We start from the raw sequence: 114,207 nt of genomic DNA on the forward strand, positions 1-114,207 counted from the left end.
GGGCCGTTCGACATCTATCGCGACAAGCCCAACGGCTGATCGCGCTAGAGATCGAGAAACCGCACCGTGTCCGGGTCGAGCGGAATGCCATTGGTCTGCCGCTCGGCCAGTGTTGCCCATTCCCGGTCGCCCGGCGCCATGACCTTGCCACCAGGTCGGGTTGTCGAGGCGCGCAGGCCAGCGAGGTAGGTCGTGATCGCGGCGCCGAACACGGCGCTGCCGGCGAACTTGTCGGGATCAATGACCAGCACGAAATGCCCCATGTTGCGCGGCGTCGAGATGTCGGTGCCGCCATACATGGGGATGAAATCGGGATCGAGCGTGGTGCCGGTCAACAGCGACGAAAACAGCGTCGCGACGCCCGCCAGCCCCGCTCCCTTGTAGCCGTAATCGACGCCACCCAGCGGCAGGAGCAGGTCCGCTGCATGCGGATCGGTCGTGGGAAAGCCGTCGGGCGTGGCGGCGACGCCTTCGGGGAGCTCCTGGTCGAGCGAGCGGTGCAACAGGACGCGGTTGAGCGGGATCGATGAGGTGGCCATGTCGAGCAGCCAAGGTCGCGCATTGGGCACCGGCGCAGCAAACGCCAGCGGGTTGGTCCCATGAAATTTCTGCGCCCCGGTATGGAGGGCCACCATGGCGTCGGTATTGGTGGTGGCGAAGGTGACAAAGCCTTCTTCGGCGCCGGCCAGCGCGTAGGCTCCCGCTGCGCCCAGGTGGGAGGAGCGACGTATGCCGACCGCCCCGACGCCCGCTTCGCGGGCAAGCGCCATACCCACCTCCACCGCGTGATAGGCGGCGTAGTGCCCGAGGCCATCATCACCATCCACCATCGCGCTGCCTGCCCCGCGATGTTCGAAGCGCAATTGCGGGTTCTTGTTGAGCCGCCCGCCGTCGAGCATGCGGCAGTAATGCTCGGTTAGGCGGACGCCATGGCTATCAATGCCCAGGAGAGAGGCATGCAGCATGGCCCGGATTGCCGCTCCCCGCGACGCTTCGCTCGCGCCGGCAGCTGCAAGGCGTGTCTCGACGCGCTCCCGCACAAGAGCCTCGGCAAACCTTTGAGACGATTGATCCACGCTGTCCTCCCCCTTCGTGGCGCCTTCCATGCCACGCGTGGATGACGATGTCCGCAACTTTGTACTGGCACTCGGCGGCTGCCGCATTATTGTAGCAGCATGCGCAACACCCTAGACTCCATCACCCGCAATCTCTGGCACGTCGTCGCCGCAACCGACGAGTTGCCCATCGGCCTTGTCGAGACGACGACCCTGCTCGATACCCCGCTGGCGCTGACCCGCGGCCTTGATGGTGAGCCTGTGGTCTGGCTGCGCCGGGACGAGGAGCAAGGCGAGGAGATCGACGCGGAAACGGTGCTGGAGCGCCTGCCGGTCAAGACCGCCTATGGCTACACCTGGACCTGCCTGGGCAGCCCGCCTGCCGAGCTGTTCCCCATTCCCGAATTTGCCGAGCCCGACCGCGTCAACATGAGTTGCGGCTCCATCGGCATCCACGTGTCGGCACCGCGCGCCGTCGAAAACTTCCTCGACATGGGCCACTTTCCTTACGTGCACACCGATATCCTCGGCTCCGAGCCGCATACCGAGGTCAAGGAATACGACGTTGAGGTGTCCGAGGAGCGCGATGAGGTTCTGGCGACCCGATGCCGCTTCATCCAGCCGCGCGCCGCCAAGTCGGCCACCAAGCCGATGGAAGTGGAATACGTCTATCGCGTGCCCCATCCGTTCTGCTCGGTGCTCTACAAGTCATGCCCGGAGGACGAGACGCGCCAGGACGTGATCGGTCTTTTCCTGCAGCCGGTGAGCGAGGAGCGCTGCCGCGCCCATCTCCTGCAGTCGATGATCGACAGCACCTCCACGATCACCGACCTGCGGCGCTTCCAGCAGACGATCTTCGGCCAGGACAAGCCGATCCTCGAAAACCAGTATCCCAAGAAACTGCCGCTCGACCCGCGCGCCGAGACGCCGATCCGCGCCGACAAGAGCGCCATCGCCTATCGCCGCTGGCTGAGCCAGAAGGGGATAACCTATGGGGTGATCCCGCAGGCGTCTTGAGCGTAACAATCACCGCGTCATTCCCGCGAAAGCGGGAACCCCTGTTTACGGAACTTCGGTTGAAACGGAGGTTCCCGCTTTCGCGGGAATGACATCGGGACCAAATCAAAGAGCCTCGTACGCCAAGGCTTTGCAACTGACCTCATCCGATCGTGGCGCGATCAAATCCCGGATGGATCATGCCCCTCAGCCTCTCAGACCCCACCTGGTACCCCATCGCCTCGAGCGAGGATCTGCCGTTCCGCCATGTCTACCAGGGCCAGTTGCTCGGCCGGGAACTGGCGGTTTGGCGAGCCGATGACGGCACGCTGAACGTCTGGGAGAACCGGTGCCTCCACCGCGGCGTGCGGCTCTCCATCGGCATTAATGAGGGGCAGGAACTCAAGTGCCAGTACCACGGCTGGCGCTACGCCAACGGATCGGCAGGCTGCACCTACATTCCCGCCCACCCGGCCGATGCGCCGGCCCGCCGCATCGAAAACCGCAAATACCCTGTCAGGGAAGCTTTCGGCCTCGTCTGGTCGGCTGCCAATGACGACCAACCCTTCAAGCCCTTCCCGGATGCGGAGGCCAAGGCGTGGTTCCCCTTGCGGCCCCTGCCGGTCAATGCGTCGCCGGACGATGTGGTGGCCGGGCTGGCGCGTCTGGCGCCCGATGACCAGCCCGCGGACATGCTGCCCGGCATGGCCGTGCGGCTGGAAACGGCCATCTACTTCGTCCAGCCCGTGGACAGCGGGCGCTCGGTCATCCGTGGTTTGCTGGCCGAAAAGCCTGCAAACGAGATCGCGGCGCTGCGGCACTACAACGAGATGCTGACCAAGCTGCGCGACCGACTGGAAAAGGCCGCGGCCCGCAAACCCGCACCAGAGCCTCTACAACCCAGCTTCGAGAAGGTGTCTGTCGATCTTGCGACCATGCCCGACATTGCCATCCCCAGAGGCACCACGTTTCCCGTGCTGGTCAAGCGCAAGTGGCAGAGCGCGGATGGCGTAATCGGCTTCGAACTCGCCGACCGCGACGGCAAGCACCTGCCGACCTTTCAGCCCGGCGCCCATATCGACGTGCACCTGCCCAACGGGCTGGTTCGTCAATACTCCATCACCAATGGCCCGGGCGAGCTGATGAGCTACGTCATCGGCGTCAAGCAGGAAAGCGCCTCCAAGGGCGGCTCGAAGGCGCTGGTGGAGACGGTCCGGGAAGGCGATGTGCTGGCCATTTCCGAGCCGCGCAACAATTTCCCGCTGCGCCGCGACGCCACCCGTACCGTGCTGATCGCCGGGGGCATCGGCATCACCCCGCTACTCTCAATGGCGCGGTTCCTCGACAAGTCGAGCCTGCCCTACGAACTGCACTATTTCGTCCGCAGCGGCGAAACGGCCGCCTTCCGCAGCGAACTCGAGGTCCTCCACGGAGAGGTCCGGACGCATATGGGCATCGGGCGCAAGGCGATCCGCAAAGAGGTCGAGGCGATTCTGGGGCTGCACGAGTTCGCCAACCATGTCTATATCTGCGGCCCCGGCCCGATGCTCGAGATGGTGCAGGACGCCGCCGCAGCGCTGGGCTGGCCGGATGAGGCCATCCATTTCGAGTATTTCCGCAACGACAAGACGATCGATGCCTCCTCGTCTTTCGAAATCGAACTCGCGCGCTCGGCCATGACGCTCCATGTGCCCGCGGGCAAGACCGTCCTCGAGACCATGCGCGAAGCCGGCCTTACCGTGCCGTCATCGTGCGAACAGGGCGCCTGCGGCACTTGCCTGACCGGCGTCATCGAGGGCGAGGTGGATCATCAGGACGTCTACCTCAACAAGTCCGAGAAGGCCTCGAACAGCTGCATGATGACCTGTGTCAGCCGCGCCAGGTCACACCGTCTGGTGCTCGATATCTGATGATGCAGACGACCATCCGCCTCCACCCCTCCATCGTCATCACCCGGCTTGACCGGGTGATCCACCTTTCCGCGCGCACCGAAGCCTCCACATGGATGGCCCGGTCGCGCCGGGCAATGACGGCCGAACGGAGGCCGCTGGCATGACCATCACCCTCTACGACTTCGAACTCTCGGGCAATTGCTACAAGCTTCGGCTGCTGATGAGCATCCTTGGCGTGCCGTACGACATCGTTCCGGTCGATTTCTTTCCCGGACGCGAGCACAAGTCCGACGCCTTTCTGCGGCTCAACCCGTTCGGGCAGTTGCCGGTGCTGAGGGACGATGACCTGACGCTCTCGGACTCGGGAGCGATCCTGGCCTATCTGGCGCGCAAGTACGATGCGTCGGGCCGCTGGTTTCCGGAGGCGCCCGATATTCTGGCGCAGGTTCTGCGCTGGCACGCCGTGGCCGACGACATCACGTCAACGGCATCGGCCGCGCGACTGGCGCTGAGCTTCGACTACCCGTTCGATGTCGCTGCCTGCCAGAAAGGAGCGCATCGCATTTTCCGGCTGATCGACGAACATCTGTGGTTCGGCGAAAAGGCCGGGCGCGACTGGCTCTGTGCGCCCGATCATCCGACCACGGCCGACATCGCCTGCTTCCCCTACATCATGCTTTCAGAAGAGGGCGGAATCTCGCGCCAGGACTACCCGGCCCTGCGCCGCTGGACAGACCGCGTACGCCGCATTCCCGGCTTCGTCGTCATGTCCGGCATCTTTCCGGCCGGCCCGGCCAAGCAGGATTAGCGCGGGCATTTTCATACCTGCCATGCGAAACCTCTCGGCTGCTCCCAAGTTGGTCCCGGTTCGGTCGACGAGGAACCTCCATGGCAGATTGGGAAACGGCAGCACGAAACCTCGTTCTTTGGCTTCCTGGCTGGCTGGTGAGCCTTGTGCTGTTTGGCCTAGCGATTGTCGTGGCGATGTGGACGGGTAGCCTGCTGCACAGTGTGCTCACGCGTATGGTCGAACGGCGCGATCTGTTCTGGCGCTCGATGGTAAAGCGCCTGGATTTGCCTTTGCGGCTCGGCTTGGCGGTCACGTTCTGCGCGCTGGTTTCCACGATAGCGCCACTGACGCAGCGCCAGGGGGACTGGGTGCGCCACGCCCTTCTAATCGGGATTATCGTGCTCGCGGTCCTCGCCGCGCGGACGGCAATCCACATCTGGATCACGCTCTATCTGCGGCGCTTCAAGCTCGACAGCGAAGACAATCTTCTCGCGCGCAAGCACGTCACCCAGTCGCGGATACTGGAGCGCGTGGCCGTAACGCTCCTGATCATTGTCGGCGTCGCGGCCGTTCTGATGACCTTCGATGGTGTTGCGCAATACGGGGTGAGCCTACTCGCTTCGGCGGGGGCCGCCGGTCTCGTCCTCGGCCTGGCACTTCAGCCAGTGCTGAAGAACCTCTTTGCCGGCATCCAACTCGCCATCACCCAGCCGATCCGCATCGATGATGCGCTGCTGGTCGAAGGTGAATGGGGGACGGTCGAGGAGATCACCTCGACCTACGTCGTGGTCAAAATCTGGGATCTGCGGCGACTGATTGTGCCGCTGAGCTACTTCATGGAAAAGCCGTTCCAGAACTGGACGCGCGAAGGCGCAGCGCTGATCGGCAACGTGATGATGTATCTGGACTATTCGGTGCCGGTCGACGTGATCCGCGACAAGGTCAACGAGATCGTGCGGCATTCGCCCAAATGGGACGGCGAGGTCGCTGCCGTCCAGGTGACCGATTTCCACGAGGCGACGGTTGAGCTGCGTGTTCTGGTCAGTGCCCGCAACGCGGGTAACGCCTTCGACTTGCGCTGCGAGGTGCGCGAGAAACTGATCGCCTTCCTTCAGGCCGAGTACCCGCAGTCCCTGCCGCGCGTCCGCACATTGCCGGTCGACCGCAGCCCGTCTAACGATGATGCGGCTTCGGGCGCTGCTGCCAGTGCGCAGTTCGATGGCTAGACAGTCCCATCGGGCGGATAGCGATGTGTGCCACCCTGCCAATCGCGGACCGAGAAGCCGCCATCGGCTGGCTCGATAGTGGGCGCTGCGATGGGCGCCTTGCCATGGCCACCGGGGATGTCGAGCACGTAGACCGGCTGGCAGAGGCCCGAGATGCGTCCGCGCAGCGCCGCGACCAGCGCCTGCCCCTCCGCGATGGAGAGGCGAAAATGCGCGGTGCCAGGGGCGAGGTCAGGGTGATGCAGGTAATAGGGCCTGATGCGGTTTTCGACGAAGCCCCGCATCAGTTCGGCCAGCGTCTCCACAGTGTCGTTCACCCCCCTCAGCAGCACTGTCTGGCTGATGAGCGCGATGCCTGCAGCCGTCATCCTGGCGAACGCGGCGCAAGCCGCCGGCGTCAACTCCCGCGGGTGGTTGGCGTGGACGGCCAGATACGTCGTCTTGCCGCTGGCAAGAAGGGCCCTGACCAGTTCGGCATCGACCCGCTCGGGCTCCACGACAGGAACGCGGGTGTGAAAGCGGACGATCCGCAGATGGGGGATAGCGGCCAACCGCTCCATCAGGTCCCGAAGCCGGCGCGGCGACAGGACCAGGGGATCGCCACCGGTGAGAATGACTTCCCAAATCTCGGGGTGCTGCGCGATGTAGTCCACCGCCGCGTCCAACTGCGGCGCTGTCAGCGTCCCCAGCCCTTGCGGCCCCACCATTTCGCGGCGGAAGCAGAACCGGCAATAGACCGGGCAGACATGGACCGCCTTGAGCAGAACCCTGTCGGGGTAGCGGTGCACGATGCCGTCCACAGGCGAGTGCGTGAGGTCACCGATCGGGTCGGCACGCTCTTCTGGCGTGATCTGGAGTTCTTCGACGCTTGGCAGGAACTGGCGAGCGATGGGGTCATCGGGATCGGCCGGGTCCATCAGCGCAACCATCGCGGGCGTGATGCCGACGGCATATTTTTCGGCGACGGCATCGAGGTCAGCACGGTCACTGAGACCGGCGGCTTTCAGGTCAGCGACACTTTTGAGGACTTTGGATGTGGTGGTGCGATTCATGCAGCAGGGTCCCCACACTCACCAGCGGGCCCCTCACCCTGTACGGGGGAGGCTGTCGACTGAGACACCCCTAACAAGTCAAGTCTCATTCGACCACCGGCGCCCAGAGCACCGCCTCGATCCGCTGCGCTCCGGTCGCCAGCATCACCAGCCGATCAAAGCCCAACGCGACGCCGCTGGCTTCCGGCATCAAATCCAGCGCTGCCAGAAAATCCTCGTCGATCGGGTACTGCTCGCCGTAGAGCCGTTGTTTTTCCGCCATCTCGGCTTCGAACCGCCGCCGCTGCTCGTCCGGGTCAGTCAATTCACCAAAGCCATTGGCAAGCTCGACGCCACAGGCGTACACCTCGAAGCGCTCCGACAGCCGGGGGTCGCCGGGGACGCGCCGAGCCAGTGCTGCCTCGCAAGCCGGATAGCGGTCGAGCACGGTAATACGCCCCTGCCCCAGATGCGGCTCGACATAATCCACCAGCAAGCGGCTGAAGAGATAGCTCCAGCTATGGTCTTCAGGCACCGGCATGTCCTTGGCCAGCATGATGGCGGCCAGGGCCTCTCCATCCGGCACGCCCGAAGAGTCCATGGTGGGCAGAAGATCGACGCCGGCATGGGCGCGGAAGGCTTCAACCACCCCGATATGCTCGACATCCGCGAACGGGTTGCACATCCGGTCGCGGTAGACAAAATGCTCGATGCCGGTGGTCCTCGCGGCCAGCCGGATCAGATCGACGGTATCGCCGATGATGACACTGTAGACCTCTCCCACCCGGTACCATTCGAGCATGGTGAATTCGGGATGATGCAGCGCGCTGCGCTCGCGATTGCGCCAGACATGCTGCAGGCTCGCAATGCGCCTCTCCCCGGCCGCCAGCATCTTTTTCATGGTGAATTCGGGAGAGGTGTGCAGGTACATCGTCTGCCCTGCCCCTTCATTGCCGATCATGGTGGTGGCAAAGGCATGCAGGTGCGCCTCGTTGCCCGGCGAGCGCTGGAGCCCTGGCGGATCGACAACGAGAAAACCCCGCTCGACCAGCCACGAGCGCACGGCGGCATCGATGCGCGTGCGCGCCAGAAGAGCCGGCCGCCGGTCCTCATGGCGCCGCGGATGCCACCAGGGAGACGCCGATGCGGGAGGAGCTGTCATGCGGGTTTGTTGCCGTCCGGTCTGGCGAAATGGCGCGGAATAGGATATCGGGCGCACGACACAAGAGCTTTTCGGCGCGGACGGCCCTGCCTCTAAACCGCGCCCGTGATTGGAACAAGGAAGAAATATGGTCAAGGTCATCGCATCTTCGCTGCGCAAAGGCCATGTCGTCGAGCAGGACGGCAATCTGCATGTGGTGCTTACCGCCGAGAACGTGCACCCGGGCAAGGGCAATTCGGTGACCAACGTCACCATGCGCCGCATCTCCGATGGGGTGAAGGTGATCGGTCGCTGGCGCACCGTCGAGATGGTTGAAAAGGCCGATGTCGACGACCGCGAATATGATTACCTCTATTCGGACGGCGAAGGGCACCACTTCATGGAGCCCTCGACCTACGAACAGATCACGGTGCCGGACGATGTTATCGGCGACCAGAAGGCCTACCTCACGGACGGCATGAAGGTGCACCTGATGACGCATGAGGGCGTCGCGCTTTCGATGGAACTGCCGCAGCGCCTGACCTTCGAAATCGTCGAGACCGAGCCCGTGGTGAAGGGCCAGACGGCGTCCTCCTCCTACAAGCCCGCCCTGCTCAACAACGGGCTGCGCGTCATGGTGCCTCCGCACATCGACGCGGGCACACGCATCGTCATCCTGACCGACGACAATTCCTACGTCGAACGCGCCAAGGACTGATTGCGGCGCTTCTGGAAGAGTACCACCACAGAACAAAAACAGGCCCCCGCGGGGCCCGTTTCCTATTTCTCGTCAAGGTCATTCTCGGCCGCCAGCCAATGCAGGTCCGCACTATCGGGCGGAGTGCCATCGGCGAGCCACCTGTCATAGGCGAGCTGTCGCTGATGCATCTCCTTGGCCTTCAGCCAATATTCCATGGCCCGGCCGTCCGGGTGCCCGTCCTGCTCCCAAAGGAAAAAGGCGGTTTCCCGAATACGCTCGGCCAGTGCGGAATTCTTCCGCATCAGCGACCTCGCGATCAGGCGGCCTTGGCGTTGACGACGGACGTTCCGAGCTTGGTGAGCTTCTGGTCGGTCGCTTCTTCTTCCTGCAGCGTTTCGCCGAGAAGCTGAGCGGCATCGGTGTAGCCAAGCTGCTTGGCCCAGGCGATCAGCGTGCCGTAGCGGGCGATCTCGTAGTGCTCCACGGCCTGCGCCGACGAAACGAGACCGGCGTCGAGAGCGGGAGAGCCCTTGAATTCTTCCATGATCTCCTTGCCTTCCTCGATAATGCCGAGGATGGCGTCGCAGGTCTTGCCACGAGCGGGCTTGCCGATCAGTTCGAACACCTGCTGCAGGCGTTCGATCTGGTTTTCGGTTTCCGCATGGTGCTGCTCGAAGCCCGCGCGCAGCTCGTCGGACTGGGCGGCCTTGGCCATTTTCGGCAGGGTCTTCAGGATTTGCCGCTCGGCGTAATAGATGTCCTTGAGGGTATCAAGAAACAGGTCTTCCAGTTGCTTTTCAGCCATCGTTGAGCTCCGGATTGAAAGAGGGACGCTGGCCGAAGAACGGGGCTTGGCGCCCGGAGTTCCGCGCCGCCCGATCCCTGCCGATTCATTTCTGGAATCGTGGCGCCACCTATCCGTCGCGTTAACCTGCGTCTATCCCACCATGCCGAACCGCTCCGTGAGCCAGGTCATTTGCTGGCGGTCCTGGTAGGGTCCACCGCCTTCGTGATTGTTGAATTCGTATTCGACGACCGACTTGTCCTCACCCGCATGTGCCCTGTAGGCAGCGTAGACGGTGGAGGCCGGACAGATATCGTCCATCAGGGCCACCGAATAGAGCGCGGCCGCCTGGCTCTGCCGGGCAAAGCAGACGCCGTCGAAATAGCGCAACGTTTCGAACACCATCTCCCGCTTTTCACGGTGCTGGGCAAGGAAGCGGACAATCTCGAGATAGGGGTCACGGGCGGCCATGCGCACGGCACGTGGGAAGTCACAAAGGAACGGCACATCGGGCATCACCGCCTTGACCCGGTTTTCGATGCCTGCGACTGCCAGCGAGATGCCCCCGCCCTGGCTACCGCCACACACCGCAATGCGGTCTGAATCGACGAAGTCTAGCTCGGCCAGCGCATCGATTGCGCGGACGCCGTCAGTAAACACGCGGCGATAGTAGTAGTCGTTCCGATCCAGCACGCCCTTGGTCATCATCCCCGGTATCTGCGACGTGCTGCCAACGGGATCGGGCGTCGCCCCGGTGCTCCAACTGCTCCCCTGGCCGCGCGTATCCATGCGGAAATAAGCAAAGCCAGATGCTGCCCAGTGCAGCAGTTCATGCGGGAAGCCGCGCCCGCCACCATAGCCGACATACTGTACGAGCAGGGGGAGCTTGCTGGCCCGCTCGCGCGGCAGGACCAGCCAGCCTTTGACAGGGTGGCCACCGAAACCGGGAAACGTGACGTCGAACACGTCTACAAGCTTCAGGGTCGTCTCGGCCGCCACCATCTGCATCCGCCCGCCGACGGCCCGGCTCTCCGCCAGCGTCGACTGCCAGAACTGGGCAAAATCTGCGGGCGTGACGACACTGCTTTCATAAGCGTCGAGCAGCGGGTGGACAAGGTCGGGAAACGGCATGGAGAAACTCGTGGGGTGCAGCGTTGCAGTTGAGAGAAATCTGCACCGGCAAGGGCGGAATGACCACCGGCCCCACAGGCTTACGCACTGCTATTGCACGCCTAACACCTGCTCGCTGTCCAACCTGCGGGTGGCATCGTAGTGTTCCCGGGCAGCTTCGGCGTTGCCACTTTCGATGGCCTGGGCCACAAGGACGAACAAGGCGGCAGACCGCTCGCGGTACTCCGATGCCGGTATCGCCTCCTCACGCGTCAGCGCCAGCGCCAGCGTCAATTCCACCACGCCAATCACGGAACGGAGCAGCAGGTCCTGGCTGCTTTCGGCAATGATGCCGTGAACCTCCAGTGCCGCCAGGCCGAACTGTTCGAGGCTGTCTCCGGCCGTCTCCATCTGGTGGCACCAGTATTTGAGAAGGCGGACGTGCTCGGCCGTGCGGTGCCGCGCGGACAACTCCACCATGGGCTTTTCCAGCACCCCCCGGGTGCGGAAGAGGCTCTGGTAGAACTTGCGGTCGGGCGGCGCCTCGAAATGCCAGGCGAGAACCAGTGGATCGAAGAAATTCCAGCGGCTGCGCGGAGACACCCGTGTCCCGACCTTGGGCCGCGCTTCCACGAGCCCCTTGGCCTCGAGCGTCTTGAGCGCTTCGCGCAAGACCGTACGCGAGACACCATAGCGCTCCATCATCTGGGCGTCGGTCGGCAACACCGAACCGATCGCGAAGGCACCAGTGACGATCGACTGGCCGATTTCGTTGATCACGAAGGTATGGAAGTTGCGTGCGGCGCGCCGGCCCGAAAGGGAGCGGATGAGGCCGCCAGTTTCGATCATTCTACGCCTTTTCGGCCACCTTCTCCCCCGGTGCCGAGGCTGCAAAGATCAGCCTTTGCAGCACGATGAACAGGAACAGCAACACCCCGATGACGATCTTGGTCCACCAGCTCGACAGGGTGCCGTCGAAGATGATGTAGGTCTGTACCAGCCCCAGCAGCATCACGCCGATGAATGTGCCGAGCACGAAGCCGTAGCCTCCGGCCAGCAAGGTGCCCCCGATCACCACCGCGCTGATGGCGTCGAGCTCCACCCCCACGGCCGCCAAGGGGTAGCCGGCCGAGGTATAAAGGGAAAAGACGATTCCCGCCAAGGCCGCGAGCACGCTTGAGAGCATGTAGACTGCCACGGTGGTGCGGGCGACGGGTACGCCCATGAGCGAGGCGGACACGGTGTTGCCACCCAGCGCATAGACATAGGAGCCAAAGCGTGTGCGGTGCGCCACCAGTGCACCGACGACGAAGACGGCGATCATGAGGAGGCCGATGAAGCTCAGGCGGCCACCGCCCGGCAGGCGAATGAGGAGATCGGAGATCCAGTCGTAGAACGGGTGGTTGATCGGCACCGAATCCTGCGTGATGACCGAGGCGCCACCGCGAGCCAGGAACATGCCGGCGAGCGTCACGATGAAGGACGGAACCTCCAGCGCGTGAATGGCAAGACCCATCAGTCCGCCGAAAACGGCAGCGACGATGAGCGCGATGGCAAAGGCCACCAAGGGGTGCAGCCCCATCCAGCTGATCAGCACCGCCACCAGCACGCCGGTGAAGCCGATCACCGCCCCCACCGAAAGATCGATTCCCCCCGACAGGATCACGAAGGTCATGCCCACGGCGGTGATGCCGAGGAAGGCATTGTCGGTGAGGAAGTTGCCCAGGACCCGCGTCGAAAACATGCCCGGAAACTGCATCACCGAAAGGCCGTAGGCGATGGCAAAGATGACGGCCGTCGCGAGGAGAGGTCGGAGGCTGCGGCTCATTTGGCGGTCCTCTGCACGCCGATGCGCGCCCGTTGCGGCCGGCGGGGCGCGATGCGGGTGGCCAGCGGCGATTGGATCAGCAGGATGAGGATGATCATGCCCGCCTTGACGATGAGGTTGAACTCAGGGGGAAAGCCGGAGACGAGAATGCCGGTGTTCATCGCCTGGATGATAAGCGCCCCCACCACCGCCAGGGGAACGGAAAAGCGCCCGCCCAGCAGTGAGGTGCCGCCGATGACGACGGCCAGGATGGCGTCGAGCTCGAGCCAGAGGCCGGCATTATTGGCATCGGCACCCCGAATGTCGCCGGCAACGATGATACCGGCGATGGCAGCGCAGAGCCCCGACAGGGCATAGACCAAAATCAGTAGCATGCGACTGCGGATGCCGGCCAGGCTTGCCGCCGCCCGATTGACGCCCACCGCCTCGATGAACAGTCCGATCGCGGTTTTCCGCACCAGCAACGTCACGAGCACGAGCAGCACCAATGCGATGACGGTGGCCATGGGCAGGCCCAGGAAGGATCCCGTGCCGATAAAGATCAGCAGCGGATCGTTGAATGTCACGATGAAGCCCTGGGTGATGAGCTGGGCAATGCCGCGCCCTGCCACCATCAGGACCAGGGTGGCCACGATGGGCTGGATATCGAGTACGGCGACGAGAAAGCCGTTCCACAGACCACAGAGCAGGCCCACCAGCAGCGCAGCGATGACGGCGACCGGTGCCGGGTAGCCCGCGACGACAAGGCTCGCCGCCACTGCGCCCGCAACTGCCATCACTGCACCGACCGACAAATCCACGCCCTTGGTCGCGATCACGCCAACCATGCCGATGGAGAGGATGGCAACCGGCGCGCCGCGATTGAGCACGTCGATCACGCTGCCGAACAGTCGCCCATCCTGCCAGGTCACGCGGAAAAATGAGGGGAACAGCAGCCAGTTGATCAGCAGCACGCCCACCAGTGCGAGCAGTTGGGGATTGGCCAGCCGGCCCAGCATGCGGCGCGTCATGCGCTTGCTCCCGTTTGGTTGCTGGCGATCGCCTGCACGATGACTCCCGGATTGATGTTTTCGCCGTGCAGTTCGGCCACCATTTCGCGGTCGCGCATCACCACGATGCGCGATGAATAGGCCACGACCTCGTCAAGCTCGGAGGAGATGACGACGAGCGCCAGGCCTTCGTCGCGGAGCCGGTTGATGGTACGCACGATTTCCGCATGCGCGCCCACGTCGATGCCGCGGGTCGGTTCGTCGAGGATGAGAAAGGCCGGATCGGTGGCGAGCCAGCGCGACAGGATAACCTTCTGCTGGTTGCCGCCCGAGAGCAGTTTCACCGGCATGTCGAGCGAGGCGGCGCGGATGTCCATGGCTTCGCCGAAGCGGCCGGCGATTTCCATCTGCTCGTCGCGGTTGAGCGCGCTGAACCAGCCCAGCTTTCCCTGGAGCGCGATCACGATGTTCTCGCGCACCGAAAGCTCGCCAAAAATGCCTTCTGCCTTGCGATCTTCGGGACAGAACCCGAAGCCGCGGGAGATGGCGTCGGTGGGGTTGTCTATGGCGGTCTTTTGCCCCGCGACCCGCACTTCTCCTTCATCAGCGGGGTCGGCCCCGAACATGATGCGGGCCATTTCCGTGCGGCCCGATCCGAGCAGACCGGCAACCCCGATGACCTCGCCCTTATGGATGGTGAGGTTGAACGGATGCACGCTGCGCTTGCGGCCATAGTTGCGGAAGTCGAGCAGGACTTCACCGGCCGGACGCGCTTCCTCGAGCGCCGTTGCCCCGGAAAACGAAATGTCCTTGCCCAGCATCAATCTCACCACATCGGTCCGGGTGACATCTGTAAGAGCACGTGTCTCGATCAGCCTGCCATTGCGCAGCACGGTGACGCGGTCGGCAATGGCAAACACCTGGTCGAGGAAGTGGGTGATGAAGACGACCGCCAGACCCTGCGCCTTAAGAGAGCGTACGACGTCGAACAGACGCTCCACCTCGTTGCGGTCCAGGCTGGCCGTGGGCTCATCCAGGATAAGCACCTTGCCCGAGAGCTCTACGGCCCGCGCTATCGCCACGATCTGTTGCACGGCCACCGAGTGCGTGCCGAGCTCGCTTCCCGGGTCCAGGTCCAGGCCGTAGCGCGCCAGCACGGTCCGCGCGTCGCGCTCCATGCGGCGTCGGTCGACGAAGCCGTACCGCGTCGGCTGGTGACCCAGATAGAGATTTTCTGCCACCGACCGGTTGGGCAGCAGGTTGACCTCCTGGTACACCGTGCCGATGCCATAGGTCTGGGCGTGCTGCGGATTGTTCAGCGTAACCGGCTGGCTCTCGACCAGAACCTCGCCGCCATCCGGCTGATAGGCTCCCGTCAGAACCTTGATGAGGGTCGACTTGCCGGCGCCGTTCTCGCCCAGAAGGGCATGCACCTCGCCGGGCATGAGGCCGAAATTGACCTTGTCCAGCGCGACATGGTTGCCGAATACCTTGACGACGCCTCGCGCCTCGAGGACGTACCCTGTCTCGCTCATCCGCCCCTCCCTACCCATGAGCAGTCTGCCCTAAACTTTCAGCACCGTCATTGCCCCGCTTGTCCGGGCAATCCACGTTTCTTGGAAGGAGGACCACCCGGACGAGCCGGGTGGTGACAGCGTGAAAGGTTTGCGATCCGAACGGACGCTTAGTAGCCCAGACCCTTGCGGCGCTCGTATTCGCCTTCCGGATCATCAGCAGCGGTATAGAGCTTGGACTCGGTGATGATGAACTTTTCGGGCTCCGTGCCATCGGCCCAGTAGGCGGCCAGCGCGTCGAAGGCAGGGCCCGCCATGTTGGGGGTCAGCTCAACCGTTGCGTTGGCTTCTCCGGCGGCGATCGCCTGGAAGATGTCCGGCACGCCGTCGATGGAAACCACCTTGATGTCGGTGCCCGGCTTCAGGCCCGCATCCTTGATGGCCTGGATAGCGCCCACGGCCATGTCGTCGTTGTGCGCATAGACGGCACAGATATCGGCACCGCCGTTTTCGGCCTTGATGAAGCCTTCCATCACTTCCTTGCCCTTGGAGCGGGTGAAGTCACCCGTCTGGCTGCGCGCGATGGTGATGTTGTCGTGACCGGCGATGGCTTCCTCGAAGCCCTTCTTGCGATTGATCGCCGGGCTGGAACCGACGGTACCCTGCAGTTCCACGACCTTGCAGTCCTCCGACCCGACATTGTCGACGAGCCATTGGCCGGCAACGCGGCCTTCCTTGACCTGGTCCGATGCAACCGACGTCAGGTAGAGATCTTCCGGCGCCTCGACGCCACGGTCGAGCAGCACGACGGGGATTTCGGCTTCCTTGGCTTCCTGCAGCACGTCGTCCCAGCCGGTGGCGACAACGGGGGCCACGAGGATAGCGTCAACGCCCTGGGCGATGAAGCCTCGGATCGCCTTGATCTGGTTTTCCTGCTTCTGCTGGGCGTCCGCGAACTTAAGGTCGACGCCGCGTTCCTCGGCCTGTTGCTTGGTGACTGACGTTTCAGCGGCGCGCCAGCCCGATTCCGAGCCGATCTGCGAGAAGCCAACCACCTTGCCGGAGATATCCTGCGCCAGGGCGCCAGAAGACAAAGCAGTAGCGAGGCCTGCCGCGAGGGCAAGCTTGGTGATGATGCTCACGATTGTTCCTCCCAATGGACCACCGGGCCGTTTGGCCTTCGGCGATAGGGAGACGCTACATAAAGTACTATTATATGTAAAGCCCTTCAACCTGACCTCTGCTGGCGACCCGCAGAACCAGGAAAAACTCCGGCTAGCAGGCATTTAGGCGGCGAGCGATGGGCAAGTCCGAGCGATGATCAGCGAGGCACACGAGGCCCGAACCGGTATGAATGCTTGGAACGGCTGTCCCTTGTCACGCATTGGCACCCCGATTGAACAAGGAGGCCAGCAGTGACTGATCGCTTCACCATGCAGGACCCGCGTCACCAGTATCCGGCGCCCCCATTCCCCCGCCAGCCGCAATCTCCGCCCGGGCTCGTCTCGAAAATGGAGCCGCTTCCCGATCATGGGGAAGAGAGTTATGCCGGCTTCGGACGGCTGACCGGCCGCAAGGCGCTGATCACCGGTGGCGATTCCGGCATTGGCCGGGCCGCTGCCATCGCTTTCGCCCGGGAAGGCGCGGACGTGGCCATCAACTTCCTGCCCAGCGAACAGGAGGATGCGCAGGATGTCATCAGCCTGATCGAGAAGGCCGGCACGAAAGGCGTGGCCATCGCTGGTGACGTCAGCGACGAAAAGTTCTCCCGCAGTCTCGTGCGGCAGGCGATCAAGGAACTGGGCGGGCTCGATATTCTGGTGGTCAATGCTGCGCGCCAGCAGACCCGGCCAACGGTGGAAGAGGTCTCCTCCGACGACTTCGATCGCACCATGAAGACCAACCTCTATGCGCTGCACTGGATCGTGCAGGAGGCGGTGCCGCATCTGCCGCCGGGCGCATCGATCATCACGACGGCATCGATCCAGGCCTTCGAGCCTTCGGCCGGACTGCTGGACTATGCGACCACCAAGGCCGGCATCGTGGCCTATACGCAGGCACTGGCCAGTCAGCTGATCGAGCGCGGCATCCGCGTCAACGCGGTCGCACCGGGGCCGTTCTGGACCGTGCTGCAGCCCAGTGGCGGCCAGCCTCCGGAGAAGGTGGAGAACTTCGGCAAGCAGAGCGCCTTCGGCCGGCCAGGCCAGCCTGTCGAACTGGCACCCATCTACGTTCTACTCGCCAGCCAGGAAGGCAGCTATCTCACCGGCGAGGTCTTCGGCGCGACTGGCGGGAAGGGAGTGACCTGATGCGATCGGTAGCGCACAAGGCGCTGCGCGACACCGATGCCCTGTGGGACCATCCCACGGGGCTACTCGCCCTCGCCTTGTATCCCGTCATGGTCGGGGCGTTTCTGCTCTGTCTCATGGCTCTGGGCGCCATGGAAGCGATCCGGCTCCTGCAGGGGCTCACACCGCCTCAGAGGGGTCCCAGCCCACGCTGAGGAGCTGACGCCAGGCTCTGGCCGCATCGGTATCGAGATGAAGCCGCGCAGCAGCCAGCGGCACGTCCGCTGCGAGAAACCGGACCTCATGGTTGTGGAGGAAACTGCTGATCCCCTCCCCGACCACCGGGTGCAGCGTCAACACGCCCCCGATAAACCCAATCGGCCGCTTGCCGACGCGCTGCGAAAGCGCGAGCCCGAGTTGCGCCAGCTCCAGCGCGGCATCGCGAAGAAGGCCGAGGGCCAGGCCATCCCCCTCCTCGGCCGCATCCCCCACGGCGACGGCCAGGGTCCCGATTTTGCCGCGGTCGCTCCCATAGACAAATTGACGAACATCGCTCCAGCTCGTGCCACCGATGATGGCGAACATCCTGTCCGCCACGGCCGAGACGTCACGAAAGGTGCCGGAATGGTCATGGGCGCGGTAGATGAGATCGAGAGCGCGCAGCGCAATCCAGCTCCCGGATCCGGCGTCGTCGATAAGGATGCCGCGCCCTCCAACCCGCACCACCTGCTCGGGCCCGAAATGAAGGCCGATTGACCCGGTGCCTGCCGAGACCAGATGCCCCTCGCCGGGCTCGAAATTGGCCGCATAGGCAAGGCTCATGTCGTCTACTAGGACAGTGCTCCCCTCCGGCACGCCCAGAGTGTCGCGCAGCAGCGCATTGACGTCGGCGGTGGCCGCGGGCCCAAACCCGGTCAGTCCCGCAAGAACGCCGCCAGCCGAAAGGCCGGCTTCCGCAAGGTCCTTGCCGATCGCGGACAGCACCTCCCGCAGTCTCGCCTTTTCGGCCGGGTTGAACACGTGGCCGGTGGCGCCCACGGTCCTTCCCCGCGTCACCACGTCCCCGTGCTCATCGCAGGCGACCCAGCGGCTGCCGGTGCCACCGACGTCGAGACCAAGGTGGATCGTGTGGGTCATTGAGGAACACCGAGCGAAACGAAGCGGCGCGTGATCTCGCGCGGATTGGTGATCATCGTGCCGACGACAACGGCATGGGCACCGGCCTCAAATGCTCGCCTTACAAGTTCGGGCGTGTTGTATCGCCCCTCGGCAATCACCGGCAGGCTGATCCGGCGAGCCAGCGCCTCCACGAGCGCCACGTCCGGCGCTTCAGGTTTGGGCCCGGTGGCTTCGGTATAGCCGGACAGCGTGGTGCCGACATAGGTTGCGCCAGCGTCTGCGGCGGCCAAACCCTCGTCCAGAACGGACACATCGGCGAAGACTTCAACCCCCAGTTCGTCGCGAATGCGCCGGATCAGCACCGTCGGTTCTTCACCGTTCCGTGGACGCAGCGTGCAATCGAGCGCAACGACATCGGCGCCGGCGGCAACGATGGCGCGGGCAGCGTCGAAATTGGGCGTGATGTAGACGGGAGAACTGTCGGAAAGAATCTTGTAGATGCCCAGCACAGGCAGCCCTGCCGCCTTGACCGCTGCAATGTCCTCGGGTCCGTTCGCCCTGATGCCGACAGCGCCGCCGTCACGTGCCGCCAGCGCCATGGCGCCCATGAACGCGGGGCCGTGCAGCGGGTTGTCCGCGCGCGCCTGGCACGAGACGATGATGCCTCTTTTCGCCAGCTTGAGCGGGCTCATTTGACCGCTCCCGAGGTCATGCCGTTGATGAACTGGCGCGACAGGATGATGTAGAGCAGCACGATCGGCGCCGCCGACAGCGTCAGCCCGGCAAACAGCACGCCCCAATTGCTGTTGTACTCGCCCATGAAGGTGGTGAGCCCTTGCGGCAGCGTCTTGAGGTTGTCGTTCTGGATGAAGATCAGCGGGAAGAAGAAGTCGTTCCAGATCGGCACCAGGTTCTGGATGCCGGCGATCACCATGGCCGGCCGGACCAGCGGCAGCATGATGGACCACATGATGCGCGCCTCGCTCGCTCCATCCATGCGCGCCGCATCCTCAAGCTCGCTCGGCAGCGTGCGGATGAAGCCGGTCATAATGAAGACCGTGGTGGGCAGGCCCATCGCCACATAGACGAGGATCAGCGAAAACGGCGTGTTCAGCGCACCCAGGTCCCGCATCAGGATGAAGAGCGGGATGATGGCCAGCTTGAGCGGCAGCGTGAGGCCGGCCAGGAAGAACATGAGGATGAAGCCCGCGCCCCAGAACTCGTAGCGCGCAATGGCGTAGGCCGCCATGGTGCCCAGCGCCAGCACGAGGGTGATTGATGTGCCGGTGACGAAGACGGAGTTCAGTAGGTAGCGCAGGAAATTCGTCTCGGTCCAGATCTTCACGATGTTCTCGACATGGGTGAAGTCGGGCAGCGCGAACGGATGCTGGTAGATTTGCGCGCTGGTCTTGAAGGCGGCAAACACCATGATGACGATCGGCGCCAGCATGATGACGGTGTTGGCGATGAGAATGATCTGGATCAGCCCGTCGCGCCCCAACGTTCCCAAGAGGCCCCGGCGGTCGCCATAATGCTCGACGGCCGCGCTCATAGCTCGATCTCCCGTGCGCGCAGCTTGACGGTGATGACGCTGGCAACAGCCGCGATGAAGAGGAAGATCAGCACCGCAAGCGCGCTGCCCATGCCGAAATTCTGGGTGGAACTGGAGACGGTTCCGAAGGCCGTGCGGTAGAAGAGAAGCCCCAGGACGTCGGTCGAGCCATAGGGCGAACCATCAAGACCTGCCATGACGTAGGGGATTTCAAACCAGTTGAAGGCCCCCACGAAAAGCAGCACGAACACCACGGTGGCGCTCGGCGCCACCAGCGGCCACACCACCTTGGAAATCTTGACCCACTCGCTTTCGGTTTCCATGCGCACGGCGTCGAGGATCTCCCCCGGGATGCGCTGCATGCCGGCGAGGAACACCAGCGCGGGAAAGCCCACCATGTGCCAGGCATTGGCTACCACCAGCGACCAAAGCGCCGTCGTGTCCTGCCCCAGCCAGGGCTGCGCCAGGGCGCCGAGGCCGACCGATTTGAGCGAGATGTTCACCACCCCGAACAGCGGGTGGTAGAAGAGCTTGAACATGTAGCCCACGATGATGGTCGAGAGCACCACGGGCAGGAAGACGGCGATGCGGTGGAAACGCGCACCCGGCAGTCCGCGCCACAGGCAATAGGCCAGTAGGAAACCGACCCCGTTCTGCAGCACCATCAACGCAAAGAACACCATGACGTTGTTGCGGAAGGCGTTCCAGGTGTAGCTGGCGTAGGGCGGGGCAAACAGCACCTTGTAGAAATTGTCGAAGCCGACGAACTGCCCGCGCGCCATGCCCTTCCACTCGAAGAAGGCGTAGGCGAAGGCGGAAATGATCGGGTAGACGATAAAGAGCGCCACAAAGGCCAGTGGCGGCACGATCAGCACGGTGATCCACAGTCCACGACCGGTGAGGCGCAAGCGGGGCATCAAGACAAGTCCTCGTCGGCGGGAAGAGGGAGGGCCGGCAGCGTTGGGTCCGCCGGCCCGCGGGAGGAACTTACTTCTGGAACGGCTCGTACCAGGCGGCGATGCCCTCGGTCACGGCCTTGCCGACCTCTTCGGGCGTTGCCTTGTTGTCGAGCATCTTCTGTACTTCTGCCTGCAGCAGCACCGATCCAGTCGGCTCGCCATAGCGGAAATCGGTCAACATGATGTAGGGGATCGACTGCTTGTCGAGTTCGGCAACCTTTGCCAGCACGGGGTCCTTGAACTCGACGCCCGGGATGGTGGAGATATTGCTCAAATCGTCAGCAAAGGCCTGACCGAATTCGGCGGAGGCCAGGTAGTTGAGGAACTTGAGTGCCGCTTCCGGGTGCTCGGTCTTGGCATTGGCCGCGTAGCCGCCGTCCACATAGGTCGCAACAAGCTTCGGATCGTCGGCCGTCTCGCCCGGGGCGGCCATCACGCCGATGTCGAGATCGGGGTTCTGGTTGCGAAAATTGGCGATTTCATACGAGCCACCGGCGAACATTGCGGCCATGCCCGAGGTGAAGAGCTGCTGGGCCGAGGGGTAGTCGAGGCCGATGAACCCATCGGGGAAATAGGCGGTGATGTCCTTGAGATGGGTCAACGCATCGATGTAGCGCTCGTCGGTGAAGTCGGTCTTGCCGGCGGCCAAATCCTCGTAGAAGTCCTTGCCCATGATGGACGAGGTGAGCGCGCCCACCACTACTTCGTTCTGCCAGGCGGTTGCCGTACCGTTGGCGAAGGGCATGATGCCGGCGGCCTTGAGCTTTTCGCAGGCAGCAACCAGTTCATCCCAGGTCTGCGGCTCTTCGATGCCGTTATCGGCAAAGATCTGCTTGTTGTAGAGGATGAACTGGGTCGAGACGGCGAAGGGGATGGCGTAGACGGTGTTGTCGGAGCGCTGTGTCTCGGCCGTGAGATAATTGGCCGGAATGGCGTCGAGACCCTCGATCTTCTCGCCGTCGAGCGGCATCAGGTAGCCCGCGCTGGAGAGGGTTTCGAGCCCGCCATAGGCGCGCACCATCATCAGGTCCGGCCCCGTCCCTCCCGCCAGCGCGGTCGAGAGAATGGTGTTGTAGTTCGTGGCCTCGAACGTCTCGAACTTGATAGTGATATCCGGGTTGTCGGCCTCGAAGGCGTCGATGAACTTTTCATACTGCGCCCTGTCCTCCTGCCGCCACGACCAGAAGGTGAGGTCTTGGGCAAAGGCCGGAACGGCGATGAGCAGTGCACCGAGTGCGGCACCGTATCTAATGAGTGTCTTGTTCATATCGTTTGTCCCTCTCCTTGGACGTTTTGGTCAGGCCGAGAGGCGCTGACCGGTTTCCCTGCTGAAAAAATGCGCCCCCTCTAGCGCAATCTCGACATGCACCGGCGTATCCGGTTCGTAGCTCTCATCGGGCCCCGTACGGACGCTGACCAGCGTACCGTCGCCCAGACGGGCATAGACGTAGGCGTTGTCGCCCAGATACTCGGTGTAGATGACGGTTGCCGCGTACCCGTTGGCAGAGGCATCCCGACGAAGCCGCATCGCATCGGGCCTCACACCCAAGGTGAGACGACCGTGCTCCGGACCAGGCAGGCGCGGCAGGGTGACCGAGCCGGCACCCGGAAGAGCCAGCGCATCGCCTTCGCGCTCCACTTCGAGCAACGCCATCCTGGGCGACCCGATAAAGGTGGCGACAAACGTGTTGGCAGGGGTCTGGTAGAGATCGCGCGGGGAACCGACCTGCTCGATGCGGCCCAGATTCATCACCACAATCCTGTCCGCCAAGGTCATGGCTTCAACCTGATCGTGGGTGACGTAGATCGTGGTGCCGCCGATGTCGCGGTGCAGTTTCGCGATTTCGAGCCGAACGTCGGAGCGCAGGGCCGCATCGAGATTGGACAGCGGCTCATCGAGCAGCAGCACCTGCGGCTTGCGCACCAGAGCGCGTCCGATGGCGACGCGCTGGCGCTGACCGCCCGAGAGTTCACGCGGCTTGCGCTTCAGCAGCGGTTCGAGCCGCAGCATACGCGCGGCCTCGGCAATGCGCGCCTCGACCTCGGCCTTGTCGAGACCCATGAGGCGAGCACCGAACGCCATGTTTTCGTAGACGTCCATATGCGGATAGAGCGCGTAGGACTGAAACACCATCGCGATGCCGCGGCGCGAGGGCGGCACGGCATTCATGGTGCGGCCGTTGAGCTGGAACTCGCCGTCGGAAATCGGGTCGAGCCCGGCAATCAATCGCAGGAGCGTGGACTTGCCGCACCCGGAGGGTCCGACAAAGACGACGAACTCCCGATCGCCGATATCGAGATCGATGCCGTGCAGCACCTCGACGTTGCGAAACCGCTTCTTGATGCCGCGTAGCGAAAGCTGCGCCATGTCCTCTCCACGGGCGCGACAGCGCAGAAAAGCTGCGGTGCGTGCGTGTCCCTGGATGGAATACTAAATTCCGATTTTCCAACGTGTCAAGAATAGACAATCACGAATTGGCTGTGACTAGGCCTTGAGCACGGTCACCGCCTCCTCGCTGCGGTGGATGTGGTCATAGGCATCTGCCTGCCGGCGCAACAGGAGGATGAACAGCATGTCGGTCAGCATCAATTGCGCATCTCGCGACGTGATGGCGGACGAGCGCACGCGCTCTTCATCGGCCACCGTATGAAGGCCGATGTCGGCCAGTTGCAGCAGCGGATTGGGATGCAGGCCCGTCACCGAAACGACAGTTGCGCCGCGCGCCTTTGCCAGTTCCGCGATGCGCAGGGTTTCGACGCTGCGGCCGGAATGGGAAAGCGCAAAGAGGAGGTCTTCGCGACCCAACGTTGATGCGCTCGAAATCTGGATGTGCGTATCGCTATCCAGCAGCACGGAGCGGCCAAGCTTGAGCAGTTTGTAGGAAAAATCCTTGGCGACGAGCGAGGACGCACCGACCCCGGCCAATTGGATGCGGCGCGCGTTGAGCACGGCTTCCAGCGCGTCGTCGATGGTTTTTTCCTCGTTGGCCGCGGCCGTCTCGCGCATCGAGAGCACCTTGGAGCCGATCAGCTTTTGCAGGATCGTCATGTAGGAATCGCTGGCATCGATGCTGCCATGGATGATGCCGGCGGGCGCCTGCCACTCCTGCGCCTTTGCCTTGTTGACCGCCAGCTTGAGCTGCTGATAGCCGGCATAGCCGAGCTTCTGGCTAAACTTGACGACGCTGGACTGGCTGCGGCCGGTGGCTTGAGCCAGCGCGGCCGATGACATGGCGAGCATGCGTTCGGGATCGTCGAGAATGAACTGGGCGATCTGACGATCCGCCTGCGTCATCGCATCGATCTGGGCGCTGAGGATGCGCAGGATGGACATGGTTCCCCCGGCCGCTCGATGGCCCCGGATGAGTCACCGACATGGTTGGAATAATCTATTCCAAAAGCCGCTGACAATGATAATCGCGCTAAGCGGCGAGCGGTTGTTCCACGGCGCTCGTCGTCCGGCGCTGGCGCCAGGCGCGCAAAGCCCGCTGCGCTTCGTCGGCAGTCAGGGCAAGGCGCCCTTTGAGGGTCGCCGCGCCGGCAAAGGTGCCCAATTCCACCGCCTCGGTGGCGAACCGCGTCTTGAAGGCCTCGGCGCCACAAAGGAAATCGACGGTCGAAGGCCCGTTGTCGAACGCCCACTTGATGTATTCGCTCATCAGCAGCGTGCCGGGCGACGCCCGCTCGTACGCCGGGTCGTAGCTGGTGACGAACGCCATCATCGAACCGTGTTGCACGAAGTTGACGGACACGGCCACGATCGCGTCGCCGCACTCCAACACGCAGAGGCGGAGGATCTGCTTTTGGGCCAGCACCTCGACCAGATCGGCAAGCGTCTGGGTTCCGGCCTCGAACAGCGCCGAACTGTGTCCTTGCGCGAGCAGCCACTGACGCTTGAGCGCAGCGAGCCGATCCAGCACCGGGCCGCGTGGCGCGTCGGCACCAAGAACGCTGAAACGGACCGGTCCAGCGTCTTCCAAAAATTTCCAGCCGCGGCGGTGGTTCTGGCGCGCCTTTTTGGTCTGGCCCTCGAACCAGGACGCCCCGTCCACCTGGGCGGTGACCCGATGGCTGGTTTCAGTCCGATGGTTGGGCTGGAGCCGTACGCCGTGGTCGCGCGCCACCAAGGCCCGCATCCGCGCGTCGGGCAGCAGCCGATTGATGAGCGCGATATCAAAGCCCCGGTCCGCGCAGACGCGAGACCATAATGCGTCCAACTGGGTCTGCGCGACCCCAGCGGCTGCGATCAGGTCACCATAGTCGCTGTGGCTGTTGGCCGCCCATTCGAGAAAGACGAGACCGCGCCGGCGATGCGTTGCCAATGGAAGTATCGCAAGCAGCCGCTCATCTTCCCAGATCAGCCCGATGCGCAAGCTGCGGTCCGCCCGGTCCGGTGCGTTTCGCCACCATGCGGAAATCCATCCATGGCTTTGGAAGACCAGCGCGCCGCATGCCGACCAGAGGGCATCCCAGGCAGGGCCGATCTCGGCGAGGCGATCGGCATCGCGAACGATCTCGATCCGCGCGGTCATGAGGGGCGGCCTTCCACCCCACCCGACCGCAGGCGACGGCGGCGCAGCGGCCGGATGAGGATCAACCCCATCTTCTTGAGCGGCAGTACCCAGAGCCCGAACAGGGACTGATAGTCGCTGTGATCCTTGTCCATCAGCCCGAAGCGGAACTCCTCATCGGGCTTGGGAACACAGGCGGTACCGAACATCCGGTCCCAAAAGGAGAACAGGAGGCCGAAATTCTTGTCGTAGTGTCTTGGATCGACGCTGTGGTGCAACTGGTGCCAGTGCGGGCTGAGGATCACATTGTCCAGCGGACCGAACGAAATCTTGAGATGGGTATGGCGCACGAAATCCATCATCAGGATGTTGCGGATCACGTAGACGTTGATGCCGAAGATGGTCACCTCGACCGGGTCGAGCGCGATCAGCGTCCAGATGCCGAACGCAATGCCGGGAATGACGCCGTCCCAGATGCGGTTGAGCAGATCATCGAGCGGATGCACGCGGTCCTTGGTGACGCCCACCATCACCTCGGCCGAATGGTGCACCTTGTGCAGTTCCCACAGGAGCGGGATGCGATGCTGCGCATAATGATAGAGATAGTAGGAAATGTCGTAGGCCAGCAGCATCGTCAGCGTGAAGACGACGATGACCAGCGGCCCCGCGTCCTGCAGCAGCGGCGCATGAATGTTGAAGAGCGCGCCAAGGGTCTGGTTGGTGAGGAAGGCCACGCCGGAAACGAAGATCACCCCGGAAGGGATCAGCAGGAATGGCATCAGCAGCTTCTTGGTGAGCCAGAACAGGAAGTCGGCCTTGGCCGAGGGATGCAGGATCACCTCCTTGGGCAGCGCAAACTCGAAGAAATCAACAAGAGAGCGCTTTTCGACGGTGCGGAAATAGGCCCAGAGAGCACTTCCCAACGCCGTCAACAGCAACAACCCGGCGGTGACGAGGTTGTCGTAGCTGAGCTTGTTGATGACCTTGTCGATGAACTCCGCGATCATGGCCGGGCTCCTGCAGCGTGAAAGTGCGCGCTCGCGCGTGCTGCATAATAGGAGATGCTCCCCGGCCGATGGCGGCAAACCTTAAGAGTTAGTTAATGCCGGCAAGGCGGATTCGCGTGGTGGCGCCGGCTTTCCCGACCAGCCCGCTCCAGACCAGCCGCGGCGCTGGCCGAAGCACGCCAAAGCGGGGCGAAACCCAGCCGCCATCGGGCGTTTCCCGGCCGAGGAACACCTCGGTGCTGCCAGGCGGCAGGATCAGGTCCAGCGCACCGCCAGGCCAGGAGGCGCGTGCGGCATTGCCCTGGAACTGCACCTCTACCCCTTCGGCAAACTGCCAGACGATATTGGCCTCCCGCTCGCTGCCTAACAACTGGTCCGAGATGGCGAACCCATCATCGCCGAGGGTGATGGTGCGCCGGTGCACGGCCCCGAACCGCGACTGATACCCGTCGTGCTCGGCCACGAGCGGAAAGCTGCCCCCCTGCCTAGCCCGGATCGTCCTGGCCTTGTGCGCCCAGTTGAAGGCGCCCGACATGGTGCTTTGGCTCTGCCCACCGATATGGAGCGTGTTGTGCGCCGGAGTGGACCGAAACCAGTTCCGCCAGGCCCCGCCGGACCCGTAGAGGTAGGTACCCGGATCAACGAGGATGGCGCGACCATCGATGTCGAGGGTCACGGACAAGGCGTCGGCGTGCCCATGCGCGGCAATCGAGAGGTAGCCCAGGGGACCGTGATCGAAGAGCAGAACGGCGGCGCGGCCAGCAAAAGTGCCCCGCCAAACGCTGAGACCGCCATTGTCGAACGCGCGCAGACCCGTGGGCGGCGTCTTGGCATCTGGTCGGCTCCCGAAAACCAGCCCTCGGAAGTCGGACCGGGGATCGACCGTCGCTTGCCCAAAAACTCCGGCAATCGCGGACGCCACCGACCCCGCATAATCTGTTTCCGCCCCCACGCTGATCGCGCGACCCTCGTCGTCGTCACCGAACCGGCCGGCCGGACCGATCCAGTCGATAAAGCCGGCAAAGGCGCTGAGGCGCCGCTCAGCCGGAGCGGAAAACGGATGACCGGTCTGCCGCGCCGCTTCGGCGGCCAGCAGAGCAAGTTCGGCGGTGAACGCGCCATAGGTCGGACTTTGCTCGGCAGGTGCCCCGTCGGGCAGGATTTGCCTGTCGACCTGTGCAAGGAGGGCAATGCGCGCCGCCCGTCCATCCGTGCCCAGCGCCTGCGCCAGCAACACCTCGCCCACCAGTTCCGCCACGTAGTGATTATTGGCCGAGGAGTGGAGCGAGGGAAAGCGGGGCAGCCAGAAGGCGCTGGCTGCCAGCACCTGCCCGATCGCCTCCACGGCCGGCCGCGACAGTCTCGCCCCGACAAGCTCGATCGTAAGGAGCAGGCTGATCGCCCGCACGGCAACCTCGATACCGGACGCCCACCCGACCCCGCCGAAAGGCGGATTGGTGCGGTGCCAGCTTGCGACCAGAGCCTCGATTGCCTCGAGGCTGCGCCGGTCGCCCGCCACCAGCGCATGCGCGGCAAGGGCGGGAAGCATCTGCAGGCGATTGATTTCCCAGACATATTTTATATCGCCCCGGCTGCCATCATGCCGGAAATCGATATCGAACGCGTAACGATCAGCGCCCGGCCAGCTCCGCCCCGTAACAGGATCGAGCCGCCATAGGGTGTCGTAGGGTGGCTCGATGCTTCCTGCCGGCCAGTCCCGGCCGAGTGCCAAAAACCTGCCTCCGAGAAACGCTTCGGCGGCGCTGGCAATTGCCCGGTGCTGCTCGGGTCCGGCCGCCAGGATTCGCGCGCGCAGCTCTGGCCAAACCGGATGCAGCGACTGTGCCCGGTAAGGCTCCCAGCCCTGGTGCCGGCGCCGCGAAGCGACCTTGCGCCCCTTTTCCACGATGCGGTGGAGGACCTCGGCAGGGCTCATATTGCGCAGGCGGTTGAGGGTCCAGGCAAGGGTCATCGATTTGATCCGGCGACGGTTCAAGCCCTCATACACCACGGATGGCAAAAGCAGCCGACACGCCTGCATGTTGGGTTAATATGGCGCGAGAATCCCGGAGGTCGCATGCGTCGGTTCGCTCTCGCCCTGCTCGTCCTGTCTGCGCTTGCCACACCCTCTGAGGGGGCACCGGCTCTGCATCGCGGGGTGGGCGTGCACGAATGGCTGAACTGGGCGCCCTTGGCCGAAGATGGCAGCTATCGCCGCCCACCCTATCGCAGCATCGAGCAATGGCTCTCGGGGGCAAGACCGATCAGCGACTGGCCCCCCACCGACCCGTTCGAGACCATCCGCTCGCTCGGCTTCGATTTCGTGCGTCTTTCCGTCGACCCCGGTCCGCTGCTGGCCAGCAGCGGCGCCGAGCGGCAGGAGACGCTCGACGTGCTGAAATCCGCCGTCGGACACGTGACCGGCGCCGGACTGTCCGTCGTTTTCGATCTTCACGCCGTGACGCAAAAACCAGAACACAGCCTGGATGCGCTTGAGAGCCGCGCCGACAGTTACGGCGCCCTTGCCTACCGCAAGATGGTGGCCGACGTGGCCGGCATGCTCGCGACGCTCGATATCGATAGGGTCGCGCTGGAGCCCTACAATGAACCCGCCTTCTACCCCTGCGAAGGCCAGGGGACGGGCGAATGGCAAAAAGTGATGAGCGAGACCGTCGCGGCCATCCGTGCCGTCAGCGCTGACCTGACGATCGTCGCCACCGGCGCCTGCGGCGGCAGCATCACGGGGCTGGTCGATCTCGACCCGAACTTCGATGACCCCAATATCCTCTACAGTTTTCACATGTACGAGCCGCATAGTTTCACCCACCAGAGGCTCGATGATCCCAAGGCCTTCGGCTCTGGCCTGCCCTGGCCGGCCGAGACCAGCACAGCCGAAATCGTGCTCGAGACGCTCAAGGCGCGCATGGAAGCCGCGGGCCTGTCCGAGGTCGAGCAGACGTCAAATCTTCTGGCGGTCCAGCCGATCGTCGACGACTATTTCCGCGAGAACTGGGGCGAGGAACAGCTCGATACGTGGTTCGCGGAGGCCCTGGAGTGGGCAGCGGCGCACGAGATCTCCTCGAGCCGCCTCTTCATGGGCGAATTCGGCGCCATCCTCATTTCGGAGGATGGCCGCATGGGGGCCTATGACGCCGATCGGCTGCGCTATCTCGAGGCCGTGCGCACCCAGGCGGAGGCGCACGACATGGCCTGGGCGATGTGGGAGTTCTCCAACCCCTATGGCATGTCGCTGATCGAGCCAACGGGCCCGGCGGTGCCGGACGCGCGGATGCTTCAGGCCCTCGGGCTCGGGGATCAGTAGAGCGCGAAATCGAGCCGCTGGTCGACGAACGCGCGTTTGCCACCGCGACCGCCTGCGATGCGGCTTACGGGCTCCAGTCGGAAATCGAGGCGCCCCTTGCACCGTTTGCTCAGCGCGCTGACCAACCGCTGGGCATCCTCGTGTCGTCCATCACGGGAGAGCACGTAGCGGAACTTCACCTCGCCGGGCGTGTCCTGGTAGAACTGGAACTCCTGCACGCCCCGATACTGTGCCGGATCCTCGGATGTGAGGTCCATCGTGACCATGCGCCCGCCATCGCGCATCACCAGGAAATCGGGCTTGCGGCGCGGGGCCACGGCCGCCACCCGCAACCGGTAGCCATTGGCGGCGCTGGGGTTTTCCACCAGTCGCGCAAAGTCGCCGGTGTCGTAGCGAATGAACGGCATGCCGGTCGAGAGGAAACCGGTGCTGACCAGATGGCCCTCCACCCCCGGCTCTGTCACCGGGTTGCCCTCGTCATCGATGAGTTCGGCCAGGCAGTACAGGGGGTTCGAGTCATAAACGCCCAATTGCCCCGGCACGCAGGTGCCGAAAACCGCCTTCTCGCTCATGCCGTAGAAGCACGAAATCGGCACGTCGCCCAGCGTGCTGGAAATCAGCAGGCGTTGATGCTCATAAAGCGGCTCGCTGACAAGCAGAATGCCCTTGAAAGGGAGCCTCGGGCGGCGCCCGAGGCGCTCCAGGTGCCGGCAGAAAAGCTCGACCGAGGAGGGATAGCCATAAAGATACCGGATGCGCCGCTGATCGATGAGATCGAGATAGTGGGCGGCATCCGCCTGGGTCAGGGGAAACGTCGCAAGGCGCAGCTCGCGCAGCGCCGAATCCCATTCATGCGTCCTGTCACCGCGCGCCCCGAAACCGAAGCCACGCAACGTCGCGCGCGGCTCGCTTTCCGAATATTCCACCCGCGACCAGGCATCGTAGACGAAGGCCATTTCCCTGGCGCTGCGGTCCTTGTCGAGAAAGAAGCTGAACGGCTTTTCGGCGTTCGAGCCGCTTGTTTCGGCGCGATCCACCATGACGCGCGGCACCGCGAGGGCTCGTTCGCCTGCCTGCTTGAGCCGGCATTTGGTGAGGACCGGCAGGCGCCGAATGTCCTCGATGGTTATTGTCTCAGGATCGAAACGATGGTCGAATGCCTGGTCGATGATCTCTCGATAGAACGGGCTCCCCTCGTGCGCCTTATGGAGCAACTTGCGGAGCGCCAGGAGCTGCTGCTCGCGAGCGTAGTCCGGGTCATTCGCCGCCCGGGCGATGCGCTGCCGCCAGACCCGGTAGGTCTTGCCGAATTTGAGGCGCGTGGGCACCAGCGAAACGGCCGGCTTGAGCAGGTTCTGTACCCAATGTGGGCTGCGCACATAGGCACCGCGCGCCGTATCGAGCAGGCTCGAGGGGAAGGAGGGCATCAGAGGGTCCCCCATTCGCCGGCGAGGCTATACTCCCTCGGGCGCATCGTGCGCTTGAACTGCGTGTAACCGTCGCCTTCTCGCATTCCCCCTACGTCGAACCACTCGACGCCCTTCTGCTTGAGTTCACGGATGATGGCCCACATCAGGGCATTGCCTGCATTGAGTTTCCGGCCGTTTTCGCCGAACCAGCCGATATGGTATTCCGCCGCGTGCCCGAACCGGACAACCGACATGCCCGCCACGGGCCGGTCCCCGTCCAGCAGTTGAAACACGGTAACGTCTTGAGGTGCAGCGTCACGGAGCGCCAAGAGCATCGTCGCGTCTGCCGCCGAAAACCCTTTCTCGCGCATGTTCTCGAGGTGGCGCTCGATCATCCAGGCATAGCTTTGCGCATCCTGGGCCACCCGGACCCTCGCGCCCTTTTTCTCAGACTGGCGTACGCGGTTGCGGAAGGTCGAGGCGAGGCCCGCCCAAAGCGCGTCCTCGCTTCTGCGCAGATCGATCCGCCCCGATGCCCAGCCTTGCGCGCGAATGCGGTGGTAACCCGCCCGCGGCAAAAGGCGCGTGGCCAAGTCGTCGCTCGTCAGGGCGGTCGCCACGATCAACGGCCCCCGGAAGCGGCGCCGGATGAGGCCATAGGTTTCGACAATGCTGTTCTCGCTCGGTGTCTGCTCGAAAAACAGCGGCCCTCGATTGATCCGCGACAGCAGCCGCAACGGCCCCATCCGCTTTTCCAGCACGGTCGCCATCGCGACGGGGACGCCCCAGTCGCTCACAAGGACCCGCACCGGCATCCACCCCTTCGCGGCCTTGGCGACCCCATAGGCGAAGCTCTGCGGCAGGTGCGGAGTGGGCAGCACGGCGAGAAGTCGCGACCAATCGGCGGCGTCGCTCACCACGTCGAGCTCATAGGAAGAAGACGCAGCGACAGGCGGAAGCCCAACAGGATCGTGGCTATCAATCCCCAGATCGGTCATGGCTCGCTCCCCTGTTCGAGAAGCGCGGGAGTTGCATGAACGGGAGCCGGTCGGGCGGCAGCAGCGCGCCAGGCGCGCACCATGGCCTCGGCAAAGGGCGTGGGATGAAGATGATCGGCGTGGAACGCCTTGGCCGCCGCCCCGAGGTGCTCACGCAGGGATGGGTCGTTGACAAGCCGTGTCAAAGCGGCAGCCAGACCCTCCACGTCGCCGGGCTGCGCGAGAAGGCCGGTTTGTCCATCGATGATGATGTCGCGCACCGCACCGACCGGCGTGGTCACGACGGCCAGGCCCGCACCCATTCCCTCGATGACCGAAACGGGAAGATTTTCGGCAAAGGAGGGCAGGACCAGAATATCGGCAGTGGAGAGCAGTTCGGCAACCGTTTCCGGGCCAACCCAGCCTGGCAGGTCCACGCGGTCGCTGATCCCATAGGTCCGCGCGGCCTCACGAGCCGCCTCGACAGCGCCGTCACCGGCTATCGTGGCTTTCCAGTTGGCAAGGCCCGCCATGCGGTGAAGCGCCTCGCCCAGTTGTGGAACGCCCTTGCGCTCGCCGATCCTGCCCAGGAAGAGGATATGTGCCTGGTGCTTCGGCGGCTGGTGGGTCGGCGTTGGCGGCAGGCTGGCATTGGGGATGATGACGACGCGGCTCGCAGCGGCAGGCGCCCGCTCCGCAATCAGGTCGCGCCAGACCGAGCCGAGCACCACGACGCGGGCAGCGCCCTCGAAAAGGGTCCGGATGCAGAACGCAAGCACGCCTCGCGCTGGCCAGAATTTGTGATATTCCGCCCCGTGCAGATGCAGCACATAAGGAAGCCCCAGCAAGCGGGCGCAGGCCGCCACCAGGAACTTGCGGTAGGTGCTGCCGTCCTGGGACAGGTTGATGTGCACCAGATCGAGCTGGCCCCTGAGGCGGCTGACGACCATGGCGAGGCAGAACAGAAGCGTTACGAAAGGCGAGAGCCAGGCGCTGCGGCCCCCCCGCGTTGCCCGGAAGCGCACCGACAGAGTGTTTTCGCCCCGCGCCTCGAGCGCCGCCTTCAGCGTCGCCATGATGCGATCGATGCCGCCCTGTCCGCCAACGCCCACGGGCGTGGCGACAAGAACGTGGAATGGCCGGCACTGCGCGCGATCTTCTGACATGGCCGAACAGTACCGGACGACAAATGCTCGAAAAACAGCGTTCTTAAGAAACGGTTTACAGCGAGAATTTGAATTAAACGCCGCGTATTTACATTGCTCGCAGCTAACTCTTTTCGCCGTGTGGGAAGAGGCCTAGAGCCTTCTGATGCTCCTGCGTTCGACGTTCATTTATGCGCCGGCTATTCTCTTCACGCGCCTTTCGGCGTTGCTGTTGGTGGCGGTGGCTACGCGCCTCGTCGACCAGACGGAATACGGCCTACTGACGCTGGTCGTCACCATCGGCGAAATGACCGACATCGCCGTCACCAACTGGTTGCGCATTTCGCTTCTGCGGCTGGGCGGCAAAGGGGATGTCAGTCGCGGCAGCCTATGGCTCGCCGGGCGCGTCCTGATCCTTACAACGGTGCTCGGCGTCCTGCTTGCGCTCGTTGTGGCGCATCTCGTGGCGCCCGAGCGGGCAACTGAGTTCGGCCTTGCCGTCGCCGCATATCTTGCGGCAGGCGCCATCAGCCGCTTTGCCCTCACCGTTCTCCAGATGCAGCAGCGTCACTCCACCTATTCGCTGCTCGAGTTTGCCCGCGCCGTGCTGCAACTGGCGCTGCCGATTGCGGCAGCCTTCCTGCTGCCGCGCACCTTCTTCGTGCTGTCTCTCGGATCCAGCCTCGCGGTTCTGCTCTCGGGCACATTGGCCCTCGGGCTTGCCCTCAAACACACCGTCCCCGGCCCGGCGCGCTTCACGGTACGCGAGTTCGTCGGCTTCGGCGTCCCGCTCGTGGTGATGGCCCTGGTCAGTTTCGGGGTCAACAATGGCGAGCGGCTGTTTCTCAATGCCTACTACGACGCCGGTGCCGTCGCGGTGTTCGCCGTGGCGTTCGCCTTGGCGCGCCAACCGATCGATACCGTCGCCAACGCCGTTCAGATGGGCGCCTTTCCCGAACTGGTGAGCCGCTTCGACACCTCCGGGCCCGGCGAAGCAGCGCGCTATCTGGGTGACATGCTGGCTTTGATGCTGCGCTTGTGCCTCCCCGTCGCGGCCCTGCTCATGGCGCTGAGCGGGCCAATCGCGGAACTGGTCCTGCCAGCCGGTTACCACGGGCAGGTGGAGGTGCTATTCCCGATCATCGTCCTCTCGGTACTCTTCTCCAACACCGGCAGCTTCGTCTTTGCCAACATGATCCACGCCCACAAGCGGCCCTGGCTGCTGGTGTGGATCGACGGTGCCGCCTCCGTTGCCACCATCGGGCTCTCCATTGCGCTGATACCGTCCCTCGCAGAGACGGGCGCCGCACTGGCGTTGGCGGGCGGCACCGGCACCAGCCTTGTTGTGACGATATTCATCAGCCGGCGCCTGACCCCCATTCCTGTCCCTTGGGCTGACATGGCGGTGTCGGCCGCCATGGCGCTCGGCGTGGGGGTGACCGCCTATCTGGCCGCAAACACGCTCAAGGAAACCTGGCCGATTGTGCAGCTCGGCATCGGTGGCGTGAGCGGCGGACTGGTGTTCCTAGGGCTCAATGCCCTGGCCCATCCGAACGAAACGCGCGCCATCGCCCGCCGCATCCGCGCGCGCCTCGCCATCGGCTAGGCCTGCTACCGACCGGGAGTGCTCTAAAGGGCGCGGCGCTGCCGCAGGGCCCGCCAGATCAGCACGAGGTAGGCGCTGTTCGTCTCGAAGTAGCGCCGCCAGAGCCGGCGGGGCTCCTGCACAACGCGGAACAGCCACTCGAGGCCAAAAGCCTGCACGAGGCGGGGGGCTCGGCGCACCTTGCCTCCATAGACGTCGAAGCTGCCGCCCACGCCCATGACGAAACTGGGAAGCAAACGGGCGCGATACCGCTTGAGAAATCGCTCCTTGCGGGGCGTCGGCAGCGCCACGAAGAGGCAATCGGCGCCCGAGGCGTTGATCACTTCGACCACTTCCTCCTCTGCGGCGATGTCGAAATAACCATGTTGCATGCCGGCCAGCGCGAGGTTCGGGTGCCGGCGGCCCAAAGTGGCGGCCATTGCGTCCAGCACAGCCCGTTCGGCTCCCAGAAGATAGGGCCGCAACCCCTCCTCGGCGCAACGGGCCAGAAGCTGCTCCATGACGTCGACGCCCGCGACGCGCTCGCGCACCGGCAGACCGAGCAGCCGCGCTCCCCATAGCACGCCGGCGCCATCGACGTTGATGATGTCTGCCCCGGCGACGTCCTCGAACAATTCCGCGCTCTTGCCCATGTTGACGAGCTTGGCCACGTTGACCACCGAATGCAGCATTGGCGTCCGCTCCCGCATGGCCTGTACTGCAAGGTCGAGCGTCTCGGACATGTCCAGGTCATGCAGCGGCGCGCCGAGAAAATCCCGGCGCCGGGCACTGAGCAGCGGATGGCGCGCCCAGCTCGACATGTTCAGGCTGCCCTGTCGGTACTGCGCCGGCGCGGCCGCAGGATGGAATTGCGCCCTTCGATGCGGGCGTCCGTGCGGCGCGCCTTGCGCCAGGTCCATAGCCCGCGCGTGTCGATCAGCTTCTTGTCCTTGAGCGCCTCCGGATCGATCAGGCTGAACTGGCGATGATCCACCAGCAACACGACGATATCGGCCCGGTCGATCGCGTCCAGCGCGTCGGTGAAGACAATGCCGAGGCCTTCCAGATCGTGCGGCAGGCCCTTGGCATGCGGCTCGGCCGCCACCACTAATACGCCGCCTAGGCCCGCAAGGTGACGCACCACCTCCACCGCTGGGCTCTCGCGCATGTCGTCGATGTTGGGCTTGAAGCTGAGACCCAGGCACGCCACGGTCTGCCGCTTACCCGGCACAAGGATTTTCTCGACGTCCTGCACCACGCCCATGGGACGCGCTGAATTGATCTGCCGCGCCGTGCGCATCATCGGCGTCTGCTCGGGCGCTGCATCGATGATGAAATAGGGATCGACGGCGATGCAGTGCCCGCCAACGCCAGGCCCGGGGCTGAGGATGTTGACGCGCGGATGCTTGTTGGCGAGTTCGATGACTTCCCAGACGTTGAGGCGCAGATGCTGGCACACGGCCGCCAGTTCATTGGCAAAGCCGATATTGACGTCGCGGAAGGCGTTTTCCGTGAGCTTGACCAGTTCGGCGCTTTCCGCGCTGGTGATGTAGAGATCGCCTGCAACAAAGCTTGTATAGAGGTCGACCGCACGCTTGGAGGAGCCTGCCGATAGTCCGCCGATGGAGCGGTCGTTGTCGATGAGTTCGGTCAGAACCTTGCCCGGCAGCACGCGCTCGGGTGAATAGGCCACGAATACATCAGCATCATCGGGGTTGACGTGCGGGAATTTCAGATCCGGCCGCAACTCGGCGAGCAGCATCGTCATCTTGCGCGTCGTGCCGACCGGGGACGTGGATTCGAGCACCACAAGATCGCCACGCTTGAGCACCGGCGCCACGGCGCGCGCGGCGGCCATGACATGGCTCACATCGGCCTTGTGCTCGGTCGTGAACGGAGTGGGCACGGCGATGATGTGGGCATCGGCCGGTTGCGCTTCGCCAAAGGCCCTAAGCTTGCCCTCGGCCACAACGCGGCTGATCAGACCGTCGAGTTCGGGCTCCACGATGTGGATTTCGCCTCGATTGACCTTCTCGACAACGCTCGGATTGACATCGACGCCACGAACGTCGAGCCCGGCCCTGGCAAAGACGGCGCAGGTGGGCAGGCCGATATAGCCCATGCCGATAACGGAGACAGCGCGAATCTTAGACATTGTGCATCAACTCCTCGAGGATGCGCCTGCTGGCCCGTCCGTCCCCATAGGGGTTGTGACGCTGAGCCATAGCAGAATAGGCGGACGGATCGTCCAGTAGCCGGGTGCAACTGGCCACGATAAGGTCGGTGTCGGTGCCCACGAGCCGGGCGGTGCCGGCCGCGATGCCCTCGGGGCGCTCCGTGTTGTCGCGCAGCACCAGCACTGGCTTGCCCAGCGACGGCGCCTCTTCCTGGACACCACCGCTGTCGGTGAGAATGAGATAGCTGTGCTTTTGCAGATAGAGGAACGGCAGGTAGTCCTGCGGTTCGATGAGGACCACGTTGGGCACACCGCCCAAGATCGTCTCGACCGGGCCTCGCACATTCGGGTTGGGATGCACCGGATAGACGATCTGCACGTCGCCCCGGCTCGCCAGAATTTGAAGCGCCGCGCAGATGCGCTCGATGCCGCCATTGTGGTTCTCGCGGCGATGCCCGGTGACGAGGATCAACTTCCTGGCCGGGTCGAGGAACGGAAAGCTTGCCCCGAGAGCTGCGGCAAGCGAGCGGTCCTCGTCCACCTGCTGCGAGAAGTGCAGGAGCGTGTCGATGACGGTGTTGCCGGTGACAAAGATTCGGGTCGCGTCCTTGCCTTCGGACAGCAGGTTGTCGCGCGCTTCGGGGGTCGGAGCGAAATGCCAGGTGGCGATCTCGCCGGCCACGCGCCGGTTGAACTCCTCGGGAAAGGGAAAGTCGATATTGTGGCTGCGCAGGCCTGCTTCGATATGCGCGACCGGAATGCGCTTGTAGAACGCGGCCATCGCAGCGGCCATCGCCGTCGTCGTATCGCCCTGCACGATCACCATGTCCGGCTTGGCGCGATCCAGCACATCGGCCATGCCGGTCAGAACCTTGGCCGTGACATCGAATAATGTCTGGCCCGGCTGCATGATGTTAAGATCGTAGTGGACCGGCATCCCCGTCAGCGCCACGACCTGGTCGACCATCTCGCGATGCTGCCCGGTCACGCAGACTTCGGTGTCCAGCTCGGCATGCGCGAGCGCTTCGCGAATAACGGGGAAGCACTTGAGCGCCTCGGGGCGCGTGCCGAAAACGATCAGAAATTTCTTTCTCTCTCTCAGAAAATTCCCGATGTGATTCATGTAAAGCGCGCCACCTGTGCACAGGTTGTCGAGTCCGACCCCTACCCCAGCTTTATAGCGAGGCACTGGGTGGCGCGGTTTTGGAACTTTAAGATTTGGTTAACTACTAAACTGGTTCACTCTATTTGAAACAAAAAGGGTTGAGAGTGCCGGAAAAACTGCGAGACTCGTCTCAGAAATTCGGAAGTACTTGCAAGTTGAATAAAATTGTCTTGAATTCACCGGCCCCTTGGCGCCGCTGGCACAGCCTGCTGGCAAGGCGGCTTTGCGATGCCGGCTGGTCGGTCAGGGCCGATCTGGGACCTACTGTGCCACGAGGCGCGCTCGACCGCCTGCTGGCCCTCGAAGCGCGCCGGTTCGGCGGGAGTCTGGCCACCAGGGACGCGCCGCCAGCGGAACTGGTTGACGGACCCGGGACAGGCGATGCCGTGGTGTACCTCACCACGGGGGCAGACATGGTTCCAACGGCGACACCCACTTTCCGCCTGACCATCAATGGGCACTCCGATCTCGCGGGCGGCCTTGCCCAAGTGCTGCGCACGGGCGATCTGCCCGAACTCACCCTGTGGCTGGACGATCGCGCTGTTCTCTCCGCGCGCCCCATGCTGTCGGACCGCCTGTGGCTGAGCCGCATGTGCGACGAGATCCTGGCCGGCGCGGTGGGCCTCGTGGAAAGCGGCCTCAAGCGATGGCAGGCGGGTCTACTGGAGCCGATGGAGGCTCCCGGAATGAGCCCGTCCACCCCAAGCCTCATGCGTTACTACCTGCCAAACTTGGTGGCACAAGGGGCCCGACGCGCGGTGGCGAAGCTGGGGTCGCGCCGGCCCTTCTACTGGCAAGTAGCCTACCGCCCCGCCCGTCCGGGCATTGACCCGCTGAGCCCAGGCCTCGGCAACGCTCCCTTCACCGTTCTGCCGGACGATGGCACGCGTTTCTACGCCGATCCATTCGTGATCGCCCGCAGCGGGGGCGTCTTCCTTTTCGTGGAAGAGTTTCCGTACAGCCTCGGCCGCGGCATCATTTCCGTCAGCCAATTGGCTTCCGACGGCACCTTCGGAACGCCGCGCGAGGTTCTGCGCGAGCCCCACCACCTGTCCTACCCCCAGGTGTTCGAACAGGAGGGGGACGTGTTCATGCTGCCCGAAAGCGGCGGCGCAAATCAACTTGTGCTCTACCGCGCGGAGGAGTTTCCGCACCGTTGGGCGCGCGACACGGTGCTATTGGACGGCGTCGACGTCAATGATGCGACCGTGGTCTCGCGGGAAGGCGCGTATTACCTCATCGGGACGGAGCGCCTTGGCCCCGGCAGCGCATCGGACCGCATGGTGGTCTACCATTCGCCGACCCTGCGTGGCCCATGGACGCCGCACCCGCTCAATCCCATTCTTATCGATCGCGCCGGCGCCAGGCCCGGTGGCGCCGTTCTCAAGCAGGATGGACGGCTCTGGCTCAAGGTGCAGGACGGCTCGACCGCCTACGGGGGCGGGTTGGGACTGCGCGAAATCATCGATCTCAATGTGCACAACGTCAGGTTCGGCCCTGTGGTCCCCATTGCCATGGGAACCGCCTGGCACCGCACCGGCATCCATACGCTCAACATCGACGAGGAATGGGAAGTGGTCGACAGCGCTGGCTAATCGACCGGACCTCGGCTGCTCCGCGCGGCCGGAAAAGCGAGCAGCAGGGTAAAGAGCAGCGTGATGATCGGCTGCTTGGCCGAGAAAGTGTTGTTCGAAAGCGACGCCAGGATCATCGTGCCGGTGCCGATCCACGCCGCGAGCGGCGCCCCGCGCAGCAACCGCCACAAGATCCAGAGGATGACCCCGGTAAAGACCAGCGCCATGGGCACGCCAAAGGTCAGGCCGATCACCACCTGCGCGCTTTCGATGAACGGCAGCCCGAGCCGGTCGTTGACCAGCGCGAGAAGATCGGCTGGGGGCATGCCAAAGAGCCATTCTTTCCACCCCACCATGCCGAAGACTTCGTAGATGGTGACCCGGGCAAAGAAGTTTTCGTCAAAGAGCGTTCCGCCGAAGCGGGAGAGGAGCCCTCCGGCCGCGAGGATGGCCGTGAGGATGAGGCCGCCCACGAGCGTCATTACAAGAACGAACAGCCGCGCGACCCGCGTATGCCGCACGGACAGGCCCGGCCAGGGTAGCACCAGAAGGAGAACCAGCAGTTCCCCCACCGCCAGCAGCAGCGCGAACCGGGCGCCCGAAGCCGCGCAGCCGACAAGGAGAATACAAATTGCCAGCACCCGCACCCACAACCGCCATTGCGCCAGCGGCACGAAGCCAATTGCCATCGCGCAAAGGGCACCCAGCGCCAGCGGATGCTCGGAAAGCCCGAGGGGCCGGAAGGTCAGCTCTTCAAGGCCATAGGGCAGGACCCGATGATGGGTGGCCGCCTCACCGATACCGATGATAGCGCTCGCAATCAGCATCACCAGGGTGAAGTGGCCGAGCGCGCGGCGCGCCTCCTGCCCCAGCGCCAGCAGAATGATCCCGGCCGCTCCGGCGACCAGATAGCTGTCGAGCACGAAGACGATGGCGCCGGCACGCCCCATGGCAATGTAAAGCACCGACATCGCCGTCAGGATGACCATGTACCAGAACAAGGACCGGAACTTGCCGATCTCGTCCCCCATGAGCCGGAACGGGCGGGCAGCAAGGGTGATCGGCAGCAGCACAAAGATGAGGTAGCTGCCCAGGTGTAGCTTCTCGTAGAAGCTGCCGCCCTCGCCGGTATAGGCAAAGACGCCGTCCATCAGCAGAGGCGAGATATTGATCCGCACGGCCAGGGCAAACCCCATGGCCACCACCAGAAGCATCAGGACAGCCTGATTGCGACGGATTTGGTCGGGGATGTCGCGGTCTGGGCGCAGCGCCGGATAGGTCACGTTTCACCACTCGCGGGAAAGCACGGCGTCCAGCTTAACCAAGAATGAGCATTCCGGCGGCGGTCGGTCCGGCACGGTGTATAAGCTCTTAACACTAGGCCATTTTGGAAAACGAGGCGTTAATGCCATGTCCGACCTCGCCAGCCCCAGCCCCTCCCGCTCCGGAGCGCGCGCGTTCTCTCGCCTCGACTATGATCCGCAGTGGCGCCAGCGCGAGCCGGCCAACTCCGCACTGCCGACCGACAGATCAGGCCCAGCCGAAGCCGCGACCACCGTCACCCTCGACAAGATCGGCGACTTTCTCGAACTCGATTTCGGCCGCCTGTTCGTCTGGGTCGGCAGCGGCAGGCGCCTCATCACCGTGCTCGCCCTCACGGGTGCCGTAGCCGGTGCAGGTTTCGGCGTCTTCAGCACGCCCCGCTACACCGTCACAACCGACATCATGATCGATCCGGGTAGTCTCCAGGTGGTCGATCGCGACCTCTTTAGCCAGCCCGGCGCCATTGATGGGCAGGTGCTCACCGCTGGCAGCAAGCTGCGCGTCCTCACCTCGCGCAACGTGCTGTCTCGCGTCGTCGCCGATCTCGACCTGACGGCCGATCCAGAATTCAACGGCACCCGTCAGCCACTGATTTCCCTGCCGAGTTTCGGATCGAGCGGGCCGGCCGAAGATTCTGCCGTGGTCGCGCTCAAAAGCTTGAGCGAGCACATCTCCACGACCGCAGACGAGAAGTCCTTCGTTGCCAGTCTCAACGTGTCCTCCGAGGATACGGGCAAGGCCATTGCGATCTCGGGCGGCATCGTCAAAGCCTTCAAGGCCGAGTTGGCTGACGCGGAGGCCGACGGCGCCGCGCGCGCTGCAGCTTCGCTCGATAGCCGCCTCGGCGAACTCAAGGCAGACGTTCAGCAGGCGGAGCAGGCAGTGGAGGCGTTCCGGCGCCGCAATAACCTCTCCACAGCGGCCGACGGGCAGCTGGTCAGCACACAGACCATGAGCGCCATCAACGCGCAGGTGGTGAACGCACAGGCACGGCTCATCGAGGCGCAGACGGCCTTTGACAGCCTCGTCGCCGCCGGCCCCCAGGCCAGTCCCGCCGACCCGTCGGCCGCTTCAAGCCTTTCGGCGCTGCGCGACAAGGCAGCGGCCCTGCAACAGCAATTGCTGTCTCAGTCCATGATCTATGGCCCCCGGCACCCCACCATTGTCAGCCTTGAAGCAGAGCGAAATGTCGTGACGGCGCAGATCAACGCCGAAGTGCAGCGCGCGGTCAACGGCGCCAAGGCCGCTGTCACCCAGGCGCAGGCCAATCTGGACGCGCTGACCGACCGATCGCAGAGCCTCACCAGCGCCGTCTTTTCCGACAACGCGCTGCAGGTGCAACTGCGCGAGCTGGAACGGGACGCGGCCGCCAAGACCGCCGTCTACGAGAGCTTCCTGGCGCGCGCCAAGCAGATCACGGAACGCGAGCAGATCGACACCACCAATGTGCGCGTCATCTCCACCGCCGTTCCGCCACCGGGCCGCTCCTGGCCCCCGCGCACCGTGGTGATGATCGCACTCGGAGCCATCGGCGGGGCCGTGCTGGGTCTGCTTGCCGCCATCGGTCTTGGCGTGCTGGGAGACCTGCGACGCTCTCCCCGGCTCCGCGGCGAGCGCGCCTGATCCAGCGGTGCCACGCCACCTCGTCTTTCACACCGCGAGCCTGCGGGGCGGCGGGGCGGAACGCGTCTTCGCGCTCATGGCCAATGCCATGGCGGCGCGCGGCCACCGGGTCACGCTGTTCACCTGGAACGCCGAGGGACCGAACGCGGCGCTGCTGGATGAAGCGGTAGGCCTTGTCTCTCTTGATCTGCCCCTGCGCGGCGAGGGCTATGGCAAGCCCGCAACGCTCCGCGCCATCGCCCGCTCCGCCGCCTTCTTCAGAACGGCGAAAGCCGACGCTGTGTTCTCGGCGCCCGAATTCGCCAATCTGACCATGGCGCTCGCACTTCTGCTGTCCGGGTCCGGCGCCCGCTTTTTCCCCACCTACCATGCGTCCGATACACTGCAATCGGACGATTTCGGCGCCAAGGTCGCCATCGCCCTCTCCCGGTCCGTCCTGCGCCGCGCGCACAAGGCGGTCGCTGTCAGCACGGGCATCGCCCGCGACCTCGCAGCGCGAGGCCTGCCGCGCGAACGCATCGAGGTGATCCACAACCCCCTGCCGCCACAGCGGCCGAGCGGGCGCAAATACGATTGGCAACTCGATCTCGCGGCCCTTGGCTCCGGACCCGTCATCGCCACGGCCGGGCGCCTGGTGCCGGTCAAGGACCATATGACGCTGCTCGAGGCTTTCGCCCAGCTCCGCAACATTCGGCCCGCGCGTCTGGTCATCTTTGGCGAAGGGCCGCTTGAAGGGGAACTGCGCCGGCGTGTTGAGACGTTGGGGCTCTCCGACAGCGTCCTCATGCCCGGCTATGTCAACGACCCGGCGGCCTGCTACGCGCCGGCCGATCTTTTCGTGCTGACGTCGCGCAGCGAAGGGTTCGGCAACGTCCTCATCGAAGCCATGGCGGCCGGCGTTCCCGTCGTCTCGACCGATGCGCCGCACGGACCGCGCGAAATCCTGGCCGATGGCGCCTTTGGTCGCCTGGTACCGGTCGGCGACGCCGATGCCCTCGCGGCGGGCATGGCCGCCGCGCTTGATGAGGCTCCTGACCGCACAAGGCTCCGTGCGCGGGCCGACGACTTCAGTATCGAGAAGATCGCGGACCGCTACGAAGCGCTCCTATCTTAGCGTCTAGGGCTGTTCGGTCCGAACAGGGGGATGACGTTGCTGCCCGTTCCAGGAGAAGGGGAGGCGCAGCGGGGAGGACCCTCGCGCCCCGCCCTCATGCCTCCAACCTGGTGCATGGGCATAGCCTCCTCGCCAAGGAGCCGGGCCACCGCGAGCACCAGGCGACCCGGCACCACGGGCTTGGCAAGCACTGCATCGGCTCCGGCCACCAGGAACCGGCCGTGGAAGGCCGGCTCTGCCCGGGTCAGGACGATAAGGCCCATCCCGGGATTGGCACTGCGCTCCTGCGCCCGCAACTCCCGCACCGCCGCATCGGAGCCCAGCGCTTCGGTATCGGCATCCACGACGATAAGATCGACCGGCGTGATGCGGGTGAAGATCGTCAGCGCCTCAACTGTCTCGAATGCGGCCATGCGAAAGCCATTCTCGCTCTCCAACGTCACGCGCAGAAGAGCAGTCAGCGCCGGATTGGCGGCCAGAATGGCAATGGTGCGCGGACGCGTGGACATGTGGCCCCTTTCGCGGCGGTCGACATGATGAACAAACCCTTAACATGTTCCGTTGCCAAACCCGCCCCGAAACGGTGTTCATGCTTAACGCCGGCGGAGCGCGCGCGGAGGCCTTTACAATTTTAGCGATTAACCTCGCCGACGTTCCGTTGATGTCAGCCGCTCGAGCCCCTGCTAGACGTTAACGGGTTCTTAAGGACGAGTTGCGGCATCTTCCATGTTCCAGGATAGCGTCAGCCTCCGACACACCGAGTTGCGGCGGCGCCGCCGGTACAAGATCGCCAGCCGCACCTATCTCGGCTATGCGTTGGCGACGCTCGAGGGAAGTTTCGCCGCCCTGATGGTGGCGTTCCTTGCCGCCTTCGTTCCGGAGGGCATCCCTTGGGGCGCCTCCGAGGCGCCGATCGTTTCCGCCATCGGGGTCGGGGCGGTGGTGGCAGCGCGCGCCCTCGGGCCGGCGCGGACGCTTCTTACACTGAGCACCAAGCGCCTGTTTCTACCTGAGGCGGCCACTGCGTTTCTCTCCGGCATCGGCCTCGTCTGGCTGCTCCAGCTCATTGCCGGTGCACCCTTCGTGGCTCCGGACCTGCAGGTGTGGAAATGGCTGGTGCTTGCGGCGGTCTTCGTTTGCCTCGCCAGGGGCCTCATTTATGGCCGCATCCTAGCGATGTTCGCGGTGGGTCAGTTGCAGATCGAGCGGACGGCGCTTGTCGGGGTTGGCGAGGACCTGACGCAGTTCGAGCGGGGAGCGAGGATCTGGCGCAGTGGCGGTCAGGTGATGGCCCGCCTTTCGCTGGAGAGCGCCGAAGTTGATATTTCTGACCAACCAGCAACCCAGTTCCTCGCCGATTGCGCCCGCCGCGGCTGCGACCGGCTGGTGCTCATCGGCGTCAACAGTGGCACTCCCCTCGCCACGGCAATTCTGGAAGCAGCCCGTCCCTACGCGCTCGACGTTGCGTTCGCGCCGGCGTGGCGTGGCGACCAGCAGCGCGTCCGGCTGCTCGACGTGCTGCACCTTGGCCCGGCGAACGCCGTGCGCGTGGTGCGCAAGCCTCTGAGCGATGGTCAACTGGCGCTCAAGCGGGCACTCGACATCCTCGGTGCAATTCTGGCGCTGTTCATTTCCGCGCCCCTGCTGCTGCTGGTGACTTTGGCCATCCGCCTCGATAGTTCCGGGCCGGTGCTCTACCGGCAGGAACGCCGCGGCTTTAATGGCAACAGCTTCCACATCCTCAAGTTCCGCTCCATGCGCGTTACCGAGGATGGCCGCGCCATGCGTCCCGCCACCATGGGGGACGCGCGCATCACCCGCGTCGGGCGCTTCATCCGCCGCACCAGCATCGATGAACTCCCGCAGCTGCTCAACGTGATCTCCGGGACGATGAGCCTCGTCGGCCCTCGCCCGCACGCCATCTCGCACGACGCCGAACTCAGCCGCCGCTTCGCGCTCTACGCCGCGCGCCAGCGCATCAAGCCGGGCATCACCGGCTGGGCCCAGGTGAATGGATCACGCGGCGAGATTGCCAGCCAGGCGCAAGTCGAGGACCGGACGCTTTACGACCTCGAATATATCGAGAACTGGTCGCTGGCCCTGGAAATCAGGATCCTCTGGCTGACCGTGTTTTCCACCAAGGTGCACAGCAACGCGCGATAGGCGCAGTCCCGTGCGTCGAAAAGCCCCAGCGGTCCGGCAATGCTGCCAGCAGGGCCTTCTTCATTCGGCCAACTGCCTTCACCTTGAAAGCTAAGTGCTGGCGAGCCAGTCGTGCAGGGTGTCTGCCAGTTCGGCGGGGTCGTGTTCGGCGCCATGGAGCACGAGTTCGGGGTTTTGCGGGACCTCGAAGGGGCTGTCGATGCCGGTGAAGTTCTTGATCTCGCCGGCCCGGGCGCGTTTGTAGAGCCCCTTGGGGTCGCGCTGTTCGACCACGGCCATCGGGGTATCGACATAGACCTCGGTGAACCGCACCTCGCCGGCGATCTCGCGCGCCAGGCGCCGCTCGTTCTCGAACGGGGAGATGAACGAGACGATGACGATGAGCCCGGCGTCGGCCATCAGCCGCGCCACTTCGGCCACGCGGCGGATGTTTTCCACCCGCGCCGCTTCGGTAAAGCCCAGATCCTTGTTGAGCCCGTGCCGCACATTGTCGCCATCGAGGATATAACAATGCCGCCCCTCGGCGGTGAGCCGCTTTTCGAGCAGGTTGGGCGATGGTCGACTTGCCCGAGCCCGAGAGCCCGGTGAACCAGATGATCTGCGCCTCCTGCCCCTTCATCCGCGCCCGCACGCTGCGGTCGACGTCGAAGTTCTGGTAGCTCAGGTTCTGCGCCCGGCGCAGGCCGTAGGAGATAGTCCCCGCCCCCACCGTGGCGTTGGACAGCCGGTCGATGAGGATGAAGCCCCCGCTCAACGGGTTCTCGGCATAGGGATCGAAGGCGATCGGCCGGTCGGTGGCGATGGTCACCGTGCCCACTTCGTTGAGGTCGAGCTTGGTGGCGGCGGTGTTTTCGAGCGTGTTGACGTTGGTGCGGAACTTGAGGTCGGTGATGGTGGCCGGCACCGTCTGCGCGCCCAGCTTGAGCAGGTACGAGCGCCCCGGATAGGCCGGCTCCTCGTGCATCCACACCAGCCGCGCCTGCATCTGGTTGGAGAACTCCGGCACCTTGCCCGGCCGCGCCAGCACGTCGCCGCGCGACACGTCGATCTCCCGGTCCAGCACCAGCGTCACCGCCTGCCCGGCAATGGCCCGCTCGAGGTCGCCATCGAGGGTGACGATGCGCGCGATCACCGCCGGCTGGCGCGACGCCGCCACCACGACGCCATCGCCCACCGCGATCTCGCCCGAGAGCACCGTGCCCGAAAAGCCACGAAAATCGAGGTCCGGCCGGTTCACCCACTGCACCGAAAAGCGGAAGTCCGAGGCCACCCGGTCCTCGCCCACCGCGATGGTTTCCAGATACGGCACCAGCGGCATGCCGCCGAACCAGGGCGTTCTGGCGCTCGGCGCCAGGATGTTGTCGCCCCGGAGCGCCGAGACCGGGATGGCCTCGAGCGTCGTGAACCCCAGGGGCGCGGCAAAGGCGCGGTATTCGGCGACGATGCGCTCGAACACCGCCGGGTCGTAATCGACGAGGTCGATCTTGTTGACCACCAGCACCACGTGCCGGACCCCCACCAGCGAGAGGATGAAGCTGTGGCGCCGGGTCTGGGTGAGGACGCCCTTGCGCGCGTCGATCAGCACCAGCGCCAGGTCGGCATTGGAGGCGCCCGTCGCCATGTTGCGGGTATATTGCTCGTGCCCGGGCGTGTCGGCGACGATGAACTTGCGCTTGTCGGTGGAAAAGAAGCGATAGGCCACGTCGATGGTGATGCCCTGCTCGCGCTCGGCGCTGAGCCCGTCGACCAGCAGCGAAAAGTCGATGCCCTCCTCGCCCACCGAGCGGTTGCGCGACTCCTGGCGCAGGCTCGCCAGCTGGTCGTCCAGCACGAGCTGGCTGTCATAGAGCAGCCGCCCGATCAGGGTGGATTTGCCATCGTCGACGCTGCCGCAGGTCAAGAACCGCAGCAGCGATTTGTCCGTCTGCTGCGCGAGCCAGAGGTCGAGATCGGTGTCGGGGGTCGCCATCGGGAGGGTCATGCTCAGAAATACCCTTCCTGTTTCTTCTTTTCCATCGAGCCGGCCGAGTCGCTGTCGATCAGCCGCCCCTCGCGCTCCGAGGTGCGGCTGGCCTGCATCTCCATGATGATCGAGGGCAGGTCCGCGGCCTCCGAGCGGATCGCCCCGGTCAGCGGATAGCACCCGAGCGTGCGGAACCGCACCGTCTCCATGCGCGGCGTCTCGCCCGGCAGCAGCGGCAGGCGCTCGTCGTCCACCATGATCAGCGTGCCCGAGCGCTCCACCACCGGCCGCGGCTTGGCGAAGTAGAGCGGCACGATGGGGATCCGTTCGGCGTGGATATAGGTCCACACATCGAGCTCGGTCCAGTTCGAGATGGGAAAGACGCGCATGCTCTCGCCCGGATTGAGCCGGGTGTTGAACACCCGCCACAGCTCGGGCCGCTGCGTCTTGGGGTCCCAGGCATGGCTGGCATTGCGATGCGAGAAGATGCGCTCCTTGGCGCGGCTCTTTTCCTCGTCGCGCCGCGCCCCGCCGATGGCCGCATCGTACCGCCCCGCATCGAGCGCCTGGCGCAGCGCCTGCGTCTTCATGATGTCGGTATAGCGCGAGGAGCCGTGATCGAACGGATTGATGCCGTCCCGCAGGCCCTCGGGGTTGGTGTGCGAGATCAATTCGAACCCGTATTCGGCCGCCGTGCGATCGCGAAACGCAATCATCTCGCGGAACTTGAAGGTGGTGTTCACATGCAGGAGCGGAAACGGGATCCTGCCCGGATAGAACGCCTTGCGCGCCAGATGCAGCAGGACGCTCGAATCCTTGCCGATCGAATACATCATCACCGGCCGCTCGAAACTCGCCGCCACCTCGCGCAAAATCTCGATGCTCTCCGCCTCAAGGGCCTGCAAATGGCTCAAACGCTGCAGCGGCATGGCAGACACTCCAGGAAGGGCCTCAACTGGCCAACGCGCAAAATCGCGTGTCGCCAAAGGCAATGAAATGGGGATTGGCAAAATCGGTGTCGTCGGCCTGATTGCGCTTGCCATAGCGCAGGAGTGACCCGTCGAGGCACTCAACCCGCCCGCCCGCGGCCCGCAGGATGGCATCGCCTGCAGCCGTGTCCCACTCCATGGTGCGACCAAAGCGCGGGTAGATATCCGCCTTGCCCGAGGCGACGAGGCAGAACTTGAGCGAAGAGCCGGCAGAGAGATAGGTCGCGATAGGGTAGCGGGACAGGCGCGCGTCGCCCTCGCCGCTGCCGTGCGAGCGGCTGCCGATGGCGCACAGGGCACCCTCCGTCGCGCGCACCGCGATCGGGCGGGCCGCACCGCGGGCGCCATCGCGCACTTCCGCCTCGAAACAGCCCTGCGCCCGACCGCCCCACCAGATGCGCCCGATGGCGGGAGCATGAACGACCCCCGCAACCGGCTCACCGTTTTCGATCAGCGCGATGTTTACCGTGAACTCGCCATTGCGCGAGATGAATTCCTTGCTGCCGTCCAGCGGGTCGACCAGAAAGAATTGGTCGGCGGTGTGCGGGACGCGCCCGGCCGCAGCCGCTTCCTCGGCAACCACGGGGATGTCTGGATAGGCGTCACGCAACGCCCCGACGATGATCGCCTCCGCCGCCACGTCGGCCAGCGTCACGGGGGACTGGTCGGCCTTGGTCTCGACCACAAATTCGGTGCCGTAGATGCGCAGGATTTCCTGGCCGGAGAGAAGGGCGATATCGGCAAGGGAACTGATCACGATGACGGCCTTCTGAAGGTGTGTTGTCTGTGCACACTGGATGTACGATCGCGCCCGGCAGAACGACAGCGCCACTTAACGGAATGGTTACCCTACGGCGGCGGCGAGCGGCCGCTGGCAAGGCTGTGGGTCAGTAGCCAAACGCCCGGTTGAGATCGCCGCAGAGGCGCTCGAACGTCTCCTCGCGTTTGTTGTCCCATTCGATTGCGCGGGTGGTCGGCTTGAAATCGGCCGACGGCTTGACGGGCGTCCAGTCGACCTTGCCGTCACGGGCCGAATGGGTCGAGGACCCGAAGACCGGCAACTCGTCCACCCGGGCAAGCGCATCCGCGTCCAACTCGAGACCCACCCAAGCCATGATGTGGGAGAGGTGCCCGCGCCGATCCGCGTCCAGCTCCTCGTAGCGGACCACCTTGACCCTCGCCGGGTCAGCCGACTGGGCGAAATCGGCGAACTTGCTCGCAGCCGCCTGCCATTCGAGACAGACATCCTCGAAAGTACGGCTGAACCGGTTGCGCGCAAAACTGCGCATGTAGCTGTCGACGATGTAGCGCCCATCGCGCAGCACCAGCAAGCACTGGTCGCGCGGGAACAGCGCCTCGAACAGCTCGACTCCGATGACATGCGGTTCCTTGATCGCCGTGGCCTGGGCGCCGGCATTGCGCACGGCAATGAAGTTGCGCAATCCCGCCGCGGCAAATCCCATCCAGTCGAGATCGCCGAAGGCCTCGCCACTGGACGGATGGAAGCGGGAGAATTCGCGCTTGTAATCCTTGAAGTATTCCGAGGTGCCGAGGAACGGGAACTCGTCGAACCCCGGAACGGGCCGCGCAATCCGGGGCTGCTGACACAACAGCTCGAAGAGGAAATTCGTGCCGCTGCGCGGCATGACGCCGAGCACGAACAGCAGCTTGTGCTCGGGGGTCTCCCTCTGCGCGACAAGCGAAATCTCCTTGAGCCGAGCCAGCTCGGCCTTGCTCCAGCGCATCGCGTAGTCGCTGGCAGAAAAGCTCGGACGCCGCAGCAGGCGCGCCAGGGCAAAGCTGGGACGCGGCAGCTGCAGCGCGAGGGTCCTGTCCGATCGTCTCATCTCTCTCATCATTCCCTTTGCCGGGCCAATCCCTGCGCACCCTGGCCGTTCTGGACCGGTCGTGCGCCCGGCATTGTCAAACCGGATCAACGTAGTAGGAGCCGTAGCGATACTGTGTGGCGGCCTTGGACATGTCCTGCTGGGTGACCACGGGAATGACCCGGGTTGCAGGCGCCGCAATCTGCAAGGTGCGCAGGGCCCGCTTGGCTTCCTGCTGCGGCGTGCTGCCCCATCGCACGGCAAAGATCGCCACGTCCACCATGCGCGCGATATGCAGGCCATCCACCACGGGCACGAGGGGTGGCGTGTCGATGACCACGATGTCGAATGCCTGTCGGGCCGCCTCGATCAGCCGCCCGAAGCCTTCGTCCGACACCAGTTGGTCCGTGGGAATGCCGCTGCGGCGCGCGCCCAGCAGCATCAGCGTGTCCGAAAGGGTGTCGCGGTGCAGCAGGCTCGACTGATCGAGCTCCAACTTGGGAGCACTCAGCAGTTCTGCCAGCCCCTTGTCGGGCTGCCGATCGACGAGCCGGTGGATGTTGGGCTTGCGCAGGTCGCCGTCGATGAGCAGCGTGCTCTTGCGCGCCAGGGCGTAGGATCGCGCCAGCGACAGGGCCAGCGTCGTCTTGCCCTCCTCGGGCACCGATGAGGTGACCATGATGACGGTGGCGCCTTTGCGCGCTTCCCCGCTGCGTCGCACCTGGTCGATGGCAACGCGGATCCGCCGCAGCGATTCCGAATAGGCCGAGAGCGGCGCCTCCCCGATCAGGTCCGCCGGCGTGCCCTTGCTCTTCTGCCTGGGCACGAAGGCGCTGATGGGCAGGCGCAGCACGTTTTCGGCCTGCTGCTCGCTGGTGAAGCCGCCGATGAAGTTTTCGTAGAGAAAGGCGAGCCCCAGACCGATCCCCAGCCCGGCAAGCGCCGCCATCAACAGGATCGAGCGCGTGTTGGGGAAACTCGGCGTGCTCGGCGCGATGGCCGGTGAAACGATGCGGCTGTCGGGCAGCTGCAGGCTCGCCTGCACCGCAAGGTCCTGCGAGCGGACGAGCAGCTGCTGATACTGGTCGCGCGCAACCTGGCTGCGCTGCTGCAGCCCATAGAACTGGGTCAGCAGTTCACTAGGCAGGTTGGCGGTGACCACGGCCGAACGGATCTGCTCGCGCAGCTTTTCGGTCTGGGCGTCGGTCTGCCGGATGGTTTCCTGCAGGTCCTGCAAGCCCTGCTGGCTGCCCTGTGCCAGGTTCTGCTCGACCTGCGCGAGCTGGCTGCGGAGGTCGAACCCCTCGGTGGAGGTGTCGCCCGCTTCGGCGATGCGCGCTTCGAGCTCGTTGCGCTGCCGTTGGAGGTCTTCAAGTGCTTCGGAGGCGAGCGATTGCGAGACATTGCTCCAGTCGCGCTGCGCCAGCTGTGCGGTGACGATGTCCGCCGTATCCTGGGTGCGCAGCCGCTCGGCTTCCAGTTGCTGGATCTGGTCGCGCAGCGTGCCGATGGTACTGTCGCCCGACTCTGCCTCGATGCGCGCGATATTGTCGGACATGAAACTGTCGACCGCATCGTCGGCGGCGGAAATATTGGCCGCGGCCTGGCTCAGCCGCGTCTCCAGCGCCGTCTGCGCGGCCATCACCGAGCTGATCTTGGCGTCGACCTGCTCCTGGATGTAGTTCCGCGCGACCGCATTGGCCAGGTCCGCGGCCCGGCCGGGCGAATTGGACCGCGCCTGCACGGCAATCAGGAACGTCAGACCACGCCGCTGTGCGTTGATGACCGACCGCAGCGAGCCCAGCACTTCGTCGAGCGCCTGCTGCCCGGTGGGCAGTATCGGAGAGCCCAGCTTGAGAAACACCATGGCCCGCTCGCGCAACCCCAGGCGTGGCGAAAACTCCGAATTCGAGGCCAGCTTGAGATCATCGATGACGCGCAGGAGCACGGTGTCGGACTTGGCCAGCTCCACCTCGCTGTCGACGCGGGCACTGTCCGACATGCTGGTGCTGTAGGTGGTTTCCGGGTCGAGCAGGTTCTTGCGGCTCGGATCCACCAGCACCAGGCTGGCGGCAGTGTAAACCGGCGTGATCGCAAAGGTTGCCGCCCCGGCCAGCGCGGTGACCAGAACGATGATGAGCAGGATCAGCCAGCGTTGTCGCCGCACCACCCCAAGGACCGCCCGAAGATCGATAGCCGTTTCGTCCACTTGCTGTCCTTCTAGTTCTGCAGCGAGGTCTGAGGGAGGATGAAGGCGGGCTGGCCTCGTACCAGCCGGACCACCGTCAGGAGGCCGGTCATGCAGGCCCCGGTGTCGATATTGATGCGCCGGGGGGTCACCAGGGGGCTGTCCACCGGCGTGTGCCCATGGATGACCAGCGGGCCGTCCGCATCCGCGTCCCGCTCCGCCGTTGGCCGGGCCCAGAGCAGGTCGGCCTCGTCAGTGGCTTCGATGCCCTTGCGGTCGACGACGCCCGAATGGCAGAGGATCACCTCGTCCTCGATGCGCAGGCTGAGCGGCAGGTGCTGCAGGAACTCGATGTGCTCTTCCGGAATGCGCGCTCGCACCGTCTGCAGGTGCGCCCGCCGCCCATTGTCGGAAAGCAGCGCCGGATCGAGGCCATAGGATCGCAGCGTGGTGTCGCCGCCGTTCGCAAGCCATAGGTCCTCTGCGCCCGGCTGCGACAACCCGGCCAGCATCATCGCCTCGTGGTTGCCCATCAGGCAAATGCGCTTGAATGGCAAAGCGGGCGCCCCGACAAGAGCATCGAGCACACCGGCGGAGGCGGGCCCCCGGTCCACATAGTCCCCGAGCATCACGATGTATTTTTCGCCGGGAACCGAGGCGGCATCGGCGGCGATGCGCCGTTGCGCATCCTCGAGCAGATCGAGCCGGCCATGCACATCGCCAATGGCATAGATCGCTCCCGGCCAGGTCAGCGTCGGGTGTCGCGCGGAAACCAGCGGAGACGCCGGACGCCGCCAGAAGGTCAGTGTCTGGCGCAGCGTCATGACGAGGACCTCCGCCCCAGGGCTCCTGCCACGGCCAGGGCTGCCAGCAGCGCGAAGCACAGCGAAACGGCAAACATCTCGAAGCTGAAGTCGACAAGGGAGTGGATCGTCGCGATCACGACGGCGCCGATCCAGATGCTGAACGACGGATCGACATGGTCGCGCCCCCGATTGCCCAAGATCACCTTTAAGGCGACGGCGGCGACCAGAAGCAGCGGCAGGCTGCCACCCACAAGGCCCAGTTCGGACCAGAGCGTGAGGTAGGTGTTGTGGCCTCTGTCCCACAACAGTGCCACGTCGACCGGCGGGCGGTGGAACACCTGGTAGGCCTGCTCAAAGCTCCCGCCGCCAAAGCCCAGCAGGGGCGCGGATCGGATCATGTCGATGATCTGGCGATAGAGGTCCAGCCGCGCCTGCCCCGACCGCTCGAGTTCCAAAAAGCGCTGCCAGACGCCCGTGTCGTAGAACAGGAGAACAGGCACGAGGATGATGCCCAGCGCCAGCAGCGCCACACCCAGGGCGCGCAACACACGCCGCCGGCTCGCCATGGCGAAGGTCACCGTGACGCTGAGGGCGCCCAGGATCGACACCAGCAACCCCATGCGCGAGTTCGAGCCGAATACGGCCGCGACCAGAAACACCATGCAGGTGCCGTAGCTCGCCAGGAATGCGAGGCGCGTCGTGCCGCTGCGCGACGTCGCCGCTTCGACCGCAAGGCCGGTGGTCACGGCGATGCCGAGCGCCATGAAGGTCGCAAAGGAGTTGCGGTTGACGAAAGTGCCCGTGAGGGAATCGAGATACGCCCATTTCTCGATACCGAGGATGGTGTTGCCCCACTGGTAATAGGAAAGAATGCCGATCAGCGCCTGGGCAGTGATCGCGACCAGGACGCCATGGAGCATCCGCATCCGGCGGGCAGGATTGAGCGCCACCTGGAGAGTAAGGAAGAACAGGAGGCCAAATCCCAGCCAGCGCAGCAGCATCAGCCCGGTTTCGCCCGGCGTGGTGCTGATCTTCGGCGGGTGGAGATCGAGCCCCGCTTGCGAGGCGATACTGCCACCCCGGTACACGCTTCCGAGGGGCAGCAGCTGCACCAGCAGCACGATGCATACTGCTCCGTAGAGAATTGCCACCACCCGGACGCTGGACAGTGAAACGCGCAGCGGCGCACGCCGCACGCCCAGCAGACCAAGATAGAGAAGGGCAAGGACGCCAAGAACGGTCGGCCAGAACGCCCAGAAGAACGGGCGATTGCTGCCCAGCGGAAGCGCCGCCAGCCCGACAAGGAGCACGAGGAACACGGCAAAGACATCGTTGAGCGTACCGATGCGCCCCGCGCGCGGCATGCTGACATTCCGGGGCAGCAGGCCCGTCACTGCATCTGCGCTCATTGGCGGCCTCCCGAGCCCTGCCCGATCAGGCGCACATAGGAAAGAAATTGTCCCTGCTGCTCGACCGGCAGCTGCTCGATGACTTTGGTAACCCTTTCGCGAAAGGACGGATTGACGACATAGCGCCCCGCCAGGGCCCGCGAGCCGCTTCTGGTCGAAGCCAGAACGGCGATGTCGCGCAATTCGGCCGCCTGCGCAGCCGCATCCAGCATGGCAAAGCCGCGCTCGGACAATTCGACCCGCCGGATAACGAGCCAGTATTCGTTCGGAGCGCGAGCATTGGACTGCAGAAGCGCCGCGCTGAAGCGTGCCTCATCATTGTCCTGATAGGCCAGGCGCGCCTCGGCATAGGGCATGAACGCGTCGACGGGATTGTCCGCGGCGAGCGCTGCCACGGTCTTCATGCAGGAGCGGTCCAATCGGTCCGCCGCATCCGCCGCCAGCATCCGGCCGCTCAGGCTGGGTGCGGCCAGCAGGCAAAGCTCAGCATAGGCCTCACGCGCATCGGACGAAAAGCCGGGGACGGGGCGCCCGTCGACGAGGGCAGCAGTGGCTTCAGCGCTGCTTACGCCGGAAAAGAAATACTGGCTGGCCTCCTGGCTGGCCACATAGCCCCCACCCGCAGCGGCGGATAGACCAAGAACAGCAAACAACACCCGGGACCACACTTGCCGTCTCAACCTGTTCTAGGAACCAACACACGGTGACGTGGACACGCGTCGACTGGGCGCTTGATCGCCGACCTCGGCCAAGCGCCTCCGCTGGAAACCCGCGCGCCGGGGCTCTCCCGTCACCCGCAGACTGCACCGCGTTGAAATAGAGCCATAGCTGGAAAAACGACGCGGCATCAAACCTCTTGCCCTCGAACGGTAAACGCCACTGGTCCACCCTTTCCGGCTGGTCAGGCCGGGAGCGGCACATTGCGAGCAATTGAATAAAGTTGTCTTCAATTTCACCACGAATTGCAGCGAACTTGCCGCCACACTGCGATCAATCACTCACACGGGATGGTCAAAGTGAAGATGTTCAAGTCCGCAGTCATTGCCACCGCCTTTGCCCTCGTTGCTGCTGCGCCTGCCGCCGCCTACGCGCCTCAGGTGTCGCTCGGCGAACTTGGAGCCCGCGCACAGGTTGCCGCGATCGCTCCGCTCCAGATGCAATTCTTCTGCGCCTCCAACCCGCAGGAATGCCGCACCGGCGGGAAATCCCAGGTCCGCATGAGCTCCGACCTCCTTGCGGTGCTGCAGCAGGTAAACAGCCACGTGAACCGCACCATGGTGCCCCGCGCCGATGGCACCGACCGCTGGACCGTGGGCGCCACCGCCGGCGATTGCGAGGACTACGTGCTCAACAAGCGGCGCATGCTCATCCGCAACGGCGTTTCTGCCGGTTCGCTGCGCATCGCCTACACCAAGACACGGGCCGGCGCGCCGCATGCCGTTCTGGTAGTGCGCACGAGCCAGGGCGATCTGGTGCTGGACAACCTCTCCAACACGGTCAAGACGCTGGCGCAGTCCGGCTATCGCATCCGCTCGATGTCGTCGTCCGATCCCACCCGCTGGACCGCTGGCTGATCCCCGCTTCCCCGGAAACAAAAGGCCGCCTTGCGCGGCCTTTTTTGCGTCTGGACGCTGGTCAGTCTGCACGGCCGCTCAGGAATTCGTGCCGAAGCGTCATCACCAGAATCTTGAAATCGAGCAAGAGGCTGAAATTCTGGACGTATTCCAGATCGTGCTGGATGCGTGCGATGGCACGGGCCCGATCTTTGGTGGGACCACGCAGGCCGCACGCCTGGGCCCAGCCGGTGATGCCTGGGCGGACCTGGTGTCGCAGGGAGTAAGTGGGCACCAATTGATCGTACCGTATCCCCGCCGCCAGCATGCCTGGAACGTGGGGCCTCGGTCCGACGAGCGACATGTGCCCCAAAACCACGTTGATAAGTTGCGGCAGCTCATCGATGCTGGTGCGGCGAATGAACCGGCCCATGCGGGTGATCCGCCCATCCCCCGCAACCGTCTGCGCGATGCCGCTGCGGTCCTCATAGGTGACCCACATCGAGCGGAACTTGAAGATGCGGAAGATGCGGCCGTGCAGGCCCTCGCGGTCCTGGCAGAAGAACACCGGCCCCCTGGATTCGCATTTGATGCAGATGGCGATGATGATGAGCAGCGGCGCCAGAAAGGCCAGCCCGCTGATGGACAGCACTAGGTCCAGGCAGCGCTTGATGTAAAGCTGGATGGCGCGCGACGAAATCGGCGACTGCGAGGCCCCGCCGACCAGTGCCCGCAGTTGACCCTGCGTCAGCCGTTCTGCTCTGGGGACATCGCTTGGCGCATCGATACGAGAAGTATCGGTCATTGCAGTCCTCATGACAACCCGCGCCGCGGCACGGCGGCGAGCGCGTTGCGAGTATTGGTCGTATGGGAAGCCGGCATCCGGGGCACCGGCTTCGAGACGGAAAATCCACTATGATGAGGAAGAGCCTGTGACTGTTCTCACCGGCCCTCGCTCTTCGGAAACCGCCGACGCCTAGCCGGCGCTGGCCGGTGTCGGGTCACCGTCCGTGCTGTCGGTCAGGCTGCCAGCACCGCCACCAGCGCCGCCGTCACCACCTGCGGCACCAGCGCCCGGAGCGCCAATATCGCCGGATTCGGGCAGCAACAGCTCAAACAGCGCATCGATTTCAGCCTGAAACACTTCATCGGCAGCGTTGGCCAGGAAGACTTCACGACGAAGCGCCGTGAACGACGCATTGGCCGTGTCGACATCGACGCTTGCGGCGACCAGGGCGGCCACGTGCTCCTGAATAGCCGCCTCACAATCGGCGACCGTGCCATCGGGCAGCGTGCAGGCCGTGAAATTCTGGGCATACAACTGGTCGAAGCCGGGGACCGGAGCGGCCATGGCGCTGGACACGAACAAACCGGGTAGAACTGCAAAAGCAGCAAATAAATACGTACGCATTTTATCCCTCTTGCACTCCCGCCGCGCCTTGTTTTGCGCAGGGAGCCAGTGGAAAGTCAAGCGTTGATTAATAAAGGGTTAATACACTTAAACGGCATGCCGAATGAGAAACCGAGACACAAAAAACACGTAATAACCCTTAAGCATCAAAATCAGCTCTCCCGCATGGCGCGTCGGAAACTGTCCTTCACGGGACCGAGAAGGTACTCCAGCGCCGTGCGCGACTGGGTCTGGATCATCACGTCAGCGGGCATGCCGGGGTAGAGCTCGAGCCCGTCCGCCTTGTCCAGTTCGCTCTCGGGCAGCACCACCTCGACGGTGTAGTAGGATTGGCCGGTTCGGGCATCGACGAGCGCATCAGCGGAAATTGATCGCACCGAACCGAGCATGAGCGGTAGCCTGCGCTGCTCGAACGACATCAGCTTGATCTCGGCCTGCTGCCCCGGGCGGACCACGTCGATGTCATAGGGGGAGAGCTTGGCCTCGACGACCATCTGGCCGTCCTCGGGGACGATGTCGAGGATGGACTCCCCCGGTTTGACGACGCTTCCCGGCGCCAGTTTTTGCATGGACAGCACACGGCCGGCACTGGGCGCAAAGATGACCGTCCCCCCCAGCACGCCCTGCGCCGCGCGCAGCCTCTCGCTGGCTTCGGCAAGGGCGGCCTGGGTGTCGCGCAAGGCGGTGGACACGTCCTCGGCCAGCGCGCTCTGCTGCTGAACGATCTGCATGCGCGCCTCCCCGATCGAGAGGCGAACGCGGACCGCCTGCGTCTCGAGCTCGCCGCGCGCGCCTTCGAGCTGCGCCATCTCCTTTTCGAGATCGACAAGTTGACTGCGGGGCGCGGCGCCCCGCTCGATCATCTGCCCGACGGTTTCCGTCTGCGATTGCACCAGCGCGATCTGGCGCTCGATGGCGCGCCTCTGACCCGCCAGGGCGGTCAGTTCGTTTTCATGCTGGGCGACCTGCTGGTCGAGCAGGTCCCGCTGGTTGGCGAGGCGCGACCTGCGATCCTCGAGCAGGCGCCGTTCGCTGTCGAGCGCGGCGGCGACAGTCGCCTGGGCTGCTCTCGGGGCAAGCGTCTCCGGCAGCGTCAAGGGTCCGCCGTCGCGCTCGGCGACGAGGCGGGCCTGCGTCACCAGCAGGGCATCCATCTGCGCCTGGAAGATTTCGAAGCTGGCCTTCGCCTGCACGTCATCGAGCCGCAGCAGTTCCTGCCCCGCCTCGACGAGGTCCCCTTCGCGCACCAGGATGTCCCGCACCACGCCGCCTTCGAGATGCTGGACCGTCTTGCGATAGCTCTCCACCCGGATCTGCCCGCCCGCATGGGCAGCCGCCGAGAGCGGCGCCGTGGCCGCCCAGCCTCCCATGCCGGCAAAGAACACAGAAATGACCGCGACGCCCGCCAGGCTCGGTCGCAGGATCGATGGTCGTCTGGCCGTGCGCGCGCTCATCGCACGGCCCTCGCCGGCATCGGATGGTCGGGGTAGAACCGGTCCTGCTCCGATCCCGCTGCCGCTTCCCGTCCGCGCGGACGCTGGGCCGGACGGTTTCTCCGGGGCTGCACGGCCACCTGCGCCAGGACCTCCTCGCGCGGACCGAAGGCCTGGATGCTGCCTTGATTGAGAACCATCACCTTGTCCACCTTGGCTACCAGCGAGGGCCGATGCGTGATGATGACGGTGGTACAGAGCGCTGCGCGCAGCGCCGCCAGCGCATGGACGAGCGCCGCTTCCCCCTGGGTATCGAGGTTCGAATTGGGCTCGTCGAGGATGACCAGGCGCGGTTGCCCGAATACCGCCCGGGCCAGCGCGATCCGTTGCTTCTGCCCGCCCGAAAGATGCTGGCCACCCAGTCCGATTTCCGTGTCGTAGCCCTGCGGCATGGACAGGACGAGGTCGTGCACCCCGGCCACGCGCGCCGCCGCCACGATTTGCTCGGAGCTGGCCTGCCCGAAACGCGCTATGTTCTCTGCGACCGATCCCGCGAACAGTTCGACGTCCTGCGGCAGGTAGCCGACAAAGCTGCCCACCTGCTCACGCGGCCAGGTGAAAAGATCGGCCCGGTCGAGCCGCACGGTGCCGCGCGTCGGGCGGACGGCGCCCGCCAGCAGCCGCGCCAGAGAGGACTTCCCCGAGCCCGAAGCGCCGATGATGGCCAGGGACTCCCCGGCTTCGATGGCAAAGCAGATATCCTTCAGCACAGGCTGCATCCCGGCAACCGGCACATAGGACACCGCCTCGACGGCGAGATCGCCCACCGGCGGCGGCAGCGGCATGGTCTCGGCGCGATACAGCGGCTCACGGTCGATGTGGCGCAGCCGGGCAAGGACGCTGCGCATGGTCACCACCGATTTCCAGGCGCCGATCACCTGCTCGATCGGACCGGCGGCGCGCGTGAGCATGATCGACGCCGCGATCATCACCCCCCCTGTCGCCTCCTGCTGGATAACCAGCCAGGCGCCCAGACCCAATCCCAGGCTCTGCATCAGGAGGCGCACGAATTTCGTGATTGCGCCCAGCGTGGTGGTTCGCCGCGTCAGTCTGGACTGGACCTCGAGGGCCTCGTCCGAACGTGCATCCCACTTTGCCGCCAGCGCCCCCATCATGCCCATGGCCTCGACCACTTCGGCATTCTGCACGGCCGCTTCGGCGTCGCGCCGCGCTGTCGTGGACAGGGCATTGACCCGCTCGATCTTGCGGCGGGTGATCATTTCCCCGCAGATTCCCAGGACCAGCAACAGGCCGATCGATCCCAGCGCGAGGTGGCCGAGATAGGGGTGCAGGACATAGGCGCCGAAGATGAAGACCGGCGTCCATGGCAAGTCGAACAGCGCCGTCATGCCCTGGCTGGTGATGAACCCCTTCAATGTGGCCAGATCCCCCAGCGCCTCGACGCCATAGGGCATGCCGCGCAAGCGGTTCTGCACGCCCCGGCTGTAGAGTTTGGCCGACAGGCTGGCATCGATCCAGTTCGCCAGCCGGCCCAGGATGCGGCCACGCACCAGCTCGAGCGTCGCCAGCGTCGCCAACGCCAGGGCCAGCGCCAGTGTCAGGAAGATCAGCGTGTCGACGCTGCGGCTCGTGAGGACGCGGTCATACACCTGCAGCATGTAGAGCGGCGCGGCCAGCAGCAGGATGTTCTGGAAGAAGCTGAAGACGGCGACGGCGGCGAGGCCGCCCCTGATCTTGCCCAGGGTGGCGGAAATACCATCGATTGGCCTGGTCTTGTCCGCCACTGGTGATCATCCTGCATTGCACTGCGCGAGACGCTAGCGGAGGCGAGTTGCCAGACCGCTAACAGTCCCGCGCGCGCCGCGCAGTTTTGATCAGGACGGCTGCACGGCCTCAGGCGATCCGATAGAGGACGAAATCGTCCCATAGTGCCGTCTCGCCGGCGGTCCCGGGCCGCAGGATGGCGGCAACATAGTGGGTCGCCTGCGAAGCAGTGAAGAGGCACCCCAGATACCCCGGTGCGCTGAACGCATAGGTCGCGACCGCCCCTGTCGTCGAGCCGTTCGACTGCACGCCGACGCAGAGGGCTGAGGCACTCGCGGGAGCCGTGCCCCCTTCTGCCAGCCGGGCGGCCAACAGGTAGAGCCCGCCGGGGACGCAACTGGCCGGCTGGTTGATGCGAACATCATTGGTCGCATGGCGGACGAGCTGCAATTGCCCGCCGATGACCGAACTGTTCGTGGGCAGATGAGTGGCAACCCAACCGCTGAGGCCTTCGTCGAAATTCCCGTTCACCAGGATGGATGAGAAGGTGGGGACCGCTCCGATGCCTTGGCCAAAGCCGATCTCCCGCGTGATCGGTCCGATGCTGCCCACTGTGCCGGTTACAAACTCATGGTAGAGCTTGCTCCGCCCCGGTTCGGTGGAGCGGATGATGTAGCTCCGCCGGAAGGATGCGTGGCTGGCAGCATCGGACGACGAGCGGGACCACAACCCGGTGTCCGGATCGGCAAGGCGCACCCTCGCCTCGCTCCCGAGATACGTAGTGCCCTGCAAGATGGGGAAGGCCAGAAGATCGTCGCCCCGCTCCAGAAAGCCGAGGGAGACGTTTTGCCCGGAGCCAATGAGCATCCCGATAAACAGGTTCTCCGCCGCCAGCGCCGACGTGATCGACTGGGTTTCGGTCATCCGGCCATCGTCGCGCACCGTGAGGCCGTAGGAACGGGACAACACGTTCTCTGCGGTCCAGGCAACCTGCGAGCTCAACGAAATCACGGCCTCGTTGAAACTCTGGCCGGAGGCGAGGCCCGTGACCGCCGACCCATCCAGCGCGATGGCCTGCGACAACACGCTTTCTCCGCCGTGATAGGAACCGCCGAAAGTGCCCAGCGCCTTCATGGCGAAGTCGGATGCCCCCACATCGAGCCCGAATAGCGCTGCGGGCGTGGCCGGGTCGTCCTCTGCCGCCGAGAGCAGGACTGTCCCGGAATATCGCCAGGGCTCATAGGGCGCACCCAGGCTGAGCGCGGGGGTATCGGGAACGCCGCCATTGTCGCGCAAGAACCGGTGCGCCAGGTTCACGCCGCTACCGCTCGTCACGAGGTAGAAGCAGGTGTCGTTCACGGCAACGAGCGAGACTCTGCTGCCTGCGCCCTGCAGGGCGCTGCCCGGCAGCGGTCAAAGTCCGGTATCCAGCCCCAGCATCACCACACCCCGATCATGCTCGTCGCTGTCGTGCCGGTTGCATGCACGCGCCGTACGCGGCCAGGCAACCAGCCGGGCCCATAGCCCGCAAAGTATACCGTGGAGCCACCGACAGTGGTTATCGTCACATCACCCTTGGCCCCGACCCACAGCGCGCGCGTCGGCTGGAGCAGGTCCTCGGTGTCGGACGGGCTGATGGCCACGGCGTCGACAAACGGCCCCGACACGCCGCCCTGGTTCTCGAAAATGTCGCTCATGCTGCACCTCTGTTAAGCATGGGACCAGTTTGACCTCGCCCGGAGAGAGCGGGGAAAGATCTGCATTTCCCCCGCATCGACGGGCGTCTGGGCAGTGATGTGCGCGGCTCCGACCAAGTCTGGCGTTCCGAAATGCCCGCTGCTCGGGTTTTCATTTGTTCACAGTTTGCTAACCTTCTCCCTTACGCAGATTTCCTGAGGAAGATGTCAGATATGACGGTGCGCCCAATCTCCAGCTCCATCCTTGCCCTGGGGCTCGTCCTCGGCCTTGCCGCGCCCGCCGCCGCCCAGACGGATCCCAAGACCGTGCCCGGCCTGCCGCAGGAGCGCACGCTGGACGGCCTAGCGCGCTATTTCACTGCGCTGCGCGAGGAAGGGCTGGGCCCGCGCACCTTCGGGCAGCTGCTGGGCGCCAATCCGAACCTCTACGTCTATGCCGTCCAGACAGTCATGTCGGAGCTGGGGTTCTATGACGGTCCAGTCAGCAGTGTGATGAGCAAGTCGACGATCGAGGCTATCGACAAATATTGCGCTGACCGGAAGATTTCAGACAAGTGCAGCCTCGGTCCCCTCGATTACGGCACCGCCTTCACCATCGCCTATACGCTGATCCCCTCGGATGGGACGCTTCCCTCAAAAGACGAACCGGAACCAGCGACCCAAGAGGCCGTCGCCGACCCCGCCGACGCTCCAGCGCAGACCCCTGACGCAGAGTCGGACCCTGCCGTGCCGGCGCCAGCAACGGCCACCCCCGAGGCACTGACCCTGCCCCCGGGCTGGCAATCGCTCGATAGCCTGGGTGTCACCCACGAGGTGGTGGACGTGGCTGATGATGGCTCATACGCCGACCTGCGCTATTCCGGCACGCCGGAGCGCGATGGCGCCTTCAACTTGCGGCTGGGCCAGTCTGTCCCCGCGGATGCCGGTCGGGACGTAACCGCCAATTTTCGCGCAGAGGTCATCACCGGATCACCCGACCCGATGCGGATCGGGGCGCGGGTGGCGCTGCGTGACGGCGAGGGAACCTACCTCGGCGAACTCGATCCCGGCGGCCCGCGGGTGGCCTTCGGCCCCGAGGCGCCGGACCAATTCACCATCTCCAGGCCCATGCCGGCCGATGCGGCGCAGGTCCAACCCTACTTCATGCTTGTGTTCGAAGCCGGCAAGCCGGTTGACGTGACCTACAGGGTCTATCAGCCGGCGCTGACCATCTCCTCTGCGCCCGACGACGCCACCGGGGAGAGTGGGACGGCACCAGAGGGCGAGGCGACGCCATAACGATAGAGAAAACGCTGCGGCGTTTACACTAACGCAATAAATGCCGCGCCCCGCCACGCGTTTTGCTTTAGGTGTTAGTACGCACCCCTTTGGGTTCAGCGGGCAGAAGGCCGTCCGTATGAGCCGTTGAACCGGGGACATGTACCTCCTTTGCTGAGGCGACCGGCGTGACCGACGACATTCTGCTCAGTTCCGCGCGCGGCCGGAAGCTTTCGGCGCGCCAGAAGGTCATCTTTGCGGTGACGCATTCCTCCGCTGGCGGCGCGCAGGAACTTTGGGTCAACATCGCCGAAGCGTTTTCCCGGGCCGGCCATGAGGTTCGCCTGGTCGCGCTCTACCCGGACCGCAAGGATGTGCGGCAGACGCCGGACCACCTTCCCTGGCACTATGCCGCGCCACGCCGCGCCAAACGGCCGCTCGAGCAACTGCGCCTCTGGCGCAGTCTTGTCGGCATGCTGCGCGAGTTCCAGCCCGATGCGGTGTTTACGGCGCTGCCGGCGGCCAATGTGGCCCTGCCTTTGGCGGTTCGTCTTGCCGGGGGGCGAGCCCGGGTCGTGACATCGCACCACGCGCCGGTCCACACCAACAACCCTCTCCTCGACCGCGCCGACGGATGGGTCGGTGCATCGCCGCTCGTCCACCGCGTGGTCTGCGTGTCGCGCGCCGTCGAGGCGAGCCTTGCAAAAAAATCCGCAGCCTATCGCCGCAAGTCGCGGGTCATCACCAACGCCTTGCCGCCCGAGGTCGAGAGGCGCCTCGCGGCACTGGCCGCGCAGCATCCCCATACCCACGCCAAGGGTCGCACGATCGTCGCCACCGGTCGTCTCGCGGCGCAAAAGAATTACCCCGCCCTGGTGCGTGCCGCCCGGCACCTGCCGGAGACCCGCATCCGCATCGTCGGCACCGGTCCCGACCGTGACATGCTCGAAGCACTCGCCACGGAACTCGGCGTGGCGCAGCGCGTCGAGTTTCTCGGTTTCCGGCAACGCCAGGAGGCTCTGGCAATCCTGGCGCAGGCCGACCTTTTCGTGCAGCCCAGCCTTTATGAAGGGCACAGCCTGGCTCTCGTGGAAGCTATTAAGCTCGGCCTCCCGGTGGTGGTGTCCGACGTGCCCTCGCAGCTTGAGGGCATCACCGACGCGAACGGCCGATTGTGCGGCATGGCGGTCGATCCGCACCTGCCGGAGGAGCTCGCTGCCGCGATCACAAGCCTCCTCGACGACCCCCAGAAGTATGCCGACTACGCCCGCCGTTCCACGGCCTTGGGCACCAGCATCACCTTTGACGCCATGATCGCCGCCTATCTGCAACTGCTGGCCGACGAAACCGGAGTGCCGGCCCATGGTTGAGCTGTCATCCGCGCCGCCCCCACTGCGGCGCACGCTCCAGACGGTGCAGGTCATGCGGGGCGTTGCTGCGCTCGCCGTCGTCGCCTACCACACCCATCTCATCCTCGCCCAACCCGAATACGGCGGACGGGAGATCTTCGCAGATTGGGCCGCCAAGGGTTGGGTCGGCGTCAATTTCTTCTTTGTCCTCAGCGGCTTTATCATCCTCTCCGCCCATCGCGCCGACATCGGCGTGCCGCGCGCCGTGCCGCGCTATGTCTGGCGGCGCTTCGTGCGCCTGTTCCCGCTCTACTGGATCGGCCTGACTGCCTATGTCGTCGCAGCCTGGATCGGCCTGGGCGCTCCCGACTTCGGCTGGAGCTGGACCAACCTGGCGGCCGCCTACTTGCTGATCGAAACCGGGCCGGGCCAGACGCTGCCGCTCAAAGTCGCGTGGACGCTCCTCTATGAACTGCGCTTCTACATCGCGTTCATTGCCCTGTTACTCTCGCCCCGTATCGGTCTCGCCCTCATGGGCGCCTGGCTTGTTGGCATCGCCGTTTCGGCAACGCTCCTGCCCGGCCTGGGTGGCAGTGCGCTGAGCCTTTGGAACATCTACTTTTTCTTTGGCATGGGAGCCTGCCTGTTGCTCCCGAGAATACCCGACATCCTCGCCTGGCCGGTACTTCTTGCAGCAGTGCTCGTGCTAATTCTCGCCCTGGCGCCAATCCACTTCAGCATCGGCGAAGGCGAGAAATCCGCCCCCCTGCTGCTCGCCCTCGCCCTCGGCTTCACCCTGCTCCTTGTCGGCGCGGTCGCCCTGGAACGCTCAACGCATTTTTCCATGCCTTGGCCCCTGATGCTGATCGGCGATGCCTCGTATTCCATCTATCTGGTGCATTCGGCGACCCTGTCCGTGCTGGCGCTCCTCGCGCATCGCGTGACCCATGACGCCCTCCCCGGCCCACTTCTTTTTGCGCTCGCCTTCGGCCTCTCCAGCCTTGCCGGCATCGTTGTCCACGTCCTCATCGAGCGCCCGCTGCTGCAGGCCCTCCGGCACCGAAGCCCCGTCAGGCCCGCAGCGACGACCGCCAGCGGCGATCCGCGGCGGCACGAGGCGTAGCCGTGGCACAGGATTTCTTGGTCACCCCCGCAGCGCCCGCCTATCCCCGCTCCGGACCCGCCACGCCCACCTGGGCCGAGCGCTATGCGGCCATCGGCCTTTTCGGCGTGTTCTTCATGTCGCTTGTCATGCTGCACGTGATCCAGCGCCTGCGCCCGGGCGACGAACTCTCGGGCGACGGCGATGTGCTGCGCCAGGCCGGCTATGTGCTGGCCTTCATCTGGACCATCGCCGCTCTGCGCGTTCCGGCCAATCTGCAGCGGCTTCTGGTAATCCCCGCCAGCTTTATTGCCCTGCTGGTCTGGTGCTGGATCAGCCTGTCGTGGTCGGTGGAACCGGCCATCGCCTTCCGCCGCCTGGTGCTGACCACGATCATCGTCATCACCATTTTCCTGGCCGTGGACAGGGCCGGCACGCACCGATCGATTACGGTCATCCGGAACCTGCTGCTGGCCGTGCTGGTGGCCAATTATGTCGCCGTCTTCATCATCCCCACAGGCGTGCACCTGCCTGGTGAATCCGGCGACACCAACCTGGTCGGCAACTGGCGCGGCTTCATGCTGCACAAGAATTTCGCCGGCCCCACGGCCGCCATTACCATACTGTTCCTGGCATTCGGCGGCCGCGGCATCAACCGCTGGGTCAAGCTTGGGCTGGTCGCGGCCGCGGCCTACTTCCTCTACCGCACCCACTCCAAGACGTCCCTCGGCCTGCTGGTCCCGGCGCTGCTGCTGGGCTGGACCTATCTCGCTTTCGGCGCCCGCCGCCTGCGCCTGGTGGTGCCGTTTCTGGTCCTGGCGGTGATCATCGCGCTGGTCGGGTATGGCGGAGAACTCGCCGCCATCATCGATATCAACGAGACACCGGACGCCCTCAGCGGCCGCGGCTCGATCTGGCCCATCCTCATCGAGTACGCCAATGCTCACCCGGTGACCGGCGCGGGCTTCGGCTCGTTCTGGAACATCGGCCCGGACAGCCCGGTCTTTGGGCTCGCGGCCAGTTGGGTTGCCACTCTCGGGAACGGGCACAATGGCTATCTCGATACCCTGACGCAGCTTGGCTATCCCGGCCTGATCATGGCTGCCGGCGCCGTGGTCCTCCTGCCTGGCTGGCGGCTGGTCACCGACACGCGTATCCACGACACCACCGGAGCCCTGCTCCTGTCGCTTCTCGTGTTCTGCGCGTTTCACAATCTGACCGAAACAAGCCTGCTCGACCGTGACGTGGGCATCTGGCTCTTCATGGTTTTCGTCGTCGCCGGAATCGGCAAGGCCTCCCGCGAGGGAGCGCTCGTCAGGTCAGGTCTTCCGCGCGGCCAAAGGGACGTCGCGCAATGAAGGCGCTGCGGTCCGGCTCGCGCCTGTTCGGCTACGGCTTTGCCGCGCTCGGGCCCATCGGCTCGGCCGGCGCACAGTTCGTGCTTTCGCTGCAGGTGCTGCATGTCCTCGACCCGGCGGTGTTCGGAACCTTCGCCTTCCTGCTGCTCCTTTCGCAATTGAGCCTGAGCGTCTCGAGCGCTCTGCTGGTGGCGCCCTTCCCCGTTGCCGTTGCGGCCGATGGGGTCGACCGGCGCTCCATGCTCGCGTGCTTTCACTCGGCCAATCTGGTGTACTCGGCTCTTGTGCTGGTGGTCTTCTGGATCATCGGGACGGCATTGGGCCTCGGAACCGGTGTTGCGCTCATTTTCGGCGCCTACGCTGCGCTGATGGCGCTGCGCTGGTTCGGCAGGGCCTACAACTATTTCCACGGCTGGCAGGGAAGGACCATCCGGTCCGACCTCCTCTATGGCCTGCTGCTGCTTGGGGCGGTCTGGATAATGCAGGCGACGGGCACGGCATCCCTGCTCGCGGCGACCCTCGGCCTCCTAGCCGCCGCCGCAATTTCGACCCTGGTGCTCGGCAGGGATTTTCTCCTGTGTCAGGCCACTCGGCTCTCCCTCCATGCCCTGGGCACCTATCGCGCCATCTGGCGCAATCATTCCCGCTGGTCCCTTGCGGGGGTTGCCACGACGGAACTGACGGCCAACGCCCATGCCTATGTCGTCACCCTGCTGATCGGTCCGCTGGCGTTTGCCCCGCTTGCCGCCAGTGCGCTGCTGATCCGGCCGATCAACCTTGCGGCCAATGCACTGCGCGATTTCGAGCGGCCCCGCCTCGCCCGCATCCTCGCGAACCAGGGCACAGAGCCTGCAGTCGGCGCGCTGCGGGCCTTTTCCGCGGTCCTGTTTTCCGTCTGGACAGGCTGTGCCGTATTGGCCGCCGCCATCGCCGTCTATGCCCCGGGCGCCATCTTCCCACCCGAATACGCGCGCGGCGAACTGCTGCTGGGCGCCTCGCTCTGGTTCGGCGTGACCCTGCTGCGCAATCTGCGCACTCCGTCGAGCGTGCTGCTGCAGGCCGCCGGCCAGTTCCGTCCACTGGCGAGCGCCAGCTCGGTGTCGTGCGGCGTGTCCATCGCCGCCGTGGCAGGCCTCACTTTCCTGCTTGGCCCTGTTTGGTCCATCGCCGGCGTGGCCCTGGGCGAAATGGTGTTTGCGGCGATGGTGTCGCGCCAGTTCAGGCGCTGGCGGCAGACCCGGCGGACCGATGCGTCCACCCCGGCAACGGCCGGCCAGGCCGATGTGGAGATGACATGATGCCCCCCTCCCCGCCAAGAGTGACCATAGGGATCAAGGCCCTCAACGAGGCGCGTCACATTCAGGCGTCCATCGAGAGCGCCCTGGCGGCAGTCGAGCCCTATGGCGGCGACGTGGTCCTGGCCGATAGCGGCTCGACCGACGGCACGATCGAGATCGCCCGGCGCTATCCGGTCCGCATCGTTCAACTGGCCGATCCAGCCCAGCGGTCGTGCGGCGCGGGAGCACAGATGGCCTTCCAGGCCAGCCATGACAGCGACTACTTCTATCTGCTCGATGGCGACATGGTGCTTGACCCTGCCTTCCTCGCGGCGGGCCTGCGTTATCTTGAGCAGAACCCCCGCGTCGCCGGGGTTGGCGGGCACGTGATGGAGATGAATACGGCGGGCGAAGGCTTCCAGATTCGGGCCAGGACCGTCAGGACGGACCCCAACTGGCTGCCGGGCATCGTCAATCGTCTCGATTGCGGCGGCCTCTATCGCACGCAAGCCATTGAGGAACTCGGCTATTTTGCCGACCGCAATCTTCACGCCTTCGAAGAGTTCGAGCTCGGCGCCCGGCTGCAAAGTCGGGGCTGGCAGCTCGCGCGTATCGATCACCCGGCAGTCGAACACTATGGCCACCAGATGGGGGGCTACAGCCTCCTGTGGCGGCGCATGAAGTCAGGTTATGCCGGTGCCCCCGGCGAAGTGCTGCGCGGCGCTCTCGGGCAGCGTCACCAGTCGATCGTGCTGCGGCGCATGTCGCACATTCGCAACGGCGCCGCCGTCCTTGCCTGGTGGCTGGCCATCCTCATTGTGCTTTTCCTGCCCATACCGGTCGGGTTCCGCCTCGCACTCGCCCTCGCCCTGCTGCTGGCCCCGCTCCTCTTCCTGTCATGGCGCCGCGGCGGCTTCAGGCTTGGCCTCTATTCTCTGGCCGCATGGAACGTCAGTGCCTGGGGGCTGCTCTCCGGATTTTTCCGCACCCGAGCGCGCCCGGCTGACCCTCTCCAATTGCGGGAACTGCAGGCTGGTTCGGACAGGTCCCCGACGGAGCTTCGGGCCAGCCAGCGTGAGCGGCCGGCAGGCCCGTTGGCTCAATAGAAGTAGAAGTCGCTGGCGTGCAGTCCCTCGATCGTCTGGTTTTCGATGAGGATGCTGCCATGATCGCCCATATCGATGAGGGTGTGGTTTCCCATCTGGCTCATGGCATCCTTGAGGGCTTCGAAGCCATCGAAGCCCATGTCTCCGCCAACCCTGATGAGGTCCCCCTGCGCCCCATTGAAGTCCTTGATGACGTCGCGTCCGAAACTCCCTGAAAAGTCGAAGCTGTCGCTTCCCAGTCCGCCTTCCAGCACGTCGTCGCCGCTGCCGCCCACCAGGGTATCATTGCCTTTCCCGCCGGAAAGAGTGTCATCGCCTGCGCCGCCGAGCAGCGTGTTGGCGCCGTTATTGCCGAACAGCCGGTCGTCGAAGGCCGAGCCCTCGATCCCCTCGACGGCCACGTAGCTGTCGCCGGCTGCATCCCCCGTATTGATCCCGGGCGTCATGAGGCTGGCCGTCACCCCAGCACCGGCCGATGCGTAGGTCGCCAAATCGGTGCCGGCGCCGCCGTTGAGCGCATCTGCGCCCTCCCCCCCATCGAGGATATCGTTGCCGTCGCTGCCGGTCAGGATGTCGTTGCCGCGTCCCCCGTGCAGGGTGTCGTCTCCGGCTCCGCCGCCGAGGCGGTCATTCCCGTCTTCGCCGAACAAGGTGTTGTCGTTGCTGTCGCCATAAAGCCAGTCGTCGAACCGGGAGCCGATCAGTCCCTCGAAGTTGATCAGCGCATCGCCGCGCGCGTCTCCCAGGCCGGCCTGGGTGCCCGACAGATCGGCGCGCACGAACGAGGTCGCATCCTCGTAGGAGGCGAAATCGAAGCCGTCGCCACCGTCGAGGTGGTCCGCTCCCGCGCCGCCGATAAGGATGTCGTCTCCCTCTCCGCCATCCAGGTGATCGTCCCCGATGCGCCCGGACAGGATGTCGTCTCCGGCGCCGCCAAACAGATGGTTGTTGAGATAGTCGCCAAAAATCCGGTCGTCGTGGGCGCTGCCGATGACGCCTTCCACCGACACGAAAGTGTCGCCCTTGGCCTCGCCCTTGCCCGGCGCGGCCTCGCGCATATCCACCCGGATGGCGCTTCCGGCTTCGGCGTAGGAGGCGAGATCGAACCCGGCTCCGCCGTTCAACACGTCTGCGCCCATGCCGCCATCGAGGATGTCGTCGCCGTCGCTGCCCATCAGGCGGTCGTCGCCTTCGCCGCCGGACAGCAGGTCATCCCCTCCCCCGCCGCCGAGCCGGTCATGGCCGTCCCCGCCGAAAAGGCGGATGTCCGCGCCGTCGCCATAGAGCCAGTCGTCGTGCCGCGACCCGATAATGCCTTCGAAATTCTGGAAGGTATCTCCGGCTGCGTCCCCAAGGCCCGCCTGCTGGCCGGAAATGTCCGCCCGCACGAAGCTCTGCGCCTCTTCGTAGGACACGAGGTTGTGCCCCGCGCCGCCATCCAGGGCGTCGGCTCCCGCGCCACCCGAGAGCACGTCATCGCCGGCCCCGCCCACCATCGTGTCGTCGCCGTCGGTGCCCGCAAGCAGGCCACCCTCGTCGCCGGCATGAATGACCGCCGGCTGGGGCGGGAGTTTGACCTTTTCGGCCGGCCCGCTGAGCGCGCTGGTCGTGAAGGCGATGTTTTCCGCCTTAAGGTCGCCCGGCTGTACGCCGGTCAGAAACAGCTTGCTGTCCTTGAAGCTGATCACCGTCCCCGAGGTGCCGTCGACGATCTGCTGCTCGATGGTCAGCGCCGCCGTGGTCGCCTTGACCCGTGTGAAATCGAGGACATCCTGGGCTGGATCGAAATCGGTGATGGTGTCGAAGCCGCCCTTCTCGGTCACGATGATCCGATCCCGGCCCGCTCCGGTGGTCAGCACATCGTTGCCGGCGCTGCCCAGGATCACGTCGTTGCCCGCGCCCGTATCGATGAAGCTCGACCCTGCCCGGCTGGCGTCAACCAGATCATCGCCGTCACCTGTGGCCACCGCGCTGGACGCCAGGAGGGTGACGTGATCGTTTCCGTCCGTCCCCACATATGTGCCCGGGGTCTTGATCGTCTGCGACACGTACTGGCCGTCGTGCACCCCGTATTTGAGGTCGAAGTCCAGCGAGCCGGTGGTAAAGAGGGTAGCAATTCCAGCGCTGTTGAAGGTCGTGGGGTTGGCATTGTTGTCCACGCCGAACGCCTCTGCCTGGTAGCGCACGCCATTGATTTCGATCCAGTCCACATAGAGGCCGGAATTGGGAACCGGATTGTCGAAGTAGATCTGGACGCGGGCGGGGTCCACCGCCCCGAGCGCGATCGCATACTCGCCGAACTGGCCGTTCAGCCGCTGCGCGGTCACCTCGATGCTGTCCACCACCACGCCATCCACCGTCACCAGCATCACCGGCGTGTGCCCGACCGGTGCCCGCCCGGAGGCGCGAATGATCAGCGTTGCGTCGTCCGAGGCCAGCGCATCGGTTTCGGTGCCGTAGTCGGGGCGGGCGCCGGCGAGCGGGCGTCCATCCGCGAAGGCCGAGGCGATGATGTCGTAGGCCGGCTTGCCCTCGGGCGAATAATCGTTGTCCTGGCCCTGCGCCGTGTTCCAGCCCCACAGGAACGATCCGGCAAACCAGTCGCCGGCCTCCGCCCAGGCCTTGAAGAACCCTTCGTACAGAGCCGCCTGCGTTTCGACGCTGGGCGCGGCCGCGCTCGAATAGTCTCCGGGGTTGATGCCCGCCCCCTCCACGCTGCGAAACCCGAGCTCGGTGATCAGCACTGGCTTGTCGAACTGGGCCGCGAGCTTTTGCGTGTAGTCCATGACGGACATGCCCAGCTTGGACCCGTAGGGCGAGTCGGCCGACGTCCAGCCCTCGTAGGCCTCCTGCGCCGTCGGCACCGCGCTGTCGGTGAGTTTGGCATAGGCGTTGACGCCGATATAGTCGAGCTGCCCCCAGAACTCGACTTGGTCGATGTTCCAGTATTGCGCCGCAAGGGTAAGCGGACCGGAGTATACTTCGCGGACCGACGCGATGATGTCCGTCCAGTAGCTGGTATATTGCGGGCCGATCATGCTGGTCAGCTCGTTGCCCAGCGAGAACAGCTCGACATCGTTGGCCTCTGCCAGCCGCGCCAGGTCCATCAGCTCGCTCTTGTAGCTGGCGAACCACGAGGCCGCGTCGGCCGGCGCGATCGTGCCCGAAAAGCTGCCGTCGCTGGGGCTGATATGCGGCTTGAGCATCACGGTCAGGCCACGCGCATGCGCATCCTGGATGGTCTGCTCGATGCTCTGCAGGCTCTCCGTGCGCGCCCCTGCATAGACCGTGCTGCCTGTCCCGCCGTCCATGGTGTAGCGCGCCACGATTGCGGTGGAGTTGGCGTTGATATCCGTCACCCCGTCCAGGGCGTGCTGCACGGTGGCGTTTTCCCAGACATCGGATCGGCTGGAGTCGATGCTGATGCCCTGGAAGTCCCAGCCCAATGCGGAAGCGGAAGTCGTTGTCGCCATGACCAATCTCCTGTCACGGCGAAATTATCAGGCGGCTATGTGCAATTCGTGCCGAGTGTCCATCAATTTGAGGGACACGTTTTCATATCCTGTTATCCAACGCGGCCCGGTGCCTCTAGACGACGGAAGCTGCAGCACGCCCGCGCGGAAAGCGCCTGTCCACCATCCGCGCCCCAAGGCGCACGACCGGCACTTCCACGAACAGGTGCAGCAGCACGCCAAAGCCGATCGCGCCCAGCCACAGCACGATCCAGCCCAGCCACAGCTCGATTTCCACTCCCAGGCGCCTGAAAACCTCGAGGCCCACGAGGAGAACGGCATTGTGAATCAGGTAGATGGAGTAGCTGGCATTGCCCAGGAGGTTGCCCAGCCGCCCCACGAAACCTGACGAGGGCCTGGTCAGCACGCCCACTCCGACCACCGCCGCGCTCAGCAGCGTCATCCCCAGCCAGTAGATCGGCAGGCTCGCGCCGCTATTGTGCAACCAATGGATCGCAAGCCCCGTGAGCAGCGCCAGCCCGGCCATAAGTGGCAAGCCACCAGGCACGCTCGCCTGCCGCGCACTTCGCAGCCACAGCCAGGCGATGAGAAAGCCGCCTCCGAACAGCAGGTTGGCGAAGCCTTCGAGGCCAAAGATATAGAGCATGGCAACGGGCGGCGCGGACTCCACCGTCAGGGCGCCGGGGTTCATCTGCGCAAACACCGCCAGCGGCAGGGGCAGCAGGAACCACGCGATCAGCCAGGGCAAGGCGCGGCGGCCAGAGAGCATGCACAACGCGAAGATGACGTAGAACTGAAACTCCTGCCGCAGTGTCCAGAGCACGTTCGGCTTCAGCTCGCCCACGGGCCAGAGCACCAGCGCCCGTAGGAACGGCCCCCATTCCACCACATGTGTCCCGAGGTAGGTGAGCGCGTTATAGCCCAGGATGCAGATCCACATGAACGGCACGATCCGGCTGAACCGCCGGGCGAAGAACTCGCCCATCGTCGTCTTCGGCCTCAGGTCCCGGTCCAGCGTCACGATGGTGATGACGAAGCCGCTGATCACGAAGAATATCGACACGCCAACGCTGCCGAGCTGCTCGAGCGGCAGCAGGTCTTTGCCGAAATATTCGGGATAGGCCATCATCGAGCTGGCATGGATGGCGACCACGAACAGCGCTGCGATGCCTCGCAGATACTGCACGCCGTCGATTGTCCCCGACTTGTTGCGCATCGCGCCTCCTGGCCAGTGGCCGGTTCTGCATTCCGGCCATGGGCGATGCCGGTGTCAGTCGCCCATCGCGCACGGGGACCACGAAGGACCCCGCCCCGTCTGTCTGCCCGTCATGCCGTGGCCGGCAGGAACAATTCGTCGACCAGCGCCTTGGTCTGGACGATGTTGGCTTTGCTCGACGCCCCAAAGACGATGGCTTCCACGCCCCCCAGATCGGCCACGTAGTCTATCGCCTCGCGCGCCGGGATGGCGCCCGAAGCCAGCACAGACATCGCAATCGGCCGAAAGCTGCGGCTGCGGATCGCCTGTTCGTAGACGTCCTTTCCGCCGCTCATGCGGAACCCGATCTTGTTGATATTGCTGCAGATGATGGGGTTCTCGATGCCCACCCGCGCCAGCGCTTTCAACAACATCGGCGTGTTCATGGTGATGAACCCCGGCTCCGCATCGTATTTGCGCCGGATATGATCGGCGAAAATCCGGAACGCCTCGTGGAGCCCCATGCCCAGGAGCAGATCGGTGACGACGTTCTGCAGGAAGATCACCGGCGTCCGGGTGCCGTGGAACATCTTCATCTCGGCGTCGATCAGGAGCTCGCCAATGCCCTGCATGTCCCTCTTGGCCATGGACATGCCGCCCTTGAGAACCGCGCCCAGGGCGCCGCTGTCGGGCAGCATCTTGCCCAGCGCGTTGAGAAGGCCATGCTCGGTCACTGCGTTGGCATATTTGTGCGCATAGGGCATGCATGGATAGAACACGAAGTCCGCATACCGCTCCGGGTTGGCCCGGACATGGTCGCAGATCGCCTCGATGCGATCATGCGTGGTGCACATGAAGGCACGGATGCCCGCGTCGTAGGCGCTGTCCAGGACGCGGATGATTTCAGACGTATCCTGAAACCGCATGGCCTGCGCCCGCGCCTTCTCCTCGGACATGTGGTTCACGCCGAAAAACTGGTTATCGCCAAAGATCACTCTTTCCATGGCCCTTAGCTCCTCGTCCCGAACAAGGCGCCGATGAGGCCGCGTTGCTCCTTGGCCGGCCTCGCCGGGATGGTTGCCTGCGACAGGCCTTCGGCGTCACGGATCAGCTTCTCGATCAGGGCGTCGGTTTGGACCGCACTGGACATCGGCGACAGGTTGCGCGCCGGGTCCCCGCCGACCGCGGCGATGAACGCGTCCACCTGCGCCGAATATTCTTCACCCCGCAGATAGAACCAGACCTCTTCGGTCAGTTCCGTTGTGTACAGCACGTTCCAGCCGGGCTTGAGCCCATGCTCGCGAGCGACGTCGGCATCGCGGATGAAAACCTGCACTTCCTGGCGGTCCGCGACGATTTTCCCGCCCTCGCCCCAGATGCTGATTTTCATCGACATCTTGCGTTGACTCTCGTCGCTCCAGTTGGCCAGCACATGGCCGACCATGCCGTTTGCATAGGTCAGCGTCGAATAGACTTCGTCGTCCACGTCGCGTGAAAAGACCTTGTTGAGGACAGTCCCCTTGACGCCCACCGGCTGGCCCACAAGGTAGTTCATCAGGTCGAGGGCGTGCGAGGCGTAGTCGTAGAGGCAGCCACCCCCCTCGTTCTTGCTCGAGCGCCAGGTCCCACCCTTGGGTCTTAGCACGACGGGGCCATAGGCCTCCGACCGGATATTGTGCGCCCGGCCGATGACACCGCTCTCGAGCAGGCGCTTGGCCGCCTGGAAGGCGCCGACATAGCGGTAGTGATAGCCCACCTGGCCAACAAGGCCCCTGCTCTGCCCAAGCGCCACCAGTTCCTGGCCCTCTTCTGCCGCGAGGCTGAATGGCTTTTCGCAGAACACATGGATATTGCGCTCGAAGGCTTGCCGCACGAGGTCGGCGTGGTACCGCGATGGAGTTGCGATCACCACCGCGTCGAGGGTTTCCTTTTCGAAGAGTTCGGTGTGATCTGAATAGGTGGCGAGGCCCGTGTACTGTGCCAGTGGCGCCAGCAGGAACTTGGCCGGGTCACAGACGGCGACCACCTCGACATCGGGGTGTGCGTTGAACAGGGCCAGATGGGAAAGCCCCATCTTGCCCAGTCCGATAAGGGCTACGCGCTTCATGTGAACGTTCTGCCTTCCAGGTCAGTCAAGGATCGCCTGCCGAAGGCGTTCTACGAAGGGGGCCGGCGCGACGGTGCCGAGCGTGGCCCCATCCAGCGACATGGCCTGCGCGGCCTCGATCCGCGCATCCAGTTCGGCCTCGTCGAGGACCACGTGGATGCCCGGCCGCTCCTTGAGCCAGTTGACTGTGTGCAGCTGATGCTCGGTGGTGTGTTCACCCAGCGAGGCCCGGCGCGGGAACAGTAGGATCGGCTTGCCTGCCTCCGCCGCCATGATCACGCTGCCCATGCCGCCATGGGCGACGACGAGATCGGAAGTGAGGACGAAATTCTTGAACTGGGAGGGCGACAGCATGCGCTCGAACCGCATGTGCCTTGGCTCATAGCTGCCCTGGCCGATCTGGGCGAAAACCTCTTCCTCGCCATGCCGGCCGGTCCAGTCGTCCATCGCCTTGATGAACCGGTCGAACGGCAGCATGGACCCGACGGTGACAAAGATCATAGCACCGCTCCCCAGTGGGAGGGGCCATCGGCCTTGGCTAGATGCGGCCATTGCGTCAGGTAGACGTCCGCCATGCGCCGCGCCTTCTGACCGGAGGTGGACATCTGCTCGCAGTTGGCAATGCTGTCGATCCAGATGGTCTTTGCGCGCAGCAGCGTCTTGGCCAGGGTGAGGGCGACGAGTCCGGGAAACGAGCCCGTCGTCACCACCACCTGCGGCCGCTCCTTGAGCAGGATCGCGATCAGCCGGATGGTCAGGGGCACCAGCATGTGCTTGTTGAACCGGTTCACGTCCGGGAAGGAATAGTAGCGGTGCGGTGCCACGTCTTCGCTGTAGTCGGGATAGACGCTGGCGAAGGCCACATCCATCCCGTCGAAGCTGTGCCGAAGCCGGCGCAGCTGCACCCAGTGTCCACCCGCTGAAGATATGGCCAGCACACGTCGCGTCATGGAACATCGGCCTTGTAAGTAAGAATGCGTAGGGCCAGATGCATTGCACGGGCCGGTTCGCTTGCAAATGGCAAACCCGTTTCTGACGATGTTTTTACTTTGTTAACCCTACCGCCGGGGGTCGCTCTCCGGCGCCGGCAATTGCCGTGGGGGCCTTCGCCGTTATCCATCCCGGCAGGATGGGCACCTGCAGCGCTTTATGCGCCGCCGATTTGTGGCTATTGAGGCTCTGCTGGAACTCTGGAGGACCGCATGCGCCTGACGATGATCGGTAGTGGCTATGTGGGCCTTGTGAGTGGCGCCTGCTTTGCCGATTTCGGGCACGAGGTGACCTGCGTCGACCTGTCGGAGGCCAAGATCGCTGCCCTTCAGGACGGCCAGATCCCGATCTTCGAGCCCGGCCTCGAGACGCTGGTCAGCGAAAACGCCGAGGCCGGCCGCCTCCGCTTTACCACCGATCTGGCGGCTGCCGTCGCCGATGCCGATGTGGTCTTCATCGCGGTCGGCACCCCGTCCCGCCGAGGCGACGGACACGCCGATCTCAGCTATGTTTATGCCGCGGCCGCCGACATTGCCCGCGCCGTCACCGGCTTCACGGTCATCGTCACCAAGTCGACCGTGCCCGTCGGCACCGGCGACGAGGTCGAGCGCATCATGCGCGACGTCAATCCCGATGCGGACGTCGTGGTGGTGTCCAATCCCGAATTCCTGCGCGAAGGCGCGGCCATCGACGATTTCAAGCGGCCCGATCGGATCGTCATCGGCATCGAGGACGAGCGCGCCCGCGAGGTGATGACCGAAGTCTATCGTCCGCTCTATCTCAACCAGGCGCCCCTGATGTTCACCGGGCGGCGCACGGCCGAGCTGACGAAATACGCCGGCAACGCTTTCCTTGCCCTCAAGATCACGTTCATCAACGAGATGGCCGATCTGTGCGAGAAGACGGGCGCCAATGTGCAGGACGTGGCACGCGGCATTGGCCTCGACAAGCGGATCGGCCCCAAATTTCTTAACGCCGGGCCAGGCTATGGCGGATCGTGCTTTCCCAAGGACACGCTGGCGCTGGTCAAGACCGGCCAGGACCACGACACGCCCCTGCGCCTGGTCGAAACCACCGTCTCCATCAACGATCAGCGCAAGCGCTCCATGGGCCGCAAGGTCATCGCGGCCTGTGGCGGCGACGTCCGAGGCAAGGCGATCGGCATACTGGGCCTGACCTTCAAGCCCAACACCGACGATATGCGCGATGCCCCCTCCATCGCGATCATCCAGACGCTGCGCGACGCGGGGGCGAAGGTCCGCGCCTTCGATCCCGAGGGCATGGCGATGGCCCGCGGCATGATCGACGGCGTCGAATACTGCCAGGACGCCTATGAGGTCGCCCAGGGCGCAGCCTGTGTTGTTCTGGTCACCGAGTGGAACGCGTTCCGCTCGCTCGACCTGCCGCGCCTCAAGGCGTCGATGGCGGTGCCGACGTTCGTGGACTTGCGCAACGTCTATCGGGCCCGGGAGATGGAGGCGGCGGGCCTGACCTATGTCAGCATCGGCCGCCCCGCTGGCGTCGATAGCGACGCGGCTGCGGCGGAAGCGGCCGAATGAGGGTTTTTGTCACCGGAACGTCCGGCTTTATCGGCTTTCATCTGGCGCAGCGCCTCCTGGCCGATGGACACGCCGTTCTGGGTTATGACGGTATGACTGCCTATTACGACGTCGCTCTGAAGCAGGCCCGCCGCGAACTTCTTATGCAATCTGGCGCCTTCTCCTCGGCGGAGGCCATGCTGGAGGACAAGGCGGCCCTGGATGACGCGCTGGGCACTTTTGGTGCCGACGTCATCGTGCATCTGGCCGCCCAGGCCGGCGTTCGATACAGCCTCGAAGCGCCCGAGGCCTATGTCAGCGCCAATCTGGTGGGGACGTTCAACCTGCTCGAAGGCGCCCGCGCCTATCCGCCCCGACACCTTCTGCTGGCCTCCACCTCGTCGGTCTATGGCGGCAACCGCCGGCTGCCCTTCAGTGAAGCGGACCGGACGGATTTTCCTGTGTCGCTCTACGCCGCCACTAAAAAAGCGACGGAAGAGATGAGCCATGCCTATGCTCACCTCCACGACATTCCCACGACGTGCTTTCGCTTCTTCACCGTCTACGGCCCGTGGGGCCGCCCGGATATGGCGCTGTTCAAGTTCGTCGACGCCATCGAGCGAGGACAACCCATCGACGTGTACGGCCACGGCCAGATGCGACGCGACCTGACGGACGTGTCCGACCTCGTCGAGGCCATCGTCCGGCTGATGGATGCAGTGCCCAGAACAGGCCAGCCGGTCGAAGCCGAAGGGGTCACGGATTCTCTCTCGCCGGTGGCTCCCTGGCGCAGCGTGAACATCGCGGGTGGGCAACCGATCGGCCTTTTGCCGTTCATCGAGGCTGTGGAACGCGCGACGGGCAAGACGGCGATACGCAACATGTTGCCCATGCAACCGGCGGACGTGGTCGAAACGACCGCCAATCCCGCGCTCCTGCAGGCCCTGACGGGGTTTGTGCCGAATATGGACGTGGATGCCTGCGTCAGCAATTTCGTTGCCTGGTACCGCCAATGGACGGGCCATCACCCCGCCCCCTGAGCCGTCCGCCAAGGCGCAACTCCATTGCGGCAGCACGGCCTCCCAGCCTCCGCGAACGGCATAGGCAGGCCGATATCCGCACGGCAGACCCAGTGCCGGAAAATGACACTTTGATTACAGACGAAGTAAGTTCCAAGACATCTAAAATATTGCAGCGCAAACTCGGGAACTGAATTGGTTCCTCGCGGTTCAGTAGCCATCTCTCGACTATTATTGAGGATGGAAATGAACAAGATCGTCTTTAGCGCAATCGCTCTTGCTGCCGCCCTGTCGCTTCCCTCGGTCGCCCAGGCGCAGATCATCAAGAACAACACTGACGCCAATGCCGCCGCGGGCGGGGCAGCCGGCGGCGCGACGGGCGCTGTTGTCGGCGGCCTGATCTTCGGCCCCATCGGCGCCGTGATCGGCGGCTTTACCGGTGCTGCCATCGGCGCTGCAGGCGGTGTTGAAGCCTCGTCCGTCGAATATGTTCGCCTGCATCCGACCGAGCCCGTGGTCATCGATGGCAACATCGATGTGGGCTACGTGGTGCCGGCGGAAGTCGAACTGCACACCATCGATGGCGATGCCGAGCACGGTTATTTCTACACCAATGACCGCGTCTTTTTCGTCAATCTGAGCGATCGCACCGTGGTTTATTCGCCGGGCGTCGTGACTGCTGAAGTGAAGTAACCCAGAGCGGCGGCGACCTTGGTCGCTGCCGCTTCTTTTGTTGGCCCCAACCATGAGGACGACCATGTCCAGATCACGCCTTCTCGCCGGCGTCGCCCTGGCGGCCCTGTGCCTGCCAGTCGCGACCCTTACCCCAGGACTTCCGTTCAGCGCTACCGCCGCCCAGGCGCAGTCGGTGAACGTCAGCTTCCAGCTCTTCTTCGACGAACTGCAGCCGCATGGCGTCTGGGTGCGCAACGATCGCTACCAGTATGTCTTCTGCCCCACCGGGGTGGATGCCAATTGGCGCCCCTACACCAATGGTCGCTGGCTCTACATCGAAGACCGCGGCTGGTATTTCGCCTCGGACGAACCGTTCGCCTGGGCCACTTACCACTACGGGCGCTGGTTCCCCGACGCCGAGCTCGGCTGGTGCTGGGTGCCAGGCACCAAGTGGGCTCCGGCATGGGTCAGCTGGCGCCGCAGCGACAACGTCGTCGGTTGGGCCCCGCTCCCGCCTGAACAGGATGGCTTCGCGGTTTCCGTGGAAGTCAGCAACGGCGATCTCCCGCGCGGCTACTGGGTCTACGTCCCCGTCGAGAGCTTCGTCGAGCCGAAGCTGTCCGTCGACATCATCTTCGGCAACCAGCAGCCGGAATACTACACCGAAACCGAGTTCGTCGGCACCGTGAACGTCGAGGGCGACGTAGTCGTCAACAACGCGATCGAGGTCAACTACATCGAGCAGCATATCGACCAGCAGGTCATCGTCTATCAGCCGCAGGAAGCGGCGTCGCCCGAACAGCAGTCCGTGGCGGTCGATGCTCAGCAGATCAGCGTCTTCTCGGCCGATGTCAGCGAACCTGAAGCCGACGTCGCGCCGGCCGAAGCGGTTGACGAAGCCCAGGCCGTCCAGACCATCGAAAGCGAAGGTGGCACAGCCGGCGCAACGGCCGAGATCGCTGCCGAAGCGCCTGCCGAGGGTGCTGCCCCGGCCGATGCCGAGGCCACCGATCAGCAGGACCAGACGGCAACCGAGGCAGCGCCTGACGCCGCTACCGGCGATGCGGCGACGTCCGAGCCGGCTGCCGACGCGGCGGTGGATGCTTCGGCTGGCGCCGAACAGCCCGCTTCGGCCGAAGAGGGCGCAGCAACTTCCGAACCTGCCGCTGGTGAAGCGACCCCGGCTGCCGACGACGCAGCTCCGGCTGATGAAGCGGCACCGGCAGCAGACGATGCCGCTCCCGCAGCCGCGACGGAAGCCGATGAGGCACCCTGCCCGCCTGAGCAAATGGTTGATGGCAAGTGTCCTGTCCCGGCCGACGCGGCGGCACCGGCGGAAGAGCCAGCGGCCACAGAGGAACCGGCTGCAACCGACGCTGCACCGAGTGACGCGGCTCCGGCTGCTGAAGCTGCCCCTGCGCCTGAAGCCGGCGCGGCACCGTCCGAACCCGAGTCAGCTCCCGCTGCGGATGCCCCGGCTGCTCCAGAACCGGAAGCTGCCCCTGCTCCTGACGCGGCCCCCGCTCCTGAGGCTGCTCCAGCCGAAGAAGCTGCTCCGGCAGAAGAAGCCGCTCCGGCCCCTGATGCCAACGGTGAAGCCCCACTCCCCTGCCCGCCTGAGCAGCAGGTGGATGGCAAATGTCCGCCGATTCCGGCCAACTAACTCCTTCGAAGGGCGGCTCTGCCGCCCTTCTTTTTGCTTCGAACTCCATGCTGACAAGAAGCTGACAGCGATAGAAAGCCATTTTTAACAACCAAATCAGTGGGTTAAGGAACCAACACCAATCTGTGATCGTTGTTTGGTCGAACAACTTTGGAGGCATAAAATGCCCATCGAGCGAGAAACAATCATCGAACGCCCTGCCCGCGAAACCGTGGTTGTCGATGGTGGTGGTGGCGGCAACCCGTTCGGCATCATCGGCGGCATCATCGCAGCCGTGGTCGCAGTCTTGCTGATCATCTGGCTGGTGAATGGTGGCATATCGAGCAACGGCGACGCCGTGAACGTCGATCTCCCCAGCGTCTCCGTCAGCCCCTAGTCAGCCCCAACATTAGCAAACTCGTCATCGGGTGCGGCTTCCTCCGCCAAGCGTCAGGCGGGAGAAGCCGCACCCGAAGCTTTTTGGAACCTCTACGTGCTGCCGCTGCCAGCGACGTCACTGCAATTGCCCACGGGACGCTCAATTCTCCCGGAAGGCGCGGGTCATGCTGTCGCTGATGGGCTTGGCGAGATATTCCAGGAAGGTCCGTTGCGCCGTCTGCACCATGACTTCGGCGGGCATGCCGGGTGTTGGCACAAAGCCGGGGACCTTGGCGATCTCGCCCGGCGGAATGGTCACCCGCGCCAGATAAACCTCCGGTGCCCCAGCAGGAGCTCCGTCGGAAATGGAGTCCGGAGAGAGGTAATCCAAGCGCCCGGTCAGGACTGGCGTCGTGCGCTGGCTGAGCGCGATCAGCCGCACGGCCACCGGCTCGCCTTGCCGCACATCATCGATCTGGTTGCGCGAAATCATCGTTTCGATCAGCAGCGGGACCCCACTGGGCAGAATTTCCATGATGGGCTTGCCGCTTTCCACCACGCCACCGCTGGTGTGGTAGTAGATGCGCACGACCTTGCCGTCCACAGGTGAACGGACTTCCGTCCGCTCCAGGACGTCCCGGGCATGGCGGATTTGCTCGCGCACACTGTCGAGTTCGATCTCGGCCGACTGGATCTCGTTGAGCGCGGCCTGCCGCGCTGCATCCTGGGTCTGCACCATCTCGCCCGCATACTTCGCCAGTTGCGCATCGATCTCTTCGACTTCGGCGCGAAGGCGGGCGATGTCCCCATCGGCGTCGGCTACGGCCCGCTGCAGTTCCATCACCTCCGACCGCGTCACCAGACCCTTTTCGAGCAGCGTGGTGCGCGACTTGAGCTCGAACAGCAACAGTTCGCGCTGCTGCTCCATCGAGGCCAGCTGGCTCTCCTCGCCGTTGCGCCGAGCTTTGAGGGCATCGGTGTTATGGGCCAGCAGTTGCAGGTCATTGTCCAGCTTGTCGCGCCAGGCGATGAAATGCGCACGCTGACCGGCGTAGATCTGCCGCGTCTCCTCGTCCATGGCCGCCGGGTCGTTTTCGGGCTCACTGAACGTCCGCGCATTGCTGGCCTCGTCACCCAGACGGCTGAGGATCGCCTCAAGCCGCAGTTCGCGCAGCAGCAATTGCCGTTCATTGGCCAGCGAGGCCGTTTCGTCCAGCCTCACAAGGATCTGCCCGGTCTTGACGATATCGCCCTCGCGCACGGCGACATCCTGAATGATACCGCCTTCGAGATGCTGGATGATCTTGTTCTGGCCCGTCGCAACGAACGTCCCCTGCGAGATCACGGCCGCTGCGAGCGGGGCGGTGGAAGCCCAGATGCCAAACCCTCCAAAGGCAAGGAGAATAAGCCCAAGTCCGAAGGCCGCCTGGCGGCGAACGGATCGTGGAACCTCCTGATACCACTCAAGGTCAAGGGCATGCGCGTTGATGGCCGTCATTCTGCCGCTCCCGGTATGGGGTTCATGACGGGGGTGACCCCGGCCCCGCGCTTTTGCGAGAGGGCCGCCATCACCTTGTCCCGCGCGCCGAAGAGCGCCACGGCGCCGTTGTTGAGCACCATGATCTTGTCCACGCAGTTGAGAAGCGATGGCCGCTGCGTGATCGTCACGACGGTGATGTTCTCCTCCTTGGCGTGCTTGAGTGCGCGCGCCAGCGCCAGTTCGCCCTGGCTATCGAGGTTGGAGTTGGGCTCGTCCAACACCACGAGGCGTGGGTTGCCCAGGAAGGCGCGGGCCAGTGCCACGCGCTGCTTTTGCCCACCCGAGAGCGGCGCGCCATCCCCAGCAACATAGGTTTCGTAGCCCTGCGGCAGCGTGGAAATCAGCTCGTGCACGTCGGCCAGCACCGCGGCATCGTAGATGGCGCGATCAGGGATATCGTCGCGCATGCGGGCAATATTGGCCTTGATGGTGCCGGGGAACAATTGCACGTCCTGCGGCAGATAGCCGACATTCTCGCCGAACTGCCGCTGGTCCCAGTTGCGCAGGTCCATGAGGTCCAGCCGGACACTGCCCGAGGTCGGGTGGACCGAGCCCACGAGCATCTTGCCGAGCGTCGTCTTGCCGGCCCCGGAGCTCCCGATGATCGCCATCGAGTCTCCCGGGTTGAGCGAGAAGCTGATGCCGTTGAGGATCACCTTCTTGTTGGGCGGCGGCACGAAGAGGACCCGCTCGACATCGAGGCGTCCTTGCGGCGATGGCAGGCGCAGGCGCGCGAAGTTGAGCGGCGAGTTCTGGAGTAGAGCCCGAACGCGGTCGAGAGCGGAGCGGGCCTGCACCACGCTGTGCCATCCCTCGATTGCGCCTTCGATGGGTCCCAGCGCACGGCCGGAAACAATGGACGCGGCAATCACCATACCGCCGGTGAGTTCGCCCGAGAGCGCAAGAAAGGCGCCCCAGCCGAGCAAGCTCACCTGGGTGAAGAGGCGCGTCGCCTTGGACATGGCGGCGAAGGCAATGTTGAGATCCTGCGCACGCACCTGTGCCTTCAGCGAGCCGGCCGTATCCTTTCCCCAGATGCGGACCACCTCGGGTATCATGGCCAGCGCATTGATGATCTGCGCGTTGCGCGACATCGACTCGAGGTGCGAATTGGCGCGGCTGAGATAGGAGTTCGCCTCCCCGAAGGGTTGCGCGGTGACCTTCTGGTTCAGGCGCGCGATGATGAGAAGCACCACAGAAGAGCCGATCACGATGAACCCCAGGTGCGGGTGGATCAGGTAGACCACCAGCACGAACAGGGGCGCCAGCGGCGCATCGAGCAAGGCCAACAAGGTCCCCGAGGTCAGGAACGAACGGATGTGCTGCAGGTCCGCCAGTGTTTGATATTCCCTTCCGTTGCTGTTGAGCGACGCGCGCGCCGCGGCCGCCAGGACCGGCGCACCCAGTTGCACCTCGGCCTCCACGGCGGTGCGCATGAGGACGAGACGCCGCACCGCATCCAGCAGCACCTGCGCCACGATCGCCCCCAGCACGAAGACGGTCAGCATGACCAGCGTATCGAGCGAGCGGCTGGTCAGGACGCGGTCCGACATCTGGAAGAGGTAGATCGGCACGGCCAGCACGAGCACATTGACGAAGACCGTGAAAACCATGGCCAGGGCAAGGTTGCGCCGGACCGTGCCATAGGCGGCGTGATAGGCCTCGGCAAAGCTGACAGGCTTTACCCGCCGATGAAAGTTCGACCCGTTGTCATTCTGGGCGTCTGGAGGTGTGCGCCCTTTGCCCGCTGCCGGCTTGCCCTCCCGTCCAACGACCGCGGACACCGGCTCCTCAGCCAGCTTCGGCCCCCGGTCGACATCGATCACCTGTGCGATTGGCGAAGCGGAAGAGTCCACTTTCTCCCGCACCGGCATGCCCTGCCTGCTGGCCTCTGGCTCGATGATAACCTCCGCCTGTGCGGCCTTCATGGAATTGTCCGAGGCCGGCTGCTGCCGCTCCATAGCGTCGCGATCTTGCCGTGGGTCTTCGAACCATGGCGCCCCTCCTTCAGCTTGTGGTGCATCCGCCGACGTCTCGTTGGCCATCTCCGAAAGCGCCTCGGCGGCCATTTCGATCTGGTGCGCAAGAGTGTCCGCCTCGAGGGACTCGAGCGCCTCGCCCAGCTCTTCGGGCTGATGCTCCGGTTTGCGGGGATCTTCAGGAAAGGAGTTCATGGTCCGCCCTCACGTCAATACCGAGCCTACCGGGTCAAGACCCCCACCATCGGTGCCGCTGTGCGTGATGGCGTCGTCCATCGGATAGGCATCCAGATCGTCGTCGGGGATGATGAAGGCGATTGCCTCGTTGATGAGGGCATCGGGCCCTGCGTCATTGCTGCCGACGAGAATTTCGGACTGGATGAGAACGGCGTCCGAATACACCTGGCCGCCCGTATAGGCGTACTCACCCAGGCTATCGGCATCCAAAATTGCTGCCGTGTTGATTAGGGCGTTCTGGCCGGTCGAAATGTGCCAGTCGGCGTCCTCACCGCCGAGTTCACGCGCAGCGCTTTCGGCCGCCGCCACGAGATCTACATCGCCAACGACGTTCATCTGCTTGATGTAGTGGACATCGTAGACATTGCCGGTCACGACGAGGACCGACAGGTCATCGAAGCCTTTGAACGCTCCGTCCTGGCCAAAACCCTCGGGCATGGTGCGGTCGCCGGCCGCAAGACGGTCGAGGGCCTCGAGGTAATGCGTCGGCAGACCGTCCAGCCAGTTCTGCGCCCCCACATTGGTGATGGAAGCGCCGTTGAACAGCAGGTTGCCGCTCGAGTCGGCCTCCCCGTTGGTGCGGCCAGAGACCGTGTCGGACATCCAGTCGTCGTCCAGCAGCACATTGATCTGCGAGATGATGTTGGCGTCGTAGAGATTGCCGCCGATCAGGATGAGATCGTAGACCTGCCCAAGCTGGCTGAAGTCCACGATGTTGTGGGCGAGATTGGCGCCTGTGACGAATGACGACGAGGCGCCGGTATCCTGCAGCACATGCACGTCGTTGTCGTAGATGAAGTTGGTCTGCACCAGCCACTGGGAAAAGATGAGGTCCCCGTCGACCACGGTCACGCTCCAGTGGGCGGGCGTAAGCCCCTCGTCCACACTGTCGCCAGGAGGCGCATAGGTCATGAGGAGGTTGGAAAAGGTCGCAACGTTATAGCTCTGCGATGCACCGATTGACGGAGCGGCATCGCCGATCCGGTCGAGATCGCTGAGCGCATTGGATTGGATGATGGCATCGAGCTGATAGACGTCACCGGCGACAGCAATGACCCCGCCCAAAAGGCCGAGATTGCTGAACACTGCCGCGTTGAGAGCCAGATTGGCTCCGGCCTGCAGGGCAACGTCTCCCTCGTGGCCGGTCTCGTTGATCACCGCAGTCAGATGGTCCGCTTCAATCGGAGCCGGGGTGTCGATCGGCAGAAACGGCAGCGGCAGGACGTCATCGAGCAAAGGAACGTCCGAGACGCTTTCGCCATCAACGAAGCTACCGGTCAGGCTGTGACCGCTGGCAACGACCGCGCCGCCCTCGGTGACCTCCGCCAGCACCTCGTGCGCCAGCGTAACCAGTTCGCCCAACTGCTCAGGAGTGTGGGGAAGCCCAACTGGGTCGAGCAGGTCGACCGCTTCCGCGCTGTCCGTCAGTTGCAGGAGCCGCAGCGAAATATGCGGATCAAGGACCGGCTCTGGCCCGCCCGAGAGGTTGAGCACGTCGTTGTCTTGAAGGCTGTGGGCCTGATTGACGATGTAGATGACCTGGCCGGGAAACGGCCCCTCCGGGGAGGCCGGCTCGCCCGGCTGGTGGTGCAGCCGCACTGGAGGCCAGTGCATGTGGGGGTCGAGCGGCCTGTCCCAGTCGTTGTTCAACGGGACATCGATGTCGGCTCGAAGCAGGGACAGCCCAACCGGCGACTCGCCGGTGGGGTGCCAGTCCTCCGGACGGTGCTCGACGCCGGGCAGGTATTCGCCGATGCGGTAAGACTGGTGCGGGTGGAGGCGCGCGCTGCGCAGCGGATCGGGGTCTTCCTCTTGCTCTTGCTGACGCCGAAAGGCATCGAGGTTGGCCCGCATCCGAGCCCCCTCCGAAGCGAGGTGCCACTGTCCGATGAAGTGGGAGATATTCTCGTCGTAGAGTGCGGAGTAGATGATCATGACGTGTCTCCCCTAAAGGGCATCCGCCCGCACGGACGCCTGACCTGCGCGCGGACGCGCAGGTCGAGTTCGCTGAAAGCTTAGGGAAGTCAGGCTTCGGCGTCGTCGCCGCCCACGCTGGTGTAGTGGGTATCGCCACCGACGATGCTGACGTCCACCGCGTTCTGCTGCAGGTTCGCGCCAAGCACGATATCCTGCGAGAAGGCATTGGAGGTCAGCTGGGCAGCGGCGCTGGACGCTGCCGAGGCGGCGATGTCGTCGCCGGCATCGATGCGCCACCCGGCACTGTCCTGATCATGACCACCGCGGCCGAACATGTCGTGTTCGGACCCGGCACCGCCTCCGCCGCCGATTCCGTCGCCGGCCGTCGCGGTACCGCCTGTAGCGGTCCAGGTGAGGTTGTACTCACCCGAGTTGTCCATGGTGACGTCGCGCATCACGTCGTTGTCGACGAGATCGGCCACCTGGTTTACCGCAAAGGCGGAGTTGTTGTTGCCCGAGCCGAAGGCATCGTTGAAGATGTCCTCGAAGTTGACGTCGTCACCTGGATCGTAGCTGATCGAAGACCCATCGTCGGCCATGAAGATGTTGTCGAAGCTGACTTCCTTCATGTCGATATCGCCGAAGTCATTGTCGTCCGGCGTCCGCAGGTGATCTACATCGAGATCAAGGTCCACGTCCACGTCCACCTTCACGTCGGTGGTGTTGACGTTCTCGTTGTAGTTCAGGTTGCCGTTGGCATTGAGGTTACCGTTCAGGTTGCCATTCAGATTGCCATTGAGGTTGTCGTTCTCACTGGACGAGTGCTGCCACTGGCCCTGGCCCTGATCCTGGTCCTGCTTTTGGTCCTGATCCTGGTCCTGCTTCTGGTCCTGGTCCTGGTCCTGATCCTGCTTCTGGTCCTGGGCCTGCAGTTCGGCCTGTAGCTGGGCCTGAAGTTCGGCCTGGAGCTGGGCCTGGTCCTGATCCTGGGACGGATCGATGGGGTTTGGCTGGTTATGGTGCCTATAGCGGGTCATGATGACCTCCACTGTCTGCGCGACCTGCAGGACCCCAGTCATTTCCAAAGGGTCATATGCCAGGGTCGCCGATGTTACCGGCCTCAAGAGACAGGGCGACAGCCGTCCGTACGCCGTGAGGCGCCGGAAAGAGTGTGCGCTTTCTCGTCAGGTCGTGGGCGGGTGACCGTCCTTCTCAGCGAAGGATAAACGGCCGGCGGAGCCTTGCGGCGCCGTCACTCCAGGGCCCACCTGGAGCCCGTTGATCGAATGCCGATTGCGCGCTGAAGTTAAGTCGCCAGTTGGAGCTAGCTCACCAAGCACATTGCACATGATCAAAATATTGACTTTAATCAATTCATGGACCCCCGAAACAGCTAGAATAGCAATATTCGATCTAGTTCAAATGCAGGCAGACCTATAGTTATAGGACAGCGGACGTGACCTAATCACGAGCTATAGATCGTCGTTTTTGCAAGGGAACGGCAAATGAAATCCGATGGCGATCAAGACGATAGCATGTCGACCGAAGGCAATGGTCGGCCCAAGATCATCTTCAAGGTGAGGGAAGACCTAGTCACGCGGGCCTTGGTGCGGGCAATCGCGGACTGTCACCTCGATTACGAGGTCCGACTGGTGCAGCGCCTTCCGGAAGGCGAAGAAGGCGTTCACCTGGTGGCCTGTCAGGTCAACCGGGATAGCGACATAAGAACATGCGTGCAGAAGGCCCGCGATGTGTTTCCCGAGGCCATCGTCGTACTCCTCGTGGAGGGGCAATGCCTCAACTTTGCCATTGTGGAGGATCTGGTGGGAGCCGGGGTGCTGCAAGGCGTGATGCCTGTTCACCTGCCGCTTTCGGTGTGGCTGGCCGCCTTCGGCCTCCTGCTCAACGGCGGCGTCTACCTGCCGCCGGACTATTTTCTCCATCGCAAGGCGGCCGCTTCTCCTCCGATCGCCGTCGCCGAGCCGGCGGGCCCGCCCCAGAGAAGCGGCATGGGGGGCGACTTGACCCGGCGAGAGCAGGAAGTCTTGGGGTTCCTCTCCATGGGGTTTCAGAACAAGATCATCGCCTCGCGGATGAATCTGTCGGAATACACGGTCAAGATCCACGTCCACAACATCATCCACAAGCTCAAGGTGCATAACCGCACCCAGGCCGCCGCCATGTGGCTGGGCAAATCGTCTCCCCAGCCGGGTCACCTGGAGCACTAGCCATGCTGGCCGCCCTCAATCAGACGCTTCTGCTGGTTGGGCGCATGAACTATGTCTGGACCAACACCGAGAGCCTCTTCATCTACCTGATCGCCCAGTTGATGGGGACCAGCAAACAGGCTGCCATCGTCGTCTTTCTGACCCTCAACACGACCCGGGCCCGGCTGGACCTCATCACGCGCCTGGCCAAGCTGCCGAGTACGCAACCGGAGGACCGCACCGCGGTGCTGGCGTTTGCCGAGCGGCTGGGCCGGGAGAGCGGGGTTCGCAACAAGCTCAACCACTGCATCTACTCGTTCGACGAAACAGGCGCTGCAAGTACCCAGTTGATGCGCATCGCCGATGTTGGAGATGACGTGCGCTACGGCAAGGTCGAGCTACTCGATGATACTGAACTCCAGCGCCTCAATGCGGCGATCGAACGCATAGCCGCCGTCAACCGCGACATCTGGGCCTATATCCGCAGCCACGGCATCACCCCCTAGTTCCAAATGGCTAGCCTGCTAGCTTGACCGGGCGATACCCGAGGTACCCCGGCCTTGCTAGCCTCTTCGAGCAAGCAGGAAAGGCGGGCCAGGAAAGGCGGGTATCGTGATCGTCGATCTCATTGACACGTTCGAGCAACTGGACCGGGCAGCGGGGGAGTGGGAGGCCGTCTATCGCGCCGATCCTCACGCCCGATACTTCGTCTCTTTCCGCTTCCTGCGCGACTGGCTCCAATCCTTCGACAGCCACTGGTTCGTCCTGGCCGCCAAGCCCGCCCCGAAATCCTCTTACGAGGCCTTTCTGCCGCTACGCCTGCGCACCTACGCCCGCCCCGATGGCCGATGCGTTTCCGAAATCCTCATGGCAGGCAATTACGGCGCCGACTACACGGGCCTGGTGGCCCTGCCCGACCGCGCCAGATCCGCCATCCCGGCCCTGGCACGGTCGCTGAAGCTTATGCACTGGAGCCGGCTCAACCTCGACTACGTGCCAGCCGACGACATGCGCTATCGGCAGTTGCTGGCGCACTTCAAGGAGCCCGGCTTTCGGCTGGACAGCGAAGTGCGGGTCAACCAGCGCGACAACGTCAACAACCTCGTCTGCCCCACGCTCGAGCTTGCCCCCACATGGGAGGGGTATCTCGAGACGTTGAGCGCCAACATGCGGCAAAAACTGCGCAAGCTGCTGCGCCAGGTGGAGGCGGACCCCAGTCTCAGCATTACGCAGCCGACGGCCGCGACAATCAGTGCCGACATCGAGGCGATGAATGCGCTGTGGCTTGCCCGCTGGGCCGAGCGCAAGGGGACGGAACGGGCCCATCGCATCCTGGCGACAAACCGGCAATTGTTGCTGGACGCCTTTGGGCGCGGCGACCTGTTCATGCCCGTTCTGCGCAAGGACGGCATCATGGTGGCGGCCTTGGCAACGCTTGTCGATCCGTTGAAAAAGGCTGCCCTCTTTTACATGACGGGCCGCGACGAGAGCTTCGAGGGTCCCGCCCCCGGGCTGCTGCTCCACGCTCATTCCATCCGCAGCCTGATCGGAGAGGGCTTCCGCACCTACGACTTCCTCCGCGGAGACGAACCGTACAAGCTCCTGTTCGGCCCCAGGATGCAGCACCTGCAATGTCTTCGGATTGCCACCCGCAGCGGCCTCAATCTCGGCGACCGGCTGGAGAGCCGCGCCATCAGGTCCGCCCTGACGCTGGCAACAGTGGCCCATCGCAAGGGCCGCTTTCGCCAGGCCGCGGCCGGCTACACGCAAATCCTGGCGACGAACCCCAACGACGCCGATGCGCTCTACCGCTACGCCCAGTTGCTGGACAAGGTCGGACAGGCCGACCACGCCCGGCTCCTCCTGCGCCGCGCCGCTTACGCCCGAACCCGCACCCGGGCCGACGGATAAGCGCAAAGCATTTGCGCCCAGCCCGCATGATCCACGAAGCCTGGTGAACCGTGTCCCGGCGTCGCTGAAAATTGGCGCTGAACCGGACGGGGCGCTGGATGTTGTTGATGCATGAAGATCGCCACCTTCAACGTCAACGGCATCAACGGCAGGCTCGGCCTGCTTCTCGATTGGCTGGCCGAGGCACAACCCGATGCGGTGTGCCTGCAGGAGCTCAAGGCGCCAGATGAAAAGTTTCCGGCAGCGCTTCTGGAAAAGGCCGGCTACGGCGCGGTATGGCACGGCCAGAAGAGCTGGAACGGCGTGGCGATCCTGGCCCGGGGATCAGAGCCGGTTGTCACGCGCCGTGGCTTGCCCGGCTCTCCCGATGACGACCAAAGCCGGTATATCGAGGCGGCGGTGCGCGGAATGCTCATCGGGTGCCTCTATTTGCCCAATGGCAACCCCGCGCCGGGACCGAAGTTCGACTACAAGCTCCGCTGGCTCGAAAACCTCCTCCTGCACGCACAGGACCTGCTTGCGGCCGGTGTTCCGGCCATTCTCGCGGGTGACTACAATGTCATGCCGACCGAGCTCGACGTCTATGCACCGGAGCGCTGGCGCGACGACGCCCTGTTCAGACCCGAGGTGAGAGCCGCCTACGCCCGCCTCGTGGACCAGGGCTGGACGGATGCCGTTCGCCAACTCCACCCCGAAGAGCGAATCTACACCTTCTGGAAATATTGGAGGAACGCCTTCGAGCGCGATGCCGGCCTCCGGATCGACCACCTCCTCCTCAGCCCGTCCCTCGCCCCTCACCTTACCGCCTGCGGCGTAGACCGCACCGCGCGCGCCCGCGACCACAGCAGCGACCACGCCGCGGTCTGGATCGAGCTCGACGACCCGATATGGCGGTAGCGCAATAGAATTAATTGCCAATCTCGGTTCGCCTGCCGCCGACTGGTGCCGCAGGCTCAGCGGTCGTGCCAATCACGCGCCGAGATGAACGTCACGAAATTGTGCGCTCAAGAACAGTATAGAGTAACAATTGGATTGAACTCACGCAGATCGTAGAATTCATTTATACAACGCAAAGTAATAACATCCCTGTCGTTTCCTATTGTGATGTCTGATCGCCTCCAACAAACAATTCAGAAATTCGCATTTGAGCCGCATATGTGACATGATCTCGCCATCAACCGCGCAAAGACGGCTTTGATATTTATTTGGAGGAGATAGCGAATGTCCATTTCAGAAAAATTCCGGGACTTCAGGGCCAGCAAGGCGACCCTTTTCTGGTCGTGCGCTGCATGTGTGGTCGCCACGATGGTGGTGGGCTTCACCTTCGGGGGGTGGGTCACCGGTGGTTCGGCTGGGGAAAGAGCGGAAACTGCAGCGCAAGAGGCTGTTGCGAAACTGGCAGCCGACATCTGCGTGCAGCGTTACCTTGCAGCGCCGGATGTGCGCGTGAAACTTGCCGCGCTGATGGAAGAAAGCTCTTACAGTCGCGACGGCATCCTGGAAGATGGTGGCTGGGCGACGCTTGGCGGCCGTGAGGAGCCGGTAGACGGAGCTGCCGATCTGTGTGCCGACCAGTTGGCCGAGGTTGATCTGGAAACCCTCCCGGCCGCCCCTGTGGCAGAGGCTACCCCGGTGGCAGACACAACGACTGCTGTGCCGGCGACAACCACGGTGCAGTAACGACCAAGGCGGGCTGTGGTGACTTCCCAGCCCGCCTGCAAGGCACGGTCGCCGGAGGACGGACCGGGAGCGTGACCAGCACGTCCACCAGAACGCCGACCCCTCGCCACGATTGCTGTGGCCTTGGCAGGCCCAAACCAGCGGCAAGGCCTCGGCGTCATCTCACGCCGCTCGTGCTGCTCAGATGTCTGGCCTTATCAAGCTGCAATCGAGTAGGCGACACGAAAGCCGGTGTTGCTGGCCGCGCTGTCGGGGCTCAGCGCCATGCGCGCCGCGATGCGGTACCGGTAGCAGTAGCTGATGTGGCACAGATATGAGCCGCCCTTGAGCAGCTTGTCATTTTGAGCGAGCGCTTGGGCGTTCCGCGCCCTGGCGGCCTGCGCGTTGGAGCGGACCCGGAACGGGTCGCGCGTCCATTCCCAGACATTGCCGGCCATGTTGTAAAAGCCGAGACTGTTGGGCTCGAAGCTACGAGCCGGTGCGGTGCGGAAAAAGCCGTCGGCCTGGCTGTTGAGATCGGGGAAGCTTCCCTGCCAGATGTTACAATAAATTGACTGGTCGTCCGGCTCTGCATCGCCCCAGGGAAAGCGCTGGCGATGGCTGCCGCCCCGGGCAGCGTGCTCCCATTCGGCTTCCGTTGGCAGACGTCCGCCGACCCAGGCGGCAAAGGCGTTGGCGTCGGCCCACGACACCTGCACCACCGGATGGTCCATCCGCTCCTCAACGCTGGAGCCGGGACCCTCGGGCGTGTTCCAGGCCGCGCCCTCGACGCGCTGCCACCATGGCAAGCCAGAACCTTCGCGCCGCGCCTTTTGCAGAGCCTCAGGCGCATTGAGAAACACCGCCGACCAGCCGAACCGCTCCGCCTCCGTGACATAGCCGGTGGCGGCCACAAAGGCGGCAAAGCGGGAATTAGTGACGGTGGCCGCCTCGAGCGCATAAGGCCTGAGCGTGACGGACCGTGCCGGTCCCTCGCCGTCCTGCGGCACCTCGGGCCTATCTGTTCCGACATGCGAACGGCCGCCGGGAATGGCGATTGCGTCCTGCGGCTGCCCGCCACCGGTAAGGGATTCTGGAGTGGATAAAGCCAGCGTCGACGTTAGCCGGCTTGGAGCGCAACAGGAGGAGGTCATCATGCGGGGACTTCAGGTCGAGACAGTGTGGGATGGTACTGGTTTTCCATTGCTGTCGAAACGGTGAAGATGGTTTTCCTTCGGTGATGAGCGCTCAGACATGCACGCCCCGCATTTTCGACAAGTCGGCGAGGGTCCTCCTTGCTACGGGAGTTCCGTGCGGAGCAGCGTCAGCTACAGGCGAGTGCAGCGAGCGCTGCGGCACTATCGTGCTCCGGAAGGTCGCCGATCTCAGCCATCTTGGCGTCCAGCTTGCCCAGCATGGCCTTGAAGACATCAATGTACTCGGGGTCGCCGGCGCGATTATGCAGCTCGAACGGGTCGGCGTCGCAATCGAACAGCTCCCACTCGGGAGGCTCGTCTCCCGAGGTGGCGCCCAGCTGGTTCAGCGGATCATTGTACCAGTAGATCAGCTTGTAGCGCTGGTCGCGTATGCCGTAATGGGCAAAGGCGTTGTGGATGACGTCCTTGTGCATCCAGTAGCGATGATAGGCTACGTCCTGCCAGTCCTCGCCCGCGGAACCCTCGAATACCGGCCGCATGCTGGTGCCCTGCATGTAGGAAGGGATGGTCAGTCCGGCATAGTCGAGGAAGGTCGGCGCGAAGTCGACATTCATGGCGATGTCCTTGCTGACGCCACCCGGCCCGATGCCCTTCGGGTAGCGCACCAGGAACGGCATCTGCAGCGATTCCTCATAGATGAAGCGTTTGTCGAACCAGCCGTGTTCGCCGAGGAAAAATCCCTGGTCGGAGGTGTAGATGACGATGGTGTTGTCAGCCAGGCCCTCGGCATCGAGGTAATCGAGCATGCGCCCGACATTGTCGTCGATGGACTGGACGGTGCGCAGATAGCGCTTGATGTAGCGCTGGTACTTGAACTCGGCCAGTTTCTGCGGATCGGTGAAGATGAAGTTCTCGCCGGTCCGGGCGTCGATCAGCGTCATGGACCCGCCGGGCTCCAGTTCCGGGATGCAGCGGTTCTGGATGTGCGGATTGGGAAACATCGGGCGCCCCACTTCGCTGCCGCCTTCAGGCTGGATCAATCCGAGATCGTCATAGGTCATGTCCGAGCGGATGCGCATCTTTGCGGCAGCGGCGGCAGCGGCGCGGTTCTCATAGGTATCGTTGAAGCTCTCGGGCAGCGGCAGGTCGTCCTGGAACAGGTCCTCGTGCTTGTGGTTGCACACGAAGTTCCGGTGCGGCGCCTTGTGATGACACATCAGGAAGAACGGCCTCTGCCGGTCCCGGCGCTCGAGGAAATCGAGACTCATGTCGGTGATGATGTCGGTGGCATAGCCCTCGACGACCCTTGGGCCGTCCCGGTCGATGAACACCGGGTCGTAGTAGAGCCCCTGCCCCGGCACCACGGCCCATTCGTCAAATCCCGTCGGCTCGTGCGCCTCGCCCTCGCCCAGGTGCCACTTGCCGAAGATGGCCGTCTGGTAGCCGGATTGGCGCAGGTGCTTGGCCACGTTGGGCAGGCGATTGTCGATGTGGGTGTCGAGCGTCGTGACGGTGTTGACGTGGTTGTAGGTGCCCGTGAGGATCGCGGCGCGGCTGGGGGTGCAGATGGAATTGGTGACATAGCACCGGTCGAGCCGCATGCCCTCCTTGGCCAGGCGATCCAGGTTCGGCGTATGGTTGAGACCGCCACCATAGGCGGAAATCGCCCGCGCGGCATGGTCATCGGACATGATGAAAAGAATATTGGGCTGCATGAGACGCCTCGAAAAAACTGATCAGACGGCCGAAACGGCGACACCGGAAAGCGCCTGCCCCTCGGCATCGAAAAAATGCGTGCGGCCGGTCAGCGACAGGCCGACTGCGTGGCCGACCGGAGTATTCGTGCCACCCTCGACACGCACCACCAACTCCTGCCCCCAACCCGTTTCGACATAGACGAACTCGCTGTCCCCCAACCGCTCGACGACGCTCACCCTGCCATCGAACGCCCCTGCGCCCGGCGCCACTAGGGTAATCTGGTCGGCCCGCACGCCCAGGGTGGCCGCGCGTCCGGCCGCTTCCCCGCCAAGGGTCAGCGCACTGCCATCCGGAAAGGCGCGACCGGCGCCATCGCCCTTGCCCGTGGTGATGAGGTTCATCCGCGGCGATCCGATGAAGCCTGCGACGAACATGTTGGCCGGGTTGTCGTAGAGCTCCATCGGCGGGCCGATCTGTTCCACCCGTCCCTTGCGCAGCACCACGATCTTGTTGGCCAGCGTCATCGCCTCCACCTGGTCGTGGGTCACATAGATCATCGTGGAGCCGGCCAGCTGCTGGTGCAGCTTGGCGATTTCGAGCCGGGTCGCGACGCGCAGTTCGGCGTCGAGGTTGGACAGCGGCTCATCGAACAGGAATACCTGCGGGTTGCGCACGATGGCGCGCCCGATGGCGACGCGCTGGCGCTGGCCGCCGGAGAGTTGGCGCGGCTTGCGATCGAGCAGTTCCTCGATCTGCAGGATCTTGGCGGCCTGCATCACTCGCTGCGCCACCTCGGCCTTGGGCATGCCGTTCATGCGCAGGCCGAACCCCATGTTCTGGTCCACCGTCATGTGCGGATAAAGGGCGTAGGTCTGGAAGACCATGGCCACGCCCCGGTTGGACGGATCCACGTCGTTGACGCGACGGTCGCCGATAAACACGTCGCCCGAGGAGATTTCCTCCAGACCGGCAATCATGCGCAGCAGCGTGGACTTGCCGCACCCCGAGGGGCCGACGAACACGACGAACTCGCCCTTGTCGATCTCGATGTCGACCCCGTGGATCACCGGGGTAGCCCCGTAGGTCTTCTTGACGTTCTTGAGGCTGACGCCAGTCATGCCGTGGTCTCCGAGTGAGCTGCGACTAGCCCTTCACCGCGCCGGCCAGGCCGTCGATGAAGTAGCGCTGCAGGAACAGGAACAGGATCACCACCGGAACGATGGTGATGGTGGAAGCGGCCGTCATGCCGCCCCAGTCGACGAAGTTCTCGCCCCTGAAGGCATAGACGCCGACAGAGAGCGTGCGGATCGCGGGGTTGGCCAGCGTGATCACGAGAGGAAGCAAGAAGTCGTTCCAGGCGTAGAGCGTCTGCATGACCACCACGGTCACCACGATCGGCTTGGAGAGCGGCAGCATGACGTACCAGAAGGTCTTGACGAACCCGACGCCATCCATCTTCGCGGCCTCTTCGAGTTCGTTCGGCATCTGGCTGAAATAGCCTGCGAAAAGCAGCACGAAGATCACGAAGGAACCGCCGGACGTGGCCAGCATCACGCCCCACAGCGACTGGCCGATGCCCAGACGCGTCAACAGGTCGAAGACGGGAATGATGGTGTAGCCCTGGGGCACGAACAGGGTGAAGATGATGAGCCCGAAAATGAGGGCCCGACCCGGAAAGCGCCGGCGCCCGAGAACATATCCCATCATGGCCGAGGCGATGGTCACGATGATGACCGAGCCGACGGTGACGAACAGGGTATTGAAGAAGTAGGCGCCGATATTGGCCTGGTCCCACGCCTTCACATAGTTTTCCACCGTCGGCTGGCTGGGGATCAGCCCTTCATTGGCAAAGATCATCGCGTTCGACTTGAACGACGCGGAAACCATCCAGAGAAGGGGGTAGATCCAGACGCAGCAGATGGCGGCCAGCACCACCGAAACGATCCAGCGCCGGAGGCGCGGCGACGTCAGGGGTTGCCGGAGGGCTTGCGACTCATGCGCCATTGGCGGTCTCCCGGTTGCGCAGGTGGCGCACGGCGAGGATCTGGAGGATGGTGAGCCCCATGATTGCCACGCCGAAGAAGACGCCCGCCGCGCTGGCATAGCCCAGCCGGGGAATGGCGCCGGCAGTCGCGAAGGCATTGCGGAAGATGTACACCTCCATGACCTCGGTCGCGAAGAACGGACCCCCCTGCGTCATGGACTGGATCAGCGGGAAGACATTGAGCGCGCTGATGGCCGAGATCAGGGCGATGACGATGGCAAAGGGCATGATCATGGGCAACACCACGAACAGCGTCATCTGCCAGTTCTTCACCCCGTCCAGCCTGGCCGCTTCATAGAGTTCGGCCGGCACGGTCTGCAGCGCCGCGAGCCAGTATACCATCGTCACGCCGACCCACTTCCACACATAGATGCCGGCCAGGGTCCAGAGCACGAGCTTGGGATCGCCCAGGAAATCGAGGGGCCTTGCGAGAAGCTTGAGGTCCAGGAGCCCCATGTTGATCGGCCCGTTGAAGGGGCTGAGCATGATGGTCATGACGATGCCGATCACCGCAACCGGGGTGACCACCGGGAGGAAGATCAGCGTTCGGAACAGGCTCGAGAGCTTGAGCAGCTTGTTGTTCAGGATGATGGCGAAGACCAGCGACACCAGCATCTGCAGCGGCACGGTGCTCACCGTGAACAGGAAGGAGCGTCCGAAGGCATCCCAGAAGAACTTGTCGCCCAGCAGCTCCGCATAGTTCGCCAGGCCGATGAAGGTCTGGTTCGCGTCGAACCCGGACCACTGCAGGAGCGAAAAATACTGTGAAGCGACGATGGGGTAGAGAATGAAGGCTCCGAACACCAGCATGCCCGGCACCAGGAACAAATATTCGATTCGGCTCTTCCAGAGCCGCGCACCCAGGGAGATCGGGTGCCTCGTGGTCGCTCCGGTGTGCGGCACTGGAGAAGCGATGTCGGCCATCGGTTGCAAACCTCTGCGTCATGTCCTTGCCTGCCCGCCGAGAACGGCGGGCAGGCAGTCGTCGGGAGGTGCGCTAGAGCGCTTCGTAGTCAGCGGCCACGTAGTCCTGGGCCGGCTGCCAATTGGAGAAGACGAGATCGTCGCGGCTGACTTCGGCACCGGCGTCCTTTGCTGCCTTGAAGGCCGCATCGAGCGCCTTGTTGGTCTCCGAGACCAGAGTGGTGAGCTGTTCCTTCACCCCGGATGACTGCGAGGTGAAGAGCCCCTGCACGGTCAGCGCCAGGTTCGGCGTGGGCTCCTTGTAGACCTTGGCGACCTCGGCGAGTTGCGGATTGCGCGCGAACGGGTTCGGACCGACCTTGATGATCTGTTCAAACATCGACAATGCCGCCTTGGCGCGCTCAGACATCTGCGAGTTGGCCTGCGCCGCCGGGAAGATCGGCGGATCGGACGGGCCGACGACGTTGCCCCAGGCAATTTGGCCTTCCTCTGTCCCCAGGTAGTGGAAGACGTCGGCGGCCACTTGCGCGTTCTTTGACCTGGCGTTGATGAACATGGTGTTGGACGTGGCCGCGAGGGCGCCCACGATCAGATTGCCCTTGGCACCTTCCGGTGCCGGCGTGGGCGCGATGCCGAAATCGAAATCGGGGTTCTCGCGCTCCCACTGCGGGATGTTCCACGGCCCCTGGAGGATGAGCCCTGCCGCGCCTTGGGGCATCATGGCGCGCGCCTGTGGCGCGTTGAGGCTCATGACGCCCGGGAAGATGGATCCGTCCTGCTGCATGGCCAGCAACAGTTCGACCGCACCGACGAATTCGTCGCTGTCAAAGACGGGCTCCCCGGTGCGGAAGTCGATGCCCAGGCCGATCGAGGTGTCGCCGCACGGCTGTCCCGCCATGTTGGCGAGGCAGCGCGTGATGTCGGCAAACCGGTTCACCTGGTTACCGCCCATGATGAAGCCGAAAGCGCGGCCGGCGTTCATCTCGGTGACCTTGCGGGCCGCTTCCCGGAACGTGTCCCAGGTCAGCGGCGTGGTCTCCGGATCGAAGCCGGCGTCGGTGAGATATTTGCGGTTGTAGAGCACATGTGCCGACGTCACTCGGGCCGATGTGTACGGCAGGCCGTAGGTCTTGCCGTCGAAGACGTTGAGGCCTTCGAGGAAGGCGCCAGCGGGGAACCCGGCCTTCCAGGTCTCGATGTCCGGGATGAGGTCGTCGAGCGGCTGCACCCAGCCTTCGGCGACGGCAAAGGCCGGCGGCAGGTTCAGGGGCAGGCAGAAGGCGTCCTGCGCTGTGTTGTTGCGGATACCGAGCGGCAGCACCTGACCGATTTCGTTCCAGGGCAGGCCGTCATAGACGGTCTCGATACCGCGCGCCTTGCCGTATTCGGGCAGGAAAGCCTTGTAGAACACGGCCTTCTGGTCGCCGCTGTCGATCCAGCGGAACGGGCCATCGGCCGAGAGTTCCGCGATCGGCTCCGGAATCTGGAACTCCTGCGCCAGGGCACGTCCGGCGCCGGTCAGGGCCAGGGCGCCCAGAGCCGTAGAACCAGCCAGGAACTGGCGGCGGCTCATACCTGAAAACGGGTGTTTGTTCATTGTCGTCCTCTCTCCCATTTCGATGCGGCCCCGCTGGGGGACACCGCTCTCGCTATTCAAGTTCTGCTCTGCGAGCAGTCTGCTTCCTGGAAAACAGCACGACCGCGGCTCTCACCGTTACAGTCGCTTCCGGTTGAGCCGCAGTGGCACCCGACCGCCGTTCTCCAATGTCCTCCTCATGCCGCCGGGCGCCCGTTTTCGGTGGGTCGTTCCTCCAGCGATGCCTCCGGGTTAGCAATTGCACCTATACAAAACAAATGCCATTCTTTGCATCAGTGATAATGGAAACTGATCGCTATGCTCGACAGGATGAGCCTGCTTTTTCGCTTCGAAACCATCGCCAGCGCGGGCAGCGTCCGCCGCGCCGCCGAAGTCCTCAACGTGACGCAACCCGCCCTCTCCCGCTCGCTTTCGCAGCTGGAAAGCTTCTATGGGCAGCGGCTGCTGGAGCGGCACGCGCGCGGTGTTCGCCCGACAGCGTTTGGGGAGAGGCTCCTCAAGACCATCTCCCGGCTGGCGCGCGATTGGGAAATCGCGGAGGCCGAACTGGCGGGCGACAGTTCGGGCCTCGAGGGACGCCTGCGCCTTCACGCGGGGCCGCTGTGGTCGTCCGTCGTCCTGCCATCGGTCATCGCCAAGCTGCACCTCACCTTCCCCAACCTCACCATCGAGATGCATCCGAGCAGCGGCGACGCCTTCCAGGCGCTGCTTGAGGGACGGGTGGACGTGTCGTTCGGCGGCCTCTACGCCCCCGAGCGGAACAATCCGCAGGTCGAGGCCCGTGCCTTCAGCAAAATCCAGGACCGGCTCATGGCCCGCGCCACGCACCCTATCCACCAGTGCCGCGCCCATGACTACGACGCGGTCCACAAATATCCCTGGATCATCTACGCCGCCGATCCGATCTACGAGGCCGAAACCCTCCATGCCGTGATGGAGCGGACGGGGGCCCTGCCCCAGGTCAGGGTTCGCAGCGGTTCGCTTCTGGCCATCTTCCGGCTTCTGCAGGAGGGCGATTATCTGTGCATTCTTCCCGACGCCGCAGCAGCCGGCATACCCGGCCGCCCGATTGTGCAAACCCCCATCGAACTGGGCCGCCGCAACTCCGATACCGGCGCGCTCTATCGCAAGGCGATCGCCTTCTATCCGCCGCTCCAGACGCTTCTGGATCTGTGCGAGGCCTATTTCGAGCCCGCCGTTCCAGACTGACATGCGACACCTCCCGTGCCAGGGTCGGCTTGATTTTATGTCCGACATAATCGATTATGTCCAACATAATATTTTGAGGATTGCTCTTGCCACCCGATTTGCCTGCCCACGAGACCGGCTCAGCCGCCATTGCCCGCCAGCTCGGAACCTCCATCATCCGGGGTGTTCACGCGCCCGGCTCCACGTTGCCGGGGGAACTGGATCTGGCGATACAATTCGGCGCCAGCCGCAACCTGGTTCGCGAGGCCATAAAGACGCTGGCGGGCAAGGGGCTGGTCCTGTCGCGCAAGAAGGCCGGCACCCGCGTGCGCCCGCGCGCTGACTGGCAGATGCTCGATCCGGACCTGCTCGGCTGGCGCCTGCAGGCGGGGCCCGAGTTCGACTTCGCCACGAACCTGCTCGCCCTGCGCGAGGCGATCGAGCCCGCCGCGGCCGCCGCGGCGGCTCGCCATCAGGACCGCGCGGCCATCGACGCGGTTCGCGAAGCCTTCGAGCGCATGGTGGCCGCCGGCACGGATCGGGCCCGCTTTGCCGAACCGGACCTGCAGTTCCACAAAGCGATCCTCGCCGCGTCCGGCAACGAGTTCATGATGGCGTTCGGCGGCATGATCGAGGCGGCGCTCGCTGCGTTCATCGGCATTTCGCTGCGTCACAGCGAGGCCCCCGGCCCCTCCATCCCGATGCACGGGACGGTGCTCGACGCCATCGCGGCCGCGGACCCCGAGGCGGCAAGCGCTGCCATGCTCGCGCTTCTGGCGCGCACCCGCACCAATATCGAAAAGGACGCGACCCGGTGAGTTCCGACCGCCCGCATATCATCCTGGTGATGACCGACCAGCAGCGCTTCGACACCATCCGCGCTCTGGGTGCCAGCCACATGCACACCCCCAATCTCGACCGGCTCGTGCGGGAAGGCATCAGCTTCGACAACTGCTTCATCAACGCGCCCAGTTGCGTGCCCAGCCGCGCCGCCCTGTTCTCCGGGTACAGTCCGCACACCTCCGGCGTCCTGCGCAACGGGCAGCAGTGGGGCAAGACCTGGGTCAGCCTCCTGGCCGACGCAGGCTACCACTGCGTCAACGTGGGCAAGATGCACACCATCCCCTACGATGCCCCTGCCGGCTTCCACGAGCGGTTCGTGGTGGAAAACAAGGATCGCTTCTACGAAGGCCGCTGGTATGCCGACGAATGGGACAAGGCGCTGGTGCATCAGGGCGCAACCAAGCCCTCCCGCGCGCAGTATCGCACCATGCCCGACTACACCGAGCGTCTGGGCGCGGTTGACTGGCCGCTGGCCGACAGGCAGCACGCCGACGTCTTCGTGGCCGAAACGGCCCTCTGGTGGCTGGAGACGCGCCCCAGGCCGGAGGCCCTGTTCATGCAGATCGGCCTGCCCGGTCCGCACCCCCCCTACGATCCCCCGGCCCGCTATGCAAAGGCTTATCTCGACAACCCCGACCTTCCGGTCCCGCAGGTGACGGCCGCTGAACTGGATGGCCTGCCAGCGTCCCTCAAGGCCAAGCGGATGCACGACATCGAGGTGGACCACGATGCGGTGTCCTGGAGTCTCGAGCCCACACGGGAGCAGTTGCGGCGCCTGCGCGCCCATTACGACGGCAACGTCACCCTGATCGACGAGCAGATCGGGCGCCTTCTCGAGACGCTGGAAACCACCGGCTACCTCGACAACTGCGTCGTCATCTTCATGTCCGACCATGGCGACAACCTTGGCGAACACGGCCTGTCGCAGAAGTGGTCGATGTATGACAGCGTGACGCGCGTCCCCGCCATCGTCTGGGCGCCCGGCCGCTTTGCCGGAGGCCGGAGGCTTGAGCAGATGTGCCAGCTGTTCGATTTCGGCCCCACCATCCTGGACCTGGCCGGCGTCGCTCCGCCGCCCGACATGGAGGCGCAGAGCCTCCTGCCGGCGCTGGAGGGAGCGGCGTGGCAGGGCCGCGCGGCTGTGTTCTGCGAGCAGGTGGGCGATGTCGCCATGGCCAACACCCGCCTCATCACCATGGTGCGGACACCAACGGACAAGGCGGTCTTGTTTCTGGGCGCCGATGACGGACAATATTTCGACCTCGTCGCCGATCCGGTGGAAGTGCACAACCTCTGGCACGATCCGGCGGCACAACCGCGGCTCGACCAACTGCGCCGAATGCTGCTCGAATGGCGGCTGGACAGTTCCGTCCACACCATGGACCGGGGCGTGGCGGTGCGTTAGCCGCCCCGCTCCAGCTCGGACATTGCCGTCACGAGGAATGCCACTGGCACCCTCGTGACGGGATAGCCGGCCGCCTAGGCGCCGGCGATGCGCGGCATCCGCGTCGGCTCCGATTTCATGATCGCCTGCACCATGGCGCGCAGCAGGTCCGCCTTCAACCCTTCGGCCGCCGGGGCATCCCACAGGTTCTCGATTTCACCGGGATCGACCTCCAGATCGAATAATTCTCCATAGTTTGCCTCGCGATAGACCGAAATCTTGTGAGTTTGATTCACATAGGTCTCGACATGCGGCATGCGCGGGTTGTGGCGGTTTTCGCAAAGCACGAAGTCGCGCGCGGCGGCTCCGCCCTGCCAGTTCTGCCACTGCGAAACCCCCTGCATTTCTCCCGGAATCGGAAGGCCTGCGAAGTCGAGAAATGTCGGCGCCAGGTCGACCAGGCTTTGCAGGTCATCGGAGACTGCCCCCGCTGCGACCTTGCCGGGCATGCGGACGATGAAGGGAATGCGCAGCATGTCCTCGTAGTGGAACGGCCCTTTCGCGATCAGGCCGTGCTGGCCGAGAAAATGCCCATGGTCGGTCGTGAAAACCACCAGGGTGTCCTCCGCCAGTCCCAGGCTGTCGAGCCTGTCGAGAATCCGACCGACTTCGGCATCGAGGAAGCTCATCATGCCGAAGTAAGTGGCCTTGTCCTTCTTGAGTTCATCGACCGGGTAGAGGTGACTCTCACACCCATGCGCGGCAAAAGGGCTGTGCCAATCGCCGAAATCGGGATTTTCTTCCTGTGTCTTGGCGAAGTGCGGGGGGTTGCGCTCATGCTCCCCCGGGGTCACCTGGTCCACCTCCATCTCGGCCGGATCGTACATCGAGGCCCACGGTTCGCTCACGGTATAGGGCGGGTGCGGGTCGTGGAAGCTGGCCCACAGGAAGAAAGGCTTGCCCGAGCCTGCGTGCGCGTCGAGATAGGCAAGGCTGCGCTCGCCGGTCCAGGTGGTGTAGTGAAGCTCGGCCGGTAGTTGCCACGAACGGTCGGATCGGGTGTAGCCGCCCTTGAGCCCCTTGCCCGGTGCCTTCGACGACGTTTCACCCGGGACCGGCTGGAAATATTCTTTCCAGTCGGCGAGCCCCCGCTCCTCCATCCAGATGGCGTAATGCTGGCCCGCGTGGCTTTCGTCGGCGTGATTGCGTGCCAGTTCGCAATGCTCGAAGCCGTACCAGGTGCGGTTAAAGCCACGCCAGAAGTCGAGATCGCGCAGCACTGGCTGGCATTCCAGCGATTCCGATCCCGGGGCGGACGCCAGCGGCTGGAAATGGGCCTTGCCGATCAACGCTGTTGAATAGCCGGCCGCGATCAGGTGATCGCCCAGCGTGGGGACGTCCTCCGGCAGCTTCACCCCGATGGTCCAGGCACCGTGATGCGAAGGATATTGGCCGGTGATGATGCTGGCGCGCGAGGGCGTACACACGGGTGCCGGGCAATAGGCGCGCTCGAACCGCGTCCCCTCGCGACACAACCGGTCCAGGTTCGGCGTCTTGAGCTTGTGGTCCTTCACGCCAAGCGCGTTGAAGTGCTGCTGATCGGTGGTGATCAGCACGATATTCGGTCGATGCATCGGAGTCCTCCCGCACCACCCTATCGCGCGGAGCGATGCGGGAGCATTCAAATGACTGTCGGCAGTGATGCGATTAACTTATCGGTGCGTGGCGCTACGCAGGATCGCGCTGGCCGATGGCGGCTGCCGGATTACATCATCAAGGCCAAGGACCGAAAACTACTGTAGTGGTGGGGCACAAAGTCCGTGTGTGTCTAAACATTGAGACACTGCAACGGCGTGGCTTTGTGTGAGTCGGAAGGGCGCGATGGGTCAGTTGAATGGTCTGGGGTTCGTGGCGATCTGGAATGCGGTCCAGCCGGGGACCGAGGCCGATTTCGATGCCTGGCACAGGCAGGAGCACATGCCGGAGCGCTTGGCGATACCGGGATTTATTCGAGGAGAGCGATGGCGGGCGCGCGAGCCGGGCGGTGGGTATTTCACCTTGTACACCCTGGAAAACCCGAGCGTGGCGCGGTCGGCGCCCTATCTGAGCCGGCTGAACGATCCCACGCCATGGACGCGCCGGATCATGGCCGGGTTTCGGCAGAACTCCCGGTGTGCTGGCGTCTTTGAGCGGAGCCTCGGCAGCCTGCCCGCGGCCCACATGGTCGTCGTCCGGCTGGAGGCGTTTGACGGGCTGGATGCGGACGCGGTGGCGCAGCAGATCATGGGGATTGGCGGCGTGGCAGGATGCCATATCGGTCGGGCCGATGCCGAGGTTTCGTCTCTAGAGACGGCGGAGCGACAGGGACGAACGGTGGGCGAGCCGGCCGGCATGATGCTGATCTCGCTTGTCCGCCGCCCGGACGCTCAGACCATGGACAAGTTGGCCGCCGCGCTTGCCGACGTTGCGCCCGATGCCATGGCAGCGTTCACCAAGGAACTGACGTTCCCCTAATTTTTCTGCCTCAGGAGCGCGGAGCCTGTTTGCCCACAGGGTGGGAATTCCGCGCCGCGCATTTGTCCATTGTGCCAATTTTCTCGCCAGACTGTGCGGTTTGTCTATTTTTTGAGAAAGCCGTCTTGACAGAAACCGCGGGGCAAGCGTCTTCTCTTTCCCAGGAACGTCTGAAAGGGAACGCCATGAACCGTCGTGTCTTGCTTGCCGCCGTCGCCGTGTGCGCCGTTATCGCTGGTGGTCTGCCAGCTGCCGCCCAGCAGTTTACTGCCCGCATCGGCCATCTGGAATCCGACCAGCAGCCCCGCCACAAGGGTCTGCTGATGGTCTCGGAGCTCGTCTCGGAGCGCACCAACGGCGACGTCAAGTTTGAAATCTTCCCGGCCGGCCAGCTCGGCCAGGCCCGTGAAATGAACGAAGGCACCCAGCTGGGCCTGATGGAAGGCACCGTCTCGCCGGCCGCCTTCCTTGCGGGCTTCAATCCCGCTGTCTCCATCCTCGACGTGCCCTTCCTCTACCCCGCCGACCGCGCGAAGGCCGATGCTCTGCGCACCGGCCCGTTCGGTCAGGCCGTGCTCGACAGCTTCGCGCCGCTGGGGCTCAAGGCCATAGCCATCTGGCCGAACGGCCGCAAGTCGATGACGTCCAACAAGGACATCGAGGCGCTTGAGGATTTTGCTGGCCAGACCTTCCGCGTGATGGACAGTCAGGTGCTCATCGAGCAGTTCAACGCTGTAGGCGCCTCCGCCGTGGCGCTCCCGTTCGGCGAACTCTACACTGCCCTGCAGACGGGCGTGGTGGACGGCCAGGAAAACGCGCTCGATACCATTGCGACCATGAAGTACCAGGAAGTGCAGGACTATCTGCTGATCTCCGAGCATGGCGCCAATGAAGACATCGTCATGTTCAACCAAGCCTGGTGGGACAGCCTGCCGGCCGAGTACCAGACGGTGATCGTCGACGCCTTCAACGAAGTGCGCCCGCAGGTGGAAGAGCTCAAGGAAGCCGCCCAGAAGACGGCCCTGGAAGCGATCCGGGCCAGCGACATCACCATTCATGAGCTGAACGACGAGCAGCGCGCGGCCTTCCGCGAGGCCATGTATGGTCCGGCCCGCGATGCCTACCTTGCCAATGCCGGCGATGCCGGACAGAAAATCGTCGACGCCTATGAGGCCGAATACGCCACCGTGGTCGGCCAGTAAGAACCGCTTGGCGCGGCGGCAGCGCCGCGTCATCATGGCAATTCCGGGCGCCGGGTCTTCCTGGCGCCTGTTCGTTTCATGAGAATGGGGAGAGGTCGATGACCAGTCAACCAACGGGGGCGCTGCACCGGGCGCTTGGTCTTCTGGCGTCGGTGGAGCGGGTCGCGCTAGCGCTGCTGATGCTGATCATGGTCGGTCTCACGGTCATGGGCGTCCTGGTCCGCGAACTGATCCCGACAATGGCGCGCAACGTTGCCTGGGTGGATGAGGGCGCCCGCTACATCATGGTGTGGATGGTCTTCCTGTCGCTCGGTCTGGCTCTGGCGGAAGGCCGGCAGATTGCGATGACGAGCTTTCTCGAGCGGATGAGTCCGACAACGCAGCTGTGGGTTGGCCGCCTCATCGACCTGACCGGCCTCGCGCTGTCGCTGTTCATCGCCTGGTTCGGCATCGACATGGCGCAGAGCGTGGCGCGCACCGGCCAGTTCAGCCCGACCCTGCGCATCCCCGCCGCCATCCTCTACTATGCGCTCCCCGTCGGCTTCCTGCTGCTTGCGCTGCGCTATGCCCTCAGCCTCTTCGGACTGAACGACCGCCGATCCAACATGGGAGCAGCGCACTGATGCTGATCATTGCCATCCTCATCGGCGCCATGGCGCTGCTGTTTCTCGGCTTCGAGATGCTGATCGTCCTTGGCCTGCCGGGGATCCTCACCAAGGAATTCTTCTTTTCCACGATGCCGGACCTGATCTACGGGCAGCGCATCGTGGGGGGCATCAACCATTCGACGCTCCTGGCGATCCCGTTCTTCATCTTTGCCGCCGAAATCATGTCAAAGGGGTCCATCGCCCGCTATCTGACGCAGATGGTCGGCGCTTTTCTCGGCCATCGCCGGGGCGGTACGGGTCTTACCACCGTCGCTACGGCGGCGGCCTTCGGATCGGTCTCGGGCTCCGCTCCGGCCACGGTGGCGGCACTGGGCGGCATCGTCTATCCGGAACTGAAGCGCCAGGGCTACTCCGAAAAGTTTTCCCTCGGCTTGATCGTATCCTCGGCAGAGGTGGCGCTGCTGATCCCGCCGTCAATCACGCTCATCATCTATGCGTGGCTGACCGGCACGTCGGTCGCCGCGCTCTTTGCCGCCGGTCTGGTGGTGGGGTTGTTTCTCTCAGCCGTCTTTGCCGGCTACGTGCTGTTCTACGCCTATCGTAACGACATCAAGGGCGATCCGCGCCTCCCTTGGAGCGAGCGGCTGCAGGTCATGCGGCGGGGTATTTGGGCCCTGGGCCTGCCGGTGGTCATGCTTGGCGGTATCTATTCTGGCCTCTTCACCCCTACAGAAGCGGCCGCGGTCAGTGTCGTCTATGCTCTCCTGGTGGAAATGTTCGTCTACCGGCACATGACACTTACCGATGTGTTCAGGGTTGCCACGGGCGCGGCCATCACCACGGGTACGATCTTCGCGCTTTTGGCGATGGGATCGATCGTCGCGCATTTCATCACGCTGGCGCAACTGCCGGCCATGGTGATCGATTTTCTGGGCGCAGTCGACGCCAACTGGGTGGCGTTCCTGCTGATCGTCAACCTGCTGTTCCTCGTGGCCGGCATGTTCATCGACCCCAATTCCACCATGTTGATCCTGGTACCCGCGCTTTATCCGGTGGCGGTCAGCTTCGGCATCGATCCCATCCACTTTGGCATCATCGTCTGCCTCAACACCTGTATCGGCATGATCACGCCGCCGTTCGGGCTGGACATCTTCGTTGCCTCCTCGACGCTGGGCGAGCCGATCACCAAGATCATTTCCGGCATCATGCCCTTCATCACCATCAACCTCCTGGCGCTCTTGGTCATTACCTACCTGCCCGACATCTCGATGGTTCTGCCCCGGCTCCTGGCGCCCTGACGCTACTGGCTCCGCCAACAAAAAGGGCCGCCCCTCGGGGCGGCCCTTTTTGTTGTCCAGCGGGATCGATCAGTTGGCGACAGCGGGGGCAAATTCGGAAATGCCGCCATGGGCCGCCGACCAGGTGGCCGGATCATTGAGGAAGCTTTCCACCTCGTCGAGCGTCTTCTTGTCGAAGTGGCCGGCCTCCTTGGCCGCATCGAGAATGTCCCACCACGTGGCAAGGTAGTGCAGCTCGACACCGAGCTCCTTCATCAGCTCGTTGCTCTTGGGGAAGATGTCGTAGAAGAACACCACGAAGCAGTGGTCGACCTTGGCGCCCGCCTTGCGCAGCGCCTCGGCGAACATGACCTTGGAACGGCCGTCGGTCGCCAGATCCTCGACCAGGAGCGTGCGGGCACCGGCGACCACCTCGCCCTCGATCTGCGCGTTGCGACCGAAGCCCTTGGCCTTCTTGCGCACATACTGCATGGGCAGCATCAGCTTGTCGGAAATCCAGGCCGCGAAGGGAATGCCCGCGGTTTCGCCGCCCGTCACCACGTCCAGCGATTCATAGCCGATTTCGGTGGCGATGGTATGGGCGGCCAGGTCCATCAGCGCCGAGCGCAGGCGCGGGTAAGAGATCAGCTTGCGGCAATCGACATAGACCGGGCTGGCCCAGCCGGAAGTAAAGACGAAAGGATGCTCGGCGTTGAAATGGATCGCGTTGATCTCGAGCATCATCCGGGCGGTCTGGCGGGCGATCGTCTTCTTGTCGTCGCTGAGGTGTAGCGTTCTCATCGGGAGAATCCTTCATCGTTCTGTCATGCGGTCGCGCGAAATCGCGGCCGCCAGACGGAGGTCCAGCGCCGCTGGGTGCGGTAGATGTCGAGTGCAACCGGTTCGCTATAACCCCGGGCTCAAAGCCCAGTCAACTCGCTCGCCGGCAAAGAGCGGGACAATCTCGCGATCTTCCACTGAAACGCTGGTCGGCGCAGTCCAGGGCCGTTCCTCGTAGGTAACCCGCGTTTCAGACGGAGCAAAGCCGTAGAAGGCCGGCCCGTTGAGGGACGCGAAGGCCTCGAACCTGTCGAGTGCATCTTCCTCGGCAAAGACCTTGAGATAGGCTTCGACGGCGACCGGGGCCGAAAAAACCCCGGCGCATCCACAGGCCGCTTCCTTGAGGTGGCGCAGGTGCGGCGCGGTGTCGGTGCCCAGGAAGTAGTGCGGCGAGCCGCTGGTGGCGGCCTTGCGCAGCGCCAACTGGTGGGCGCGGCGCTTGAGAATGGGCAGGCAATAATGATGCGGGCGGATGCCGCCTTCGAACAACACGTTGCGATCGTAGAGCAGGTGCTGCGGCGTGATGGTGGCGGCGAGGCGCTCGCCGCCGCTGGCCACGAATTGGGCCCCCTCAGCGGTCGTGATATGCTCCATCACCACCTTGAGCGTCGGGTGGCGGGCGATCAACGGCGCCAGGATGTCGTCGATGAACCGGGCCTCGCGGTCGAAGATATCGACCTCCGGGTGCACCAGTTCACCATGGGTGAGCAACGGCATGCCGGCCTCGGCCATGGCGGCGAAGACCGGATCGAGGCGTTCGATTGCGGTGACGCCGTGCGCCGAATTGGTGGTGGCGTGCGCAGGATAAAGCTTGGCGGCGGCAAAGATGCCGTCGCGATGCCCGGCAATGAGATCGTCCGCGTCCGTATCGTCGGTCAGATAGCAGGTCATCATCGGCACGAAGTCGACGCCAGGCGGGATGGCGGCGCGCACCCGGTCCCGATAGTCCGATGCCATCCGCGCAGTGGTCACCGGCGGAACGAGATTGGGCATGACGATGGCGCGGGCAAACTGGCGCGCCGTGTGTGGCACGACGGAGGACAGGATCGCGCCGTCGCGGAAATGCACGTGGAGGTCGACGGGCTTGCGGAGGGTGATGGTTCGCATGGCGGCCTCGAAACACCTTGGTTCAGTTGTGGGCGGTCACGGCCTTATAGAGCACATCGGTGCCTTTGATGAGGTCGTCGGTGTCCATGGCCTCATGCGGATTGTGCGAGCCGTTGGTATTGCGCACGAAGATCATGCCCGAAGGGATACCCGCGTTGGCGAACACCGCGGCGTCGTGCCCGGCCCCTGAGGGCAGGGTCTGCGGATTGAGCCCGACATCCTCGGCCGCCTTCGAGAGCAGGGCGATGACCTTTTCGTCCATGCGCGCGGGCTCGGTATAGACCCGGTCGTCGAACTCGAAGCTAACGCCGCGCTGCTGGCCGACGGCCCGGCATTCGGAGCGAAAGAGTTCGTAGAAGCCTTCGAGCGTGTCGTGGCTCTGGCTGCGCACTTCAAAGGAGAACATCACTTCTCCGGGGATGCGGCTAAGCGCGTGTTCGGCAGGGTCGGTGCCGACGATGCCGGTGGTGACGACGAGGTCCAGCCCGCGCTCAAGCAACACGCGCCAGTGTTCCTCGAGGCGCCCGATCAGATCGGCGAAGGCGAACACGGCATCCTTGCGCAACCAGCGCGGAATGGTGCCCGAATGGCCCGCTTCACCCCGGCAGACGACGCGACGGTGGCGCAGATTGCCGCGGATGCCGGAGACGACGGCGGCTGGCAGGGCGCGGTCGACCATGACCGGGCCCTGCTCGATGTGCAGCTCGAGATAGCTTGCGGCCTTTTCGACATCGAAGAGCTTTTGACCGGCCTCGATGGGGGCGATGTCGATGCCTGTGG

The 114,207-nt window shown here is 64.3% G+C and carries 101 protein-coding genes and 1 pseudogene (2 of these 102 cut by a window edge); 39 read left to right on the forward strand and 63 right to left on the reverse strand.

Annotated elements, in window-relative coordinates; all coding sequences use genetic code 11:
* On the forward strand, positions 1 to 39 hold the 3' end of the coding sequence (locus IC608_RS14760) for an SDR family NAD(P)-dependent oxidoreductase (RefSeq protein ID WP_191777081.1). 747 nt of this gene lie to the left of the window's left edge; the window shows 39 of its 786 coding nt (coding positions 748-786); its start codon lies beyond the left edge, outside the window; it ends in the stop codon at positions 37 to 39.
* Positions 40 to 44: 5 nt separating this feature from the next.
* Here IC608_RS14760 and IC608_RS14765 read toward each other — a convergent pair whose 3' ends face one another.
* Positions 45 to 1,106, reverse strand: coding sequence for an Ldh family oxidoreductase (locus tag IC608_RS14765; protein ID WP_191777084.1), 1,062 nt, complete (start codon positions 1,104 to 1,106; stop codon positions 45 to 47).
* A 69-nt stretch (positions 1,107 to 1,175) separates the two neighbouring features.
* Here IC608_RS14765 and IC608_RS14770 point away from each other — a divergent pair, with 69 nt between their 5' ends.
* The 5 genes from IC608_RS14770 to IC608_RS14790 all read left to right on the forward strand — a co-directional run bounded on the left by IC608_RS14770 (position 1,176) and on the right by IC608_RS14790 (position 5,959).
* A complete protein-coding gene (locus IC608_RS14770) occupies positions 1,176 to 2,072 on the forward strand; it encodes an aromatic ring-hydroxylating oxygenase subunit alpha (RefSeq protein ID WP_191777086.1) in 897 nt (298 codons plus the stop codon).
* A 179-nt stretch (positions 2,073 to 2,251) separates the two neighbouring features.
* Positions 2,252 to 3,961: a Rieske 2Fe-2S domain-containing protein gene (locus tag IC608_RS14775; protein ID WP_191777095.1), complete on the forward strand. Its 1,710-nt coding sequence runs from the start codon at positions 2,252 to 2,254 to the stop codon at positions 3,959 to 3,961.
* On the forward strand, positions 3,961 to 4,107 hold the full coding sequence (locus IC608_RS14780) for a hypothetical protein (protein ID WP_191777097.1): 147 nt from the start codon (positions 3,961 to 3,963) through the stop codon (positions 4,105 to 4,107). The genes IC608_RS14775 and IC608_RS14780 overlap by 1 nt, the downstream gene beginning before the upstream one ends.
* Complete coding sequence (locus IC608_RS14785; RefSeq protein ID WP_191777099.1) at positions 4,104 to 4,751, forward strand: glutathione S-transferase family protein; 648 nt, start codon at positions 4,104 to 4,106, stop codon at positions 4,749 to 4,751. The genes IC608_RS14780 and IC608_RS14785 overlap by 4 nt, the downstream gene beginning before the upstream one ends.
* Positions 4,752 to 4,831: 80 nt before the next feature.
* The gene (locus IC608_RS14790) at positions 4,832 to 5,959 is read left to right on the forward strand and encodes a mechanosensitive ion channel family protein (protein ID WP_191777101.1); all 1,128 of its coding nucleotides are present in this window, start codon (positions 4,832 to 4,834) and stop codon (positions 5,957 to 5,959) included.
* On the opposite strand, the gene IC608_RS14795 is transcribed toward IC608_RS14790, so the two are convergent.
* Both IC608_RS14795 and epmA read right to left on the reverse strand, forming a co-directional pair.
* On the reverse strand, positions 5,956 to 7,011 hold the full coding sequence (locus IC608_RS14795) for a lysine-2,3-aminomutase-like protein (RefSeq protein ID WP_191777103.1): 1,056 nt from the start codon (positions 7,009 to 7,011) through the stop codon (positions 5,956 to 5,958). The genes IC608_RS14790 and IC608_RS14795 overlap by 4 nt on opposite strands.
* An 85-nt stretch (positions 7,012 to 7,096) precedes the next feature.
* Positions 7,097 to 8,152: an EF-P lysine aminoacylase EpmA gene (gene epmA / locus IC608_RS14800; RefSeq protein ID WP_191777105.1), complete on the reverse strand. Its 1,056-nt coding sequence runs from the start codon at positions 8,150 to 8,152 to the stop codon at positions 7,097 to 7,099.
* 127 nt (positions 8,153 to 8,279) lie between these two features.
* Here epmA and efp point away from each other — a divergent pair, with 127 nt between their 5' ends.
* Positions 8,280 to 8,849, forward strand: coding sequence for an elongation factor P (gene efp / locus IC608_RS14805; RefSeq protein WP_191777107.1), 570 nt, complete (start codon positions 8,280 to 8,282; stop codon positions 8,847 to 8,849).
* A 62-nt stretch (positions 8,850 to 8,911) separates the two neighbouring features.
* On the opposite strand, the gene IC608_RS14810 is transcribed toward efp, so the two are convergent.
* The 8 genes from IC608_RS14810 to ytfQ form a co-directional block, all read right to left on the reverse strand.
* A complete protein-coding gene (locus tag IC608_RS14810; RefSeq protein WP_191777109.1) occupies positions 8,912 to 9,133 on the reverse strand; it encodes a DUF2934 domain-containing protein in 222 nt (73 codons plus the stop codon).
* A 14-nt stretch (positions 9,134 to 9,147) separates the two neighbouring features.
* Positions 9,148 to 9,636, reverse strand: a complete 489-nt coding sequence (locus tag IC608_RS14815; RefSeq protein WP_191777111.1) for a YciE/YciF ferroxidase family protein — start codon at positions 9,634 to 9,636, stop codon at positions 9,148 to 9,150.
* Positions 9,637 to 9,768: 132 nt separating this feature from the next.
* Positions 9,769 to 10,746, reverse strand: coding sequence for an acetylxylan esterase (locus IC608_RS14820; protein WP_191777113.1), 978 nt, complete (start codon positions 10,744 to 10,746; stop codon positions 9,769 to 9,771).
* Between the two features lie 90 nt (positions 10,747 to 10,836).
* Positions 10,837 to 11,574 (reverse strand): FadR/GntR family transcriptional regulator, encoded by a 738-nt coding sequence (locus IC608_RS14825; RefSeq protein ID WP_191777115.1) that lies wholly within the window; start codon positions 11,572 to 11,574, stop codon positions 10,837 to 10,839.
* A 1-nt stretch (position 11,575) separates the two neighbouring features.
* The gene (gene yjfF, locus IC608_RS14830; RefSeq protein ID WP_191777117.1) at positions 11,576 to 12,553 is read right to left on the reverse strand and encodes a galactofuranose ABC transporter, permease protein YjfF; all 978 of its coding nucleotides are present in this window, start codon (positions 12,551 to 12,553) and stop codon (positions 11,576 to 11,578) included.
* Complete coding sequence (locus tag IC608_RS14835; protein WP_191777119.1) at positions 12,550 to 13,563, reverse strand: ABC transporter permease; 1,014 nt, start codon at positions 13,561 to 13,563, stop codon at positions 12,550 to 12,552. Before IC608_RS14835 ends, yjfF begins: the two co-directional genes overlap by 4 nt.
* Positions 13,560 to 15,077: a sugar ABC transporter ATP-binding protein gene (locus IC608_RS14840; protein WP_191777121.1), complete on the reverse strand. Its 1,518-nt coding sequence runs from the start codon at positions 15,075 to 15,077 to the stop codon at positions 13,560 to 13,562. Before IC608_RS14840 ends, IC608_RS14835 begins: the two co-directional genes overlap by 4 nt.
* Positions 15,078 to 15,226: 149 nt before the next feature.
* Positions 15,227 to 16,198: a galactofuranose ABC transporter, galactofuranose-binding protein YtfQ gene (ytfQ, locus tag IC608_RS14845; protein ID WP_345890910.1), complete on the reverse strand. Its 972-nt coding sequence runs from the start codon at positions 16,196 to 16,198 to the stop codon at positions 15,227 to 15,229.
* A gap of 273 nt (positions 16,199 to 16,471) precedes the next feature.
* Between ytfQ and IC608_RS14850 the strand changes: the two genes are divergently transcribed.
* On the forward strand, positions 16,472 to 17,365 hold the full coding sequence (locus tag IC608_RS14850; protein ID WP_191777123.1) for an SDR family oxidoreductase: 894 nt from the start codon (positions 16,472 to 16,474) through the stop codon (positions 17,363 to 17,365).
* A complete protein-coding gene (locus IC608_RS14855) occupies positions 17,365 to 17,559 on the forward strand; it encodes a hypothetical protein (protein ID WP_191777125.1) in 195 nt (64 codons plus the stop codon). The genes IC608_RS14850 and IC608_RS14855 overlap by 1 nt, the downstream gene beginning before the upstream one ends.
* Here IC608_RS14855 and IC608_RS14860 read toward each other — a convergent pair.
* The 10 genes from IC608_RS14860 to IC608_RS14905 all read right to left on the reverse strand — a co-directional run bounded on the left by IC608_RS14860 (position 17,525) and on the right by IC608_RS14905 (position 28,464).
* Positions 17,525 to 18,481: an N-acetylglucosamine kinase gene (locus tag IC608_RS14860; protein WP_191777127.1), complete on the reverse strand. Its 957-nt coding sequence runs from the start codon at positions 18,479 to 18,481 to the stop codon at positions 17,525 to 17,527. The genes IC608_RS14855 and IC608_RS14860 overlap by 35 nt on opposite strands.
* Positions 18,478 to 19,155: an N-acetylmannosamine-6-phosphate 2-epimerase gene (locus IC608_RS14865; protein ID WP_191777129.1), complete on the reverse strand. Its 678-nt coding sequence runs from the start codon at positions 19,153 to 19,155 to the stop codon at positions 18,478 to 18,480. Before IC608_RS14865 ends, IC608_RS14860 begins: the two co-directional genes overlap by 4 nt.
* Entirely contained in the window at positions 19,152 to 20,015 is an 864-nt protein-coding gene (locus IC608_RS14870; protein ID WP_191777131.1) for a carbohydrate ABC transporter permease, read from the reverse strand. The genes IC608_RS14865 and IC608_RS14870 overlap by 4 nt, the downstream gene beginning before the upstream one ends.
* Positions 20,012 to 20,932, reverse strand: a complete 921-nt coding sequence (locus tag IC608_RS14875) for a carbohydrate ABC transporter permease (RefSeq protein ID WP_191777133.1) — start codon at positions 20,930 to 20,932, stop codon at positions 20,012 to 20,014. Before IC608_RS14875 ends, IC608_RS14870 begins: the two co-directional genes overlap by 4 nt.
* Before the next feature lie 70 nt (positions 20,933 to 21,002).
* The gene (locus tag IC608_RS14880) at positions 21,003 to 22,241 is read right to left on the reverse strand and encodes an extracellular solute-binding protein (RefSeq protein WP_191777141.1); all 1,239 of its coding nucleotides are present in this window, start codon (positions 22,239 to 22,241) and stop codon (positions 21,003 to 21,005) included.
* Positions 22,242 to 22,271: 30 nt separating this feature from the next.
* Positions 22,272 to 23,342, reverse strand: coding sequence for an ABC transporter ATP-binding protein (locus IC608_RS14885; protein ID WP_191777143.1), 1,071 nt, complete (start codon positions 23,340 to 23,342; stop codon positions 22,272 to 22,274).
* A gap of 117 nt (positions 23,343 to 23,459) precedes the next feature.
* Positions 23,460 to 24,308: a MurR/RpiR family transcriptional regulator gene (locus IC608_RS14890; protein ID WP_191777145.1), complete on the reverse strand. Its 849-nt coding sequence runs from the start codon at positions 24,306 to 24,308 to the stop codon at positions 23,460 to 23,462.
* 88 nt (positions 24,309 to 24,396) lie between these two features.
* The gene (locus IC608_RS14895; protein ID WP_191777148.1) at positions 24,397 to 25,506 is read right to left on the reverse strand and encodes a GNAT family N-acetyltransferase; all 1,110 of its coding nucleotides are present in this window, start codon (positions 25,504 to 25,506) and stop codon (positions 24,397 to 24,399) included.
* Positions 25,503 to 26,492 (reverse strand): sterol desaturase family protein, encoded by a 990-nt coding sequence (locus tag IC608_RS14900; RefSeq protein ID WP_191777150.1) that lies wholly within the window; start codon positions 26,490 to 26,492, stop codon positions 25,503 to 25,505. The genes IC608_RS14895 and IC608_RS14900 overlap by 4 nt, the downstream gene beginning before the upstream one ends.
* An 88-nt stretch (positions 26,493 to 26,580) precedes the next feature.
* The gene (locus IC608_RS14905; RefSeq protein ID WP_191777152.1) at positions 26,581 to 28,464 is read right to left on the reverse strand and encodes a heparinase II/III family protein; all 1,884 of its coding nucleotides are present in this window, start codon (positions 28,462 to 28,464) and stop codon (positions 26,581 to 26,583) included.
* Between the two features lie 105 nt (positions 28,465 to 28,569).
* On the opposite strand from IC608_RS14905, the gene IC608_RS14910 reads away from it, so the two are divergent.
* Entirely contained in the window at positions 28,570 to 29,814 is a 1,245-nt protein-coding gene (locus IC608_RS14910; RefSeq protein ID WP_191777154.1) for a glycoside hydrolase family 5 protein, read from the forward strand.
* On the opposite strand, the gene IC608_RS14915 is transcribed toward IC608_RS14910, so the two are convergent.
* From IC608_RS14915 to IC608_RS14925, 3 genes are read right to left on the reverse strand one after another with little or no spacing between them, the layout of a single operon-like run.
* Complete coding sequence (locus IC608_RS14915; protein ID WP_191777156.1) at positions 29,808 to 31,241, reverse strand: phenylacetate--CoA ligase family protein; 1,434 nt, start codon at positions 31,239 to 31,241, stop codon at positions 29,808 to 29,810. The genes IC608_RS14910 and IC608_RS14915 overlap by 7 nt on opposite strands.
* Positions 31,241 to 32,221, reverse strand: coding sequence for a lipid II:glycine glycyltransferase FemX (locus tag IC608_RS14920; protein ID WP_191777158.1), 981 nt, complete (start codon positions 32,219 to 32,221; stop codon positions 31,241 to 31,243). Before IC608_RS14920 ends, IC608_RS14915 begins: the two co-directional genes overlap by 1 nt.
* Positions 32,218 to 33,366 carry a glycosyltransferase family 4 protein gene (locus IC608_RS14925; protein WP_248306426.1) on the reverse strand — a complete coding sequence of 383 codons (1,149 nt, stop codon included), beginning with the start codon at positions 33,364 to 33,366 and terminating at the stop codon, positions 32,218 to 32,220. Before IC608_RS14925 ends, IC608_RS14920 begins: the two co-directional genes overlap by 4 nt.
* Positions 33,367 to 33,511: 145 nt before the next feature.
* Here IC608_RS14925 and IC608_RS14930 point away from each other — a divergent pair, with 145 nt between their 5' ends.
* Complete coding sequence (locus IC608_RS14930; RefSeq protein ID WP_191777161.1) at positions 33,512 to 34,951, forward strand: lipopolysaccharide biosynthesis protein; 1,440 nt, start codon at positions 33,512 to 33,514, stop codon at positions 34,949 to 34,951.
* A 23-nt stretch (positions 34,952 to 34,974) separates the two neighbouring features.
* Here IC608_RS14930 and IC608_RS14935 read toward each other — a convergent pair whose 3' ends face one another.
* Genes IC608_RS14935 through wecB form a run of 3 tightly spaced genes read right to left on the reverse strand, consistent with a single transcriptional unit; the run spans position 34,975 to position 38,229 of the window.
* Positions 34,975 to 35,751, reverse strand: coding sequence for a WecB/TagA/CpsF family glycosyltransferase (locus IC608_RS14935; RefSeq protein ID WP_210316377.1), 777 nt, complete (start codon positions 35,749 to 35,751; stop codon positions 34,975 to 34,977).
* A gap of 2 nt (positions 35,752 to 35,753) precedes the next feature.
* Positions 35,754 to 37,085, reverse strand: a complete 1,332-nt coding sequence (wecC, locus tag IC608_RS14940; protein ID WP_191777163.1) for a UDP-N-acetyl-D-mannosamine dehydrogenase — start codon at positions 37,083 to 37,085, stop codon at positions 35,754 to 35,756.
* Entirely contained in the window at positions 37,078 to 38,229 is a 1,152-nt protein-coding gene (gene wecB, locus IC608_RS14945; protein WP_191777165.1) for a non-hydrolyzing UDP-N-acetylglucosamine 2-epimerase, read from the reverse strand. Before wecB ends, wecC begins: the two co-directional genes overlap by 8 nt.
* A 212-nt stretch (positions 38,230 to 38,441) precedes the next feature.
* Here wecB and IC608_RS14950 point away from each other — a divergent pair, with 212 nt between their 5' ends.
* Entirely contained in the window at positions 38,442 to 39,866 is a 1,425-nt protein-coding gene (locus tag IC608_RS14950) for a glucosamine inositolphosphorylceramide transferase family protein (RefSeq protein ID WP_248306427.1), read from the forward strand.
* On the opposite strand, the gene IC608_RS14955 is transcribed toward IC608_RS14950, so the two are convergent.
* A complete protein-coding gene (locus tag IC608_RS14955; RefSeq protein ID WP_191777167.1) occupies positions 39,863 to 41,128 on the reverse strand; it encodes a VpsF family polysaccharide biosynthesis protein in 1,266 nt (421 codons plus the stop codon). The two genes, IC608_RS14950 and IC608_RS14955, sit on opposite strands and share 4 nt — an antisense overlap.
* Positions 41,129 to 41,255: 127 nt before the next feature.
* Between IC608_RS14955 and IC608_RS14960 the strand changes: the two genes are divergently transcribed.
* Together IC608_RS14960 and IC608_RS14965 are read left to right on the forward strand one after the other, a co-directional pair.
* Positions 41,256 to 42,791 (forward strand): GumC family protein, encoded by a 1,536-nt coding sequence (locus IC608_RS14960; RefSeq protein ID WP_191777169.1) that lies wholly within the window; start codon positions 41,256 to 41,258, stop codon positions 42,789 to 42,791.
* Positions 42,792 to 42,798: 7 nt separating this feature from the next.
* Positions 42,799 to 43,905, forward strand: a complete 1,107-nt coding sequence (locus IC608_RS14965) for a glycosyltransferase (RefSeq protein WP_191777170.1) — start codon at positions 42,799 to 42,801, stop codon at positions 43,903 to 43,905.
* Here IC608_RS14965 and IC608_RS14970 read toward each other — a convergent pair.
* Complete coding sequence (locus tag IC608_RS14970) at positions 43,902 to 44,414, reverse strand: PleD family two-component system response regulator (RefSeq protein WP_191777172.1); 513 nt, start codon at positions 44,412 to 44,414, stop codon at positions 43,902 to 43,904. The genes IC608_RS14965 and IC608_RS14970 overlap by 4 nt on opposite strands.
* Positions 44,415 to 44,631: 217 nt before the next feature.
* Between IC608_RS14970 and IC608_RS14975 the strand changes: the two genes are divergently transcribed.
* Positions 44,632 to 46,068 (forward strand): exopolysaccharide biosynthesis polyprenyl glycosylphosphotransferase, encoded by a 1,437-nt coding sequence (locus IC608_RS14975; RefSeq protein ID WP_191777182.1) that lies wholly within the window; start codon positions 44,632 to 44,634, stop codon positions 46,066 to 46,068.
* A 90-nt stretch (positions 46,069 to 46,158) separates the two neighbouring features.
* Here the strand turns inward: IC608_RS14975 and cysN are convergent.
* The 8 genes and pseudogenes from cysN to IC608_RS15015 form a co-directional block, all read right to left on the reverse strand.
* Positions 46,159 to 48,049 (reverse strand): annotated as a pseudogene (gene cysN / locus IC608_RS14980) (sulfate adenylyltransferase subunit CysN).
* A gap of 2 nt (positions 48,050 to 48,051) precedes the next feature.
* Positions 48,052 to 48,960 carry a sulfate adenylyltransferase subunit CysD gene (cysD, locus tag IC608_RS14985; protein WP_191777184.1) on the reverse strand — a complete coding sequence of 303 codons (909 nt, stop codon included), beginning with the start codon at positions 48,958 to 48,960 and terminating at the stop codon, positions 48,052 to 48,054.
* Positions 48,961 to 48,982: 22 nt separating this feature from the next.
* Positions 48,983 to 49,777 carry a 3'(2'),5'-bisphosphate nucleotidase CysQ gene (gene cysQ / locus IC608_RS14990; protein ID WP_345890911.1) on the reverse strand — a complete coding sequence of 265 codons (795 nt, stop codon included), beginning with the start codon at positions 49,775 to 49,777 and terminating at the stop codon, positions 48,983 to 48,985.
* Between the two features lie 130 nt (positions 49,778 to 49,907).
* Positions 49,908 to 50,867 (reverse strand): sulfotransferase family protein, encoded by a 960-nt coding sequence (locus IC608_RS14995; RefSeq protein WP_191777186.1) that lies wholly within the window; start codon positions 50,865 to 50,867, stop codon positions 49,908 to 49,910.
* Between the two features lie 76 nt (positions 50,868 to 50,943).
* A complete protein-coding gene (locus IC608_RS15000) occupies positions 50,944 to 53,055 on the reverse strand; it encodes a Wzz/FepE/Etk N-terminal domain-containing protein (RefSeq protein ID WP_191777188.1) in 2,112 nt (703 codons plus the stop codon).
* Positions 53,056 to 53,066: 11 nt separating this feature from the next.
* On the reverse strand, positions 53,067 to 53,858 hold the full coding sequence (locus IC608_RS15005; protein ID WP_191777190.1) for a metallophosphoesterase family protein: 792 nt from the start codon (positions 53,856 to 53,858) through the stop codon (positions 53,067 to 53,069).
* Positions 53,855 to 55,249 (reverse strand): O-antigen ligase family protein, encoded by a 1,395-nt coding sequence (locus IC608_RS15010; protein WP_191777192.1) that lies wholly within the window; start codon positions 55,247 to 55,249, stop codon positions 53,855 to 53,857. Before IC608_RS15010 ends, IC608_RS15005 begins: the two co-directional genes overlap by 4 nt.
* Complete coding sequence (locus tag IC608_RS15015; protein ID WP_191777194.1) at positions 55,246 to 55,905, reverse strand: hypothetical protein; 660 nt, start codon at positions 55,903 to 55,905, stop codon at positions 55,246 to 55,248. Before IC608_RS15015 ends, IC608_RS15010 begins: the two co-directional genes overlap by 4 nt.
* A gap of 366 nt (positions 55,906 to 56,271) precedes the next feature.
* Between IC608_RS15015 and IC608_RS15020 the strand changes: the two genes are divergently transcribed.
* Positions 56,272 to 56,823 carry a transglutaminase-like cysteine peptidase gene (locus IC608_RS15020; RefSeq protein ID WP_248306442.1) on the forward strand — a complete coding sequence of 184 codons (552 nt, stop codon included), beginning with the start codon at positions 56,272 to 56,274 and terminating at the stop codon, positions 56,821 to 56,823.
* Between the two features lie 61 nt (positions 56,824 to 56,884).
* On the opposite strand, the gene IC608_RS15025 is transcribed toward IC608_RS15020, so the two are convergent.
* The 6 genes from IC608_RS15025 to IC608_RS15050 form a co-directional block, all read right to left on the reverse strand.
* Positions 56,885 to 57,607, reverse strand: a complete 723-nt coding sequence (locus IC608_RS15025; RefSeq protein WP_248306428.1) for a sugar transferase — start codon at positions 57,605 to 57,607, stop codon at positions 56,885 to 56,887.
* A 171-nt stretch (positions 57,608 to 57,778) separates the two neighbouring features.
* Positions 57,779 to 58,213: a hypothetical protein gene (locus tag IC608_RS15030; RefSeq protein WP_191777198.1), complete on the reverse strand. Its 435-nt coding sequence runs from the start codon at positions 58,211 to 58,213 to the stop codon at positions 57,779 to 57,781.
* Between the two features lie 152 nt (positions 58,214 to 58,365).
* Positions 58,366 to 59,667, reverse strand: a complete 1,302-nt coding sequence (locus IC608_RS15035; protein ID WP_191777200.1) for an HlyD family type I secretion periplasmic adaptor subunit — start codon at positions 59,665 to 59,667, stop codon at positions 58,366 to 58,368.
* A complete protein-coding gene (locus IC608_RS15040; RefSeq protein WP_191777201.1) occupies positions 59,664 to 61,451 on the reverse strand; it encodes a type I secretion system permease/ATPase in 1,788 nt (595 codons plus the stop codon). Before IC608_RS15040 ends, IC608_RS15035 begins: the two co-directional genes overlap by 4 nt.
* A 109-nt stretch (positions 61,452 to 61,560) precedes the next feature.
* Positions 61,561 to 62,790 carry a hypothetical protein gene (locus IC608_RS15045; protein WP_191777203.1) on the reverse strand — a complete coding sequence of 410 codons (1,230 nt, stop codon included), beginning with the start codon at positions 62,788 to 62,790 and terminating at the stop codon, positions 61,561 to 61,563.
* A gap of 80 nt (positions 62,791 to 62,870) precedes the next feature.
* Positions 62,871 to 63,128 (reverse strand): spike base protein, RCAP_Rcc01079 family, encoded by a 258-nt coding sequence (locus tag IC608_RS15050; protein WP_191777205.1) that lies wholly within the window; start codon positions 63,126 to 63,128, stop codon positions 62,871 to 62,873.
* A gap of 213 nt (positions 63,129 to 63,341) precedes the next feature.
* Between IC608_RS15050 and IC608_RS15055 the strand changes: the two genes are divergently transcribed.
* From IC608_RS15055 to IC608_RS15080, 6 genes are all read left to right on the forward strand, one after another.
* Positions 63,342 to 64,406, forward strand: coding sequence for a hypothetical protein (locus tag IC608_RS15055; RefSeq protein ID WP_191777207.1), 1,065 nt, complete (start codon positions 63,342 to 63,344; stop codon positions 64,404 to 64,406).
* Between the two features lie 167 nt (positions 64,407 to 64,573).
* The gene (locus IC608_RS15060) at positions 64,574 to 65,755 is read left to right on the forward strand and encodes a glycosyltransferase (protein ID WP_191777209.1); all 1,182 of its coding nucleotides are present in this window, start codon (positions 64,574 to 64,576) and stop codon (positions 65,753 to 65,755) included.
* The gene (locus IC608_RS15065; protein WP_191777211.1) at positions 65,748 to 66,857 is read left to right on the forward strand and encodes an acyltransferase family protein; all 1,110 of its coding nucleotides are present in this window, start codon (positions 65,748 to 65,750) and stop codon (positions 66,855 to 66,857) included. Before IC608_RS15060 ends, IC608_RS15065 begins: the two co-directional genes overlap by 8 nt.
* A gap of 2 nt (positions 66,858 to 66,859) precedes the next feature.
* Positions 66,860 to 68,194 carry an O-antigen ligase family protein gene (locus IC608_RS18510; RefSeq protein WP_191777213.1) on the forward strand — a complete coding sequence of 445 codons (1,335 nt, stop codon included), beginning with the start codon at positions 66,860 to 66,862 and terminating at the stop codon, positions 68,192 to 68,194.
* Complete coding sequence (locus tag IC608_RS15075; protein ID WP_191777215.1) at positions 68,191 to 69,492, forward strand: polysaccharide biosynthesis protein; 1,302 nt, start codon at positions 68,191 to 68,193, stop codon at positions 69,490 to 69,492. Before IC608_RS18510 ends, IC608_RS15075 begins: the two co-directional genes overlap by 4 nt.
* Positions 69,489 to 70,577: a glycosyltransferase family 2 protein gene (locus tag IC608_RS15080; RefSeq protein ID WP_248306429.1), complete on the forward strand. Its 1,089-nt coding sequence runs from the start codon at positions 69,489 to 69,491 to the stop codon at positions 70,575 to 70,577. Before IC608_RS15075 ends, IC608_RS15080 begins: the two co-directional genes overlap by 4 nt.
* On the opposite strand, the gene IC608_RS15085 is transcribed toward IC608_RS15080, so the two are convergent.
* The 6 genes from IC608_RS15085 to IC608_RS15110 all read right to left on the reverse strand — a co-directional run bounded on the left by IC608_RS15085 (position 70,571) and on the right by IC608_RS15110 (position 78,302).
* Entirely contained in the window at positions 70,571 to 74,050 is a 3,480-nt protein-coding gene (locus tag IC608_RS15085) for a glycoside hydrolase family 113 (RefSeq protein WP_191777217.1), read from the reverse strand. The genes IC608_RS15080 and IC608_RS15085 overlap by 7 nt on opposite strands.
* A gap of 115 nt (positions 74,051 to 74,165) precedes the next feature.
* Complete coding sequence (locus IC608_RS15090; RefSeq protein WP_191777219.1) at positions 74,166 to 75,266, reverse strand: acyltransferase family protein; 1,101 nt, start codon at positions 75,264 to 75,266, stop codon at positions 74,166 to 74,168.
* A gap of 110 nt (positions 75,267 to 75,376) precedes the next feature.
* Complete coding sequence (locus IC608_RS15095) at positions 75,377 to 76,249, reverse strand: hypothetical protein (protein WP_191777221.1); 873 nt, start codon at positions 76,247 to 76,249, stop codon at positions 75,377 to 75,379.
* A 5-nt stretch (positions 76,250 to 76,254) separates the two neighbouring features.
* On the reverse strand, positions 76,255 to 77,352 hold the full coding sequence (locus IC608_RS15100) for a Gfo/Idh/MocA family protein (RefSeq protein WP_191777223.1): 1,098 nt from the start codon (positions 77,350 to 77,352) through the stop codon (positions 76,255 to 76,257).
* A gap of 21 nt (positions 77,353 to 77,373) precedes the next feature.
* Positions 77,374 to 77,853 (reverse strand): glycosyltransferase, encoded by a 480-nt coding sequence (locus IC608_RS15105; protein ID WP_191777225.1) that lies wholly within the window; start codon positions 77,851 to 77,853, stop codon positions 77,374 to 77,376.
* On the reverse strand, positions 77,850 to 78,302 hold the full coding sequence (locus IC608_RS15110; RefSeq protein ID WP_191777227.1) for a glycosyltransferase family protein: 453 nt from the start codon (positions 78,300 to 78,302) through the stop codon (positions 77,850 to 77,852). The genes IC608_RS15105 and IC608_RS15110 overlap by 4 nt, the downstream gene beginning before the upstream one ends.
* A gap of 252 nt (positions 78,303 to 78,554) precedes the next feature.
* Here IC608_RS15110 and IC608_RS15115 point away from each other — a divergent pair, with 252 nt between their 5' ends.
* The 5 genes from IC608_RS15115 (at position 78,555) to IC608_RS15135 (ending at position 83,613) form a co-directional block, all read left to right on the forward strand.
* Positions 78,555 to 79,901, forward strand: a complete 1,347-nt coding sequence (locus IC608_RS15115; protein WP_191777229.1) for a UDP-glucose dehydrogenase family protein — start codon at positions 78,555 to 78,557, stop codon at positions 79,899 to 79,901.
* On the forward strand, positions 79,898 to 80,920 hold the full coding sequence (locus IC608_RS15120; RefSeq protein WP_191777231.1) for an NAD-dependent epimerase/dehydratase family protein: 1,023 nt from the start codon (positions 79,898 to 79,900) through the stop codon (positions 80,918 to 80,920). Before IC608_RS15115 ends, IC608_RS15120 begins: the two co-directional genes overlap by 4 nt.
* A gap of 225 nt (positions 80,921 to 81,145) precedes the next feature.
* Entirely contained in the window at positions 81,146 to 81,592 is a 447-nt protein-coding gene (locus IC608_RS15125; protein ID WP_191777233.1) for a DUF1236 domain-containing protein, read from the forward strand.
* A gap of 64 nt (positions 81,593 to 81,656) precedes the next feature.
* The gene (locus IC608_RS15130) at positions 81,657 to 83,237 is read left to right on the forward strand and encodes a DUF6600 domain-containing protein (RefSeq protein ID WP_191777234.1); all 1,581 of its coding nucleotides are present in this window, start codon (positions 81,657 to 81,659) and stop codon (positions 83,235 to 83,237) included.
* A gap of 163 nt (positions 83,238 to 83,400) precedes the next feature.
* Positions 83,401 to 83,613, forward strand: coding sequence for a hypothetical protein (locus tag IC608_RS15135; protein ID WP_191777236.1), 213 nt, complete (start codon positions 83,401 to 83,403; stop codon positions 83,611 to 83,613).
* Between the two features lie 141 nt (positions 83,614 to 83,754).
* Here IC608_RS15135 and IC608_RS15140 read toward each other — a convergent pair whose 3' ends face one another.
* From IC608_RS15140 to IC608_RS15155, 4 genes are all read right to left on the reverse strand, one after another.
* Positions 83,755 to 85,092 (reverse strand): HlyD family type I secretion periplasmic adaptor subunit, encoded by a 1,338-nt coding sequence (locus IC608_RS15140; RefSeq protein ID WP_191777238.1) that lies wholly within the window; start codon positions 85,090 to 85,092, stop codon positions 83,755 to 83,757.
* Entirely contained in the window at positions 85,089 to 87,308 is a 2,220-nt protein-coding gene (locus IC608_RS15145) for a type I secretion system permease/ATPase (protein ID WP_191777240.1), read from the reverse strand. Before IC608_RS15145 ends, IC608_RS15140 begins: the two co-directional genes overlap by 4 nt.
* Positions 87,309 to 87,317: 9 nt before the next feature.
* Positions 87,318 to 89,285, reverse strand: coding sequence for a hypothetical protein (locus IC608_RS15150; protein ID WP_191777242.1), 1,968 nt, complete (start codon positions 89,283 to 89,285; stop codon positions 87,318 to 87,320).
* 89 nt (positions 89,286 to 89,374) lie between these two features.
* Positions 89,375 to 90,304, reverse strand: a complete 930-nt coding sequence (locus IC608_RS15155) for a hypothetical protein (protein WP_191777244.1) — start codon at positions 90,302 to 90,304, stop codon at positions 89,375 to 89,377.
* Positions 90,305 to 90,772: 468 nt separating this feature from the next.
* On the opposite strand from IC608_RS15155, the gene IC608_RS15160 reads away from it, so the two are divergent.
* The 5 genes from IC608_RS15160 (at position 90,773) to IC608_RS15180 (ending at position 95,065) form a co-directional block, all read left to right on the forward strand.
* Positions 90,773 to 91,495 carry a helix-turn-helix transcriptional regulator gene (locus IC608_RS15160; RefSeq protein ID WP_191777246.1) on the forward strand — a complete coding sequence of 241 codons (723 nt, stop codon included), beginning with the start codon at positions 90,773 to 90,775 and terminating at the stop codon, positions 91,493 to 91,495.
* A 5-nt stretch (positions 91,496 to 91,500) separates the two neighbouring features.
* A complete protein-coding gene (locus IC608_RS15165) occupies positions 91,501 to 91,980 on the forward strand; it encodes a hypothetical protein (protein WP_191777661.1) in 480 nt (159 codons plus the stop codon).
* A 106-nt stretch (positions 91,981 to 92,086) separates the two neighbouring features.
* Positions 92,087 to 93,385, forward strand: a complete 1,299-nt coding sequence (locus IC608_RS18515; protein ID WP_191777248.1) for a GNAT family N-acetyltransferase — start codon at positions 92,087 to 92,089, stop codon at positions 93,383 to 93,385.
* A gap of 111 nt (positions 93,386 to 93,496) precedes the next feature.
* Positions 93,497 to 94,282, forward strand: a complete 786-nt coding sequence (gene xth, locus IC608_RS15175) for an exodeoxyribonuclease III (protein ID WP_191777250.1) — start codon at positions 93,497 to 93,499, stop codon at positions 94,280 to 94,282.
* A 324-nt stretch (positions 94,283 to 94,606) separates the two neighbouring features.
* Positions 94,607 to 95,065: a hypothetical protein gene (locus IC608_RS15180; RefSeq protein ID WP_191777252.1), complete on the forward strand. Its 459-nt coding sequence runs from the start codon at positions 94,607 to 94,609 to the stop codon at positions 95,063 to 95,065.
* Between the two features lie 197 nt (positions 95,066 to 95,262).
* Here IC608_RS15180 and IC608_RS15185 read toward each other — a convergent pair whose 3' ends face one another.
* The 6 genes from IC608_RS15185 to IC608_RS15210 all read right to left on the reverse strand — a co-directional run bounded on the left by IC608_RS15185 (position 95,263) and on the right by IC608_RS15210 (position 102,464).
* Entirely contained in the window at positions 95,263 to 96,201 is a 939-nt protein-coding gene (locus IC608_RS15185; RefSeq protein ID WP_248306430.1) for a formylglycine-generating enzyme family protein, read from the reverse strand.
* 167 nt (positions 96,202 to 96,368) lie between these two features.
* On the reverse strand, positions 96,369 to 97,916 hold the full coding sequence (locus IC608_RS15190) for a sulfatase family protein (RefSeq protein ID WP_191777254.1): 1,548 nt from the start codon (positions 97,914 to 97,916) through the stop codon (positions 96,369 to 96,371).
* 21 nt (positions 97,917 to 97,937) lie between these two features.
* Positions 97,938 to 99,017 (reverse strand): ABC transporter ATP-binding protein, encoded by a 1,080-nt coding sequence (locus IC608_RS15195; RefSeq protein WP_191777256.1) that lies wholly within the window; start codon positions 99,015 to 99,017, stop codon positions 97,938 to 97,940.
* Between the two features lie 25 nt (positions 99,018 to 99,042).
* Positions 99,043 to 99,903, reverse strand: a complete 861-nt coding sequence (locus IC608_RS15200) for a carbohydrate ABC transporter permease (protein ID WP_191777258.1) — start codon at positions 99,901 to 99,903, stop codon at positions 99,043 to 99,045.
* Positions 99,893 to 100,867: a carbohydrate ABC transporter permease gene (locus IC608_RS15205; RefSeq protein WP_191777260.1), complete on the reverse strand. Its 975-nt coding sequence runs from the start codon at positions 100,865 to 100,867 to the stop codon at positions 99,893 to 99,895. The genes IC608_RS15200 and IC608_RS15205 overlap by 11 nt, the downstream gene beginning before the upstream one ends.
* 73 nt (positions 100,868 to 100,940) lie before the next feature.
* The gene (locus tag IC608_RS15210) at positions 100,941 to 102,464 is read right to left on the reverse strand and encodes an ABC transporter substrate-binding protein (RefSeq protein ID WP_191777269.1); all 1,524 of its coding nucleotides are present in this window, start codon (positions 102,462 to 102,464) and stop codon (positions 100,941 to 100,943) included.
* A gap of 297 nt (positions 102,465 to 102,761) precedes the next feature.
* Here IC608_RS15210 and IC608_RS15215 point away from each other — a divergent pair, with 297 nt between their 5' ends.
* From IC608_RS15215 to IC608_RS15225, 3 genes are all read left to right on the forward strand, one after another.
* Positions 102,762 to 103,673 carry a LysR family transcriptional regulator gene (locus tag IC608_RS15215; RefSeq protein ID WP_191777271.1) on the forward strand — a complete coding sequence of 304 codons (912 nt, stop codon included), beginning with the start codon at positions 102,762 to 102,764 and terminating at the stop codon, positions 103,671 to 103,673.
* Positions 103,674 to 103,759: 86 nt separating this feature from the next.
* Positions 103,760 to 104,470 (forward strand): FadR/GntR family transcriptional regulator, encoded by a 711-nt coding sequence (locus IC608_RS15220; protein WP_191777273.1) that lies wholly within the window; start codon positions 103,760 to 103,762, stop codon positions 104,468 to 104,470.
* A complete protein-coding gene (locus IC608_RS15225; RefSeq protein ID WP_191777275.1) occupies positions 104,467 to 105,900 on the forward strand; it encodes a sulfatase-like hydrolase/transferase in 1,434 nt (477 codons plus the stop codon). The genes IC608_RS15220 and IC608_RS15225 overlap by 4 nt, the downstream gene beginning before the upstream one ends.
* Positions 105,901 to 105,974: 74 nt before the next feature.
* Here IC608_RS15225 and IC608_RS15230 read toward each other — a convergent pair whose 3' ends face one another.
* Positions 105,975 to 107,513, reverse strand: coding sequence for a sulfatase family protein (locus IC608_RS15230; RefSeq protein WP_191777277.1), 1,539 nt, complete (start codon positions 107,511 to 107,513; stop codon positions 105,975 to 105,977).
* Between the two features lie 247 nt (positions 107,514 to 107,760).
* Here IC608_RS15230 and IC608_RS15235 point away from each other — a divergent pair, with 247 nt between their 5' ends.
* The 4 genes from IC608_RS15235 to IC608_RS15250 all read left to right on the forward strand — a co-directional run bounded on the left by IC608_RS15235 (position 107,761) and on the right by IC608_RS15250 (position 111,501).
* Positions 107,761 to 108,393 carry a DUF4286 family protein gene (locus IC608_RS15235; RefSeq protein ID WP_191777279.1) on the forward strand — a complete coding sequence of 211 codons (633 nt, stop codon included), beginning with the start codon at positions 107,761 to 107,763 and terminating at the stop codon, positions 108,391 to 108,393.
* Positions 108,394 to 108,578: 185 nt separating this feature from the next.
* Positions 108,579 to 109,595 carry a TRAP transporter substrate-binding protein gene (locus IC608_RS15240; protein WP_191777281.1) on the forward strand — a complete coding sequence of 339 codons (1,017 nt, stop codon included), beginning with the start codon at positions 108,579 to 108,581 and terminating at the stop codon, positions 109,593 to 109,595.
* 98 nt (positions 109,596 to 109,693) lie between these two features.
* Positions 109,694 to 110,218 carry a TRAP transporter small permease gene (locus IC608_RS15245; RefSeq protein WP_191777283.1) on the forward strand — a complete coding sequence of 175 codons (525 nt, stop codon included), beginning with the start codon at positions 109,694 to 109,696 and terminating at the stop codon, positions 110,216 to 110,218.
* On the forward strand, positions 110,218 to 111,501 hold the full coding sequence (locus IC608_RS15250; RefSeq protein ID WP_191777285.1) for a TRAP transporter large permease: 1,284 nt from the start codon (positions 110,218 to 110,220) through the stop codon (positions 111,499 to 111,501). Before IC608_RS15245 ends, IC608_RS15250 begins: the two co-directional genes overlap by 1 nt.
* A gap of 69 nt (positions 111,502 to 111,570) precedes the next feature.
* Here IC608_RS15250 and IC608_RS15255 read toward each other — a convergent pair whose 3' ends face one another.
* The 3 genes from IC608_RS15255 to IC608_RS15265 all read right to left on the reverse strand — a co-directional run.
* Positions 111,571 to 112,281: an orotate phosphoribosyltransferase gene (locus IC608_RS15255; RefSeq protein WP_191777287.1), complete on the reverse strand. Its 711-nt coding sequence runs from the start codon at positions 112,279 to 112,281 to the stop codon at positions 111,571 to 111,573.
* Positions 112,282 to 112,386: 105 nt separating this feature from the next.
* Positions 112,387 to 113,427: a dihydroorotase gene (gene pyrC / locus IC608_RS15260; protein WP_191777289.1), complete on the reverse strand. Its 1,041-nt coding sequence runs from the start codon at positions 113,425 to 113,427 to the stop codon at positions 112,387 to 112,389.
* Positions 113,428 to 113,449: 22 nt separating this feature from the next.
* Positions 113,450 to 114,207, reverse strand: partial view of a hydantoinase/carbamoylase family amidase gene (locus IC608_RS15265; RefSeq protein ID WP_191777291.1) — the 3' portion only. Its footprint extends 532 nt past the window's final position; the window shows 758 of its 1,290 coding nt (coding positions 533-1,290); its start codon lies beyond the right edge, outside the window; its stop codon occupies positions 113,450 to 113,452.

The organism is Devosia oryzisoli, assembly GCF_014837245.1.
In the GTDB taxonomy this organism is placed as follows: Bacteria; Pseudomonadota; Alphaproteobacteria; order Rhizobiales; family Devosiaceae; genus Devosia; species Devosia oryzisoli.

Bases quoted from the DNA above. Each gene is read 5' to 3' on its own strand.
- IC608_RS14765 (WP_191777084.1), bottom strand. From the start codon at position 1,106: ATGGAAGGCGCCACGAAGGGGGAGGACAGCGTGGATCAATCGTCTCAA.
- IC608_RS14770 (WP_191777086.1), top strand. From the start codon at position 1,176: ATGCGCAACACCCTAGACTCCATCACCCGCAATCTCTGGCACGTCGTC.
- IC608_RS14775 (WP_191777095.1), top strand. From the start codon at position 2,252: ATGCCCCTCAGCCTCTCAGACCCCACCTGGTACCCCATCGCCTCGAGC.
- IC608_RS14780 (WP_191777097.1), top strand. From the start codon at position 3,961: ATGATGCAGACGACCATCCGCCTCCACCCCTCCATCGTCATCACCCGG.
- IC608_RS14785 (WP_191777099.1), top strand. From the start codon at position 4,104: ATGACCATCACCCTCTACGACTTCGAACTCTCGGGCAATTGCTACAAG.
- IC608_RS14790 (WP_191777101.1), top strand. From the start codon at position 4,832: ATGGCAGATTGGGAAACGGCAGCACGAAACCTCGTTCTTTGGCTTCCT.
- IC608_RS14795 (WP_191777103.1), bottom strand. From the start codon at position 7,011: ATGAATCGCACCACCACATCCAAAGTCCTCAAAAGTGTCGCTGACCTG.
- epmA (WP_191777105.1), bottom strand. From the start codon at position 8,152: ATGACAGCTCCTCCCGCATCGGCGTCTCCCTGGTGGCATCCGCGGCGC.
- efp (WP_191777107.1), top strand. From the start codon at position 8,280: ATGGTCAAGGTCATCGCATCTTCGCTGCGCAAAGGCCATGTCGTCGAG.
- IC608_RS14810 (WP_191777109.1), bottom strand. From the start codon at position 9,133: ATGCGGAAGAATTCCGCACTGGCCGAGCGTATTCGGGAAACCGCCTTT.
- IC608_RS14815 (WP_191777111.1), bottom strand. From the start codon at position 9,636: ATGGCTGAAAAGCAACTGGAAGACCTGTTTCTTGATACCCTCAAGGAC.
- IC608_RS14820 (WP_191777113.1), bottom strand. From the start codon at position 10,746: ATGCCGTTTCCCGACCTTGTCCACCCGCTGCTCGACGCTTATGAAAGC.
- IC608_RS14825 (WP_191777115.1), bottom strand. From the start codon at position 11,574: ATGATCGAAACTGGCGGCCTCATCCGCTCCCTTTCGGGCCGGCGCGCC.
- yjfF (WP_191777117.1), bottom strand. From the start codon at position 12,553: ATGAGCCGCAGCCTCCGACCTCTCCTCGCGACGGCCGTCATCTTTGCC.
- IC608_RS14835 (WP_191777119.1), bottom strand. From the start codon at position 13,563: ATGACGCGCCGCATGCTGGGCCGGCTGGCCAATCCCCAACTGCTCGCA.
- IC608_RS14840 (WP_191777121.1), bottom strand. From the start codon at position 15,077: ATGAGCGAGACAGGGTACGTCCTCGAGGCGCGAGGCGTCGTCAAGGTA.
- IC608_RS14855 (WP_191777125.1), top strand. From the start codon at position 17,365: ATGCGATCGGTAGCGCACAAGGCGCTGCGCGACACCGATGCCCTGTGG.
- IC608_RS14860 (WP_191777127.1), bottom strand. From the start codon at position 18,481: ATGACCCACACGATCCACCTTGGTCTCGACGTCGGTGGCACCGGCAGC.
- IC608_RS14865 (WP_191777129.1), bottom strand. From the start codon at position 19,155: ATGAGCCCGCTCAAGCTGGCGAAAAGAGGCATCATCGTCTCGTGCCAG.
- IC608_RS14870 (WP_191777131.1), bottom strand. From the start codon at position 20,015: ATGAGCGCGGCCGTCGAGCATTATGGCGACCGCCGGGGCCTCTTGGGA.
- IC608_RS14875 (WP_191777133.1), bottom strand. From the start codon at position 20,932: ATGCCCCGCTTGCGCCTCACCGGTCGTGGACTGTGGATCACCGTGCTG.
- IC608_RS14880 (WP_191777141.1), bottom strand. From the start codon at position 22,241: ATGAACAAGACACTCATTAGATACGGTGCCGCACTCGGTGCACTGCTC.
- IC608_RS14885 (WP_191777143.1), bottom strand. From the start codon at position 23,342: ATGGCGCAGCTTTCGCTACGCGGCATCAAGAAGCGGTTTCGCAACGTC.
- IC608_RS14890 (WP_191777145.1), bottom strand. From the start codon at position 24,308: ATGTCCATCCTGCGCATCCTCAGCGCCCAGATCGATGCGATGACGCAG.
- IC608_RS14895 (WP_191777148.1), bottom strand. From the start codon at position 25,506: ATGACCGCGCGGATCGAGATCGTTCGCGATGCCGATCGCCTCGCCGAG.
- IC608_RS14900 (WP_191777150.1), bottom strand. From the start codon at position 26,492: ATGATCGCGGAGTTCATCGACAAGGTCATCAACAAGCTCAGCTACGAC.
- IC608_RS14905 (WP_191777152.1), bottom strand. From the start codon at position 28,464: ATGACCCTTGCCTGGACCCTCAACCGCCTGCGCAATATGAGCCCTGCC.
- IC608_RS14910 (WP_191777154.1), top strand. From the start codon at position 28,570: ATGCGTCGGTTCGCTCTCGCCCTGCTCGTCCTGTCTGCGCTTGCCACA.
- IC608_RS14915 (WP_191777156.1), bottom strand. From the start codon at position 31,241: ATGCCCTCCTTCCCCTCGAGCCTGCTCGATACGGCGCGCGGTGCCTAT.
- IC608_RS14920 (WP_191777158.1), bottom strand. From the start codon at position 32,221: ATGACCGATCTGGGGATTGATAGCCACGATCCTGTTGGGCTTCCGCCT.
- IC608_RS14925 (WP_248306426.1), bottom strand. From the start codon at position 33,366: ATGTCAGAAGATCGCGCGCAGTGCCGGCCATTCCACGTTCTTGTCGCC.
- IC608_RS14930 (WP_191777161.1), top strand. From the start codon at position 33,512: ATGCTCCTGCGTTCGACGTTCATTTATGCGCCGGCTATTCTCTTCACG.
- IC608_RS14935 (WP_210316377.1), bottom strand. From the start codon at position 35,751: ATGTCGAGCTGGGCGCGCCATCCGCTGCTCAGTGCCCGGCGCCGGGAT.
- wecC (WP_191777163.1), bottom strand. From the start codon at position 37,085: ATGTCTAAGATTCGCGCTGTCTCCGTTATCGGCATGGGCTATATCGGC.
- wecB (WP_191777165.1), bottom strand. From the start codon at position 38,229: ATGAATCACATCGGGAATTTTCTGAGAGAGAGAAAGAAATTTCTGATC.
- IC608_RS14960 (WP_191777169.1), top strand. From the start codon at position 41,256: ATGTCCGACCTCGCCAGCCCCAGCCCCTCCCGCTCCGGAGCGCGCGCG.
- IC608_RS14970 (WP_191777172.1), bottom strand. From the start codon at position 44,414: ATGTCCACGCGTCCGCGCACCATTGCCATTCTGGCCGCCAATCCGGCG.
- IC608_RS14975 (WP_191777182.1), top strand. From the start codon at position 44,632: ATGTTCCAGGATAGCGTCAGCCTCCGACACACCGAGTTGCGGCGGCGC.
- cysD (WP_191777184.1), bottom strand. From the start codon at position 48,960: ATGCCGCTGCAGCGTTTGAGCCATTTGCAGGCCCTTGAGGCGGAGAGC.
- IC608_RS14995 (WP_191777186.1), bottom strand. From the start codon at position 50,867: ATGAGACGATCGGACAGGACCCTCGCGCTGCAGCTGCCGCGTCCCAGC.
- IC608_RS15005 (WP_191777190.1), bottom strand. From the start codon at position 53,858: ATGACGCTGCGCCAGACACTGACCTTCTGGCGGCGTCCGGCGTCTCCG.
- IC608_RS15010 (WP_191777192.1), bottom strand. From the start codon at position 55,249: ATGAGCGCAGATGCAGTGACGGGCCTGCTGCCCCGGAATGTCAGCATG.
- IC608_RS15020 (WP_248306442.1), top strand. From the start codon at position 56,272: ATGTTCAAGTCCGCAGTCATTGCCACCGCCTTTGCCCTCGTTGCTGCT.
- IC608_RS15025 (WP_248306428.1), bottom strand. From the start codon at position 57,607: ATGACCGATACTTCTCGTATCGATGCGCCAAGCGATGTCCCCAGAGCA.
- IC608_RS15030 (WP_191777198.1), bottom strand. From the start codon at position 58,213: ATGCGTACGTATTTATTTGCTGCTTTTGCAGTTCTACCCGGTTTGTTC.
- IC608_RS15035 (WP_191777200.1), bottom strand. From the start codon at position 59,667: ATGAGCGCGCGCACGGCCAGACGACCATCGATCCTGCGACCGAGCCTG.
- IC608_RS15050 (WP_191777205.1), bottom strand. From the start codon at position 63,128: ATGAGCGACATTTTCGAGAACCAGGGCGGCGTGTCGGGGCCGTTTGTC.
- IC608_RS15055 (WP_191777207.1), top strand. From the start codon at position 63,342: ATGACGGTGCGCCCAATCTCCAGCTCCATCCTTGCCCTGGGGCTCGTC.
- IC608_RS15065 (WP_191777211.1), top strand. From the start codon at position 65,748: ATGGTTGAGCTGTCATCCGCGCCGCCCCCACTGCGGCGCACGCTCCAG.
- IC608_RS15075 (WP_191777215.1), top strand. From the start codon at position 68,191: ATGAAGGCGCTGCGGTCCGGCTCGCGCCTGTTCGGCTACGGCTTTGCC.
- IC608_RS15080 (WP_248306429.1), top strand. From the start codon at position 69,489: ATGATGCCCCCCTCCCCGCCAAGAGTGACCATAGGGATCAAGGCCCTC.
- IC608_RS15085 (WP_191777217.1), bottom strand. From the start codon at position 74,050: ATGGCGACAACGACTTCCGCTTCCGCATTGGGCTGGGACTTCCAGGGC.
- IC608_RS15090 (WP_191777219.1), bottom strand. From the start codon at position 75,266: ATGCGCAACAAGTCGGGGACAATCGACGGCGTGCAGTATCTGCGAGGC.
- IC608_RS15095 (WP_191777221.1), bottom strand. From the start codon at position 76,249: ATGGAAAGAGTGATCTTTGGCGATAACCAGTTTTTCGGCGTGAACCAC.
- IC608_RS15100 (WP_191777223.1), bottom strand. From the start codon at position 77,352: ATGAAGCGCGTAGCCCTTATCGGACTGGGCAAGATGGGGCTTTCCCAT.
- IC608_RS15105 (WP_191777225.1), bottom strand. From the start codon at position 77,853: ATGATCTTTGTCACCGTCGGGTCCATGCTGCCGTTCGACCGGTTCATC.
- IC608_RS15110 (WP_191777227.1), bottom strand. From the start codon at position 78,302: ATGACGCGACGTGTGCTGGCCATATCTTCAGCGGGTGGACACTGGGTG.
- IC608_RS15115 (WP_191777229.1), top strand. From the start codon at position 78,555: ATGCGCCTGACGATGATCGGTAGTGGCTATGTGGGCCTTGTGAGTGGC.
- IC608_RS15120 (WP_191777231.1), top strand. From the start codon at position 79,898: ATGAGGGTTTTTGTCACCGGAACGTCCGGCTTTATCGGCTTTCATCTG.
- IC608_RS15125 (WP_191777233.1), top strand. From the start codon at position 81,146: ATGAACAAGATCGTCTTTAGCGCAATCGCTCTTGCTGCCGCCCTGTCG.
- IC608_RS15130 (WP_191777234.1), top strand. From the start codon at position 81,657: ATGTCCAGATCACGCCTTCTCGCCGGCGTCGCCCTGGCGGCCCTGTGC.
- IC608_RS15135 (WP_191777236.1), top strand. From the start codon at position 83,401: ATGCCCATCGAGCGAGAAACAATCATCGAACGCCCTGCCCGCGAAACC.
- IC608_RS15140 (WP_191777238.1), bottom strand. From the start codon at position 85,092: ATGACGGCCATCAACGCGCATGCCCTTGACCTTGAGTGGTATCAGGAG.
- IC608_RS15145 (WP_191777240.1), bottom strand. From the start codon at position 87,308: ATGAACTCCTTTCCTGAAGATCCCCGCAAACCGGAGCATCAGCCCGAA.
- IC608_RS15150 (WP_191777242.1), bottom strand. From the start codon at position 89,285: ATGATCATCTACTCCGCACTCTACGACGAGAATATCTCCCACTTCATC.
- IC608_RS15155 (WP_191777244.1), bottom strand. From the start codon at position 90,304: ATGACCCGCTATAGGCACCATAACCAGCCAAACCCCATCGATCCGTCC.
- IC608_RS15160 (WP_191777246.1), top strand. From the start codon at position 90,773: ATGAAATCCGATGGCGATCAAGACGATAGCATGTCGACCGAAGGCAAT.
- xth (WP_191777250.1), top strand. From the start codon at position 93,497: ATGAAGATCGCCACCTTCAACGTCAACGGCATCAACGGCAGGCTCGGC.
- IC608_RS15180 (WP_191777252.1), top strand. From the start codon at position 94,607: ATGTCCATTTCAGAAAAATTCCGGGACTTCAGGGCCAGCAAGGCGACC.
- IC608_RS15185 (WP_248306430.1), bottom strand. From the start codon at position 96,201: ATGATGACCTCCTCCTGTTGCGCTCCAAGCCGGCTAACGTCGACGCTG.
- IC608_RS15190 (WP_191777254.1), bottom strand. From the start codon at position 97,916: ATGCAGCCCAATATTCTTTTCATCATGTCCGATGACCATGCCGCGCGG.
- IC608_RS15195 (WP_191777256.1), bottom strand. From the start codon at position 99,017: ATGACTGGCGTCAGCCTCAAGAACGTCAAGAAGACCTACGGGGCTACC.
- IC608_RS15200 (WP_191777258.1), bottom strand. From the start codon at position 99,903: ATGGCGCATGAGTCGCAAGCCCTCCGGCAACCCCTGACGTCGCCGCGC.
- IC608_RS15205 (WP_191777260.1), bottom strand. From the start codon at position 100,867: ATGGCCGACATCGCTTCTCCAGTGCCGCACACCGGAGCGACCACGAGG.
- IC608_RS15210 (WP_191777269.1), bottom strand. From the start codon at position 102,464: ATGAACAAACACCCGTTTTCAGGTATGAGCCGCCGCCAGTTCCTGGCT.
- IC608_RS15215 (WP_191777271.1), top strand. From the start codon at position 102,762: ATGCTCGACAGGATGAGCCTGCTTTTTCGCTTCGAAACCATCGCCAGC.
- IC608_RS15230 (WP_191777277.1), bottom strand. From the start codon at position 107,513: ATGCATCGACCGAATATCGTGCTGATCACCACCGATCAGCAGCACTTC.
- IC608_RS15235 (WP_191777279.1), top strand. From the start codon at position 107,761: ATGGGTCAGTTGAATGGTCTGGGGTTCGTGGCGATCTGGAATGCGGTC.
- IC608_RS15240 (WP_191777281.1), top strand. From the start codon at position 108,579: ATGAACCGTCGTGTCTTGCTTGCCGCCGTCGCCGTGTGCGCCGTTATC.
- IC608_RS15245 (WP_191777283.1), top strand. From the start codon at position 109,694: ATGACCAGTCAACCAACGGGGGCGCTGCACCGGGCGCTTGGTCTTCTG.
- IC608_RS15250 (WP_191777285.1), top strand. From the start codon at position 110,218: ATGCTGATCATTGCCATCCTCATCGGCGCCATGGCGCTGCTGTTTCTC.
- IC608_RS15255 (WP_191777287.1), bottom strand. From the start codon at position 112,281: ATGAGAACGCTACACCTCAGCGACGACAAGAAGACGATCGCCCGCCAG.
- pyrC (WP_191777289.1), bottom strand. From the start codon at position 113,427: ATGCGAACCATCACCCTCCGCAAGCCCGTCGACCTCCACGTGCATTTC.